This window comes from Streptococcus panodentis, from assembly GCF_017884005.1.
Lineage (GTDB): Bacteria > Bacillota > Bacilli > Lactobacillales > Streptococcaceae > Streptococcus > Streptococcus panodentis.
Window position 1 is genome coordinate 1 of the sequence record NZ_QFAY01000003.1, and the last position, 115,343, is coordinate 115,343.

The 115,343-nt window shown below is 48.2% G+C and carries 112 protein-coding genes, 1 other RNA gene, 4 pseudogenes and 1 riboswitch (1 of these 118 running past the window's edge); of the genes and pseudogenes, 24 read left to right on the forward strand and 93 right to left on the reverse strand.

What is annotated here, in order from left to right:
- Window positions 1-209 precede the first annotated feature (209 nt).
- The 4 genes from ssrA to dnaG form a co-directional block, all read right to left on the reverse strand.
- Window positions 210-558, reverse strand: a transfer-messenger RNA (tmRNA) gene (ssrA, locus tag DHL47_RS01755).
- Between the two features lie 74 nt (window positions 559-632).
- Entirely contained in the window at window positions 633-971 is a 339-nt protein-coding gene (locus DHL47_RS01760) for a metal-sulfur cluster assembly factor (RefSeq protein WP_128837303.1), read from the reverse strand.
- 94 nt (window positions 972-1,065) lie between these two features.
- On the reverse strand, window positions 1,066-2,178 hold the full coding sequence (gene rpoD, locus DHL47_RS01765; RefSeq protein WP_209550703.1) for an RNA polymerase sigma factor RpoD: 1,113 nt from the start codon (window positions 2,176-2,178) through the stop codon (window positions 1,066-1,068).
- A gap of 2 nt (window positions 2,179-2,180) precedes the next feature.
- Entirely contained in the window at window positions 2,181-3,971 is a 1,791-nt protein-coding gene (gene dnaG / locus DHL47_RS01770) for a DNA primase (RefSeq protein WP_338060075.1), read from the reverse strand.
- Between the two features lie 156 nt (window positions 3,972-4,127).
- On the opposite strand from dnaG, the gene mscL reads away from it, so the two are divergent.
- Window positions 4,128-4,514: a large conductance mechanosensitive channel protein MscL gene (mscL, locus tag DHL47_RS01775; protein ID WP_128837304.1), complete on the forward strand. Its 387-nt coding sequence runs from the start codon at window positions 4,128-4,130 to the stop codon at window positions 4,512-4,514.
- A 123-nt stretch (window positions 4,515-4,637) separates the two neighbouring features.
- On the opposite strand, the gene rpsU is transcribed toward mscL, so the two are convergent.
- The 13 genes and pseudogenes from rpsU to DHL47_RS01835 form a co-directional block, all read right to left on the reverse strand.
- Window positions 4,638-4,814, reverse strand: a complete 177-nt coding sequence (gene rpsU / locus DHL47_RS01780; protein ID WP_000048054.1) for a 30S ribosomal protein S21 — start codon at window positions 4,812-4,814, stop codon at window positions 4,638-4,640.
- Between the two features lie 116 nt (window positions 4,815-4,930).
- A pseudogene (locus DHL47_RS01785) lies at window positions 4,931-5,173 on the reverse strand (hypothetical protein); the annotation flags it as partial.
- Entirely contained in the window at window positions 5,170-5,832 is a 663-nt protein-coding gene (locus DHL47_RS01790; RefSeq protein ID WP_209550705.1) for a hypothetical protein, read from the reverse strand. The gene DHL47_RS01790 and the pseudogene DHL47_RS01785, both read right to left, overlap by 4 nt.
- On the reverse strand, window positions 5,829-6,455 hold the full coding sequence (locus DHL47_RS01795) for a hypothetical protein (RefSeq protein WP_209550706.1): 627 nt from the start codon (window positions 6,453-6,455) through the stop codon (window positions 5,829-5,831). Before DHL47_RS01795 ends, DHL47_RS01790 begins: the two co-directional genes overlap by 4 nt.
- A gap of 9 nt (window positions 6,456-6,464) precedes the next feature.
- Window positions 6,465-6,788 (reverse strand): hypothetical protein, encoded by a 324-nt coding sequence (locus DHL47_RS01800; RefSeq protein WP_128837306.1) that lies wholly within the window; start codon window positions 6,786-6,788, stop codon window positions 6,465-6,467.
- An 11-nt stretch (window positions 6,789-6,799) separates the two neighbouring features.
- Window positions 6,800-7,045, reverse strand: a complete 246-nt coding sequence (locus DHL47_RS01805; protein WP_245335517.1) for a hypothetical protein — start codon at window positions 7,043-7,045, stop codon at window positions 6,800-6,802.
- Between the two features lie 115 nt (window positions 7,046-7,160).
- Window positions 7,161-7,373: pseudogene (locus tag DHL47_RS13295) on the reverse strand (IS110 family RNA-guided transposase); the annotation flags it as partial.
- A 162-nt stretch (window positions 7,374-7,535) separates the two neighbouring features.
- On the reverse strand, window positions 7,536-8,702 hold the full coding sequence (locus DHL47_RS01810) for an IS110 family RNA-guided transposase (RefSeq protein ID WP_209550777.1): 1,167 nt from the start codon (window positions 8,700-8,702) through the stop codon (window positions 7,536-7,538).
- A gap of 262 nt (window positions 8,703-8,964) precedes the next feature.
- Window positions 8,965-9,648, reverse strand: coding sequence for a DUF4956 domain-containing protein (locus DHL47_RS01815; RefSeq protein WP_209550707.1), 684 nt, complete (start codon window positions 9,646-9,648; stop codon window positions 8,965-8,967).
- A gap of 14 nt (window positions 9,649-9,662) precedes the next feature.
- Window positions 9,663-10,394: a polyphosphate polymerase domain-containing protein gene (locus DHL47_RS01820; protein ID WP_209550708.1), complete on the reverse strand. Its 732-nt coding sequence runs from the start codon at window positions 10,392-10,394 to the stop codon at window positions 9,663-9,665.
- A 423-nt stretch (window positions 10,395-10,817) separates the two neighbouring features.
- Window positions 10,818-12,266, reverse strand: coding sequence for a M56 family metallopeptidase (locus tag DHL47_RS01825; RefSeq protein ID WP_209550709.1), 1,449 nt, complete (start codon window positions 12,264-12,266; stop codon window positions 10,818-10,820).
- A gap of 16 nt (window positions 12,267-12,282) precedes the next feature.
- Window positions 12,283-12,660 carry a BlaI/MecI/CopY family transcriptional regulator gene (locus DHL47_RS01830; RefSeq protein ID WP_128836855.1) on the reverse strand — a complete coding sequence of 126 codons (378 nt, stop codon included), beginning with the start codon at window positions 12,658-12,660 and terminating at the stop codon, window positions 12,283-12,285.
- Between the two features lie 168 nt (window positions 12,661-12,828).
- Window positions 12,829-13,185 carry a DUF1304 domain-containing protein gene (locus DHL47_RS01835; RefSeq protein WP_128836856.1) on the reverse strand — a complete coding sequence of 119 codons (357 nt, stop codon included), beginning with the start codon at window positions 13,183-13,185 and terminating at the stop codon, window positions 12,829-12,831.
- A 503-nt stretch (window positions 13,186-13,688) separates the two neighbouring features.
- On the opposite strand from DHL47_RS01835, the gene DHL47_RS01840 reads away from it, so the two are divergent.
- Window positions 13,689-15,005: an FAD-containing oxidoreductase gene (locus DHL47_RS01840; RefSeq protein WP_128836857.1), complete on the forward strand. Its 1,317-nt coding sequence runs from the start codon at window positions 13,689-13,691 to the stop codon at window positions 15,003-15,005.
- 99 nt (window positions 15,006-15,104) lie between these two features.
- Complete coding sequence (locus DHL47_RS01845) at window positions 15,105-16,073, forward strand: NAD(P)/FAD-dependent oxidoreductase (protein WP_209550710.1); 969 nt, start codon at window positions 15,105-15,107, stop codon at window positions 16,071-16,073.
- Between the two features lie 93 nt (window positions 16,074-16,166).
- Here the strand turns inward: DHL47_RS01845 and whiA are convergent, their stop codons facing one another.
- Genes whiA through DHL47_RS01865 form a run of 4 tightly spaced genes read right to left on the reverse strand, consistent with a single transcriptional unit; the run spans window position 16,167 to window position 19,373 of the window.
- Complete coding sequence (gene whiA, locus DHL47_RS01850; protein ID WP_128836859.1) at window positions 16,167-17,078, reverse strand: DNA-binding protein WhiA; 912 nt, start codon at window positions 17,076-17,078, stop codon at window positions 16,167-16,169.
- Window positions 17,075-18,052, reverse strand: a complete 978-nt coding sequence (locus DHL47_RS01855; RefSeq protein ID WP_128836860.1) for a YvcK family protein — start codon at window positions 18,050-18,052, stop codon at window positions 17,075-17,077. The genes whiA and DHL47_RS01855 overlap by 4 nt, the downstream gene beginning before the upstream one ends.
- A complete protein-coding gene (rapZ, locus tag DHL47_RS01860) occupies window positions 18,049-18,939 on the reverse strand; it encodes an RNase adapter RapZ (RefSeq protein ID WP_209550711.1) in 891 nt (296 codons plus the stop codon). The genes DHL47_RS01855 and rapZ overlap by 4 nt, the downstream gene beginning before the upstream one ends.
- A 53-nt stretch (window positions 18,940-18,992) precedes the next feature.
- Window positions 18,993-19,373 (reverse strand): RidA family protein, encoded by a 381-nt coding sequence (locus tag DHL47_RS01865; protein WP_209550712.1) that lies wholly within the window; start codon window positions 19,371-19,373, stop codon window positions 18,993-18,995.
- Window positions 19,374-19,504: 131 nt separating this feature from the next.
- A riboswitch (PreQ1 riboswitch) is annotated at window positions 19,505-19,549 on the forward strand.
- Between the two features lie 93 nt (window positions 19,550-19,642).
- Here DHL47_RS01865 and DHL47_RS01870 point away from each other — a divergent pair.
- Both DHL47_RS01870 and DHL47_RS01875 read left to right on the forward strand, forming a co-directional pair.
- The gene (locus DHL47_RS01870) at window positions 19,643-20,623 is read left to right on the forward strand and encodes a nucleoside hydrolase (protein WP_209550713.1); all 981 of its coding nucleotides are present in this window, start codon (window positions 19,643-19,645) and stop codon (window positions 20,621-20,623) included.
- A 4-nt stretch (window positions 20,624-20,627) separates the two neighbouring features.
- Window positions 20,628-21,194 carry an ECF transporter S component gene (locus DHL47_RS01875; RefSeq protein WP_209550714.1) on the forward strand — a complete coding sequence of 189 codons (567 nt, stop codon included), beginning with the start codon at window positions 20,628-20,630 and terminating at the stop codon, window positions 21,192-21,194.
- A gap of 189 nt (window positions 21,195-21,383) precedes the next feature.
- Here DHL47_RS01875 and DHL47_RS01880 read toward each other — a convergent pair whose 3' ends face one another.
- The 7 genes from DHL47_RS01880 to cdaA all read right to left on the reverse strand — a co-directional run bounded on the left by DHL47_RS01880 (window position 21,384) and on the right by cdaA (window position 28,454).
- Complete coding sequence (locus tag DHL47_RS01880; RefSeq protein WP_209550715.1) at window positions 21,384-21,545, reverse strand: hypothetical protein; 162 nt, start codon at window positions 21,543-21,545, stop codon at window positions 21,384-21,386.
- A 188-nt stretch (window positions 21,546-21,733) separates the two neighbouring features.
- Complete coding sequence (obgE, locus tag DHL47_RS01885; RefSeq protein WP_209550716.1) at window positions 21,734-23,044, reverse strand: GTPase ObgE; 1,311 nt, start codon at window positions 23,042-23,044, stop codon at window positions 21,734-21,736.
- 51 nt (window positions 23,045-23,095) lie between these two features.
- Window positions 23,096-23,224: a DUF4044 domain-containing protein gene (locus DHL47_RS01890; RefSeq protein WP_128836865.1), complete on the reverse strand. Its 129-nt coding sequence runs from the start codon at window positions 23,222-23,224 to the stop codon at window positions 23,096-23,098.
- A gap of 257 nt (window positions 23,225-23,481) precedes the next feature.
- Window positions 23,482-25,005 (reverse strand): Ig-like domain-containing protein, encoded by a 1,524-nt coding sequence (locus DHL47_RS01895; RefSeq protein ID WP_128836866.1) that lies wholly within the window; start codon window positions 25,003-25,005, stop codon window positions 23,482-23,484.
- 456 nt (window positions 25,006-25,461) lie between these two features.
- A complete protein-coding gene (gene glmM, locus DHL47_RS01900) occupies window positions 25,462-26,814 on the reverse strand; it encodes a phosphoglucosamine mutase (protein ID WP_209550717.1) in 1,353 nt (450 codons plus the stop codon).
- Between the two features lie 30 nt (window positions 26,815-26,844).
- Entirely contained in the window at window positions 26,845-27,609 is a 765-nt protein-coding gene (locus DHL47_RS01905) for a CdaR family protein (protein ID WP_128836868.1), read from the reverse strand.
- The gene (cdaA, locus tag DHL47_RS01910; protein WP_128836869.1) at window positions 27,606-28,454 is read right to left on the reverse strand and encodes a diadenylate cyclase CdaA; all 849 of its coding nucleotides are present in this window, start codon (window positions 28,452-28,454) and stop codon (window positions 27,606-27,608) included. The genes DHL47_RS01905 and cdaA overlap by 4 nt, the downstream gene beginning before the upstream one ends.
- A gap of 122 nt (window positions 28,455-28,576) precedes the next feature.
- Between cdaA and murT the strand changes: the two genes are divergently transcribed.
- Window positions 28,577-29,920, forward strand: coding sequence for a lipid II isoglutaminyl synthase subunit MurT (murT, locus tag DHL47_RS01915; RefSeq protein ID WP_128836870.1), 1,344 nt, complete (start codon window positions 28,577-28,579; stop codon window positions 29,918-29,920).
- A complete protein-coding gene (gatD, locus tag DHL47_RS01920; protein WP_209550718.1) occupies window positions 29,920-30,705 on the forward strand; it encodes a lipid II isoglutaminyl synthase subunit GatD in 786 nt (261 codons plus the stop codon). Before murT ends, gatD begins: the two co-directional genes overlap by 1 nt.
- A 400-nt stretch (window positions 30,706-31,105) precedes the next feature.
- Here gatD and DHL47_RS01925 read toward each other — a convergent pair whose 3' ends face one another.
- Window positions 31,106-31,696, reverse strand: coding sequence for a TetR/AcrR family transcriptional regulator (locus DHL47_RS01925; RefSeq protein ID WP_209550719.1), 591 nt, complete (start codon window positions 31,694-31,696; stop codon window positions 31,106-31,108).
- 200 nt (window positions 31,697-31,896) lie between these two features.
- On the opposite strand from DHL47_RS01925, the pseudogene DHL47_RS01930 reads away from it, so the two are divergent.
- The 5 genes and pseudogenes from DHL47_RS01930 (at window position 31,897) to DHL47_RS01950 (ending at window position 39,648) form a co-directional block, all read left to right on the forward strand.
- Window positions 31,897-32,733: pseudogene (locus DHL47_RS01930) on the forward strand (lysostaphin resistance A-like protein).
- Window positions 32,733-34,499 (forward strand): serine hydrolase domain-containing protein, encoded by a 1,767-nt coding sequence (locus tag DHL47_RS01935; RefSeq protein ID WP_209550720.1) that lies wholly within the window; start codon window positions 32,733-32,735, stop codon window positions 34,497-34,499. Before DHL47_RS01930 ends, DHL47_RS01935 begins: the two are co-directional and overlap by 1 nt.
- Window positions 34,500-34,621: 122 nt before the next feature.
- On the forward strand, window positions 34,622-36,403 hold the full coding sequence (locus DHL47_RS01940) for a serine hydrolase domain-containing protein (RefSeq protein WP_209550721.1): 1,782 nt from the start codon (window positions 34,622-34,624) through the stop codon (window positions 36,401-36,403).
- A gap of 179 nt (window positions 36,404-36,582) precedes the next feature.
- Window positions 36,583-38,364: a serine hydrolase domain-containing protein gene (locus tag DHL47_RS01945; RefSeq protein ID WP_209550722.1), complete on the forward strand. Its 1,782-nt coding sequence runs from the start codon at window positions 36,583-36,585 to the stop codon at window positions 38,362-38,364.
- A 42-nt stretch (window positions 38,365-38,406) separates the two neighbouring features.
- Window positions 38,407-39,648 (forward strand): aminopeptidase, encoded by a 1,242-nt coding sequence (locus tag DHL47_RS01950; RefSeq protein ID WP_209550723.1) that lies wholly within the window; start codon window positions 38,407-38,409, stop codon window positions 39,646-39,648.
- Between the two features lie 107 nt (window positions 39,649-39,755).
- On the opposite strand, the gene DHL47_RS01955 is transcribed toward DHL47_RS01950, so the two are convergent.
- The 25 genes from DHL47_RS01955 to DHL47_RS02075 form a co-directional block, all read right to left on the reverse strand.
- On the reverse strand, window positions 39,756-40,112 hold the full coding sequence (locus DHL47_RS01955; protein ID WP_209550724.1) for a hypothetical protein: 357 nt from the start codon (window positions 40,110-40,112) through the stop codon (window positions 39,756-39,758).
- A gap of 46 nt (window positions 40,113-40,158) precedes the next feature.
- Entirely contained in the window at window positions 40,159-42,066 is a 1,908-nt protein-coding gene (locus DHL47_RS01960; protein ID WP_209550778.1) for an ABC-F family ATP-binding cassette domain-containing protein, read from the reverse strand.
- An 84-nt stretch (window positions 42,067-42,150) separates the two neighbouring features.
- On the reverse strand, window positions 42,151-42,516 hold the full coding sequence (locus tag DHL47_RS01965; RefSeq protein WP_128836876.1) for a hypothetical protein: 366 nt from the start codon (window positions 42,514-42,516) through the stop codon (window positions 42,151-42,153).
- A 4-nt stretch (window positions 42,517-42,520) separates the two neighbouring features.
- Complete coding sequence (locus DHL47_RS01970) at window positions 42,521-43,240, reverse strand: matrixin family metalloprotease (protein WP_128836877.1); 720 nt, start codon at window positions 43,238-43,240, stop codon at window positions 42,521-42,523.
- Window positions 43,241-43,416: 176 nt separating this feature from the next.
- Window positions 43,417-44,274: a DNA/RNA non-specific endonuclease gene (locus DHL47_RS01975; protein WP_209550725.1), complete on the reverse strand. Its 858-nt coding sequence runs from the start codon at window positions 44,272-44,274 to the stop codon at window positions 43,417-43,419.
- A gap of 99 nt (window positions 44,275-44,373) precedes the next feature.
- Window positions 44,374-44,556, reverse strand: coding sequence for a DNA-directed RNA polymerase subunit beta (locus DHL47_RS01980; protein ID WP_128836879.1), 183 nt, complete (start codon window positions 44,554-44,556; stop codon window positions 44,374-44,376).
- Window positions 44,549-45,829: a UDP-N-acetylglucosamine 1-carboxyvinyltransferase gene (murA, locus tag DHL47_RS01985; RefSeq protein ID WP_128836880.1), complete on the reverse strand. Its 1,281-nt coding sequence runs from the start codon at window positions 45,827-45,829 to the stop codon at window positions 44,549-44,551. Before murA ends, DHL47_RS01980 begins: the two co-directional genes overlap by 8 nt.
- Window positions 45,830-45,896: 67 nt before the next feature.
- On the reverse strand, window positions 45,897-46,127 hold the full coding sequence (locus DHL47_RS01990) for a DUF1146 family protein (protein WP_209550726.1): 231 nt from the start codon (window positions 46,125-46,127) through the stop codon (window positions 45,897-45,899).
- Between the two features lie 95 nt (window positions 46,128-46,222).
- Window positions 46,223-46,642 carry a F0F1 ATP synthase subunit epsilon gene (locus DHL47_RS01995; RefSeq protein WP_128836882.1) on the reverse strand — a complete coding sequence of 140 codons (420 nt, stop codon included), beginning with the start codon at window positions 46,640-46,642 and terminating at the stop codon, window positions 46,223-46,225.
- 10 nt (window positions 46,643-46,652) lie between these two features.
- Entirely contained in the window at window positions 46,653-48,059 is a 1,407-nt protein-coding gene (gene atpD / locus DHL47_RS02000; RefSeq protein ID WP_209550727.1) for a F0F1 ATP synthase subunit beta, read from the reverse strand.
- Between the two features lie 37 nt (window positions 48,060-48,096).
- Window positions 48,097-48,978 (reverse strand): F0F1 ATP synthase subunit gamma, encoded by an 882-nt coding sequence (locus tag DHL47_RS02005; protein ID WP_128836883.1) that lies wholly within the window; start codon window positions 48,976-48,978, stop codon window positions 48,097-48,099.
- A gap of 15 nt (window positions 48,979-48,993) precedes the next feature.
- Window positions 48,994-50,499 carry a F0F1 ATP synthase subunit alpha gene (gene atpA / locus DHL47_RS02010; protein ID WP_209550728.1) on the reverse strand — a complete coding sequence of 502 codons (1,506 nt, stop codon included), beginning with the start codon at window positions 50,497-50,499 and terminating at the stop codon, window positions 48,994-48,996.
- Between the two features lie 15 nt (window positions 50,500-50,514).
- Entirely contained in the window at window positions 50,515-51,051 is a 537-nt protein-coding gene (locus DHL47_RS02015; RefSeq protein ID WP_128836884.1) for a F0F1 ATP synthase subunit delta, read from the reverse strand.
- Window positions 51,051-51,545 (reverse strand): F0F1 ATP synthase subunit B, encoded by a 495-nt coding sequence (gene atpF, locus DHL47_RS02020; RefSeq protein WP_128836885.1) that lies wholly within the window; start codon window positions 51,543-51,545, stop codon window positions 51,051-51,053. Before atpF ends, DHL47_RS02015 begins: the two co-directional genes overlap by 1 nt.
- A 17-nt stretch (window positions 51,546-51,562) precedes the next feature.
- A complete protein-coding gene (gene atpB / locus DHL47_RS02025; RefSeq protein ID WP_209550729.1) occupies window positions 51,563-52,276 on the reverse strand; it encodes a F0F1 ATP synthase subunit A in 714 nt (237 codons plus the stop codon).
- Between the two features lie 99 nt (window positions 52,277-52,375).
- Complete coding sequence (locus tag DHL47_RS02030; protein ID WP_128836887.1) at window positions 52,376-52,576, reverse strand: F0F1 ATP synthase subunit C; 201 nt, start codon at window positions 52,574-52,576, stop codon at window positions 52,376-52,378.
- 217 nt (window positions 52,577-52,793) lie between these two features.
- On the reverse strand, window positions 52,794-55,190 hold the full coding sequence (locus tag DHL47_RS02035; protein WP_128836888.1) for a glycogen/starch/alpha-glucan phosphorylase: 2,397 nt from the start codon (window positions 55,188-55,190) through the stop codon (window positions 52,794-52,796).
- Window positions 55,191-55,343: 153 nt separating this feature from the next.
- Window positions 55,344-56,774, reverse strand: coding sequence for a glycogen synthase GlgA (glgA, locus tag DHL47_RS02040; RefSeq protein ID WP_128836889.1), 1,431 nt, complete (start codon window positions 56,772-56,774; stop codon window positions 55,344-55,346).
- On the reverse strand, window positions 56,771-57,910 hold the full coding sequence (gene glgD / locus DHL47_RS02045; protein WP_209550730.1) for a glucose-1-phosphate adenylyltransferase subunit GlgD: 1,140 nt from the start codon (window positions 57,908-57,910) through the stop codon (window positions 56,771-56,773). Before glgD ends, glgA begins: the two co-directional genes overlap by 4 nt.
- Window positions 57,900-59,042 (reverse strand): glucose-1-phosphate adenylyltransferase, encoded by a 1,143-nt coding sequence (locus DHL47_RS02050; protein ID WP_209550731.1) that lies wholly within the window; start codon window positions 59,040-59,042, stop codon window positions 57,900-57,902. Before DHL47_RS02050 ends, glgD begins: the two co-directional genes overlap by 11 nt.
- 3 nt (window positions 59,043-59,045) lie before the next feature.
- Window positions 59,046-60,956 carry a 1,4-alpha-glucan branching protein GlgB gene (gene glgB / locus DHL47_RS02055; protein ID WP_128836892.1) on the reverse strand — a complete coding sequence of 637 codons (1,911 nt, stop codon included), beginning with the start codon at window positions 60,954-60,956 and terminating at the stop codon, window positions 59,046-59,048.
- Between the two features lie 551 nt (window positions 60,957-61,507).
- Complete coding sequence (locus DHL47_RS02060; RefSeq protein WP_128836893.1) at window positions 61,508-62,932, reverse strand: NADP-dependent glyceraldehyde-3-phosphate dehydrogenase; 1,425 nt, start codon at window positions 62,930-62,932, stop codon at window positions 61,508-61,510.
- A 163-nt stretch (window positions 62,933-63,095) separates the two neighbouring features.
- Window positions 63,096-64,829, reverse strand: a complete 1,734-nt coding sequence (gene ptsP / locus DHL47_RS02065) for a phosphoenolpyruvate--protein phosphotransferase (protein ID WP_128836894.1) — start codon at window positions 64,827-64,829, stop codon at window positions 63,096-63,098.
- Window position 64,830: 1 nt separating this feature from the next.
- The gene (locus tag DHL47_RS02070; protein WP_037614534.1) at window positions 64,831-65,094 is read right to left on the reverse strand and encodes a phosphocarrier protein HPr; all 264 of its coding nucleotides are present in this window, start codon (window positions 65,092-65,094) and stop codon (window positions 64,831-64,833) included.
- Between the two features lie 248 nt (window positions 65,095-65,342).
- Window positions 65,343-65,921 (reverse strand): TetR/AcrR family transcriptional regulator, encoded by a 579-nt coding sequence (locus DHL47_RS02075; RefSeq protein ID WP_209550732.1) that lies wholly within the window; start codon window positions 65,919-65,921, stop codon window positions 65,343-65,345.
- Between the two features lie 232 nt (window positions 65,922-66,153).
- On the opposite strand from DHL47_RS02075, the gene DHL47_RS02080 reads away from it, so the two are divergent.
- From DHL47_RS02080 to nrdF, 10 genes are all read left to right on the forward strand, one after another.
- The gene (locus DHL47_RS02080; protein ID WP_209550733.1) at window positions 66,154-67,926 is read left to right on the forward strand and encodes a serine hydrolase domain-containing protein; all 1,773 of its coding nucleotides are present in this window, start codon (window positions 66,154-66,156) and stop codon (window positions 67,924-67,926) included.
- Window positions 67,927-68,384: 458 nt separating this feature from the next.
- On the forward strand, window positions 68,385-70,163 hold the full coding sequence (locus tag DHL47_RS02085; RefSeq protein WP_209550734.1) for a serine hydrolase domain-containing protein: 1,779 nt from the start codon (window positions 68,385-68,387) through the stop codon (window positions 70,161-70,163).
- A gap of 75 nt (window positions 70,164-70,238) precedes the next feature.
- Window positions 70,239-72,020, forward strand: a complete 1,782-nt coding sequence (locus tag DHL47_RS02090) for a serine hydrolase domain-containing protein (RefSeq protein ID WP_209550735.1) — start codon at window positions 70,239-70,241, stop codon at window positions 72,018-72,020.
- Between the two features lie 145 nt (window positions 72,021-72,165).
- Window positions 72,166-73,074, forward strand: a complete 909-nt coding sequence (locus DHL47_RS02095) for an ATP-binding cassette domain-containing protein (protein ID WP_209550736.1) — start codon at window positions 72,166-72,168, stop codon at window positions 73,072-73,074.
- An 11-nt stretch (window positions 73,075-73,085) separates the two neighbouring features.
- Window positions 73,086-73,808: a hypothetical protein gene (locus tag DHL47_RS02100; protein ID WP_209550737.1), complete on the forward strand. Its 723-nt coding sequence runs from the start codon at window positions 73,086-73,088 to the stop codon at window positions 73,806-73,808.
- Window positions 73,809-73,945: 137 nt separating this feature from the next.
- Entirely contained in the window at window positions 73,946-74,854 is a 909-nt protein-coding gene (locus DHL47_RS02105) for an ATP-binding cassette domain-containing protein (protein WP_209550738.1), read from the forward strand.
- 16 nt (window positions 74,855-74,870) lie between these two features.
- A complete protein-coding gene (locus tag DHL47_RS02110; RefSeq protein ID WP_209550739.1) occupies window positions 74,871-75,566 on the forward strand; it encodes an ABC transporter permease in 696 nt (231 codons plus the stop codon).
- Between the two features lie 333 nt (window positions 75,567-75,899).
- Complete coding sequence (gene nrdH, locus DHL47_RS02115) at window positions 75,900-76,118, forward strand: glutaredoxin-like protein NrdH (RefSeq protein WP_128836901.1); 219 nt, start codon at window positions 75,900-75,902, stop codon at window positions 76,116-76,118.
- Between the two features lie 115 nt (window positions 76,119-76,233).
- The gene (gene nrdE / locus DHL47_RS02120) at window positions 76,234-78,393 is read left to right on the forward strand and encodes a class 1b ribonucleoside-diphosphate reductase subunit alpha (RefSeq protein ID WP_128836902.1); all 2,160 of its coding nucleotides are present in this window, start codon (window positions 76,234-76,236) and stop codon (window positions 78,391-78,393) included.
- 387 nt (window positions 78,394-78,780) lie between these two features.
- Window positions 78,781-79,740, forward strand: coding sequence for a class 1b ribonucleoside-diphosphate reductase subunit beta (gene nrdF / locus DHL47_RS02125; RefSeq protein WP_209550740.1), 960 nt, complete (start codon window positions 78,781-78,783; stop codon window positions 79,738-79,740).
- A gap of 79 nt (window positions 79,741-79,819) precedes the next feature.
- Here the strand turns inward: nrdF and DHL47_RS13610 are convergent, their stop codons facing one another.
- From DHL47_RS13610 to DHL47_RS02315, 38 genes and pseudogenes are all read right to left on the reverse strand, one after another.
- Window positions 79,820-80,050, reverse strand: coding sequence for a transposase (locus DHL47_RS13610; RefSeq protein WP_420853822.1), 231 nt, complete (start codon window positions 80,048-80,050; stop codon window positions 79,820-79,822).
- 24 nt (window positions 80,051-80,074) lie between these two features.
- Window positions 80,075-80,290 carry a hypothetical protein gene (locus DHL47_RS13500; protein WP_209550742.1) on the reverse strand — a complete coding sequence of 72 codons (216 nt, stop codon included), beginning with the start codon at window positions 80,288-80,290 and terminating at the stop codon, window positions 80,075-80,077.
- A 49-nt stretch (window positions 80,291-80,339) separates the two neighbouring features.
- The gene (locus DHL47_RS13505) at window positions 80,340-80,666 is read right to left on the reverse strand and encodes an IS630 transposase-related protein (RefSeq protein WP_209550743.1); all 327 of its coding nucleotides are present in this window, start codon (window positions 80,664-80,666) and stop codon (window positions 80,340-80,342) included.
- Window positions 80,667-80,709: 43 nt separating this feature from the next.
- Window positions 80,710-81,366 (reverse strand): CPBP family intramembrane glutamic endopeptidase, encoded by a 657-nt coding sequence (locus DHL47_RS02145; RefSeq protein ID WP_209550744.1) that lies wholly within the window; start codon window positions 81,364-81,366, stop codon window positions 80,710-80,712.
- 21 nt (window positions 81,367-81,387) lie between these two features.
- Window positions 81,388-82,089: a CPBP family intramembrane glutamic endopeptidase gene (locus DHL47_RS02150; RefSeq protein ID WP_209550745.1), complete on the reverse strand. Its 702-nt coding sequence runs from the start codon at window positions 82,087-82,089 to the stop codon at window positions 81,388-81,390.
- Complete coding sequence (locus DHL47_RS02155) at window positions 82,086-82,634, reverse strand: DUF3267 domain-containing protein (RefSeq protein ID WP_209550746.1); 549 nt, start codon at window positions 82,632-82,634, stop codon at window positions 82,086-82,088. The genes DHL47_RS02150 and DHL47_RS02155 overlap by 4 nt, the downstream gene beginning before the upstream one ends.
- 37 nt (window positions 82,635-82,671) lie before the next feature.
- A complete protein-coding gene (locus DHL47_RS02160) occupies window positions 82,672-83,337 on the reverse strand; it encodes a CPBP family intramembrane glutamic endopeptidase (protein WP_209550747.1) in 666 nt (221 codons plus the stop codon).
- A 282-nt stretch (window positions 83,338-83,619) separates the two neighbouring features.
- Complete coding sequence (locus DHL47_RS02165) at window positions 83,620-83,850, reverse strand: aspartyl-tRNA synthetase (protein ID WP_128836907.1); 231 nt, start codon at window positions 83,848-83,850, stop codon at window positions 83,620-83,622.
- Window positions 83,834-84,304: a hypothetical protein gene (locus tag DHL47_RS02170; protein WP_209550748.1), complete on the reverse strand. Its 471-nt coding sequence runs from the start codon at window positions 84,302-84,304 to the stop codon at window positions 83,834-83,836. The genes DHL47_RS02165 and DHL47_RS02170 overlap by 17 nt, the downstream gene beginning before the upstream one ends.
- A complete protein-coding gene (locus DHL47_RS02175; protein ID WP_128836909.1) occupies window positions 84,301-85,440 on the reverse strand; it encodes an acetylornithine transaminase in 1,140 nt (379 codons plus the stop codon). The genes DHL47_RS02170 and DHL47_RS02175 overlap by 4 nt, the downstream gene beginning before the upstream one ends.
- A gap of 2 nt (window positions 85,441-85,442) precedes the next feature.
- Window positions 85,443-86,180, reverse strand: a complete 738-nt coding sequence (gene argB, locus DHL47_RS02180; protein ID WP_128836910.1) for an acetylglutamate kinase — start codon at window positions 86,178-86,180, stop codon at window positions 85,443-85,445.
- Window positions 86,181-86,191: 11 nt separating this feature from the next.
- Window positions 86,192-87,385 carry a bifunctional glutamate N-acetyltransferase/amino-acid acetyltransferase ArgJ gene (gene argJ, locus DHL47_RS02185; protein WP_209550749.1) on the reverse strand — a complete coding sequence of 398 codons (1,194 nt, stop codon included), beginning with the start codon at window positions 87,383-87,385 and terminating at the stop codon, window positions 86,192-86,194.
- A gap of 15 nt (window positions 87,386-87,400) precedes the next feature.
- Entirely contained in the window at window positions 87,401-88,423 is a 1,023-nt protein-coding gene (gene argC / locus DHL47_RS02190; RefSeq protein WP_209550750.1) for an N-acetyl-gamma-glutamyl-phosphate reductase, read from the reverse strand.
- 59 nt (window positions 88,424-88,482) lie between these two features.
- Complete coding sequence (locus DHL47_RS02195) at window positions 88,483-89,001, reverse strand: hypothetical protein (protein WP_209550751.1); 519 nt, start codon at window positions 88,999-89,001, stop codon at window positions 88,483-88,485.
- A gap of 126 nt (window positions 89,002-89,127) precedes the next feature.
- Window positions 89,128-89,892: a DUF3169 family protein gene (locus DHL47_RS02200; RefSeq protein WP_209550752.1), complete on the reverse strand. Its 765-nt coding sequence runs from the start codon at window positions 89,890-89,892 to the stop codon at window positions 89,128-89,130.
- A gap of 96 nt (window positions 89,893-89,988) precedes the next feature.
- Window positions 89,989-90,198: a helix-turn-helix transcriptional regulator gene (locus DHL47_RS02205; RefSeq protein WP_209550779.1), complete on the reverse strand. Its 210-nt coding sequence runs from the start codon at window positions 90,196-90,198 to the stop codon at window positions 89,989-89,991.
- 156 nt (window positions 90,199-90,354) lie between these two features.
- Entirely contained in the window at window positions 90,355-92,973 is a 2,619-nt protein-coding gene (gene alaS, locus DHL47_RS02210; protein WP_209550753.1) for an alanine--tRNA ligase, read from the reverse strand.
- A gap of 30 nt (window positions 92,974-93,003) precedes the next feature.
- Entirely contained in the window at window positions 93,004-93,489 is a 486-nt protein-coding gene (locus DHL47_RS02215) for an LURP-one-related/scramblase family protein (RefSeq protein ID WP_209550754.1), read from the reverse strand.
- A gap of 262 nt (window positions 93,490-93,751) precedes the next feature.
- Window positions 93,752-94,771, reverse strand: a complete 1,020-nt coding sequence (gene prsA, locus DHL47_RS02220; protein ID WP_209550755.1) for a peptidylprolyl isomerase PrsA — start codon at window positions 94,769-94,771, stop codon at window positions 93,752-93,754.
- 116 nt (window positions 94,772-94,887) lie between these two features.
- Complete coding sequence (locus tag DHL47_RS02225) at window positions 94,888-95,571, reverse strand: O-methyltransferase (RefSeq protein WP_209550756.1); 684 nt, start codon at window positions 95,569-95,571, stop codon at window positions 94,888-94,890.
- A 1-nt stretch (window position 95,572) separates the two neighbouring features.
- Complete coding sequence (pepF, locus tag DHL47_RS02230; RefSeq protein WP_209550757.1) at window positions 95,573-97,375, reverse strand: oligoendopeptidase F; 1,803 nt, start codon at window positions 97,373-97,375, stop codon at window positions 95,573-95,575.
- Window positions 97,376-97,885: 510 nt separating this feature from the next.
- Window positions 97,886-98,194 (reverse strand): hypothetical protein, encoded by a 309-nt coding sequence (locus DHL47_RS02235; RefSeq protein WP_128836918.1) that lies wholly within the window; start codon window positions 98,192-98,194, stop codon window positions 97,886-97,888.
- A gap of 80 nt (window positions 98,195-98,274) precedes the next feature.
- On the reverse strand, window positions 98,275-98,505 hold the full coding sequence (locus tag DHL47_RS13305) for a hypothetical protein (RefSeq protein WP_245335520.1): 231 nt from the start codon (window positions 98,503-98,505) through the stop codon (window positions 98,275-98,277).
- A gap of 146 nt (window positions 98,506-98,651) precedes the next feature.
- Window positions 98,652-100,280: an Mbeg1-like protein gene (locus tag DHL47_RS02245; protein ID WP_209550759.1), complete on the reverse strand. Its 1,629-nt coding sequence runs from the start codon at window positions 100,278-100,280 to the stop codon at window positions 98,652-98,654.
- On the reverse strand, window positions 100,267-100,671 hold the full coding sequence (locus tag DHL47_RS02250; RefSeq protein WP_209550760.1) for a DUF1310 family protein: 405 nt from the start codon (window positions 100,669-100,671) through the stop codon (window positions 100,267-100,269). The genes DHL47_RS02245 and DHL47_RS02250 overlap by 14 nt, the downstream gene beginning before the upstream one ends.
- 145 nt (window positions 100,672-100,816) lie before the next feature.
- Window positions 100,817-101,092, reverse strand: a pseudogene (locus tag DHL47_RS02255) (hypothetical protein); the annotation flags it as partial.
- A gap of 1 nt (window position 101,093) precedes the next feature.
- On the reverse strand, window positions 101,094-101,480 hold the full coding sequence (locus DHL47_RS02260; protein ID WP_209550762.1) for a DUF1310 family protein: 387 nt from the start codon (window positions 101,478-101,480) through the stop codon (window positions 101,094-101,096).
- Between the two features lie 117 nt (window positions 101,481-101,597).
- Complete coding sequence (locus tag DHL47_RS02265) at window positions 101,598-101,888, reverse strand: hypothetical protein (protein ID WP_245335521.1); 291 nt, start codon at window positions 101,886-101,888, stop codon at window positions 101,598-101,600.
- Window positions 101,889-101,896: 8 nt separating this feature from the next.
- Entirely contained in the window at window positions 101,897-102,277 is a 381-nt protein-coding gene (locus DHL47_RS02270; protein WP_209550763.1) for a DUF1310 family protein, read from the reverse strand.
- A gap of 170 nt (window positions 102,278-102,447) precedes the next feature.
- Window positions 102,448-103,398: a competence protein CoiA gene (locus DHL47_RS02275; protein WP_128836924.1), complete on the reverse strand. Its 951-nt coding sequence runs from the start codon at window positions 103,396-103,398 to the stop codon at window positions 102,448-102,450.
- 119 nt (window positions 103,399-103,517) lie between these two features.
- Window positions 103,518-104,873 carry a PTS cellobiose transporter subunit IIC gene (celB, locus tag DHL47_RS02280; protein WP_209550764.1) on the reverse strand — a complete coding sequence of 452 codons (1,356 nt, stop codon included), beginning with the start codon at window positions 104,871-104,873 and terminating at the stop codon, window positions 103,518-103,520.
- A 39-nt stretch (window positions 104,874-104,912) separates the two neighbouring features.
- Window positions 104,913-105,413 carry a hypothetical protein gene (locus DHL47_RS02285; RefSeq protein ID WP_209550765.1) on the reverse strand — a complete coding sequence of 167 codons (501 nt, stop codon included), beginning with the start codon at window positions 105,411-105,413 and terminating at the stop codon, window positions 104,913-104,915.
- Between the two features lie 10 nt (window positions 105,414-105,423).
- Window positions 105,424-105,750 carry a PTS cellobiose transporter subunit IIA gene (locus tag DHL47_RS02290; protein WP_128836927.1) on the reverse strand — a complete coding sequence of 109 codons (327 nt, stop codon included), beginning with the start codon at window positions 105,748-105,750 and terminating at the stop codon, window positions 105,424-105,426.
- A gap of 242 nt (window positions 105,751-105,992) precedes the next feature.
- Window positions 105,993-107,987, reverse strand: coding sequence for a BglG family transcription antiterminator (locus tag DHL47_RS02295; RefSeq protein ID WP_209550766.1), 1,995 nt, complete (start codon window positions 107,985-107,987; stop codon window positions 105,993-105,995).
- A 42-nt stretch (window positions 107,988-108,029) separates the two neighbouring features.
- Window positions 108,030-108,347 (reverse strand): PTS cellobiose transporter subunit IIB, encoded by a 318-nt coding sequence (locus DHL47_RS02300; protein WP_128836929.1) that lies wholly within the window; start codon window positions 108,345-108,347, stop codon window positions 108,030-108,032.
- Between the two features lie 247 nt (window positions 108,348-108,594).
- Entirely contained in the window at window positions 108,595-110,034 is a 1,440-nt protein-coding gene (locus DHL47_RS02305) for a 6-phospho-beta-glucosidase (protein WP_209550767.1), read from the reverse strand.
- A gap of 704 nt (window positions 110,035-110,738) precedes the next feature.
- Window positions 110,739-112,100: a DUF1958 domain-containing protein gene (locus DHL47_RS02310; protein WP_420853823.1), complete on the reverse strand. Its 1,362-nt coding sequence runs from the start codon at window positions 112,098-112,100 to the stop codon at window positions 110,739-110,741.
- Between the two features lie 105 nt (window positions 112,101-112,205).
- Window positions 112,206-112,913 (reverse strand): glucosamine-6-phosphate deaminase, encoded by a 708-nt coding sequence (locus DHL47_RS02315; protein ID WP_209550768.1) that lies wholly within the window; start codon window positions 112,911-112,913, stop codon window positions 112,206-112,208.
- A 371-nt stretch (window positions 112,914-113,284) separates the two neighbouring features.
- Here DHL47_RS02315 and queA point away from each other — a divergent pair, with 371 nt between their 5' ends.
- Both queA and DHL47_RS02325 read left to right on the forward strand, forming a co-directional pair.
- On the forward strand, window positions 113,285-114,313 hold the full coding sequence (queA, locus tag DHL47_RS02320) for a tRNA preQ1(34) S-adenosylmethionine ribosyltransferase-isomerase QueA (protein WP_209550781.1): 1,029 nt from the start codon (window positions 113,285-113,287) through the stop codon (window positions 114,311-114,313).
- Window positions 114,314-114,329: 16 nt separating this feature from the next.
- The gene (locus tag DHL47_RS02325; RefSeq protein ID WP_128836933.1) at window positions 114,330-114,800 is read left to right on the forward strand and encodes an arginine repressor; all 471 of its coding nucleotides are present in this window, start codon (window positions 114,330-114,332) and stop codon (window positions 114,798-114,800) included.
- Window positions 114,801-115,109: 309 nt separating this feature from the next.
- Here DHL47_RS02325 and DHL47_RS02330 read toward each other — a convergent pair whose 3' ends face one another.
- Window positions 115,110-115,343 carry the 3' portion of a dipeptidase gene (locus DHL47_RS02330; protein WP_209550769.1) on the reverse strand. 1,101 nt of this gene lie beyond the right edge of the window, so 234 of the gene's 1,335 nt are visible here — the last part of the coding sequence; its start codon lies off the right edge, out of view — the gene reads right to left on this strand; the stop codon is at window positions 115,110-115,112.

The following is a 115,343-nucleotide window of genomic DNA, read 5'->3' on the forward strand; positions in this document are numbered from 1 at the left end:
ACCTTTTCAGCCTGAGCTTAGAAACAAAAGAGTGAAGGGAACTAAATTTTTAAAAATTTAGTTCTGTCCCACCGCCAGGGAATCCATCATCCAAAGAAAGTCAGCTAGACCTCTAGTTGGCTTTTTTCATTCCTTCAAAATATAGAGCTCAAGCAAAAAACGCTGATTTCTCAACGTTTTAAAAAGTTTTAAAAAAATTCAAAAAACAACAATGGAGCCGGTGGGAGTCGAACCCACGTCCAAACACCTGCTAGCACATTTGTCTACAACCATAGGCTGTGTCTTGCTTTAACTTGACTTTGACACACAGCTCAGGCCCAAGTCAGGCGAGTCTATTCATCTCCTGCAAAATCCCTAGACTGGATTTTACCGTAGCTTGCTGAAAATAAGACCTGTCATCAGACACAAGCCATCCGAATCGGGTCACGCTGGCTGGTTTTTAGGCAGCTAAAGCGTAAGAATTGTTATTTTTTGCAGTTATATTTAACTGGCGTTTTACATCCGCTAGATGAGTTGCAAAATATGCCTCATAATGCCTGTCGAATCCGTAACGACCCCAAGACAGTATCATCATTATAACAGAAGCTGCCGAAAAATGCAAAAACCTGCACTGGCCGCACAGGTCTGCTTGACTATCGAATCCCCAGAGCAATGCGAGCATAGCGGCTCATTTTCTCCACCGTCCAGGCCGGATACCAGACCAGCTTGACATCGGTCTTGGTCACCTCTGGGACATCTGACATGGCGTCGTAGATCTGATCGGTCAGGAGGTCCGCCAGAGGGCAGCCCATGGTCGTCAGGGTCATGTCGATTTCTGTTTCGCCGCTTGCGCCGTCAAAACGAATCTCATAAATCAAGCCCAGATTGACAATATCAATCCCCAATTCTGGGTCAATCACCTGCTCCAAGCTCTCCAAAATCCGAGTTTTAATCTTTTCAATTTCTTCAGGGGTATAGTTTTTTTCTGACATAGCCTGTCCTCCTTTAGATTGTTTGCAGCATGTCTGTTGAGAAGCAGCATCCATAGATGACATTGGCCTCTATGATTGCTGGGAATGCAGAAGCTTAATCTTCAATAAAGTCACGAAGCGGTTTGCTGCGGCTTGGGTGGCGGAGCTTGCGCAGAGCCTTGGCCTCGATCTGACGGATCCGCTCGCGGGTCACATTGAAGACTTTGCCCACATCTTCCAGCGTCCGCATCTTGCCGTCATCCAGCCCGAAGCGCAGACGCAGGACATTTTCCTCCCGGTCGGTCAAGGTATCCAGCACTTCATCCAGCTGCTCACGCAGGACGACCCGAGTCGTGTAGTCTACCGGATTTTCAATCACTTCATCCTCGATAAAATCGCCCAGATGGCTGTCATCTTCCTCGCCAATCGGCGTTTCCAGAGACACGGGCTCTTGGGCAATCTTGAGGATCTCACGGACCTTGTCCGGTGTCATATCCATCCGCTCCGCAATCTGCTCCGGTGTCGGGTCTTGGCCCAGCTCCTGCAGGAGATTGCGCTGCTCACGGACCAGCTTATTAATGGTCTCCACCATGTGAACCGGAATGCGAATGGTCCGAGCCTGGTCAGCAATGGCACGGGTAATGGCCTGACGGATCCACCAAGTCGCATAAGTAGAAAACTTAAATCCCTTGGTGTAGTCAAACTTATCAACGGCCTTCATAAGGCCCATGTTGCCTTCCTGGATTAGGTCCAGAAACTGCATGCCGCGGCCGACATAGCGCTTGGCAATGGACACGACCAGACGCAGGTTGGCCTCCGCCAGACGCTGCTTGGCTTCCAAGTCCCCCTGCTCGACCAAAATAGCCAGCTCCTGCTCCTCTTCATTGGTCAAGAGCGGCACTACCCCGATTTCTTTCAGGTACATGCGGACGGGATCATTGACCTTGGCAGAATTGCTGCCCAAGAGCTCCTCATCGCTCAGCTCAGCTTCTTCTTCCTCATTGTTGAGGACACGCGCACTGGGGTTTCCCTCCTTGTCAGTAATGGAAATGCCTGCATCCTGAATCCGCTGCAGCAAATCCTCGATACCGTCTGCATCCAGTGTGAAAGGAATGACCAGCTGATCATTGATTTCATCATCTGTCGCTGTACCAGTCTGCTTATGATTGCGGATAAATTCTGCAACTTGCACATCCAATGTTGTTACTTCTTTTTGTTTTGTAGCCATTCCTACTCCATTCTTCTTTTTTGTTCGATAATCTGCTGCAAATCCAGCAAGGCAGCATCCGTATTTCCATTGTGATAGTGCTCACGAAGCTTTTTGCTGATGAGCTGGTTGTCCTTGCGGAGCAGCTCCTTCTCTCTGGTCTCCTCTACCTCCCTCAGTTCCTCATCTGAGCTTTCTTCCGGCAGATTTGCCTCCAGCATGTAATACCAGGCATGCTGCACACTGTCCGGCAGCTGGGACAAATCCTGCGGCGTCACCTCGCCGTTAGACAGGAGGATGGTGTAGAGGGTCTGCAGCTCCTCCGTCGCAAAAGCAAAATCCTCTCTCAGCCGATACTGATTTAAAATGAGGGGGCTGTGGACCATGCGGTACAGCAGGTGGTTCTCCGCTCTTATCAAAGGCGACAGCTGCTTGGAAAGCGGCTGCTCCACAACTGCCGGCGCCTGCTGGTAACTCTGATAGCCCTGCTCCTCCTGCCGCTCCCTGCGGCCGTCCAGCCGGCTGTTATTAACCGCTTGCTCGACCTGCTGAAATTCAAAATAGGACAGGAGATCCGTCAGCATATAGATATAAGACTGCTGGGCCGTGATAGACTTGGTCTTAGCAATAATCGGAGCCATCTTTTCCAGAAAGTCAATCTGGGCCTGCAGATTTTCGATATTATCCGGCTTCAGATAATGCAGGAGAAACTCCACATTACTTATTCGCGTTTTGGTCAGCAAATGCTGCAAATCCTCAGGCGAATGTTTAGCCAGAAATTCATCAGGATCCAGATTGTCAGGAAAGCGGACAATCTCCACCGACAGGTCTCTCAGCTCATCCAAAGCTTTAGCTGTCGCAGCCTGCCCCGCCTTATCCCCATCATAAGACAGGATAATCTTTTTGCTGTACTTACTCAGATGCTGGACATGCTCAGGTGTCAGGGCCGTCCCCATCGAAGCAACTGCATTTTCAATCCCTGCCCGATAAGCTGCAATGACATCCATAAAGCCCTCCATCAGATAAACCTCATGGCTTTTCTTGATGACCGGCTTGGCCCTATCCAGATGGTAAAGCTCATAGCTCTTATTAAAAATAGCAGTGGCCCGGCTGTTTTTATACTTGGCTGTGTGGCCGTCAGCAGGCGCTTCCTGCCAGATCCGTCCGGAAAAGGCTACCACCTGACCGCTGTCATTGGTCAGAGGAAACATGATCCGATTCTGAAAAGCATCATAGACCAGATTATTCTCCGCCAGATTAAAGAGGCCTGAGTTCATAATGGTGTTTTCATCAAACTTGCCAGCCATGCTCTGATGCAGGTAATTGCCCTCACTGGGAGCCAGACCGATTTGAAAATGCTTGAGTACCTCATCGGTCAGACCGCGCTGATAAAGATAGTCTCTGGCTTGCTCCCCCATCTTGGTCGTCATGAGAACTGCATGGTAGAACTTAGCCGCCTCGGTATGAATGTCATAGAGGGCTTGATGCGGATGCTGCTGCCGGGGCCGGTCGCTGCCGGCGTTTTCTGCTGCCAAAGGGATTCCCGCCCGCTCAGCAATCACCTGTACCGCATCCATAAAGGATACCCCTCGGTAATCTTCTATAAATTTAAAAACATCACCCGACTTGCCGCAGCCAAAACAGTGATAAAACTGCTTGTCCTCTACTACGTTGAAGGAAGGCGTTTTTTCACCATGAAAGGGACAGAGACCCAGAAAATTTCTCCCTGCCTTGGTCAAGGCCACCGTTTCTCCTATGACATCAACGATATTGACACTATTTTTAATTTCAGAAATGGTTTCTTTATCAATCAATAGACAATACCTCCAATTTATCATAGAATATCACTCTATATTTTATAATAAAATCACACAAATGTAAAATATTTGATAAGCAAATAGCTTGTCAATGTCATTTATTTAAGCTATAATATAATCTCATTAATAAATTTCTTGAAAGGAAAAAAAGAAATGTTAAAGGATCTTAAAGAATTTTTGCTGCGCGGAAATGTCATTGACTTGGCAGTCGGTGTGATTATCGCCAATGCTTTCGGCGCAATCGTCACTTCATTGATTGAGGACATTATCACTCCGCTGATTCTCAACCCAGCTCTGAAAGCTGCCGGCGTAGACCAAATCGCAGGTTTGAAATGGAACGGAATTGCTTACGGAAGTTTCCTGAGCGCTGTGATCAACTTCCTGGTCATCGGTACCGTTCTCTTCTTCATCGTCAAGTCTGCTGAAAAAGCTCAAAGCCTGGCTAAGAAAAACGAAGAAGCTGCTGAAGAAGCACCAGCCGGACCAACCGAACTGGAAGTCCTGCAAGAAATCAAAGCTTTATTGGCTGAGAAAAAATAAGAAAAATCCACTGATGAAAATCAGTGTTTTTTCTTGCCCTGCTGCTCCCAATCCAAAGCACATCTGCCTCTCTCCAAAGAGTCACAAACAAAAAAACAGACCGAAGCCTGTCATTTTGCTCAATTAGAATTTTTTACGTTTACGCGCTGCTTCTGATTTGCGTTTGCGCTTTACAGAAGGTTTTTCATAGAATTCACGTTTGCGTGTTTCTTGAAGAGTCCCAGCTTTAGTAACCGCACGTTTAAAACGACGAAGTGCATCATCAAGTGATTCATTCTTGCGTACTACTGTTTTTGACATATTTTTCACTCCCTTCAAGTCCAAAATCTTTATCATTTTACCACATCTATGTTAGCCTGTCAAGGATTTTTCGCAAGAAAAGCAGATTTTCAGTTTCATTTTAGCTCATTTCAGCGATTTAAGTTTTCACGCTTAAAAGCCGCCCAAGGATCATCTCCTATTTTAAAATCAGCCATTCCCCAACGCTCATCATTTGAAGAAAATTTATCTAGAGTCAAACTCAAATAAAAATCATCATCAAGTGCATAAGAAAAACCAACTTTCACTCCCTTGCGTTCCTTGAACCACATTTTCCAAGGATATTCCATACCAGCTTGATAGATACTAGTTTTGTAGTTGCCTTTAAGGTATAGTCTCACTCGTCTTCCTCGTCCTCGAACTCATCGTCGTCTTCGTATTCATCATCCAATTCCACTTCACCATGGATTTTAATGTATTCCTCGCGCTTCCTATCCAACTCTTCCCAGATGGAATCGTCAATCGCACCCATCGTTTGAATTTCTTCCAGACTCATCTCATTGGCTTCGTCAAAGGTTAGAGATAGAATATCTTCGTACTTTTTCTTAAATTCCTCGATTGTTAACCATGTTTTCTTGTCATCTTCACTAATTTGTCCATTAAAGATTGTGGCAATCTCAATGGCCATGATATAGAACGCTCTTTTATCAAGAGTGAGCAGTTCAAGATGGGTAGAGGCCAAACGTAAACAGTTTCCATTTTCGCGAAAATCTGTTACATAAGCATTCTCAAATTCCAAATTTAGGTCTTCATCAATTTGTGAATAAAAACGGTATTTTATCCCTTCTTGTATCGGAATATGCAACCAACGTTCGTCATAATCCTGTTTATCTAGTTTTAGATGAATGGCTAAATCATTCTCATCTCTGATTTGACGAAAACCAGAATAGGAGAGAGGGATACCTTCTCCTTGATAACTTTCAAACCACATTTTCTTCGCTAGTTCCAAATAATTGAATGGTATTTTTTTAGTAAAATCGCCTTTTATATAAATTCTCACTCGTCTTCCTCGTCGTCATAAACTCGTTCTCCATGAATGGCTATGTACTCTTCCCATCCCTTATGCAATTCATCCCAAAGCGGTTCATCTACCGCCTCCATAACCTCTAGTTCCTCCAAACTAATATCGACCGCTTCATCGTAGGTCAAATGCAGCAGGTCTGCATGTTTTGCTTTAAATTCTTCAATGCTCAGCCAAGTTTCTTTGTCGTCTTCGCTGATTTGACCGTCTATTGCAGTCGCCACTTCGATTGCCATAATATACATAGCACGTTTATCAACCGTTAAAATGTCCGTATGTGTCGTCGCAATCCTAAGGTGTTCTCCACGCTCTCTCCCATCCGTAATAAAATCATTTTCAAATTCCAACTGAATATTTTCATCAGAAAACGAATTCCAAGGATTGCTCTTGTCGTATGGTATATGATTCCATCGTTTATCATTAAATCGCCATTTATCAAATTGTACACCAAAAAAGAAATCATCTTGTAGCATTTCATCATCACCGACGTTTGAGTATGTAATAGGATGACCATGCCATTCCTTAAACCACATTTTCCAAACCAGATTTCTAGTAGTAAATGTTATTCTTTTACAATAGTCACTTTTGATGTATAGTCTCATACTACTTCATCATTCCTTTTTCACGCATTTTAGAAACAAGTCAGGAATTTGGACGGGGTTCGAAAATAAACTTGGTATGTAGTCCTGTGGATTGCTAAAAATAACCTCTTGGTATGTATTGCTTTCACTCCATTCGATTCTTTTGTATTCAATTGATTCATCGGTCACATTAATAATCAAAAAAACTTTCTCTGTAATGCCAATCTCAATAATTTTGTTCAAGTCGCTTATTTCATATTCTTTATGCAGATGAAAATATGTAAATAATCTACTGATGATTGCATCTTCTTCTAAAATTGACTGTAACAATTCAATTAAGTCCTCTGTTTTCATATCATTCTCCTTTATTTTTGCAATGGAATTCTAATAATTTCTCCATTATAAGTTGTCTTTAAATAGGGTCCACCATGCACGCTGTCTGTAGCGTTTTTATAACCATCATTTAATTGCCAAGAATTCCCCTTACCATCATAATATCTAAGTCCTTCACCCCTTTTTAATGGTGATTTAGTAAATCCTTTCAACTGCTCGTCCAAAAAGGATTCAACATCTTTGATATTGGCATTCTCAAAACTAGATACATCGTTCAAGTCAAAATCTAAATCAGTCTGACTTTGACTTGAATTATTTTATACGAAAACTTCAAAAAGATGCAAAAAGTCTCCCCCTATGATATAATCAAGGTGAAAAAATAAATATGGAATGTTAGCTCGTCTCTAACATTCTTTTTTGTGCTGCTTGAAAATCGTCAAACGTCAGCTGGTAGGACAGTAAATAATAGGCTAGTTTTAATAGAGAGTGTGCAATGGCAATCGTGGCTTTCTGCGGTCCTCTGCGAGACCTGATTTGGTTGAACCGTTGGCTAATGGGAGAATTCTTCTGTCGCCGGGCCGCAAAAACAGCCTGGCATAAACATTTTATNNNNGACCTGATTTGGTTGAACCGTTGGCTAATGGGAGAATTCTTCTGTCGCCGGGCCGCAAAAACAGCCTGGCATAAACATTTTATACGAAAACTTCAAAAAGATGCAAAAAGTCTCCCCCTATGATATAATCAAAGTGAAAAAATAAATATGGAATGTTAGCTCGTCTCTAACATTCTTTTTTGTGCTGCTTGAAAATCGTCAAACGTCAGCTGGTAGGACAGTAAATAATAGGCTAGTTTTAATAGAGAGTGTGCAATGGCAATCGTGGCTTTCTGCGGTCCTCTGCGAGACCTGATTTGGTTGAACCGTTGGCTAATGGGAGAATTCTTCTGTCGCCGGGCCGCAAAAACAGCCTGGCATAAACATTTCTTTAAATAAGCATTTCCCCGTCTGATTTTTGTACTCCGTTTCTTCCCAGAACTCTCATTATTGCCAGGACATAACCCAGCCCAGGAAGCCAACTGTTCGGCTGTTGGGAACTGCCCCATATCGACACCGATTTCGGCAATCAAAACAGAGGCTGTTATCCGGTCAACTCCAGGAATACTGTCTAAAATGTCTACTTCCCGTTGATAGTTCTTAAGACAGCGGCTGATTCGTTTTTCTAACTGTAAGATTTTATCTTGATAGAAATCATAGATGTCCAGAGACTCGCTTAACATAAAGCGATGGTGCTCTGAAAAATAACCATCCATGGCCTGCATGAGTTCTGGAATTTTCTTTTTCAAACTCGTATAAACAGCTTTTCTGATTCCGGCTTCCGTGATGCTTTCACCATCACAGAGCAGATTCAGGAGATTCCGACCCGACATTCCCATGATATCCTCAATGTAAGTGGTGAGTTTGATGCCGCCCATTTGAAGAATCTTATGGATTCGATTGACTTCCCTGTTTCGGGATTCGACATAATGTTTTCTTTGACGCGTTAAATCTCGCAATTCTTGAATGTCTTCATCCGGAACAAAACTTTTAGGAAGCAGTCCAATCCTGGTCAGCTGAGCAATCCAGTGGGCGTCCTTTTTATCGGTCTTTTTCCCCGGAATAGCTTTCATATGTGCCGGCTGAGCCAAGATACATTCAAAGTCATGATATAAGGCATGCCAAACCGGCACCCAGTAAACACCAGTACTTTCCATACCGACAGCCTGAACCTGATAACTCTTCAGAAAGTCATGACAGGCTTTTAAGCCAGCCGTTGTAGTATCAAACCGAGCCTCTTCTCGTTTTGGACGAGTGCTGAGAAGGGAGCCGTGTAAGATACAGACTACAACATTGGATTGGTGGACATCAATTCCTGCACAGGATTTATAGAGAATATCCATCATCCATTCCTCCTTTAGTTATAAATGGAGGGCTTATCCACTGATTGTTTATCGTAATTTTATACTCATGCACAAGGCGATATTTTGGGGTGCTCGTCAGTGGAATGGATCAGTTTGTCCCTCGAAGTTTTCATTCAGTAAGTTATCAACCGCAAAGCCCTCACTAGGATTATACACCTAATGAGGGCTTTTGACTTGTTTTCATACCTTTGTGGGTGAGGGCGCAGCCATCATGGGCGTCTGTCTCAGCCTCGCCTTCTTTCTACAGGGTCTTGCGTTTCTTGGCTGCTTTTGACAGAGAGATTTCTTTGACCTTGTCATAGCGCAGAAACTGCTGGACCAGCTGGCTGTCGCTGACTTCGGCATTGAGGTCAATGACATATTCCAGCTTCATGGTACGGTTTGCAGCAGACTGGATGGCGGTCAGTTCCGCTGATTTGCAGTGCTTGGCGAAGATAGCCTCAAAGAGCACTTCGTAGTCAAAGTCCGCTGGAATGTTAATCGTGACATAGCGTCTGGTCTGGCTGACTGAGGTGAAGCTCATATTTTCAAAAAGCAGCCAGACAAGGGAAATCAAGAGGGTAAAGACGATGGCCAGCGTGACAAAGCCCATGCCGGTCGTAATCCCGATGGCTGTGGCGACAAAGATAGCCAGCAATTCCTTGGACCCTCCCGCAGCCGAGCGAAAGCGAATGAGGCTGAAAGTACCGGCAACGGCCACACTGGTGCCCAGATTGCCATTGACCAAGAAAATGATAATCGAAATAATGGTCGGCAGGATGGACAGAGTGATGACAAACTCCTTGGTATAAATGGTTTGGCGCTTGTAGACCTTGGCCAGAACCATCCCCAGCACCAAACTGGTCACTAAGGCGAAAATCAGCGCTAAGGGATTAATCTTGACCTCTGTGGATGAATAGATACTGTTAAATATTTGGTCGAGCATAGCGGTCCTCCCTCTTAGGATTTAACGGTCCGGGCAAGTCTTTCCTTGGTCTTCAGGTAAGCATTGCCGTATTTAGAGAAGGACTGATCCTCTAGGCCGTACTTGTCCAAAATAGCGGACAGCCAAGCAGGATAGTGGCCCGGAACCTTAATTTCCATAATCACCTTATCCTCTTCCAGAAGCGGCAGGCCATAGCGGCCGGAAGTCAAATCCACGTCGTAATCGCGGTAGCGGATATTGGAGTCGACCGTCACACGCACCTTCTTGTCTTCCCGCCCTTTCATGGAGTAACGATCATAGCTGATCACCATTTTAGGCTTCAGATCCAGATAGCGATCCTGCAGCTGCTCCACCTCTGCTTTGACCCGGTCATCGGAAATGGTATGGTCTTCCAGACCATTGGTGATATAGTTGACCACAGACAGAGGATTGGAGACCAGACGGTATTTAAAGCCGACTTCCTCCGATTTCTTTTTAATCTCCAGAAAGACCTGACTCTCCTCGGTCGGCTGGGCGGCATAGGTCCGCATCCGCATCTTTTCTCGCCCGCCCCGCCGGGCAATCGAATCCTGAATCATCTGGAAATCATCATTATCAAAGTAAACATTGGAAATCGTCGAGGTCGCATAGTCGTCCTCCATCAGATAGGGCTTCATTTCAGCCTCCAGCCGGGCTAAGCTGGCTCTGTCAAGGACATACTTGGTTTCGATGCGTTGAAAATTGGTCTGGATTTGCTTTTGTTTCATGAGAGTTCTCCTTTTTATTCTACAAGTGTAGTTTTATAATCTAAAATAAAGAGAGCCGCCGCTCTGCACTGACTGCTCGGTGAAAATCAGCTGCCTCTGCCACTGTCAGGGTAAAGGAGAGCAGACTGGGGAAGCAGACAGAAAAGCTTGAAGAATACTTTGGCCAGCCTGTACACTTAGGAGTCTGTTTTGATTTTCAAAGAGGATGACAAGCGTCTGAATGGTCGTTGCTTCTGCCCCTCTGCACTTAAATTCGGACATTTTCGACAAATGTAGTTTATAGATATATTCTACACTTGTCGTTTCTCTATGTCAAGAAAAAAGCTTGGTGAGGATCTGTTTATTCTCAGCACCTTCTCTAAGAATATAAAAACATTCTATCAGCCAAAGCTTTTAAGAAGCTTAAACTGACAGAATGCTGATTTAATCCTCATCCTGGTCCTCGCTGTCCCGCTCGTCATCATCTGCATCCTGAGCTGCGCTTTTCTGAGCAGGTGCCTGAGAACTGGAGCTTGCTCCTCCGGAAGGATTGGCACTTTCTGCCTGAGTGGCAGAGCTGCCGTCTGACTGGGCTGTTTCCCCTGCGGCAGAAGAGGCCGGCACTTCTTTTTCTACTGTCACCGTTTTTTCAACCACTGTATGCTGCTTGCTGCGCAGCAATTTCCCGTCCTTGGCACTGACCAGATTCTCATAGGCTGTCTGGCCATGGGAAAAGCTGATGTGGTAGGTGTCTTTCTCACGAACCACCTGAAGATCGGCAATGTCTTTCTCAGACAGAGACAGTTCCTTTAAAAGGGCTGCCACTGCTGCTTGCTGGCTGACCTCGGAGCTCGAGCCTTTCTGCGAAGCCGGCAGAGAGGCAGCCGTCTGGCTGCTCCTGTCCTCCAAGGCAAACACGGACCCCGACAGGAGCAATAGGAAAGCAGCTGCCAAGGCCAGAAAGGCTGACAGGAATTTCCGGGGCAGACGATTGTCCATGATACCGACAATGCGGCGCTTCAGATTGAACTTATTCGAATAAAAGCAGGTCGTCAGGGCCAGCGGACTCTTTCTGCTGCGGTTAATCATGGTCAGAATGGTTTCCCCATAGAAGGTACGGTAATCGCTGTCCTTGCTGAACAGCACATCATGGTCACAGTACATCTCTCCTGCTTCCTGACTTTCCTTGCAGGCAAAAGCGATAATGGGATTAAACCAATACAGGCTCTTCACAGCCAGTCCCAGCAGATTGACCCAGACATCCCGGTGCCGGTAGTGGGTCAGCTCGTGCTTGAAAATCAGGCTGAGCTCTTCCTCGGTATAGTCCAGCTCCGGCAGGACAATAACTGCTTTTTTCAGACCGACCAGCAAGGGACTGTGGGCCATAGGATAATGAAGCAGGCCGATGCTGCCCTTCATCCTCATATCCTGCTGGACAGCCTGCAGCTGCTCCAGCATATCGGCATCTGTCACGGGCTCCCCCCAGCGTTTTAGCAGCTTTTGAAAGCGGACATAAGAGTAGGCATATTTGCCCAAGCTAAAGAGAAAGCCCAGCAGCCAGAGGGCAAAGAATATCTCAAACCACGGCAGGGCCAAAAACTGCTCTAAAAGACCGGACTGACTGGCTGCTTGAGCGCTCTGGACGGCAGGCTGGGCCGCTCCCGAACTGCTGACAGCTGTCTGACGGATCGGCTCCGGACTGAAGCGGATCAGCCCAAGACCAAACTGAGGCCGGAAGGGAATCAGCAGGCTGGCAAGGACCAAAGACCAAGTGAAATACTGCGTCCTGATCGAAATCCGGCTCTTAAAAACCGCAAAAGTCAGACTCAGCAGCAGAATGATAAAGGAGGTAGCAAAACTAGTCAGCAGGAAAGAGAATAGCAAATCTTTCATATCCAACCCCCAATCTTTAGCTTTCCTTGTTTAAAAGACTGCGCAGTTCATCTAGTTCATGTTCCGAAAGGGAATTGGAAGAGAAAAGCGTCTTGACCAGACCGCCCATGGAATGGCCGCTGCAGCGTTTCAGAAAATCTGACGTCTCGACCTCTAAATATTCCTCCTCAGAAATCAAGGCAGTATACTGGCGCTCGCGGCCCTTGCGGACACTTTCCAAGAAGCCCTTTTCTGTCAAACGGGCCAAAACCGTCAGCAGAGTCTGCGGTTTCCAGTGATTGCTTTGGCCCAGCTTGGCCATAATCTGCGCAGAGGTTGTCGGAGCCGGCAGCTGCCAGATGGTTTTCAAAATAGCAAACTCGCCGTCCGGTAAACGTTTGATTGATTTATTCATATTTCAGTGTACTTTCTATAGACTGCTTCTTCTTTTATTCTACACTTGTCTAATGAAAAAGTCAACCATTATGCTAGGAAGTTGGCGGCTGCTAGGCGATTCTCAAAAAAGACCAGACAGTTGATTCCGCAAAAATAAAAAGCGGGAAAGCACCTTTCCTCCGCTCTTTTAGAAAAATAGACTGATCAAGGTCAGGATAGCCAGACCGCCCTGCTTGAGCAAGATTTTGGGATCGCTGGTCACAGCGCCATAGCCTGCCACCAAAATGATGTAGACCATCAAAATCCCCAGCCAAACGGAGCTCGGCTGGATAAAGACCGCAATCAGCACCAAGATTCCGATTAAACCATTGTACACTCCCTGATTCTTAAAAAGAGTATTGAGCGACTGTTGCTGCAGCTCCTCCTGGGACATGCCGAAAACCCGTGAAGTAGCGGCTGAGCTGGTCGCAAAAGTTTCCAAATACAGGATGTAGAAAAATTCCAAGGCAACCATGGTCGCCAAAATCATTGTAAAAATAGACATTCTGTCTTCCTCCTAAAATAAACAATGGAATCAGTATAGCATAGTTCGGCTTCTTCGTCGAAACATCTGCTTGAAAAATAGACGCCGCGTCCAGAAATGTCCTTTCATAAGGAAGGCAATTTTTCAAAGTCAGTTCCACCGCTGCCGCTAGCGGAAGTTAAGCTGCCAAAAACGCATAAAAGCAGCGGAAATCCGTCTCAAACTAGGTTCCGCTGCTCTTGATTTTGCCTGCCAGAAGCAGTTTTTTCTCCGCCGTTCTCCGAAAAAAAGAGCACAAAAGGCTCCTCATCTGAAATCCTTTCGGATCACATTCCGCTCTGCTGGAAGTTAGTGTGAGACGTCTCCCGCCATAAAAACCATTTCAGCTAAGACCAGCTCAGAGAGCAAAGCGGAACTTACTTTGAAAAGTTACGCCGTCATAAGGAACAGCTGCATACCGTAGCAAAAACCAGCATTTCTCACACAGATATGATACAATGCTTAGTGGAAAAGTGAGGTATATCATGTTAACATACGATTTAATAGTCATTGGTTTCGGCAAAGCCGGAAAAACTCTGGCAGCTAAAATGGCAGCCCAAGGCAAGAAAACAGCGCTGATTGAGCAGAGCAAGGCCATGTATGGCGGCACCTGCATCAATATCGCCTGCATTCCGACCAAGACTCTGCTCGTCGCTGCTGAAAAAGGCCTGCCTTTCGATCAGGTACTGGCTCAGAAAGATGCTGTCACCAGCCGTCTCAATGCTAAAAACTATGCCGCAGTAAGCGGAGCCGGCGTTGAAGTCATCGACGCCCAAGCGCACTTTGTCTCTAATAAAGTGATTGAAATCCAAGCAGGCAGCGAGACAGAGCAGCTGACCGCAGAGACCATTGTCATCAATACCGGCGCAGTTTCTAATATCCTGCCAATCCCGGGCCTGACGACAGCCAAACACGTCTATGACTCTACTGGTATTCAGAATTTGGACAGGCTGCCTGAGCGGCTGGGCATTCTGGGCGGCGGCAATATCGGTCTGGAATTTGCCGGACTCTACAATAAACTGGGCAGCAAGGTCACCGTGCTGGATGCCGGCTCTGTCTTTCTCCCGCGGGCAGAACCCTCTATCGCCGCTCTTGCCAAACAGTATATGGAAGAGGACGGCATTGACATCCTGCAGAATATCCACACGCAGGAAGTGAAAAATGACGGCGAGGAAGTGCTGGTCCTGACAGAAGGGGAAACTTTCCGCTTTGATGCCCTGCTCTATGCGACCGGCCGCAAGCCAAACATCGAGCCTCTGCAGCTGGAAAATACAGATATTGCAGTGACCGAACGCGGCGCTGTCAAGGTAGACCAGCATCTGCAGACTTCTGTTCCCGGCGTCTTTGCTGTCGGAGATGTCAACGGCGGGCCGCAGTTTACCTATATTTCTCTGGACGACTTCCGTATTGTCTACAGCTATCTGGCAGGGGACGGCAGCTATACGCTTGCGGATCGCCAGCATGTGCCAACCAGCATGTTTATCAGTCCGACTTTGGCACAAATCGGTCTGACAGAAGCCCAAGCCAAGGAGCAGGGACTGCCTGTTGCGACGAAAGAAATTCCGGTTGCAGCTATGCCGCGCGGCCATGTCAATGACGACCTGCGCGGAGCCTTCAAAGCCATCGTCAATACGGAGACCAAGGAAATCATCGGGGCAACCATCTTCTCCCAAGGCGCTCAGGAAATCATCAACATCATCACAGTAGCCATGGACAACAAGATCCCTTATACTTATTTCACCAAGCAGATCTTTACCCATCCGACTCTGGCGGAAAATCTCAATGATTTGTTTGCTATTTAATCCGAAAGCTCCTGCGGGGGCTTTTTATTTTTGACTACATTTTAAACTCATTTTATGGTACAATAATGCTAGTTTATTTTAAAGAGATTGAGGAAGATTATGTCTGAACTGTACGATATTACCATTGTCGGCGGCGGGCCTGTGGGGCTCTTTGCCGCTTTTTATGCCCACCTGCGCCAAGCCAAGGTCAAGTTGATTGATTCCCTGCCCCAGCTTGGAGGGCAGCCGGCCATTCTCTATCCGGAAAAGAAAATCCTGGATGTCCCGGGCTTTCCCAATCTGACCGGAGAAGAGCTGACCCAGCGGCTGATAGAGCAGCTGGACAGCTTCCAGACAGACATCTGTCTGAATGAGACGGTCCTGGAGATTGTCAAGGAAGAGGGGAAATTTCGCATCACCACTTCTAAAGCCCAGCACCTCAGCAAGACCATCATCATCGCCATGGGCGGCGGTGCCTTTAAGCCGCGTGCTCTGGAGCTGGACGGCGCTGAGCACTACAGCAACCTTCACTATCATGTATCCAACATCCATCAGTATGCCGGCCAGGAAGTCGTCGTGCTGGGCGGCGGCGATTCAGCCGTTGACTGGGCGCTGGCTTTTGAGAAGATTGCCAAGACCAGCCTGATTCATCGGCGGGACAATTTCAGGGCCTTGGAACACAGCGTTGAGGAACTCAAGGCTTCCACTGCTGTTATCAAAACGCCTTTTGTGCCGAGCAGGCTCATCGGCGAGGGCGACCGTATTACTCAGCTGGAAATCACCCGGGTCAAGGGAGAGGAAAGCCAGCTGCTGCCGGTCGATCAGCTCTTTGTCAACTATGGTTTTAAGTCTTCTGTCGGCAATCTGAAAAACTGGGGTCTGGAGCTCCAGCGCCATAAAATTATAGTCAACAGCAAGCAGGAAACTTCTCTGCCCGGCATCTATGCAGCCGGCGACTGCTGCTTCTACGAAGGCAAGGTGGATCTGATTGCGACCGGTCTGGGCGAGGCGCCGACAGCGGTCAACAATGCTATCAACTCTATCTATCCTGAACGGAAAGTCCAGCCAAAACATTCGACCAGTTTATAAAAGATGGACTAAATGACAATAAAGCTGCTGAGCATCATGTACTCAGCAGCTTTTATGATGGATTCAAAACTTGGAACTGTGAACTCTGAAAGACTATAATTCATCCGCAATTTTATTGATTTTCCGCAGGCGGTGGTTGACCCCGCTCTTAGTCAGGGGCTTGGTCAGGCTGTCAGCTAGCTGCTGAATGGAATAATCCGGGTGGCTGATCCGCAGCTGGGCCACTTCCTGCAGGTCCAGCGGCAGCTGCTCAATCCCGATGCTTTCATTGATTTTGATGATATTATTGATGGTCTTCATGCTGGCCGTAACCGTACGGGCAATGTTGGCAGTCTCGGCGTTAGTGGCCCGGTTGAGGTCATTGCGGGCCTCGCGCAGCAGCTTGACGGACTCAAATTCCTTCATGGCCTCCATGGCCCCAATGACGATGAGAAAATCCATGATATCCTCTGCCCGCTGCAGATAGGTCACCACCCCTTTTTTGCGCTCAATGGTCTTGGCATCCAGCAAAAAACGACGCATGAGCGCAGCCAAATCTTCGGCATGGTCCAGGTAAACCGACAGGATTTCCAGCTGGTACTTGCCCGATTCCGGCTCCCGCATACTGCCATTGGCAAGAAATGCCCCCCGCAGATAGGACCGGCTGGCTTCATCATCTGACAAAATAGCCTGATCAATCCCGGCCTCAATACCGAAAAAGGCATCTGCCAGATGCAGATCAGCCAGTATCTCCTCCACTCCCCGATCCAGAAAAACAGTGTAGACACGGTTCTTGCGCAGGTTGGTCTTTTGGTGGTGGCGAATATCTGACTTGGCCTGATACAGAGCCAGCAGCAGCTCATAGATATGCCGGGCGATTTTAGCATTTTCTGTCGTGAGCGACAGGGTCAAGCCTTGTCCGGTCAGACCCAGACTGCCCGACATTTTGATGATAGCTGCCAGCTCATTCTTGTCCCGGCTGACCAGACTGAGCAGTTCTTCCTTGACTTTGACTGTAAAGCTCATTTGCGCACCTGTATAATCTGCATCAGCTCATCAACAACCAGCTCCCCGTCGTGAAAAGCTCCGCCATTTTCCAAACGAAGGAAATTGGAGGAAATAACCCGCGGAACCTGCTCCTGAAGCCCTTGAAAATCATGGTCTACCTGCACCAGGTATTCGTCAAATTTATTGCTGTTCATATAGTCGTGGGGGACATTCTCGATATTGACCAGCACTGTATCAATGAACTTCCGGCCCAAGTGGCGGTGCAGCACCTCCACATGGTCGCTGTCTGAGAAATGCTCTGTTTCGCCGCGCTGGGTCATGATATTGCAGACATAGGCCACTTCTGCCTTGGTCTCCAGCAGCGCCTGACCGATTTCTTCAATCATCAGATTGGGCAGAATGGAGGTAAACAGAGAGCCTGGCCCCAGCACTACCATATCGCTGTCTAAAATCGCCTGAACCACCCGGCGGCTGGCAACCGGCTTTTCTTCATCATAGGTATTGGTCACATAGACCCGCTCGATCATGCCTGCATGGTCGGCAATGCGGCTTTCGCCTGCCACCTGACTGCCGTCTGCAAAGACCGCATGCAGGGTCAGCGGATTGTCACTGGAGGGATAGATTTTCCCAGTCGTATGGAAAAACTTGGTCAAGAGCTGCATGGCATTGTAGGTCGAACCCTGCATCTCTGAAATACCGGCAATGATGAGATTGCCCAAGGGATGACCGGCCAGAGCGCCGTCTTCATCGGCAAAGCGGTACTGGAAAACCTTCTCATAAAACTTGGGCATGTCCGACAGGGCCACCAGCACATTGCGCAAATCTCCCGGAGGAGTCAGCTGCTGAATGTTCTTGCGCAGCTCGCCTGAACTGCCGCCGTCATCTGCTACCGTTACAATCGCTGTAATATCTGCCTCTTTTTTGCGCAGGCTGTTCAAAATGACCGAAATCCCTGTTCCCCCGCCGATCACCGCAATTCTTGGCTTTCTCATGAGCGGTTCACCGTTTCCTTTCGGCGGTTTTTGTCCCGATGGCTGGCATTGACCGGCCAAGCCTTGGCCAAATCATCCGCCAATCGCTGGGCAAAGGCTACTGAGCGGTGCTGACCTCCCGTACAGCCAACCGCAATAGTCAGGACAGACTTGCCTTCCTTTTGATAACCCGGCAGAATCGGCTCAATCAGCCCCAGCAGGTGCTTGTAAAACTCCTCTGACTCCGCATGGTTCATGACATAATCAAAGACATCCTGATCCAGGCCTGTCTGATTGCGCAGTTCTGGCTTGTAGTAAGGATTGGGCAGGAAGCGCACATCAAAGACCAAATCGGCATCAAGCGGCAGGCCGTACTTAAAGCCAAAGCTCATGACTTCGATGCGAAAGCTGTGCAGCTCATTATGCTGGGCAAATTCGTCCGCGATTGTCTTTCTCAGCTCCCGCGGTGTCAGCTCAGTGGTATCCACCACGTTTTGGCTGAGGTTTTTCAGAGGGGCCAGGAGCTCCCGTTCCAATTTAATGCCATCCAAAATCCGGCCGTCAGCAGCCAGCGGATGGCTGCGGCGGGTCTCCTTATAGCGGGCCACCAATTCCTTGTCAGCCGCATCCAGAAAGAGAATCTTAAAGTCAATCTCCTGATTGGCTTCCAGCTCATCCAAAATCCCCTGAATTTCCAGAAAGAAAGACCGGCTCCGCATATCCACTACCAGGGCCAGCTTATCATTGTCCGTCGTCCCCTCCACCAGCTGCAGAAATTTGGGCACCAGAGTCGGCGGCATATTATCAATGGTAAAATAGCCCAAGTCTTCAAAGGACTGGATTGCTACAGTTTTCCCCGCTCCGCTCATCCCTGTCACAATCACCAGTTGAATTTTATTCTCTGACATACATCATACTCCTTTTCTTAAAAAAGAAGAGGGGCTTCCTCCTCATTTTTTATTTAGACGATTTCGGCAATGACCTCAATCTCAACCTTAACATCGCGCGGCAGACGGGCTACTTCCACTGCTGAGCGAGCAGGAAACTCGCTGCTGAAAGCGGTCTTGTAGACTTCGTTGAAAGGAACAAAGTCATTCATATCGCTAAGGAAGCAGGTCGTTTTGACAACATGGTCAAAGTCAGTTCCCGCTGCTTCTAAAATCGCTTGGATATTGGCCAGAACCTGTCTGGTCTGCTCCTCAATGGTGCTGCCGATGATTTCTCCTGTTTCCGGAGATAGGGGCACCTGACCGCTGGCAAAGAGAAGATTGCCGACGACCTTCCCCTGAACATAAGGGCCGATTGCTGCAGGTGCCTTGTCTGTGTGAATTGTTTTTGCCATAATCTCATTTCTCCTCATCGTTTTCCCCCATTATACCATAAAAGCAGGCAGCTGACTACGGCAGGCCTCTCCCCATTGACTTTTGGGCAAAATTTCTTTATGATAGAACAATATAGAAATCAAAACACTGTTTTGGACTGGTTCGAGAACTTCCCAGAATAAAAAACTAAGTCGCTTCGATTGCTGCAGCGGTGTACATGCGCTTGTTTTTTATTGTGGTTTTGTTGAAACAAAGCCATTTTTTCTTTGTTTAGAAAGGTTTACCGCAAGTGAAAAAGAGAAAAATCATCATCGACTGCGACCCCGGCATCGACGACAGCCTGGCCCTGCTCTATGCTATCCAGCATCCGGGCTTGGAGGTGGCTGCCCTGACGGTCACTGCAGGCAATGTTCCAGTTGAGCTGGGAGCAGACAATGCTTTTAAGATCCTGGAAAGACTGAACAGGCTGGATATTCCGGTCTATGCAGGTGCTGACAGACCCTTGGTCCGCGATTTTGTCTCGGCTCAGGACACCCACGGCATGGATGGTTTGGGCGACGGCAGCATTAAGCGCCGCAGTGCTGCCACCCTTCAGCCAGAGACAGCAAGCGATTTTCTGGCTGCTTATTTCCGGGAGCAGCAGGATACTTCCCTAATCGCTCTGGGACCTTTGACCAATATTGCTCAGGCTCTGAGAAAAAATCCTCTGCTGGGCCAGCATATGGAGCGCTTTGTCAGCATGGGAGGCAGCTACAAATCTCACGGCAACTGCTCACCCGTCGCAGAGTATAACTACTGGTGCGATCCGCATGCAGCTCAGGAGGTCTACCAAAAGCTGGGGAGAAAGATTGAAATGATTGGTCTGGATGTCACGCGCCAAATTGTCCTCACCCCCAACCTTCTGGAGTATATGCACTTCATCCAGCCGGAGGTCGCTGCCTTTGTCCGCACCATCACCCGCTTCTACTGGGATTTCCACTGGAAGTATGAACATATCATCGGCTGTGTCATCAACGACCCGCTGGCTGTCGCTCATTTTCTCCACGAAGACCTCTGTCAGGGCTTTGATGCTTTTGTTGACCTTGCGACTGAAGGCCCTGCACTAGGGCAGACAGTGGTGGATGCTTATGATTTTTACCACCGCCCGGCCAACGCTTTTATCGCCCAAGAGGTCAGCTCTCAGCTCTTTTTCCAGGATTTTTTGGCTGTCATTTTAGAGGCACCTCAAGAAATGATTGCCCAAGACCTGCGCACACTACAGTTAGGATAGAAACATGAAAAAATTTTCACCTTATATCATCTCATTTGCTGCCATCTGCATCGCCCTCAACTATGTCGGCAGCACGCTGGCCCTGCTGCTCAAACTGCCCATCTATCTGGATACCTTTGGAACCGTCTTGGCCAGTCTGGTCCTGGGGCCTCTGGCCGGTGTGGGCATCGCTGTTCTCAGTGCTCTCATCAGCGCCTTTACGACTGATATATCAGCCATCTACTTCTCACCAGTAGCCATATTGCTGGCTCTCTTGGTTTCCATTTTTTTCAAGAATCAGTCCAGGCCCAGCCTAAGCCTGCTGTGGAAAACCCTCCTTGTCTCCCTGCCGGCAACCATTCTGGCCTCACTGATTACCGTTCTGGTCTTTAAGGGCATCACCCCCAGCGGCTCCAGCCTTCTAGTGCAGGGCTTGCACGGCTTGGGGCTCGATCTCGTCAGCAGCACCGTCCTAGTGCAGGCTCTGACCGACTATGCCGACCGCCTCATCGTTATCGGAGTCAGTCTGCTGGTCCTGCCTCAGCTGAAAAAAATCAGCCCCCAATTTTCTGCCAAAACCGGCAGAGTCTGAGCACTGCTTACCCGCTCTTATCTTCCTTTTCATTTTATAGTCTTTTAGTTTGCTGATAATTTCCCTTGAGTATCACTCTCCTGAATTGGGAAATAATACAGAGCAGCTGGCAAAAAAGTCCCACAAATTTATCAGAAAAAGGAGCAGCTCTGAACATTTTTACAATTTGTTCAGGGCTGCTCTTTTTTTTTATTCTTCTGATTGCTGCTCCAACTTTTCCCTTTCCAAACGCAGCTGACGCTTAGGATTGAGCTTGTTGAAGAGTTCTTCTAATTTCTCTGCATTCCAGACATCAGCTGCAGAGACAAAATTTCCGTTTTCATCGCAGAAAGATATTGGTTTATCACCCATGGACAATCCCCTTTTTAAAATATCGTCATTTCGTTTATCTTGTATGACTTTGTTAGCTCGCCTTGCCCTACTTTTGACACTTCCTAGCGGTCTTTTTTTGGCAAGAGGCTGAGACAGACGCCCATTCAGCACCGACTGCGCAAAGAAAATCAAAGCCTATAATCACTTAAGCTGGATGGACTGCAGCCTTAATCTACAAACTCAAACTCAAAACTGCCGATACGAACTACATCGCCGTCCTTGGCACCGCGGGCGCGGAGTGCTTCGTCAACTCCCATCCCCCGCAGTTGGCGGGCGAATTTCATAACCGCTTCATCCCGGTCGAAGTTGGTCATGGTAAAGAGCTTTTCTAGCTTATCGCCAGACAGCAGCCAGGCTGCATCGTCATCGCGGGAAATGTCAAAGGCCGGCGCAGTTTCATCAAAGCCATAGTAGGCTTCTTCTTCCATCTCTGTCTCATCGTAGAGCAGAAACTCCGGTGTTCGATCCAGCAATTCTGCTGTCGCATCCAAAAGGGTCGCAAGTCCCTGCTTGGTCAGACTGGAGATTGGAAAGATTGGCGGCAGGTCCTCAAACTCATCATAATTCTCAGCCAGTTTCTTTTTGAATTCCCTGAGATTCTCTGCACTTTCAGGCATATCCATCTTATTGGCCACGATGATCTGCGGCCGCTCCATGAGGCGGAGATTGTAGGATTCCAGCTCTTTATTGATAGCCAAATAATCTTCATAAGGATCCCGGCCCTCGCTGGCAGACATGTCAACCACATGGAGAATGACCCGGGTCCGCTCGATATGGCGGAGAAACTGGGTTCCCAGACCTACACCCTGGCTGGCTCCCTCAATCAGCCCCGGCAGATCCGCCACGGCAAAGGACTCACCTGAGTGAGTGCGGACCATACCCAGATTGGGCACGATAGTGGTAAAGTGGTAGGCCCCAATCTTGGGCTTGGCTGAGGTGATAACACTGAGCAGGGTTGACTTGCCGACAGAGGGAAAGCCGACCAGTCCGACATCTGCCAGCACTTTTAATTCCAGCAGCAGCTCCCGCTCCTGTCCCGGCTCTCCATTTTCAGAGATTTCGGGGGCAGGATTTTTAGGAGTGGCAAAGCGGATATTGCCGCGGCCGCCGCGGCCGCCATGGGCCACGATGAACTGCTGGCCGTTCTCTATCAGGTCCGTCAGAATCTTACCGGTTTCCGCATCGCGGACAGTCGTTCCCTGCGGTACGCGGACCAGCAAGTCCTCTGCTCCCCGGCCATGCATCCCTTTTGTCATGCCTTTTTCGCCCGACGGTGCCTTAAAGTGGCGGTTGTAGCGGAAGTCCATAAGGGTACGCAGCCCTTCATCAACGACAAAAATCACATCGCCGCCACGGCCGCCGTCGCCGCCCCAAGGACCGCCGTTGGGAACATACTTCTCCCGGCGGAAAGCCACCATGCCGTCACCGCCCTTGCCAGCCTTGACCTGAATCTTGGCTGTATCTAAAAACATACTCATATTCTTTCTCGCTTCTTTTTACTCTAAAAAAACGCCCTAAAGCGTTTGGGATTAGAAGATGGCACTGAGAGCGGAAGCAAAGATTGCTCCGACTGTCACGATCAGCATGATAATTACGACGATCATCGTCAGTTTTTCAAATCCTGTTTTCTTGCGTTGTCCATTATCTCCAAAAGCCACAATAGCACCTCTATTCAAAATTACTAGGTCTATTCTAACACGATTGCAGCTATTTTTCAAATGGAAGGCTAAGGCAGAATCCAGACTGCACTTTCTTAATGAACATTCTATTCGGCTCAACTAATAAAAATCCACACGAAAGCAGGAATAGACAGGATGAGAGCAGACAGCCTCTGAAACGATTCCTTGCCATGGCCAGCAGGGTCCGAACAGCTCTAAAAAAGGCTTTAAGAGCTGCCTCTTAAAACCTTATCTTTTTAGCCTTTTTTCTTACGCAGCAAGACAAGACTTCCCACGGCTGCCAAAACAGCCAGACCTGCTGCTGTCAGCCAGAGAGCATTCTGCTCACCGGTTTTAGGCAGAACTTTTTTAGACTGGGCTGTTGGAGACACAGTGTTATTCGCCTTTGAACCATCAGCAGGGTTATTTCCTGGATCAAAACCTCTGTAGGTATTGGTAAAGGTTGCATCTACATCATAGCTGACAGAGCCCAGATACTCACCGTTGACATCAGTCACCGTTACAGTCAGCTTCGCTTCCTTATCGTCATAGATATAGTCTGGACTGTTGCCAGGGATTTCTTTGATGCTGTAGCTGTAAGTACCCGCAGCATCAAAATTCAATGCTTTAAACTGAACGGAGCCGTCCGCTTCATTGCTGGCCGTCTGCAGCAGATTGCCGTTTGCATCGTAAAGACCGAAGCTAAATTGACCTTGCTCCAAGTCCTTGCCAATCAGCACCTTCTTTGCCTGAATCTGAACATCTTTTGACTGCTCAGCACTTCCTTTACCGGAACCATCTTCCAAACGAACGGACCGTGTAATTGAGCGCTCACCCGGGAAGTTGGAAGCTGTCCAAGTCAGCTTGTTGTTGACGACACTGCCTACATCTGTGCCTTCCGGTACACGGGTTGAGTATTCGATATACATAGGCCAGTTGTAGTTGGTGCCAAAGTTAATGGTAAAGCCATTTGCTTCGCCCTTGTCATTGGTGGACAGCTCCGCTTTATTGGTAAAGTTGTCCAAGACCGGCAGGGTCAGCAGATGGGCTTCATTGCGGATTCCGCCGTCCACCGGAGCATAGCGGACTGCCCGCAGGGTGCCGGGAACCAAGGTCAGGCCGTCTCCAAAATTGTCAGAAATGACCATATCGCGAAGGAGATCCTGTCTGGCATTGAGGATGATGCGCCATTTGACAATGTTCGGATCGCTTTTATCCTGATAGCCGTATTTCATCTCATAGTCACCGGCAGCGCCGTCTTCCTTTTGAAATTGGAAGGCAAAGTCTGTCTGCCCAAACCTGAAGGAGACAGGACCAGTTCCATGGACAGCATCATTGTTCACCCTCACATTAAAGTTTAGAGAGATTTCCTTATGCTCCGTATATTGGGTAAAGTAATCGCTGAAGGTGACTGTAATCGTCTGCGTTGCTGGGTTGGCCTGAGCCTTGCCGACCACTTCTCCCTTGTGATTGACCACATCAAAGACGTCAAAGTTTAAGGGGGTAATCAGGGTTAGCTGCTGAGGCAGCGTGAAAGACAGGGTGTCGCCTTCATTGATAGCCTGAGAATCGGAGAAGGTGAAATTGGTCGTGACAGCCAAAACCTCATTGGTCAGGACAGTCGTATCACTGGTCAACGGATTCCCGTTTTTGGTAATGCTGGTATTTTGGGTATATTCCGTGATTTCAGCAGCCTGCGCTTGAGCCGTGAAGCCAAGTCCTGCAATAACAGCAGACAGCAAGATTAAAATCTTGATAAATATATTATTTTTTTCTTTCATTTTGGACTCCTTTCTCATTTATTATAACAGGAGTATTTCATTTTAGCAACATTTTATACTAAATTGTTTTAATATTCAAATGAGCTGTATAAAGATAAAAAAAGCACAGATAAACAAAGCGGCCGGCTCAATGAATGCCGACATCAAAGAAGGCAGTGAGCTGCTCACAAAGCTCCAGCCACCGCCTCAAAAACTCCACTGGACTATTTAAGCAGCTCGCTGTCCTATCGTCCTGTACGTTAAGCGATAGGCTGAAACTGTCCCCCCGGACAGTTTCGCTGCTAAAAGCAAACTAAAAAGCTATAAATAAAAAAACGAATGATGAGCGCAGGAGACAAACTCCAGCTGCCGTTCATTCGTTTTCTGTCTATTGTGAATCGTTCTTACCGAAACATGCCGGTTCGCTGTTTGAGGAACTCTGCTGTTTCAGCCATTTCATGACTAGCAGATTCTGATTTATTCCAGCCCGATTTCTGCCCGGACGACATTGGCAATGGTATCGACATAATAATTTACTTCCTCGTCAGTCGGTGCCTCAGCCATGACCCGCAAAAGCGGTTCAGTTCCGCTCGGACGGACCAGGATTCGGCCGTTTCCGGCCATTTCGGCTTCCATCTTTTCAATGACAGCCTGAATAGCCGGAACTTCCATAGCCTTGTCCTTCATGCTGTTTTCCACGCGGATATTGACAAGTTTTTGCGGGTAGATAGTGACCTCAGCAGCCAGCTGAGACAGGCTCTTGCCGCTTTCCTGCATGATTTTGGTCAGCTGCACCGCTGACAGCTGGCCGTCTCCGGTCGTATTGTAGTCCATGATAATGACATGGCCGGACTGCTCACCGCCCAGATTGTAGCCTGATTTGCGCATCTCTTCTACCACATAGCGATCGCCGACGGCTGTGATAGCCTTTTGAATCCCTTCCCGGTCTAAGGCCTTGTGGAAGCCAAGATTGGACATGACGGTTGTCACGATAGTATTTTGGGCCAGTTCCCCTTTTTCAGACAGGTACTTGCCGATGATATACATGATCTTGTCGCCGTCTACCAGCTCACCGGTTTCATCTACGGCAATCAGGCGGTCGCTGTCACCGTCAAAAGCAAGGCCGATAGCGGCGCCAGATTCGCGGACCGTTTCCTGCAGGGCTTCGGGATGAGTTGAGCCGACATGGAGATTGATGTTGAGGCCGTCAGGATTTTCACCGATGACTGTCAGCTGAGCTCCCAGATCCGCAAAGACTTGCCGGGCACTGGTCGATGCTGCTCCATTTGCTGTATCAAGCGCCACATGCATGCCTTCCAGATCCAGACCGGTTGATACCAGGTACTGCTGGTACTTGCGCAGACCTTCCGGATAGTCCACCAAGTCGCCCAAACCTTCTGCACTGGGACGGGGCAGATGGTCCTCTGCCGCATCCAGCAGCGCTTCAATTTCCAGTTCACACTCATCATCCAGCTTGTAGCCGTCACCGCCGAAGAATTTGATACCGTTGTCCAGAGCCGGATTATGGCTGGCTGAAATCATGACACCGGCGCTGGCCTTTTCTGACTTGACCAGATAGGCCACTCCCGGCGTTGCAATAACGCCCAGCTTGTAGACATGAATACCGACCGACAGCAGTCCTGCAATCAGGGCGCTTTCCAGCATCTCTCCCGAAATACGGGTGTCGCGGCCGACAAAGACCCGAGGAACCTCGCTTTCGTGCTGGCTCAGAACATAGCCGCCAAAACGGCCGAGTTTGAAAGCCAATTCCGGCGTCAGTTCTACATTTGCTTCTCCTCGAACACCATCGGTTCCAAAGTATTTACCCATTGTTTCTAATTTTCCTTTCAATTTGAAAACTTATTTATCTTTTGAGCTGGACGAATTTGCCTCCGAACTGCTGCCGGAGCCGGATGAGCCAGAGCTCGTTGTTTTGGTTGTCACTTTCATCGTTGTTTCAAACGGTGTCACTACACTCGGCAGGATATTGCCGCTTGCATCAACAGCCTGCAGCGGCACCGTACCGCTGTAGCTGCCGGTCAGCGTGACATTGGCCGGCAGAATCGCTACGACATAGTCGATTCTGGATAAGGTATCCTGATCACTGGTGACCGTTACTTCCTTATCTTCCAGCGTTACGCCGCTGACAGAAATATTTTCAGCGAGCTGACTGTCGGCAATCAGGGAGCGGACTTCTACTTTCTTGCTGGCTTTTTTGCCGATTTTTACTGAAATCTTCTGCGGTGTCACTGTCGCTGTCAGACCGCTGGGCAGATTTTCCACTTTCAGCTGGGCCTCTACAGTGCCTTCGGTCGCCTTGGACAGGTCTGCCACTACCTTAAATTTCCGGGTGCTTTCCTGCGTCTCGCTGGCCAGACTGACCCGATTGGAGCCGGTCAGAGCGACAGAGACTTCGGAGGTAAAGCCGCTGATAAAGTAATTGTCACTGTCGTATTTGATGTCAATCGGTACATTCGAAACGGTATTGGTATAGGTTTCTGATGTAGTCTGGCGCACACTGATACTGTTCTGGTAGCTGCTGGAGGTCGCATAGACAAAGAGGACGACAGCAAAGAAAAGCGAGGAAATAATATAGAGAATTCTTTTTCTTTTACTTTGTTTCATTTCTTCAGCCCTCCCAACAAGCGATTTTTCAGCCCTGAGGGCTTCTGCTGCTCCGGCAGAAAGACTTTTTTCAGCTCCGCTTCAAAATCTTCTAAGCTCAGATCATGCTTGAAAATCCCATTGTGTGTGGTGGAAATACCGCCTGTCTCCTCGGAAACGATAAAGGTAAAGGCGTCGGAAACTTCTGACAGGCCGATGGCTGCACGGTGGCGGGTCCCAAACTCCTTGGAAATGGCGGTGCTTTCTGTCAGGGGCAGGTAAGCACAGGATACGGCAATTTTATTATCCTTGATAATCACAGCTCCGTCATGCAGCGGTGTATTGGGGATAAAGATGTTGATCAGCAGCTCCCCAGACACATCCGCATCCAGCGGGATGCCTGTTGCCATATACTCCTGCAGGGTCCGGGTCCTCTGAACAGCTACCAGGGCACCGATTTTCCGCGGGCTCATGTAGGCCACAGCCTTGACAAAGGCCTGGATCATTTTTTCCTCGCTGCTGACCGGAGCCGCAGAGAAGATTTCCGTCGCCCGACCCAGCTTTTCCAGACCGGCCCGTATTTCAGGCGAGAAGATGACCACGGCAGCAATGACCCCGTAAGTGATGACCTGATTGATCAGCCAGGAAATGGTAGTCAGTCCGATTAGATTGGCCAAAAACTGAGCCAAGATAAAAAAGAGCACCCCCCGGACCAGAATCATAATCTTGGTTCCGGCAATGGCCTTGGTCAGATAGTATAATATCCACGTAACAATGAGAATATCAATAATATTGATAAGAATATTCCGCGGGTCAGAAAACAGACTGGACCAATACTGGAGATTGGTTAATTGTTGAAAATTCATACCTAGACTTCCTGCTTATCTCTTTTAAAATCCATATTCATAAAGACTTGTCAATCCATTATATCACGTTTGACGATATTTTTCTGTAACCTTCTTTACTTTTTTATGATAAAATATTTCTTATGAAGATAAATACCCATTTGGCAGCCCTTGCAGGCAAGTCCTCCCACTTTGTCCTCAGCAAATTGGGCCGGGGCTCCACCCTGCCGGGAAAAATTGCCCTCAAATTTGATAAAAACCTGCTGCAGAGTCTGGCCCGCGATTATGAAATTGTGGTCGTCACCGGCACCAACGGCAAAACCCTGACCACTGCTCTGACAGTCGGCATTCTCAGAGAAGCCTTTGGCCCGGTCGTGACCAATCCCAGCGGAGCCAATATGATTTCCGGCATTGCCACTACTTTTCTGACAGCCAAAAAAAACAAGTCCGGCAAGAATATCGCTGTCCTGGAAATCGACGAAGCCAGCCTGTCTCGCATCTGCGACTATATCAAGCCCAGTCTCTTTGTCTTTACCAATATCTTCCGCGACCAGATGGACCGCTACGGGGAGATTTACACCACCTACCAGATGATTCTGGATGCGGCAGCCAAAGTACCGGAGGCGACGGTGCTCATGAATGGTGACAGCCCGCTGTTCAACTCGGTCACCCTGAAAAATCCAGTCCGCTACTATGGCTTTGATACCGAAAAAGGTCCGGCCCAGCTGGCCCACTATAATACCGAAGGGATTCTCTGCCCTAACTGCCAGCATATTCTCAAGTATAGGCTCAATAGCTATGCCAATCTGGGAGACTATATCTGTCAGGACTGCGGCTTTAAGCGGCCGGAGCTGGACTGCCGGCTGACCGCCCTCAAAGAGCTGCGGCATAACAGCTCTGCCTTTGTCATTGACGGCCAAGACTACCATATCAATATCGGCGGCCTCTACAATATCTACAATGCTCTGACGGCGGTAGCAGTCGCCCAGTTCTTTGGTGTCGAGCCTGCGACTATCAAGGCCGGCTTTGACAAGAGCCGGGCCGTTTTTGGCCGGCAGGAGACCTTTACGATCGGCGGCAAAGAGTGCACGCTGGTCCTGATTAAAAATCCTGTCGGAGCGACTCAGGCTCTGGAGATGATTAAGCTGGCGCCTTTTCCCTTCACTCTCTCCGTCCTGCTCAATGCCAACTACGCCGACGGCATCGATACCAGCTGGATCTGGGATGCGGACTTTGAGCAGATCCTGAAGATGGACATCCCCCATATCACAGCCGGCGGTGTCCGCCACTCCGAAATTGCCCGCCGTCTGCGGGTGACCGGCTATGATGCCAGCCGCATCAGCGAAGTCAGGGACTTAGAAGCTGTCTTCAAAGGGATTGAAAGTCAGGAAACACCGCACGCTTATATCTTGGCTACCTATACCGCCATGCTGGAATTCCGCGAGCTCTTAGCCTCCCGCCAAGTCGTCAGAAAGGAGATGGACTAATGGTTTACACTTCTCTTGCTTCTCCTGAACATGGTACTTATCCTTATGAGCTCAAGATTGCCCACCTCTACGGCAATCTCATGAATACCTACGGCGACAACGGCAATGTTCTCATGCTCAAGTATGTGGCCGAAAAACTGGGCGCCAAGGTTCAGGTAGACATTGTCTCTCTGGAAGATGACTTCGACAAGGACTTTTATGACCTGGTCTTTTTCGGCGGCGGTCAGGACTATGAGCAGACCATCGTAGCCCGTGATTTGCCGGCCAAAAAAGAGGCTTTGGAAAGTTTTATCAATGAAAACGGCGTCGTCCTTGCTATCTGCGGCGGCTTCCAGCTGCTGGGCCAATACTATATCGAAGCATCCGGACGGCGGATTGAGGGTCTGGGCATCATGGGCCACTATACCCTCAACCAAACCAAGAACCGCTATATCGGTGACATCAAGATTCATAATGAAGAATTTAACGAGACTTACTACGGCTTTGAAAATCATCAAGGCCGCACCTTCCTCTCTGACGATGAAAAACCGCTGGGCAAGGTAGTCTACGGCAAGGGCAATAACCAAGAAGACGGCAGCGAAGGCGTCCACTACAAGAATGTCTTTGGCTCCTACTTCCACGGCCCTATCCTTTCCCGCAATGCCAATCTGGCCTACCGGCTGGTCACCACTGCCCTGCAGAAGAAATACGGGCCAAATATCAGCCTAGCCGCCTATGATGACATCCTAGCTCAGGAAGTCCCAGAAGAATACGGCGATGTTAAGAGCAAGGCTGATTTTGAATAAAGATACTCTTTGAAAATCGAATTCAAACTACGTCACCTCAACAGTCTGGAAGACTGTTGAGGTGGTAGATGACGAAAGCGAAGCTTTCGTCAACGATCCGTACTTTTGATACTTCCTGACGGAAGCTCTATTCACAACCTCAAAACCTCCACTGAGATTTTTGAGCAGCCTGCGGCTTGCACCGATACCATCTGTCTTGAAACGATAATTTTCAAGACAGATGGTTAGTGCGGAAATTAGAGAAAGTCCCTTGGGATTTCTCGTGCTAAGACGAGCAGGTTCCTGCCGTCCTAGCTACTCCTGCCTAGTTTGCTCTTCGATTTTCTTTGAGTATCAACAAAACCTAGACTGGCAATCCGGTCTAGGTTTTTTGTGTGCTCGTGAACTTTTACAGAAATCGTCAGCTTTTCTCCTCAGACAGTCCCTCCTGCCCGCCTGTCTGATCCTTGTCATCGCCTATAAAATAGCAGGCAATACTGAGGAAATAATCTGTGATGACTTCCGGCGGCTCCGGCTCCTCCTGCTGCAGCCAGCTCCAGATGGAATTACTGAAACCGCCGATTAAAAAGTGAATTCTAAATAAATTTCCATCCATCTGGTCCTCACCGAAAAACCTTTCGATAACCGCAGGACCATGGACATTCCAGGCAAAAATAAAAGGTGAAAAAAGCTTGCTCCTGATAATACCTCTCAGCTCTTGGCGCTTGCCATACCAAAAACGAAAAAGATGCAGAAACGCTTCACGATTATCGTATTTCTCCAGCATTTCCAGCTCCATGGCAAAGTATTCCTCCGTCAGCTGCTGGAAATAGTAGTCCAGCAAATCAGATTTATTGCGGAAGTGCCGATAAAAGGTCCGGCGGGAAGTCTGGGAAACCTCGATGATATCCTTGACCGATATAGCTGTAAAATCCTGGCTCTGGAGCAGGGTCAGCAGGGCCCTCACCAGCATGTCCTTGGTCTCCTGCACCTGGAATTTCTTACCGTCCATCTCTTCCTCCTCTGCATGTGAAACACTTGTCACCGAAAAGTATCTCTTGTCGGCAAAAGGCTGTTTTGCCTTGAATCTGCCTATGGGCTTGGTTATAATCTTAGTGACAATTCGCTATCAGTATAGCTTATTCTGTCTGATTTTTCAACAAAGGGATCAGTCCTACATTTTATAAGTTGAGCAAATAGAAAGGAAATCTCATGACACAAGAAACAACTCTTAAACCTGAACCAGAACTCATCTGGCCTTTTCTGGCCTGGAACTTTGGCTGGACTTGAGGCTTTTGGCTGTTGGCTATTCTTCTCAAAAATCTCTGGCCGGGCAACCCGCCCGCTGCCTCTCTGATTCTTGAAGTCTCACTGAATATCCTTGGTTTTTTCGGACCGCTGCTGGCCAGTCTGATTGTTCTAAAAAAGAGAAGCTTCAAGGCTATCCTTTCCTTTATCATCTCAGGCAGGAAGGGGACCTGGCTCTATTTTCTGATCTTTAGCGGAGGTCTGACAATGACTTTTGTTTTGGCCTCTGGAGGCAGACTGATGGACGGTGCCTTAGTTACATTCCCATCATATTTTACCTTCTCTACTATCCTGGGCGGCGGCATTGAAGAATTTGGCTGGCGGGGCTTTCTGCAGCCAGCTATGGAGAAAAAATTTTCCTTTCCTCTAGCTACTTTGATGACTGGTATCATCTGGGCTTGCCGGCATATCCCTCTCTGGTTTTATGACCGATTTCAGGATCGAAGCCAGGATCCTTTCCTGCTCTTTATTATCACCACTATCATCCTCGCTATCTGGCTCGCCGGACTTCGTAAGAGGACCCAGTCTGTTCTGGCCTGCAATTTCTTCCATGCCCTGTTCAATACTCTTGCTGTGACTGTTATTGGCATCATTCAAGCTATAGGAACTCTGAATTTCTCACAAATCAATCCCTTCTTTTTCCTTGGCGGGCTTGCTATTCTGACCCTTTACAGTATCTATCTCTGGTATTGGACGGATAAGGAGGAGAACATTTTCAAGAAAAATAGAAAGGAAAGCTGATGAAAAGAATTATCTTGCTAACGATTTTCGCCATCCTAACGCTGGGCCTCTTCCAGCCACTGACTGGGCTGGCTGAGGAGCCGCAAAAGCTGCCTTCAGGCACAGACCGCAGCCAGATTGGCCAGAAAATCCAGGACTTTGTCAAGGAACATGAAAAGACAATGGCCGGCATGGAAACAGCTGTCTTTGACGCCAGGGGCACCATTTACCGGGGCAACTTCGGCTACATAGACAAGGAAAACAAGATCAAGACCGATGACTCCAGCGTCTTTGAATGGGGAGCAATTACCAAGCTGACCGTCTGGGTCTCGGTCATGCAGCTCTGGGAGGAAGGAAAAATCAACCTTGAAGAAGACATCCGAACCTATCTGCCGGAAGGCTTTCTGCGGAACCTCCGCTACGACAAGGCCATCACCATGCTGGACCTCATGAATCATCAGACAGGTTTTGATACTAGCCCCAATTATCTGAAGGGCGACAAGAGCCTGAAAGAGATTTTAACCATCTACCAGCCCATTCAGTCCTTTGAGCCGGGCACCGTCACAGCTTATTCCAACTACGGGACAGGACTAGCAGCCTACATGGTGGAGCGGCTTTCTGGCCAGCGCTTCGCAGATTATGTCCATGAGCATATCTTCCAGCCGCTAGGCATGGACCGGACTGCCATCCTGCCGGACCTGTCTGACAATGCCTATGTGCAGGCCAAACGCAGGGAAGCCATGGGGTATGATAGCCAAGGCCAGCTCTTGGGCAGCACCAACTTGGAATTTGGCCTCTATCCAGCCAGCAGAGCGACCGGTACACTGGAGGATTTGCAAAAGTTTGCTCAGGCGCTTCTCAAAAGGGAAACACTTTTCCAGCGGCTGGAGACTTGGGCGACCTTCTATACCGGCACTTCGACCTATCCGGGCACAGACATGGTCCGAAACGCCCACGGCTTCTGGACCAGTGAGTATGGCCTTTCCGTCCTGAGCCAAGGAGGCCACACGGTCGGCTTTTCTGCCAATCTCTTGCTGGACCTTGAATCAGAGGTCTGCATGATTGTCATGACCAATCAATCCATTGAAGAGCGCTACAATTTCGCTATGCCAGAACTGGTCTTCGGCCAGCGAAAAACAGCCAGTCCAGCCACCCAAAAGAATTTTGAGCCCGGCTATTATCGATCTTTCAGGATTTTTAACAGCGGGCCCCTGTCTATTGCGAAAATCGTCCCTCCCTTCCTTGATCGGTTCAGCAGTCCAGATGCACTCAAAGATGAATTTTGGACCCTTGATGACAGCAGCGGACGGACGATATTGTCTCTGTCTTCCTCTGACTTTGAGAAGGTCTCTGACCTTGCACTCTTTACGGACTATGCCCTTACAGGCTTGGGAATTTTGGCCAGCCTTTTTGCTCTGGGCAATCTCTTGTGCAGCTTTTTGAAAGATGGCATTCGTCTCATTTCAGGCAGGCAGAAGACTGCTGCTCTCCGTTCTTGGAAGATTTGGAATTATGTGGCTTCTCTAGCTACCATAGCTGTTCCGCTTCAGCTCTTATTGGTTTTCCAGGCAGTTTTGAAGAACGATTTCAGCGGCATCAGCCCTTGGCGCTATATGGTTTTTGCGGGACTAGGCCTGGTCTTGGCTGTCTGTTCCGCCTATCCGCTCCTGCGCAAATTCCAGCTCAGCCGAGGCGGGAAAATCCTAACCGTCCTGACCAGTCTGTCTGCTCTAGCTATCGTCGCTAACATCCTCTGCTGGTCCCTCTATCAGTGGTGGGTCTTCTAACAATGAAAGGAACATCCTATGAAAAAATCAAGTATTCTAATTATTTTCATCATCCTAATCCTCGCCCTCTTAGTTTACTGCTGCAATAGCTAAATCTGAAATAGTTTAAAAAGGAGTACGATATGATAACAAAACGAGTATTTTTATGGCTTCTGACTATCCTCAGTCTGGGACTTTTCCAGCCAAGCACCGCGCTGGCCGAAGAATCACAAAAGCTACCGTCTGGCACAGACCGCAATCAGATTGGCCAGAAGATTCAGGACTTTGTCAAGGAACATGAAAAAACGACCGCCGGTATGGAAATGTCTGTCTTTGATACAAACGGCACTATCTACCGGGGTAACTTTGGCTACATTGATAAGGAAAAAGGCGTCAAGGCCGATGACGACAGCGTTTTTGAATGGGGCTCTGTCACTAAACTAACCGTTTGGGTGTCAGTCATGCAGCTCTGGGAGGAAGGTGAGATTGACCTTGAAGAAGACATCCGCACCTATCTGCCCAAGGATTTTCTAAAAACTCTCCGCTTTGACAAGCCCATCACCATGCTGGACCTGATGAACCATCAGGCAGGCTTTGAGGAGTCATCCGCAGCCATGAACTCTGACCAAAAGAGTATGGAGGAACTCCTGGCCACGAAACAGCCGGCGCAAATTTTTGAGCCCGGCAGCAAGACTGCCTATTCTAATTACGGGACAGGCTTAGCCGCCTATATCGTCGAACGAATCAGCAAGCAGAGCTTTTCAGACTATGCCCACCAGCATATCTTTCAGCCGCTGGGCATGGACCGGACTGCCCTCTTGCCAGACTTATCTGACAATGCCTATGTCCGTGACAAACGCAAGGAAGGTCAGGCCTACAATGCCAACGGCCAAGCTCAGGGCCCATCCATCTTTTACCTCAGCTTATACCCAGTAGGGCAGGCGACCAGCACTTTTGAAGATTTTCAGAAATTTGCCCAGGCCCTTCTCAAGCAGGATAAACTCTTTCAGCGGCCGGAGACTTGGGACACTCTATACTCCGCCAGCTCCACCTATCCCGGCACAGACCTGCCGCTCAATATGCACGGCTTCTGGACTGTGGAATACGGCACAAGTGTGGTTGGCCATGGAGGCAATACCGACGGTTTCTCCTCTAAAATCCTGCTGGACCTGAAAAACGGAGTCGGCTATGCTGTTATGACCAATCAGGCCCAAGAACTTATCTATAACGAAACGATGCCGGAGCTGATTTTTGGAGTCAAGAAAAAAACGGACAAATCTACTTTTGAAGCCTTCCAACCCGGCTTCTACCGCCGGGCGCGCTACTTTGCGACTGGCCCCATGTCCATTACCCGAGGATTTTTATACACCAGTTACGCCTCTAAAGGTAGGGACAATTCCCTCCTCAGTCAGGACTATGCTGTCCTCAGCAGGAAAGACGGTCAGGAGATGGTAACGGCTGCCTATGGGGATAGCTACAAGATTACAGACATGGAGGCCTACATGGACTATACCATGTATCTCCTCTTCTTTATCGGCCTAGTCTATGCCTTCATCAACCTTATCATCAGCGGAGCAGCTGATCTCATCCGTCTAGTCAGAAAGAAAACTGCCAAGGCACCGACAGATTTAAAAATCTGGAATTACCTAACCACGCTGACCATTCTTGGCGCAGGTTTCAACTCCTATCTCATCTTTGCCACTATGGCCGTCAGCAAGACTGCTATCATGCAGCCTTGGCGCTATATGGTCTTTGCAGGGCTGGGAATTTTACTGATTGCTAGTCTGGTCTACCCTTTGATAACTAAGATTAAAAACCGACTGAGCAGAGGCCGGCTGGCCCTAACTATCCTAACCAGCCTATCCGCCCTAGCCATCGTGGTCAACATCCTCTACTGGTCCCTCTATCAGTGGTGGGTGGTCTAATGATGAAAGGAAATCTGATGAAAAATCTCTGATGGTTAAAAAAGGGCGATAGACTTGTCTGAAAGGTCAAAAAGGTCTTTAGAAGCCTTACTTTTACTATAATTGAGTAGGAAAAATGCTGTAGAAGCCTTGCTTTTGCTATAAAAGATTAGTGAAAAAGAAAATAGAAAGGAAATCTGATGAAAAAAATATTTATTCTCACACTTTTAATCATCTTAACGCTGGGATTGTTTCGGCCAGTCACTGCCTTGGCCGAGGATCAGAAGCTGCCTTCGGGCACAGACCGCAGTCAGATTGGCCAGAAAATCGAGAATTTTGTCAAGGAACATGAAAAAACGACTGCCGGAATGGAAACAGCAATCTTCGACACCAACGGTACCATTTATCGAGGCAACTTCGGCTACATGGATAAGGAAAACAAGGTCAAGGCTGATGATGACAGCGTCTTTGAATGGGGTTCGGTCACCAAACTGACTGTCTGGGTCTCCGTTATGCAGCTCTGGGAAGAAGGAAAAATTGACCTAGAGGAAGACGTTCGCACCTATCTGCCGGAGGGTTTTCTGCGCAATCTCCGCTACGACAAGCCCATCACCATGCTGGACCTCATGAACCATCAGGCCGGTTTTGATGATACACCACTTTACTTAAAAGGCGATAAGAGTAACCTAGAAGAACTGCTCAGCGACTATCAGCCTATCCAGTCCTTCGAGCCGGGCACGACAACCATTTATTCCAACTACGGCACAAGTCTGGCCGCTTATATCGTCGAGCGGATTTCCGGTCAGACCTATGTAGACTATGTACATGAGCACATCTTCCGGCCGCTGGACATGGACCGGACAGCAATCCTGCCTGATCTATCTGACAATGCCTATGTGCAGAAGAAGCGCAAGGAAGACAAAGGCTACACCAGTGAAGGGGAACTCATAGGTGATGCCCCCTACGAAGTCGGCCTCTATCCAGCCGGGCGGGCTACAGGGACCTTGGATGACCTGCAGAAATTTGCCCAAACCCTGCTATCTCGCAGAACTCTCTTTAACCGGCCTGAGACCTGGACGACTCTGTACACTACTAGCCTGACCTATCCCGGCACAGACACTGTTCGCAATGCCCATGGATTTTGGGCCAATGAATACGGCGTCACAGTTCTGGGTCATGGCGGTAATACAAATGGATTTTCCAGCTATCTTCGTCTGGACCTCAAGAAGGGCGTCGGTCAGGTGATTATGACCAATCAATTTAATGAGCAGATTTACAATTACCAAATGCCCGAATTAATCTTTGGCAAGCTGCAGACGGCCAGTGCTGAGACTAAGAAAGAGTTTGAACCGGGTTATTACCGCGTGCTTCGCAATTACAATCAAGGGCCAGCGACCTGGACCCAACTCCTTCCAAATGTTACATTTGAGCTAAAGGATTCATCCTCTGAACAAATAGATGGCACTTTTTGGACCCTTTATAAATATAAGGGAAAAACCCGAATCGCTACCTCGGTCAGTGATTTGGAGAAAGTCCCTGACTGGGAAATCTGGACCCAGTATGGTCTGGCTGCCTTGGCCGGTCTCAGTGTTCTTTATGCCTTGGGCAGTCTGCTGGTCCGTCTCCTGCTGGGACTTTATCGGCTTGTCTTTGATAAGCATAAGAGCGGTCAAGTGCGCGCCCTGAAAATCTGGCAGATTATGACAGCTGCAGGCATAACCGCATTTGCCGGTAATTTCCTGCTCCTCCTTCAAAGCGCTATGGATGCTTCGGACTATAGTGTAGTTAGTCAGTGGCGTTACATGGTCTTTGCCGGACTGGGCTTGTTGCTGGCTGGCTGTGCGATCTATCCGTTTTTGACGAAAGCCAAGTCCCAGCTCAGCCGTAGCGGGAAAGTCCTGACTGTCCTGACCAGCCTATCCGCCCTAGCCATCGTGGTCAACATCCTCTACTGGTCCCTCTATCAGTGGTGGGTGGTCTAATCATGAAAAAGCTCTGCTTTATCAAGAAAGGAAAAAAATAACATGATTCTAGCAAATTTTCAAGAAAACCTAGCAAAATACGCCAAGATTTTGGTGACCAACGGCATCAATGTTCAGCCGGGCCAAACCGTCCTCCTAAATATTGATGTTGAGCAGGCTGCCTTGGCCCGCTTGATTGTCAAAGAAGCCTATGCCGCAGATGCACAAGAAGTGATCGTCCAGTGGACAGATGAGCCAGTCCAGCAGCAACAGCTCCTGCACACTTGGCCGGAGCGCTTGGAAAGTGTGCCAGACTATAAGCTGGCTGAAATGGACTACTTCTTGGACCAAAAGGTCAGCTATCTCCATATCCTGTCCTCCAATCCTGACGCTCTCATGAATATCCCAGCAAATCGGCTGGCAAAATTTGTCCAGACTACTGCCAAGATCTCCCAGCCCCTCATGGCCGCCGCCCAGTCTAAGAAAATCTGCTGGACTATGGCCGCTGCAGCCGGCCAAGCCTGGGCTGAGAAAGTATTTCCCCAAGCCAAGGACGAGGAAGAAGCGACGGACCTGCTCTGGGATCAGATTTTTAAGGCCAGCAAGGTCTATGAGGAGGACCCGACCGCTGCCTGGCTGGCCCATAGGGAAACATTGACAAAGAAGGCCCAAGTCCTCAACCAAGCCCAGTTTGCTGCCCTGCATTATCAGGCGCCGGGAACGGACCTGACCCTCAGCATGCCTCAGAATCACCGCTGGGATTTTGTCGGAGGGGCTATGGAAAACGGGGATTATTGCATCGCCAATATGCCGACTGAGGAGATTTATTCGGCACCTGACTTTCGCAGCGCAGACGGCTATGTGACCAGCACCAAGCCCCTCAGCTACATGGGGCAGATGATTGAAGGCATGAAGCTGACCTTTAAAGACGGCCAGATCATCGAGATTCATGCAGACAAGGGTCTGCAGCTGCTCAAGGAGGTGATTGCGCAAGATGACGGGGCCCAGTATCTGGGGGAAGTCGCCCTCGTCCCAGATAAAACTCCCATCTCCCAGTCCGGCCTGACCTTCTTCAATACTCTTTTTGACGAAAATGCCTCCTGCCATCTGGCCATCGGGGCAGCCTATCCTATCAGCGTTGTCGGCGGTGAGCACTTGTCTGCAGAAGAGCAAAAAGCGGCCGGCCTCAACCAATCCGCTGTCCACCTAGACTTTATGATTGGCTCCGACCAGCTGGACATTGACGGCATTCAGGCAGACGGCAGACGTGTGCCCATCTTTCGCAAGGGCGATTGGGCTATTTAAACAATACAAAAAACTAGGTGAGGCCTAGTTTTTTAAAGTTTTATTTTAGCAAGCAGTGGCCATTCAGCCGAAAATCCCGAAAAACAGGTCCTAAATTGTCCATCTGCTCACCACTTAAACTCTTTCAGCTGCTTTTCCAGCTCCTGCAAATAAGCCTCATCAAAGCCATGACGGTCCTTGACAGACGCATCCAGACTGGCCAGATAGAGCAGGAAATGATCGGCCAGCATCTCATATTGAGGAAAGGGCAGGCGCTTCATCTGAGCCTGAACGAAATCAGCAGCCTCCTCAAAGCGCTCGCTTTCCAGCAGTTCTTGAAAAAAGTCAGCTCCATCCAGCTGCCGGCTTTCCTCGTCTTCAAACTGCCCCAGATCCAAGTGACGAATCTTCAGACGCAATGCCGAATCAAACATATTGGCCGCCCTCTTGATCTGCCGCATAAACCAATCATTTTCTGTCGTCATAAGCAGCTCCTTTCAAAAGCAAGCGGACTGACTGTCCATAAAAACCCTACACCCTCTCCGCCAATTCTTCCCACTCCTGCATGGCGGTTTCCTGGGCGGCGGTCAGGTCGTCCAGTTCAGCCTGTAGTTTGATTAGCTCACTGGCTTCATTCGTGGCCTGCATGCTTTGAGTCAGCTGGGCTATCTGCTGGTCCAGGTCTTCGATCTGGGCTTCCAGCTGCTCGATACGGCGGGCGATTTTGCGAGCCTCTTTCTGGTTTTCCTTTTGCTGCTGGTAGTCGCTGGCCGGGGCTGGAGCTGCTGCTTGGGCCGGCTGATGTTGCTCAGCCTCAGCCGCTGCCAAGGCTTCCTGCTCGGCCTTTTTCTCCAGATAGTAGTCATAGTCACCCAGATAGAGGGTGGAGCCGGTCTCGGACAGCTCGATGATCTGAGTAGCCACCCGGTTGATAAAGTAACGGTCGTGGCTGACAAAGAGCAGGGTGCCGTCAAAGTCAATCAGGGCATTCTCCAAGACCTCCTTGCTGTCAATGTCCAAATGGTTGGTCGGCTCATCCAGAATGAGAAAGTTGTTGTTTTCCATAGACAGCTTGGCCAGGAGCAGACGCGCCCGCTCTCCACCCGACAGCATGCCGACGGACTTTTTGACATCGTCACCCGAGAAGAGAAAGGCGCCCAGCCGATTGCGAATCTCCACTTCCGGTGTCAGCTTGAAGTCGTTCCAGAGCTCGTCCAGGACCGTATTGTTCGGGGTCAGCTTGCTCTGGGTCTGGTCATAGTAGCCCAGCTCCACATTGGCTCCCAGCTGCTCCCTGCCTCTGATAAAGGGCACTTGGCCAATCAGAGACTTGACCAGAGTCGTTTTGCCAATGCCGTTGGGGCCGACGATGGCCGTTGCACTGAGCTTGCGAAGATCCAGATTGACCGGTTCAGACAGGACCTGTCCCTCATAGCCAATGGCAGCATCTTCCAAGGTCAGAACGACATTGCCGGAGACCTTGGCCGACTGGAAGGTCATATTGGCCGAGCGGCCCCCGGTTTCCGGCTTGTCCAAGCGCTCCATCTTTTCCAGCTGCTTACGGCGGGATTGGGCCCGCTTGGTCGTCGAAGCCCGGACCAGATTGCGGCTGACAAAGTCTTCCAGCGCTGCGATTTCCTTCTGCTGCTTTTCATAGTTCTTGGCCTCAGTCGCCAGCTTCTGCTCTTTTTGGACCACAAAGCTGGAGTAATTGCCCACATAGCGGTCCAGCGCATGCCGGGTCAGGTCCAGCGTAACGGTCGCCACCTTGTCCAGAAAGTAGCGGTCATGGCTGACGATGATCAGGGCGCCCCGGTAGTTGACCAGGTAATTTTCCAGCCAGGCGATGGTTTCGATGTCTAGGTGGTTGGTCGGCTCATCCAGCACCAGCAGCTCGGGCTTTTCCAAGAGCATCTTGGCCAGAGCCAGCCGGGTATTCTGCCCGCCCGACAGCTCGGATATTTTCATCCCCCACATGGTTTCGTCAAATTTGAAGCCATTGAGAATGGCCTTTATGTCCGCCTCATAGCTGAAGCCGCCCTTCTGGCGAAAATCCTCGGACAGCTGGTCATACTGGCTCATCAGACTGTCCAGCTGGTCACCAGCCAACTCCCCCATCTGCAGCTCCATCTGCCGCAGCCGCTGCTCCTGCTGGCGCAGTTCCTCAAAGACCAGCAGCATCTCAGCATATATGGTATTTTCCGACTCAAAACGGCTGTCCTGAGCCAGATAGGACAGGGACAGGTCCCGTTTTTTATGAATCTGGCCGGAGCTGGGCTCTTCCTCGCCCACCAGCATCTTCAAAAGAGTGGACTTGCCGGCGCCGTTCTTTCCCACCAGAGCAATCCGGTCGCCCTCGTCCACCTGCAGGCTGATATTGTCAAAGAGCAGCTCCCCTGCAAAAGAGCGCTCAATCTTGCTTGCTTGTAAAATAATCATAAAACCATTATAGCAGATTTGACGGCCGGCTGCTATGCCTCCAGCTAAAAAGGCAGCCAAATCTGACTGCCTTTCTATCTTTCTTTACATAAAACTATTGAGAATAGACTGATTTTGCTTAATGAGGTAAATTCCCAGCAAGATCAAAATCAGCAAAAGGACAAACTTAATGACGCCCTTGACCAGCCGAATCACAATCAGGATAATCATGGAACCGACCAGCCACATAAAGGCTGAGTTATGGAAAAATCCCTGAACGGCTCGGATATTCTGTCCGAAAAAAGTCTGAATGGGAGCAGGCACATGATTTTCCCAGGCCGCTGTCACTCCCAGCTGATTGGCAATATCGTTGCCGCTTTTCCAGAGCCAAGCAAAGATACCTGAATTAAAGACAAATAGGAAAACCTGCTCAGGAAAGCGTCTGATGAAATAAAAAATAGCTTTTAACATAGGCTTACGTTTGATACAAGTCTTTTACAGCTTGGATATCTGCAGGCTGAATACTGTAGAATGAGCCAGCCGACTGCATCACTGAATCCTCCTCATTATGATCTAATCCAATCGCATGGCCCAGCTCATGCTCGGCCGTATTGACAATCCGCTCATAGGAATAACCATAGCGATTATTCAGAAGGTAATAGCCATTGAGCCGGACGGTCACATTGGTAAAACGATTGGTCAGCAGATTGGTCTGTGATTCCGCTTCACCAGCAGCACTGACACTGCCGTCATTCATTTCGGTAGCAATAATATCCGCCTTGTCCTTATCGGTGACAATGTGAAAAGTAAAGGCGCCTGTCTGATTCCAAGAGCCAATGGCATCCTGATAGGCAGAACGGAAGGTCTCATTATCCGTATCAATATAAATGGCAGCCTCAGCCTGATCCCAGCGAGCCCCTGTTGTTGTATGCTCGTCTGTCAGCTGATCCGTCTGCGTCTCAACATTGGTATGAAGTCCTGTTGCAATGCCCTGATGGTCCAAAAACTGGCCCACTCGGACAACGGCTGTCTGAACAGCCTGAGATAGACCGGCACTTCCGCTTTCCGTCGACGTCGTGAAATAAAAGATGCCGACAATGATGAGGAAACTGAGGGCAAAAGACCAGACCAGTCCCCAAAGCACGCGCCAAACCAGACGCAGCAGAAAACGAATGCTGTTAAAAATAAGTCTCATAGCAACCTCCTTTACTAGATTGTAGAGAAGACTGATTATACCGCTGCTTGCTTAAAGAAAACTGAAAAATCAGCCTTCTTTTTATTTATTACTATAAAAGAAAATGACTACAGATCTGCAACCATTTCTTTTCATTCTAATGAATAATCTTTGCAAAGCCATTTTTGACTATAAAATCAGGAACCTCTATCCAGACTGGCCCTGCCACTGCTGTAGTCCAGACGAATCCCCTTTTGCACATTGGGAATAAAGACATTGAATTCCAGACTGCCGTCGCTGGATTTGGCCTCTAAATGTGACCCAACCGGTACTAAATCGGTTTCCCTAGCATAAATCAAGGTCACCCGGTAGCGGACCCGCTTGTTCTTGTCCAGAGCCTTACGGATTTTTGTCTCAAAGTAATTCTGACCAGTCGAGTCAGCTTCGTTGGCCTGGTTGGACCAAGCCGTCTGCACAGCGATATTGGCCGGATTGCTGGTCGAGGCATCGAACCCTTTCAGACCGCCGGCCAGCGAATAGGCCAATAGATGGCCGCGGTCTACGGCATGATTGTACTCACCGGGAAGATTTTTAAGCTGGTGCCAGCCGGCCGGGACCCAGGAAGTGCTGCCATTCCCCGTCTCTTCCCGCTTCTTATACTGCCGTGTGGACTTGGCCAGCAGGGCATTGGCTGCTGTCGGCACAGTTTGTCCCTGGACAATCTTGGTCTGATTGTCCGCATAGGGCACACTGGCCACGCTGGCATCTAAGTTTGTCTGATTGCCATTCACGACAAAGGCGCCGGCGCCGTTCCATTCGACGCTGCCTTTGAGCTGGGCTCGGACAGCATCTGTCAAAACGCTCTCAGACAGGGCCTGACTGGGAGTGCTTTCATCCTGCCCCTGCTGACGGACCGCCGTCTGTGAGGATGGTGAAGGCTGTTTTTCATTGCCCAAGTAATAGCCGCCCAGAGCCAGGGCTAAAGCAAGCAGTAAACCAACCAGTCCCTGAAGGGAGCGGGCTGCTGTTTTTTGGCTTTTCTTTCTTCTTGTCATGATTTCCTTATGATACTCAAACTGTGTCGAAATGCGATGGGACGGACTCCCACTCTCTCCTTAGGCCGGCGAAGCAGTCAGCTATCCAGCTGCAAAAGCTCACTCTCCGGTAAACTTCCTGAGTATCTCCTGCCAGGTATCGGCTGACAGGATGGAGCCCTTGCCGCTGCCAATCACCCCGTAGCCAATCATCAGGCCGACTGCAAAGATGACAGCTGCCAGCAGCAGGACCAGCAGGACAATGCCTATCTGCCTGCCCAAGTATTTTACATTCTCACTCATCGTCCTCTTCCTTTACGCGTTTTACCTTGGCTCCCAAGGCGGCCAATTTTTCATGGAATTGATAATAACCGCGGTCCAAATGAACCAGCTTGCTGACCTTGGTTTCTCCCTCAGCCACCAATCCCATGAGAATCAGGGTTGCGCTGGCCCGCAGGTCTGTCGACATGACTTCGGCTCCCTGCAGGCTGCCGCCGCCCCAAATCCGGGCCGTGTCCCGCATAATATCGGAATGCAGGCCCATACGGCGCATTTCTTCCAAATGCTGGAAACGGTTTTCAAAGACAGTCTCAACCATGGTAGATTCACCCTTGGCCATGGCCATCAGCGCTGTAAACTGCGCCTGCATATCGGTCGGAAAGCCTGGATAAGGGAGGGTTTTGACCGAAACCGGTCTGAGCTTAGACACGTCAGAGCGAATCCGGATGCCGGCATCTTCCTCCCTTACTTCCACCCCCATCTCCTGCATCTTGGACAGCAGCGGGCGGTTGTGCTCCCAGATGGCATCCTCGATCAGCAAGTCGCCGCCGGTCATGGCAGCTGCCACCATAAAGGTCCCGGCTTCGATACGGTCCTGCACCACATTGTGCTCCGTTCCCCGCAGCTTCTCCACTCCAAGGATGGTCAAGGTTTCCGTCCCGGCTCCTCTGACCTTGGCTCCCATTTTGTTCAGGAGCAGAGCCAGATCGACGATTTCAGGCTCCCGGGCAGCATTTTCAATGACCGTTGTGCCAGCAGCCAAGGTGGCTGCCATCATGATATTCTGGGTTGCACCGACGCTGGGGAAGTCCATGTAAATATGTGCCCCTTTGAGCCGCTCTGCCTTAGCTTCGATATAGCCGGCAGTCTGGGTAATCTCAGCTCCCATGGCCTCCAAACCTTTCAAATGCAGGTCAATCGGCCGGCTGCCAATCGTGCAGCCTCCCGGCATGGATACTTTAGCATGACCGTTGCGGGCCAAAACAGGTCCCAGAACCACGATAGAAGCCCGCATTTTGCTGACATATTTATAGGGGGCTTCTTCGGTCAGAGGCTGCGTGGCATCGACCACTACTGTATTGGCTGCTTGGTCAAAGTCCACCTGCGTATTGAGTCCACGCACCACATTGTTCATGGTAAAGACATCCGACAGGACCGGAACATTGCTTAAAACGGTCTTTCCTTCACTGGCCAAGACAGTGGCTGCCAGCAAGGGGAGGACGGCATTCTTTGCCCCCTCAATCTGAACTGTTCCGACCAGACGATTGTCCCCGCCTTGAATAATAATTTTTTCCATACCGATTCCTTACACTAAATTTTTAAAATCATCCATACTATCATACCATAAAATCGAAAATATGGCCTTATAAACCGCCATTGAAAATCGAACGGCTCATATCATAAATGCCGATAAAGAAGTGACTGACCAGATAACCCAGGGCAATGCTGAGCAGCAGGATCAGAAAGCGAATTTTGATGGCATTATCCGCATTGACCTTTAGAAATCGTTCCCAGTCAACCACGGTTGACAGCAGATGAAAAGCAAAAAAGATGAAGAGCAGATGACTGCCTAATTGAAATATAATTTCTATCATAGTTTTTATTATACCACAAGACCGAAGCTGAGGTCTCTCAGAAAAATCGTCCGCTTCATCAAAAAATGAGAACGGATGTCCCGCTCTCATTTTGATTATATTCTTGTCCCGACATTGATGCGGTTGATGGCCCGCTGCAAGGCAATCTTGGCCCGGCGTTCCTGATCGATCAGATGCTTGTCATGTGCTTCTTCGATTTCACGCTCAGCACGGAGTTTGGCCCTTTCCGCACGGCTGATGTCAATATCCCGCTCGCGCTCAGCCGAATCGGCCACGATGGTAATGACATTATCGGCGATTTCAATGATGCCGCCGTTGACAGCAATCCAGTCGATGTGCTTGTCGTCATCTACCCGGCGTACCTTGACCTGATCCACTTCTAAAACAGCAATGGTATTGATGTGGCGGGGCAGAATCCCCAGCTCACCGTCAATGGTCTTTACGGAAACAAATGCAGCATGGTGGTCATAAATCAGACCGTCCGGCGTCACGATTTGTACTGTCATTTGAGCCATGATTCACCTCTTAAAATCCCATTTTCTCTGCCTTGGCAATCACGTCTTCGATAGAGCCGACGCCGCGGAAGGCATCTTCTGGAAGCTTGTCATGCTTGCCGTCCAGAATCTCCTTGAAACCGCGAACGGTCTCAGCCACCGGCACATAAGACCCGGGCTGGCCGGTGAACTGCTCGGCCACGTGGAAATTCTGTGACAGGAAGAACTGAATCCGGCGCGCACGCGCAACCAGAGTCTTTTCCTCATCAGACAGTTCATCCATACCAAGGATGGCAATGATGTCCTGCAGCTCATGATAGCGCTGCAGCACTCGTTTGACTTCTGCTGCTACAGCATAGTGCTCTTCACCAACGATGTTGGGAGACAGGGCACGGGAGCTGGAAGCCAGCGGATCAACAGCTGGATAAATTCCCAGCTGCACCAGTTTCCGCTCCAAATTGGTCGTGGAGTCCAGATGGGCAAAAGCCGTAGCCGGAGCCGGATCCGTATAGTCATCAGCCGGTACATAAATAGCCTGAATGGAGGTTACAGAGCCCTTCTTGGTCGATGTGATCCGCTCCTGCAGCTGGCCCATTTCCGTTGCCAGCGTCGGCTGGTAGCCAACAGCTGACGGCATGCGGCCTAAGAGGGCTGAAACCTCAGAACCTGCCTGAGTAAAGCGGAAGATATTGTCAATAAAGAGCAGCACATCCTGACCTTCCACATCGCGGAAATATTCGGCAATGGTCAGACCGGTCAGGGCAACCCGCATCCGAGCACCCGGCGGCTCATTCATCTGGCCAAAGACCATGGCTGTCTTTTCGATAACGCCGGATTCTTTCATTTCCCAGTAGAGGTCGTTCCCCTCGCGGGTCCGCTCGCCGACACCGGTAAAGACGGAGATGCCGCCGTGTTCCTGAGCAATATTGTGAATCAGCTCCTGAATCAGCACGGTTTTTCCAACTCCGGCACCGCCAAAGAGACCGACCTTCCCGCCTTTCAGATAGGGAGCCAGCAGGTCAATGACCTTGATGCCGGTTTCCAGAATTTCTGATGACGTAGACAATTCATCAAAAGTCGGTGCTTTTTTGTGAATTGGCTCCCGCAGAGCATCTTCTGCAAAAGGAGCCTCCAAATCAATGGTGTCGCCCAAGACATTAAAGACACGGCCCAGCGTTTTCTGGCCGACCGGCACAGAAATCGGCCGTCCTGTGTCCAGGACCTCTAAGCCCCGTGTCAGGCCGTCGGTAGATTCCATAGCGATGGTCCGCACTACTCCGTCACCAAGCTCAAGAGCTACTTCAAGGACGATTTTCGATTTTTTCTCATCATTTTTATAGACTACAAGTGCATTATTTATCTCAGGTAGCTTATCTCCGGCCGCAAACGCCACGTCTACAACCGGTCCAATGACCTGAGCAATTTTGCCTGAGCTCATGTTTTTTCCCTCGTTTAATTTCTAATTGATTTGCGGCCTATTCCAGGGCACTTGCACCCCCCACAATTTCAGTAATTTCCTGGGTAATCGCTGCCTGTCTGGCACGATTGTACTGAATGGTCAAATCACTGATGACCTTCTTGGCATTGTCCGTCGCGGTCTGCATGGCCGTCATGCCGGCCGCGTTTTCAGCTGTCTTGGCATCGATAATCGCTCCGTAAATCATGCTCTCAGCAAACTGAGGCAGGAGCTGATCCAAGATGGCTTCCCGGCTGGATTCCAATTCCAGATTTAAGATATAATCCTCATCTGCTTCATTGGGATCCAGATCAATGATGGGCAGCATCTGCTCGACCCGCATCTGGCTGGTCAGGCTGTTGACATGGTGGTTGTAGCAGACATAGAGCTCATCAAAGAGCTCATTCTCATACATTTCAATAGCCTTGTTGATGATTTTGCGGACTTCATCGAAACTCGGCTGGTCGGCCAAGCCCCGCAGTTCATAGACTGGCTGAACGCCGCGGGCCCGGAAAAAATCCGCCCCGACACCGCCGATACAGATGACCTCAAAGTCCTTGCCGTCCGGGTGATACTCTGCTTTCAGCTCCAAAAGAGCTTTGAGAATGGTGGCATTATAGCCGCCGACCAGACCGCGGTCTGAGGTGATGACGATATAGCCTGATTTTTTGACCGGCCGGCTGATCAGCATCGGGTGATGCTTGACATTCTCATTTTCATGCCCATGCAGCAGATCCGTCAGAAGCTTCCGAACTTTTTGGGCATAGATTTGAAAGTTCTTGGCTGCTTCTTCAGATTTTCCCAGCTTAGCCGCTGATACCATCTGCATGGCATTGGTGATTTGACTGGTGTTTTTTGTGGATGCAATCTTATTTTTAATATCATTTAATGAAACTGCCATCTGCCACCTCTATTCTTATTTAAAGCTAGACTGATTGATAAATTCAGTAATAGCGGCATCCAGGACTTCCTCGCTGGGGAGGTCCTTGGTGGTGCGAATGGTTTCATAAATCCCTGCTTGGTGGGCATCAAAGTAATCAAAGAGCTCCGCTTCAAAGCGCAGGATATTGTCGACCGGCACGCTGTCCAAAAAACCATGAGTCAAAGCATAGAGGATGACCACTTGTTTTTCAACCGGCAGCGGCTCATGGATGGGCTGTTTCAGCACTTCCACTGTCCGGCGGCCGCGGTTGAGCTTGGCCTGGGTCGCAGCATCCAAATCACTGCCAAACTTGGTAAAGGCTTCCAGCTCCCGATAGGATGCCAAATCAATCCGCAGGGTTCCTGCGACCTTCTTCATGGCCTTGATCTGTGCAGAACCGCCGACCCGCGATACAGAAGAGCCGGCATCAATAGCCGGACGGATACCGGCATTGAAGAGGCTGTCGCTCAAAAAGATCTGGCCGTCTGTAATGGAAATGACATTGGTCGCGATATAAGCTGAAATGTCACCGGCCTGTGTCTCGATAAAGGGCAGAGCCGTGATAGAACCGCCGCCCAGTTCATCGGATACCTTAGCCGAGCGCTCCAAGAGACGGCTGTGCAGGTAGAATACATCCCCCGGAAAGGCTTCCCGTCCCGGCGGCCGGCGCAGCAAGAGCGACAGCTCGCGGTAGGCAACAGCCTGCTTGGACAGATCATCATAGACAATGAGGACATGCTTGCCCTGATACATGAATTCCTCAGCCATGGCTACTCCGGCATAAGGTGCCAAGTAGAGCAGGGGCGAAGGCTGGGAAGCAGAGGCTGTCACCACAATGGTGTAATCCAGCGCACCGTACTGACGGAGAGTCTCTACCTGCGTCCGCACCGTTGACTCTTTCTGTCCGATGGCCACATAGATACAAATCATATCCTGCCCCTTCTGGTTCAGGATGGTATCAATGGCAATGGTCGTCTTCCCTGTCTGACGGTCTCCGATAATCAGCTCCCGCTGACCGCGGCCGATTGGCACCAGGGCGTCAATGGCCTTCAGACCGGTCTGCAAAGGCTCCGATACAGACTTCCGCTGCATGACACCCGGAGCCGGTGTTTCTACCGGACGGGTCTTGTCCGTCGCAATCTCTCCCAGACCGTCAACCGGACGGCCCAGCGGATCCACAACGCGGCCAATCAGAGCATCTCCGACCGGAACTTCCATAATCTTGCCTGTGCGGCGGATGCTGTCCCCTTCACGAATATCTGTAAAATCACCCAGAATGATGATCCCGACATCTGTTGACTCCAGATTCTGCGCCATCCCGTAGGAGCCGTTCTCAAAAATCAAGAGCTCCCCGCTCATGGCATTGTCCAGACCGTGGGCACGCGCAATCCCATCACCAATATAAGTGACGATCCCTGTTTCTGTGACGTCAAAATTTGGCTGGAAATTTTCAATTTGTTGCTTAATTAAAGCGCTGATTTCTTGTGCGTTAATCGCCAAAATTCACACCACTTTCTATTTCAAATTTTCTTTTATGACTTGTAGTTGACTTCTGATGCTGGCATCAATCATCTTGTTGTCCGCAGAGATGACAAAGCCGCCAATCAGGCTGCTGTCCAGCTCCTGCCGAATCGAGCGGACCTTGAGGCCCATTTTCTGCTCAATCATCGGGCGGAGCTTTGCCTTCTGGCTGTCCGTCAGGGGCTGAACAGACTTGACCGTTACTTCAAAGACATGGCTGATTTTCTCAATCCGCTGCTGCACTTCCAGCAGGATAGCATAGAAGAGGCCTTCCCGATGATTGAGAATGACCACCTCGATCAGATTGTCAATCAGCTCGGAGCCAGACTTCTGAAAAAGCCGCAGGCTCTTTTCTTTCTCGCTGCTGTCAACTCCGATATGTGCTAAAAAGTCAGCAAGGCCTGTCTCTTCGAAAACAGCCTTTATCTGACTCAATTTCTCAAAAACATCTTCTTGCTGACCCTTTTCAAAGACGACCTGAACAAAAGGCAAGGCATATTTTTCAACCAGTGCATACTGCTTTTTGTCCATTAGGCATCTCCTAACTGTTCGATATAGCGGTCAATCAGTTCGCTCTGAGCTTCTTTGTCCAATTCCTGGCTCAAAATCTTGCCGGCCAGACTGACGGTTAAGTCAGCCACATCGCCCTTAATGCTCTGAAGAGCGTCAGCCTTGCTCTGTGCAATCTCCTGATTGGCCTTTTCTTTCAGGCGTCCCGCTTCTGCTGCTGCATCTGCCAAAATCCCGGCCTTGTTTTTCTCAGCTGTTTCTTTGGCTGTTTCGATGATGGAAGCGGCTTCCGCCCGGCTGCCTGCCAGCGCTTCTTCCCTTTCCTGAGCCAGCTTCTCCGCCTTCTTGCGGGCAGTTTCCGCACCGTCAATATCATCGGCAATCTTCTGGGCCCTCTGGTCCAGCATACTGGTGATATTGCCCCAGGCAAACTTCTTGATGAGAACAATCAAAAGAAGAAAGGAACCGGCAACAAGGATGAAATTTCCAAGCACTTCACCTAATGTAATATTCATTCTATTTTCTTCCCTTTCTATTCTTCGCCGTTAATCTTCTTTCCCAGATACATGGAGGTCAGCATGGTAAATACATAGGCCTGAATGCATGAAATAAAGATTGAGAAGGCAGTCCATACCATATTCATGACAAAAGCCAGCGGATAAGTAAAGATAGCTTGCTGGGACAGAGTGACCAGCATGCCAGCCAGCACTTCCCCGGCAAAGATATTTCCGTAGAGCCGCAGAGCCAAAGAGGCCAAATTGGTAAATTCTTCCAGAATATTCATGGGAGTCATGATGCCCGGAGTGATAAAGCCTTTCAGATAGCCCTTAATGCCGCGGCGTCGGATCCCTTCCACATGGCAAATCAGCGTAATCATCACTGCAAAGCCCAAGTCATAGGCCAGATTGGCAGTCGGCGATGTCCACAGATTGAAGCCATTGGTCGTCTGTAATTTGACCATCAGGCCCAGATTATTAGCCACCAGCACAAACAGAAATAAGGAGAATAAAAAGAGTGAATAATTCTTCATATAATGCTGGCCGATATTGCCCTTGGTGAAATCAATGACAAAATCATAGAGATACTCAAGCGCATTCTGCTTTCCTGTCGGTTTGAGCTTCATTTTGCGGCTGGCCCAGTAAACCAGGGCAAAAACAAGCAGCACCGTCAGCAAAGACATGGCAAGCAGGGTCAAATCAAAGGTTACAGGACCTAGATGAATCGTTGGATTTTTACTCTCTTCCAAATAAACGACACCTCCTTTTATTTCTGAAGCCAGGTACAGTCCGTCTTCGCATCTGCTGAAGATGCTGGTGCGTACCTCGCTTCACACATCAGTATCTGATTATTTGATAAAGAAGGCCATTGCCAGCGTTACAAAGAAAGTACCTTCAATAAAGGCAATCCCCAAGATTAAAAGACTTCTCAGCTGACCGATGATTTCCGGCTGGCGGGAAGCAGCTTTGAACAAATTACTCATCAGCAGACCTTCAGCAATGGAAACACCAAAGCAGGCAAAACAAAGTCCCAAAAATGATAAATTCATGATGAATTCTCCTTTATGTTTTAAAATTTACTTACTTAGTTTAGTCCTAAAAAGACCATTTGTCAAATGTTTTTAGACAATGTAAGCGATTTTATTTCGACTTTTCCTTCAGGAAAAAAAGAGATGCCGCTGACCTTTCCTGACTAAAAACAAAAAAGTATAAACAGAGCAGCAAAAGCAGGAGGACCAGCTCAGCCCAGTCCTCCTCTTAGTCCTTCTACTTTTCCAGATTCCAAATTTCCTTGGCATACTGCTCAATGGTATCATCAGATGTAAACTTATCGGATGTTGCGATATTGACCAGACTCATGCGGGCCCACTTTTCTTTGTCGCGGTAAAGACGGTCAATCTTTTCCTGTGCTTGGACATAAGCTTCAAAGTCCTCCAGCAGGAAGTACTCATCATTGTGGGTAATCAGGGCTTCATAGATTTCAGAGCCTTCCTCCCGGACATTTGGAATGGTGCCGTTGACAAAGGTATCCACCACCCGGCGGATAAGCGGATTGCTTTCATACAGACCGCGTGAATAGTAATCGTGGCGCGCATAGTGCTCATAGACTGCATCCTTATCCATACCAAAGATAACGATATTGTCATCGCCGACTTCGTCCTTGATTTCGATATTGGCACCATCCAGCGTCGCCAGAGTAATAGCACCGGTCATCATGAACTTCATATTGGAAGTGCCGGAAGCCTCCTTAGAAGCCAGAGAAATCTGCTCAGACACATCGGCCGCTGGGATAATGAGCTCAGCCAGACTGACCCGGTAATTTTCCAGAAAGACCACCTTAAGCTTGCCTTGGAGACTCTCGTCCTGATTGACCAGATTGGCCACTTCATTGATAAGCTTGATGACCGATTTGGCAAAATGATAGCCCGGTGCAGCCTTGGCACCGAAGATAAAGACGCGGGGAACCATATCCTTGTCCGGATTGTCCTTCAAATCCCAGTAAAGCTTGATGATGTGAAGGAGATTGAGGAGCTGCCGCTTATAGGCATGAAGGCGCTTGACCTGCACATCAAAGATCGCTTCTGTGGAGACTTCCACTCCTGTCGACTCCTTGATAAAGTCAGCCAGACGGGCCTTGGCCTCCTGCTTAACCCGATAGAAATCAGCCAAGACCTGCTTGTCATCCTTGTAGTCCAAGAGACGGCGCAGTTGGTGAATGTCACTTCGCCAGTCCTTGCCGATGAGCTGATCGATGGCATCCGACAGCGGCTCGTCTGCAATCTGCAGCCAGCGGCGCTGGATAATGCCGTTGGTCTTGTTGTTGAACTTTTCAGGATAGATTTGATAGAAATCACGCAGGGTATCCTCTTTGAGCAGCTCGGTATGGAGTTTGGCCACCCCATTGACCGAATGGCCGCCGATAATGGCCAAGTGCGCCATGTGGATCTGATTGTCCTTGACAATCCGCGTATTTTCGATGACTTCCGGCTCAATGCCGCGCTGGGCCATTTCTGCCACATAGCGGTTGTCAATCTCAAGGATAATCTGGTAAACCCGCGGCAGGACATTCTTGAAGAGCTCCGCATCCCATTTTTCCAAGGCTTCGGAGAGAATGGTGTGGTTGGTGTAGCTCATGGTTTTGACGGTCGCCTCCCAGGCATCGGCCCATTCCAGACCGTAAACATCCAAGAGCAGGCGCATAAATTCAGCCGGAGCAACGGCCGGGTGGGTGTCATTGATATGGACAGAAACCTTGTCATGAATCTTTTCCAGCGGCAGCCCCTGCTTGAGATAGGACTGGATGATGGTCTGCAGGCCGGCACTGGTCATGAAGTATTCCTGAATCAGGCGCAGTTCTTTTCCTTCATAGCTGGAATCATCCGGATAAAGGATGGCTGTAATATCCTGTACCCGGCGGCGGGCTTCAATGGTTGGATAGTCCAGTTCGTACTCCTCAGGGATTTCAACATCCCAGAGGCGGAGATTGTTGACATTGTCGTTGCCAAAGCCGATTTGCGGCACATCATAAGGCACCGCACGCAGGGTCCGGGAATTTTCATAAACCGGCACGATCCGTCCTTCCTCATTGGCCCGCAGATAGACATTTCCGAAGAGCTTCACATCGACAATATCATGGTCCTTGCGGGTTTCCCAGACATTGCCCAGACTGCCAAACCAGTCATCCGGAATCTCAACCTGATAGCCGTCTACAATCCTTTGTTTGAACAGACCGTAGCGGTAGCGAATGCCATTCCCAAAACCGGGATAGCCGGTCGTTGCCAGCGAATCCATAAAGGCTGCGGCCAGACGGCCCAGACCGCCATTTCCCAGAGCCATATCATGCTCGGCATTTTTGACATCGGCAAAATCAACTCCCAGCTCCGCAAAGCCTTCTTTCACTGTATCCAGAATGCCCAGATTGAGCAGGTTGGTTTCCAGCATGCGGCCGGGCAGAAATTCGATTGAAAAGTAATAAGCCGTTTTCTGCTGGTGCTCAACCAATTTATTGCGGCGGTCCAGCCAGAGGGGGGTAATATACTTGCGCACGGTGCTGGCCAAGGCCTGAAACAGCTCAGCAGAAGTCGCATCTGCCACTTTGATTAACTGTCGTTCGTGCAGTGTATCTTTAAAATCACGGATAAATTGTTCTTTTGTAAGTTCCATTGTGAATGGACATCTCCCTTTCTAAAATGAGGGAATCAGTTCTGCCGCCGGCAAAAAACAGTATAATAATATATAAAAATGCTTTTTTCGCGGAAATCCTCTCTTATTGCTGCAATAAGAGAGGATTTTATACATATGATTCCAAAGTGAATGTTACAAAAGTGACTGGTACAAGTCACTATAGGCCTGACTGGCTGTATCCCATGAAAAGTCTCTTTCCATGGCCTGTTCCTGCAAGGCATGCCAGGCTTCCTTGTCATGAACATAGAGATTGAGGGCTTCCTTGAAAGTCCATCTCAGCCAGTAGCCGGAAAAGTTATTGAAGCTAAAGCCTGTCCCCTGTCCAGTATAGACATTGAAAGGCTCTACAGTATCACGCAGGCCGCCCACTTCATGGACCAGCGGCAGGGTGCCGTAGCGCATGGCCATCATCTGAGACAGACCGCAGGGCTCAAAGCGGCTCGGCATGAGGAAGATGTCACTGGCAGCATAGATTTCCTGCGCCAGCGTCACGTCAAAGAGAATATTGGCGGACAGCTTTTCAGGATAAGCCTGGCCAAACCAAGCAAAGGCCTGTTCAAAAGCCGGGTCTCCGGTCCCCAGAAGAATGATCTGCACATCTTCCTGCAGGAGGTTATGCAGTTCTTCCACTACCAGATCAAAGCCTTTCTGACGGGTCAGACGGGAAACAATCCCTACGACCGGTACATCATCGCGGACAGGCAGTCCCACTCTCTCTTGCAGAGCACGCTTATTTTCTAGTTTACCAGATAAATCATTTTTGTCAAAGTGATGCGCCAGCAGTTTGTCTGTTTCCGGATTATAGATATCCGTATCAATCCCATTGACAATGCCGACCAGCTTTCCAGACTCCATGCGCAGGACCTGATCCAGCTGGCAGCCGAATTCCGGCGTGCGGATTTCATGGGCATAGCTCGGTGACACCGTCGTTACCCGATCCGCATAGAGAATACCGGCCTTCATCCAGTTGAGGCAGTCATTCCAGCGCAGCGTACCGTCCGCATACCGCTCATAGCCGACGCCAAAGAGCTCCCACAGCATGCTGTCAGGAAACTGGCCCTGAAATTCCAGATTGTGGATAGTCAGCACCGTCCGAATCCCCTGATAAGCCTGAATCCAGTGGTATTTTTCCTTGACCAGGAAAGGAATCATGGCCGTATGGTAATCATGAACATGGAGAATATCCGGAACAAAGTCAATCCGCTCCATCAGCTCCACTGCTGCCAGCTGGAAATAAGCAAAGCGTTCGCCGTCATCAAAATCACCGTAAATATGGCCGCGGAAGAAATAGTGCTGGTTATCAATAAAGTAAAACTGCACACCATCCAATACAATCCGCTTGACTCCGACATACTGCCGGCGCCAGCCGACACTGACCTCAAAAGAGAAGAGATCTTCAGCCTGATCGCCAAATTTAGCTTCTGTCGCATCATAGTAAGGCAGAACGACACCGACTTCATGTCCAGCTTTCACCAGCGATTTGGGGAGAGCGCCAATCACGTCTCCCAAACCGCCCGTTTTAGAAAAAGGGGCGCCTTCTGCTGCTGCAAATAAAATTTTCATGAGATGATATCCTCTGTAACCTTCTCGCCCTTCCTGACAACAACCGGATGTTCAGCCGTTCCGCGAATGACCACTCCCTCAGCAATCTCAACGCTCTTGTCCACGATGGCATACTCTACTACAGCGTTTTTGCCGACTTTGACACGCGGAAAGAGAATGCTGTCCTTGACACTGCTGCCTTCGGAAATATCGGTATTCCGCGAAACAACGGAATTAAACACCTGTCCTCTGACAATGCTTCCTGAAGCGAACTGTGAACGCGACACTTTTGAAGACGGAGCATAATAGGTCGGTTCCTCATTTTTCACCTTGGTGTAAATCTTTTGGTTAGGGGTAAAGAGGGAGTAGAATTTTTGACTCTCCAGCATGTCTTTATTGGCCTGATAGTAGGACTCGACAGAGTAGATATTGGCCAGATAGCCTGTGTATTCATAGGCAAAAGCGCCTTCCTGAGCCGCCAAATCACGCAGCACATAGCGCAGTTTCTGCGGATGTTCCTTCTGAGCTTCCTCTTCCAGTCTTTCAATCAGCCAAGGAGTGTCGGCTACAAAAATATCTGTCGACATATTAAAGAGCTCGCCGTCAGACTTGGGATCAAAGAGCTTGTGGCTCTTGACATGGTCTGATTCATCAATTTCCAAGATAGAATTCACATCTGAAATATTTTCTTTGTGCAATTTCTTATAGACCACCGTAATCGGCTGCTCTGTCGTATTGTGCAGATGGAAGACCTGGTTCAGATCAATGTTAATCAGCACATCGCAGTTGAGGGCAACGGTCTGATTGGAGCCGGAGCGTCTGAGATAGGTCAGGAGCTGGTCATAGTATTCGTCCCCCACCGTAGAGCTTTCTACACGGGTATTGTAAATCCCCAGATAATAGTGGCTGAGCAGGGTAGACAGGCCCCATTCGCGGCCGGAGCGGATATGGTCAAAGACAGAGCTGATATTGTCCTGCTGGAAAATACCAAATACGCTGCGGATACCAGCATTGGCCAGACTGGAAAGCGGGAAGTCAATCAGACGGTATTTCCCCCCAAAAGGCAGACTGGCTACGGGACGGTGATTTGTCAGGCTTGACATATCATGAAAGCCGACTGTATTTCCTAAAATCGCTGAATATTTATCAATCTTCATCTGTTGGTACCCCCACTTTCTCGTTGTATCCGATAACATGCACTTCATCCGTTCCATCAATCTCGACACCTTCAGAAATGATGGCACCTTCGCCGACAATGGCCCGCTTAATCTTAGCACCCTGGCCGATGACAGCCCCGCTCATAATCACGGAGTCTTCAATGACAGCGTCCTTTCTGACCTGAGCTCCAGTAGAGAGGATAGAGTGCTTGACAGTCCCATCCACAAAGCATCCGTCAACGACCAGCGAGTCTTCCACATGGGCATGTTCGCCCAAGAAGTTAGGCGGGGAAATCAGATTGCGGGAGTAGATCTTCCAGCGGCGGTTGCGGCTGTCCAGAGCGTTGTTGGGGTCGATATATTCCATATTGGCTTCCCAGAGGGATTCCACTGTCCCCACATCTTTCCAGTAGCCGGCAAACTCATAAGCATAGACGCTTTCGCCGGATTCCAGATAATTTGGAATGACATTTTTACCAAAGTCTGACATGTCCACACTGCTCTTTTCAGCAGCCACCAGCATATTGCGCAGGCGCTGCCAGTCAAAGATGTAAATCCCCATGGATGCCTTGGTAGACTTCGGCTCTGCCGGTTTTTCTTCAAATTCAACAATCCGGTTGTTGGCATCTGTATTCATGATGCCAAAACGGCTGGCTTCTTTGAGCGGTACATCCAGAACGGCCACGGTCAGACTGGCATTATTGTCCTTATGGGACTGAAGCATGTCATCATAGTCCATCTTGTAGATATGGTCTCCAGACAGAATCAGGACATACTCGGGATTGATGCTGTCGATATAGTCAATATTTTGAAAAATAGCATGGCTGGTCCCTTCAAACCAGCGGTTTCCTTCACTGGCTGAATAAGGCTGAAGAATGGATACGCCTGAGTTGATACCGTCCAGCCCCCAGCTGGAACCATTGCCGATATGGCTGTTCAGAGCCAGTGGCTGGTACTGAGTGATGACACCGACATTGTGAATGCCGGAGTTGGCGCAGTTTGACAGGGCAAAATCAATAATCCGATAGCGGCCGCCAAACTGTACTGCCGGTTTTGCAATACTCTGTGTGAGCTTTCCAAGACGAGTCCCCTGCCCTCCGGCAAGGATTAAAGCTAGCATTTCATTCTTCATATCCTACTCCTTTGTGGATTTTTTATTAGCTTGAGTGGTTTTCACGCGACGCTTAACCTTCCAGATACTTGCCCCCAGAGCCGGCAGCGTAAAGGTCAAGGTCTGCGGATAATCTTTCCAAAGTCCTTCTTGGGACTGAACGGTTGCATTATGTTCCTTCCAAACACCTCCCCATTCTTCTAGTTCGGTGTTCCATACTTCTTCATAAATGGCCGCCACAGGAACACCAATGGTAAAGTTCTTCCGCTCTACCGGCGCCATATTGAAGACACAAATTAACATTTCTCCCTTAGCCGTCTTTCTGATAAAGGAGAGGACACTCTGGTCTGTATTATCGGCATCGATGATTTCAATGCCTTCATAGCTTAAGTCAATTTCCCAGAGAGGACGGTTTTCCTTGTAGAAAGCATTGAGAGCGGAGGTAAAGCCCTGCATCTGCTTGTTGAGCCGGTCATCCAGATTGGACCATTCCAGCTGTTCTTCGGATTTCCATTCTAAGAATTGGCCAAACTCAGAGCCCATAAAGAGCAGCTTCTTGCCCGGATGGCAGATCTGATACGTGTAGAGGTTGCGCAGACCTGCAAACTGATTGTAGCGGTCGCCCCACATCTTGTGCATGAGACTCTTCTTGCCGTGGACCACCTCATCATGGGAGAAGGGCAGCAGGAAATTTTCCGAGAAAGCATACATGAAGCTGAAAGTCACCAGATTAAAATCATACTTGCGGTAAATCGGATCTTCCTCATAGAAGCGGAGAATATCATTCATCCAGCCCATATTCCACTTGTAGTCAAAGCCCAGACCGCCCAGCTCCTTCATGCCGGTAATCTTGGTTCCCGAAGAGCTTTCTTCAGCAATCATCATCACATCCGGATGGGCCAGCTTGATGACGGTATTGAGCCGCTGCAGGAAGTAATAGCCCTCATAGTTGCGGTTGCCTCCGTCTTTATTGGGCTGCCAAGGACCGCTGTCATAGTCCAGATAGAGCATATTGCTGACAGCATCCACGCGGATACCGTCCAGATGGTAAAAATCAATCCAAAATTTAATGCTGGAAATCAGGAAGGACTGAACCTGATTCTTGCCCAAATCAAAATTGAGCGCACCCCAGCCGTAGTTATGAGCCCGGTCATGGTCCTGGTATTCAAAGGTCGGTGTCCCGTCGTAGTAGGCCAAGGCATCGTCATTGATGGTAAAATGCCCCGGAACCCAGTCCACAATGACCCCGATATTGTTCAAGTGGCATTCTTCAACAAAGTCCTGAAACTCCTCCGGCGTGCCGTAAGTATGCTCAAAAGCAAAGTAGCCCATGAGCTGATAGCCCCAGCTGAGTCCCAGCGGATGCGCCATGAGCGGCATGAACTCCACATGGGTGTAATTCATCTCTACCAGATAGGGAATCAGCTCCTCTTTCAGCTGTGCAAAAGTGTAGGGGCTGCCGTCTTCATTGCGTTTCCAAGACCCGGCATGGACTTCATAGATAGAGACCGGCCGGGAAAAGAAGCCCCAGCGCTTTCTGCGGGCCAGCCAGAGACCGTCCTTCCATTTCTTTTCAGGAATGGTGCGGATGACTGCTCCGGTGCCCGGCCGCTCTTCCAGATAGACAGCCAGCGGATCCAGCTTGAGAATCTCCTGACCGCTGCTGCGTTTGATATTGTATTTGTAAATGTCTCCTTCCTTGGGCAGTTCGGTAAAGACCTCCCAGACACCGGCTTCATTGCGGGTCATGGGAATCTGATGCTCATACCAGCCGGTGAAATCTCCGATTAAGTGAACATTCTGAGCATTAGGCGCCCAGACACGGAAGGTATAGCCGGACCGGCCGTCCACTACCTCCTGATGCGCCCCCAGATAATGCTGCAGATGAAAGTTTTCACCCGTTGTAAAGGTTCTTAATGCTTCGTTTTTATCCATGCAATCACCTTTCTATTTTGTAAGCGTTTTCTATAATACTATTCTACATTATTTTTAGCTCTTTTTCAAGTAAATTTCAAAAATCATTACGGAAAATTACAAAAACCGAACGTTATCCGAAATGGCCTTCTGACCAGCTCTAAAAGACTGAGATTTGCTATTTTCTAAAGGTTTTTATTCATTCTTAGCTGTCTGACAGCCTCGGACCGGAAAGAAGGAAAGATGAAAATCTCCCTACCGCTCTATACCAAAATGTAAATTTACATTTTGAAAGTATAAGCGCTTAATCTATCTTTTGCTCCCTCTTCTTCTATTGGACCTGCTGGGGAAATCTTCTCATTTTCGCCGGCCGCCTTTCTGCTCTTCGACACTCAAGCACTGACCGAACATCGAAGATGGCGCCTCCTGACGGAAGTTTTATTTGCAGGTTCAAAGCAGTGCTTTTGCTGCTGCCTGTTGGAAGCTTCATCTGCCATCTCACTCCCCCTTCCCGAAGCTGCTGAGCGTCATCAGCTGTATGAAAAAAGGCCGCACAAAGCCGCCTTTCTTATTTATTTCACGTCAAACACGATTGATTTCACTTGTGTCATCGCTTCGATACTGTAACGGATCCCCTGCACACCTGCTCCGGATCCTTTGACCCCCAAGAATGGGAAGTTGTCCGGACCGCGCTGTGTTTTATTATTGATGTGTACAGTGCCCACTTCTAATTTTTCAGCAATTTCAAATGCTTTAGGGAAATCATTTGTAAAGACTGAAGATTGCAGACCGAATTCAGACTGATTGCAGATTTCGACAGCTTCTTCCACAGAAGCAACACGAATAATCGGAAGAGCGGGACCGAACGGCTCCTCCCAAGCTAATTTCATATCCAGTGTGACATTGTCAAACAAGGCAGGCCAGATGAGATTTGCTTCACGTTTGATTTCCGTCAGGGCAGTCGCTCCCTTAGCCTGAGCGTCCTCAATCAAGCCCCAGATGAAATCTGCCGACGCATTGTCGATAACCGGTGTAATATCTGCGTTATCAAAAGGATCGCCGACCGTTAATTTGCTGACCTCTGCCTGCAGCAGCGCAGCCAGTTTATCCGCTACACTTTCCATGACAAGGACACGCTTAATAGCCGTACAGCGCTGGCCGGAGTAGCTGAAAGCCCCGCCGACAATCTGCTTGGCAGCATGCTCCAAGTCCGCATCTTCCAAAACAACCGCTGCATCTTTTCCGCCCAGCTCCAGCATCACCGGACGCATGCCAGCTAACTTGCCGATCCGCTCACCGATAGGAGTTGAGCCCGTAAAGTTAATGTAGTTGACTTCCTGATGCTCAATGATGTAGTCACCGATTTCAGACCCACGCCCGGTAATGGTGTTGAAGACACCTGCAGGGAGGCCCGCCTCTGCAAAGGCCTGCGCCAGCAGCAGCCCTGAAATAGAGCCTTGAGTCGGCGGTTTGAACATGACAACATTTCCGCCAATCAAAGCCGGTGCAATCTTGGAGCCAGATAGGTTGACTGGATAGTTAAAAGGCGCTACAGCCAGCACAACGCCCATAGGCTCACGGCGCACAACAGCCAGCTTCTTCTTGCTGGCAGCTTCAAAACCGCCGCCTTCCAGTACCTGGCCGTGAACACGGATGCCTTCTTCAGCTGCATAGCGGATCAAATCGGCTGTCCGGACAACCTCGCCAACCGCTGCCTTGATCCCCTTGGCCACTTCCTTAGCCAGAATTTGGCCGATTTTCTCCTGATCGCGCTCCAAAATATCTGCCGCCTTATGCAGATAAGCCGCACGCTCAACTGCCGAAAGAGCACGCCAAGCAGGCAAAGCCGCGCGGGCGCTCTTCATAGCAGCATCCACTTCTGCCTGACTCATGGCAGGAACGGTTCCTAAAATTTCGCCGTTAATCGGAGATGAGATGGTAATTTCATTTGCAGAAGACTTCCATTCTCCATTGATGTAGTTTTTATATTGTGTCAAATTCGCCCCTCCAAAATGTTGGTAAGTATTATTTTACCAAATTTTCTGAAAACTTCAACCAAAAACCGTAAATTTAAAGAAAATTTTCACAAATTAGATGATTACAGCCAATTTGTTCAAATTTCACTTGCAAAAAAAGAGCGCACAAACGCTCTTTAAAAGATTATTCAAAATCCAGATACTCTTTTTCCAGTTCCAGAACTTCTTCCATGGTTGCACATTCTGTCAAAGCACGGTTAGCCAGTTCTTCCATTTTCTTCGTATCCAATTTCTTCATGAGGCTGCGGGTACGCAGGACAGAGGTGGCACTCATAGAGAATTCATCCAAGCCCATCCCTACAAGCAATGGTACAGCTGTTTGATCTCCAGCCATTTCTCCGCACATACCTGCCCACTTGCCTTCTGCATGCGCTGCCTTGATAACATTGTTAATCAGGCGCAGGATAGAGGGGTTATAAGGCTGGTACAGATAGGAAACCTGCTCATTCATCCGGTCAGCTGCCATGGTGTATTGGATCAAGTCGTTGGTACCAATAGAGAAGAAGTCTACTTCCTTGGCAAACTGATCTGCCAGCATTGCTGCTGCTGGGATTTCAATCATGATACCGACTTGGATATTGTCCGCTACAGCAAGGCCTTCTGCCTGCAGCTTGGCTTTTTCTTCCTCATAGACAGCTTTAGCCTTGCGGAATTCTGTCAGAAGGGCTACCATTGGGAACATGATGCGCAACTGTCCGTGCACAGATGCACGCAGAAGCGCACGAATCTGAGTGCGGAACATGGCATCACCTGTCTCAGAGATAGAGATACGCAGGGCACGGAAGCCGAGGAATGGGTTCATCTCATGCGGCATGTCAAAGTAAGGAAGTTCCTTGTCCCCGCCGATGTCCATGGTACGAACCACGACCGGCTTGCCGTTCATCCCTTCCAGCACTGCTTTGTAAGCTTCGTACTGTTCGTCTTCTGTTGGGAAGTCTTGAGAATCCATGTACAAGAATTCTGTACGATAAAGACCGACTGCTTCTGCACCGTTGGCATTGACACCTTCGACATCTTTCGGTGTACCGATGTTCGCTGCCAGCTCAAAGTGTTTGCCGTCAGCCGTCACAGTCTGAGCATCTTTGAGCAGTTCCCACTCAGCCTTTTGCTTGGCATAAGCTTCGCCGGCTGCCTTGAATTCAGCGATCTGCTCTTCGGTCGGGTTGATGATGACTTGGCCGGTAATACCGTTAGCTGCAATCACATCACCGTCTTTGACTAACTCAGTAATATTATTTGTACCGAGCACAGCAGCAATTTCCAGCGTACGGGCCATGATAGCTGAGTGGCTGGTACGTCCGCCGATGTTGGTCACAAAGGCCTTTACAAAGTTTTTATCTAACTGTGCTGTATCAGAAGGAGTCAGGTCATGGGCAATGACGACTACTTCTTCATCGATAGAAGCAGGATTTGGCAATTTCTTGCCCAAAAGATTTGCCAGCACGCGCTTGGTCACGTCGCGGATGTCTGCTGCACGCTCCTGCATATATGGGTTGTCTTCCATATTTTCAAAGAGGGTGATAAACATGTCCGTTACTTCTTTGAGACCAGCTTCTGCATTGGTCTTTTTGGCACGAATGGTTTCTTTGATTTGCCCAACCATTTCAGGGTCAGCCAGTACCATCAAGTGCGCATCAAATACTTGAGCTGCTTCTTCGCCTAGGCTATCTACTGCTTTCTCACGGATAACAGAAAGCTCGTTCTGGGAAGCTTCAAGAGCTGCATCCAAACGAGCCTCTTCTGCATTCGTATCTTCGACTGAAACAGTCTCAAATGACAAATCCGGTTGAACTAATAGATATGCCTTAGCAACGGCAACACCGTCAGATGCTGCAATTCCTTTTAGCATTTCTGTCATATTAAGCCAATCCTTCTTTTTCCATTGTTTCTGTGATCGCTGCGATAGCGTCATCCGCATCTGCACCTTCAGCTGAGATAACTACGTCTGCACCTTGACCTACACCAAGACTCATGACACCCATAATTGATTTGAGGTTTACTGATTTACCTTTGTATTCAAGCGTAATGTCTGAAGCAAATTTGCTGGCAGTTTGCACCAATAAAGTTGCTGGACGTGCGTGAATACCTGTTTCTGCCACAATGTGGAAATCTTTAGAAGCCATAGTTAGACTCTCCTTTAAATATTTCTATTTGGATTATTTGTGATAACCCTTACAAATTGATATTATATCACCTTTTGAAATCTTTTTCAAGAATTTTATGTGGCGCTTACAAAATATTTCTCAATCGTTGCAAACTGTTCTTATTATATTGAAGAAGGTCTTCTTTGAGTCTTTCCTTCAGCAAGGACGGCAGCGATGCCTTGGAAATTCCATACCTAAGCTTTGAATTTGTCTTTTGTTTTGAAGGCTCATTCAAACATGGCATCCACTAAGTTTTCAATCATAAAGCTGAAAACTTCTTCAATATCAGCGGGCAGCTGGTTCTTATGGGTAATGGTTGCCATGGTTGCCGATAAGACTGAAATAGCCAGATTCTTTTCAATTTTTAAACTTAAAAAGGATTGGGAAAAGATTTCATCGTTCAAGCGAGAGGTTTTAGAAGTAATCTCCTGCCGCTGTTCTAAGCTCAGCTTATTCTCAAAACTTAAAAAGTCTGGATTTTTTGTATCAAAGACAAAGGTGCTCTTTTCATACTCCTTAAATACAGCCTTGAGAGCCGCCGCAAAACCAGCTTTTGAGGGGTTAGCCTTTAAAGTCTCTTCAAAAACAGCGAAAGTCTCATCCTGGGTATCGCAGTAGACTTGGAAGAAAAGCTCCTCCTTGTTTTTAAAAAAAGTATAGAAAGAGCCTTTGGCAATCCCAGCCTCCTGACAGAGCAGATCGACACTGGTCTTCTTATAGCCAAAGGTCATCCAGCTTCGGCTGCAGGCCTCTTTAAATTTTTTTATCAATATCTTCTTTTCTTCTATTGTAAATCCTTTAGGCATTTTTTCTCCTTTTTTGTTCAAAAATTATATATGACTATTTACACAGTTTTAGTCATATGTTATAATTAGCTTGTAGCTACTTCTTAAATATATCTTACTTTACCCCTAATTGCAATCTTTTTTTATAGAAGCGATTGGTCCATTTTTTCATTGAAGGCGCGCTTGATTCAATGAAGATGGAGGCGGTTAGGGTTAAAGGCTCCGTTCTGCTATCTTAAGAAAGGAATATGCCATGAAGAAACGATTATTGCTTGCCTGCTTGCTGCTCTTGGGCTTTGCCAGTCCTGGACTGGCTTTAGCTGAAAGCCAAAAGCTGCCAGAAGGGACCAGCTATGACCAAATAGGTCAGAAAATTCAAGATTTTTATCAAAAAAATGAAAAAACATCTGCTGCTATGGAGACTGCCATTTTCGATACCGAGGGAACCATTTATCGGGGAAATTTCGGCTACAGTGACAAGGAAAACCAAGTCAAGGCTGACGACGACACCGTTTTTGAATGGGGCTCCATCACCAAACTAACCGTCTGGATCTCTGTCATGCAGCTCTGGGAAGAAGGAAAAATCAACCTCGAAGAGGACATCAAAACCTATCTGCCGGACGATTTTCTGAAAAATCTGCATTTTGACAAGCCCATCACCATGCTGGACCTGATGAACCATCAGGCTGGCTTTGACGAGCAGAATACCTACCTCAAAGGAGACCTGAGCATCGAAGAACTGCTCAGAACCAGACAGCCCAATCAGGTTTTTGAGCCGGGGACTGTCAGTGCCTACTCCAACTATGGTACCGGCCTAGCCTCCTATATCGTTGAAATCCTCAGCGGTCAGTCCTTTGCTGACTATGTCCATGAGCACATTTTCCAGCCGCTCAAGATGGATAAAACAGCTCTGCTGCCAGATTTATCCGACAATCACTATGTTCAGGAAAAACGCCAAGAAATCAAAAGCTACGATTCTAACGGAAATCAAAAGAATGCTGACTTTGAACTGAGCCTCTATCCGGTCGGCAGGGCAACGGGAACACTGGATGATTTGCAGAAGTTTGCCCAAGGGCTCTTAAAGCAAGAAGGGCTTTTCAAGCGGCCTGAGACTTGGTCTGCTCTTTTCACTGCGACTTCGACCTATCCAGGCACCGACATTCCCCTGAATGCCCACGGCTTTTGGTACCAAGAGTACGAAGTGAGACTGCTCGGCCACGGCGGCAATTCTGCTGGATTCTCCTCTATGCTCTTGCTGGACTTGGAATCCGGCCTGGGCCAAGTCATTATGACCAACCAGTATCAGGAAAGAATTTATAACTATCAAATGCCTGAGCTGGTATTTGGCCCTAAAAAAACAGCGGATAAGCAATCCTATGAAACATTCAGTCCCGGCTACTATCGCAGCGCTCGGACCTTCAACAGCGGTCCTTTCTCCTTTTTAAAAACCATTCCGGGATATACTTACTATCTTAATGAAAAAGCAGACGCCCCGCAAATGAATGGCGATTTCTGGGTCGCTAGTGAGGCAAACGGACAGGCAAAAATCACACGCGCCTACGGTGATGCTCTAAAACTGTCCAATTGGGACCTGATCAAAGACTACGGCATGGTGCTGCTCTTTGCACTTGCTGTCATTTTCAGTCTGCTCAGCCTTCTGATCCATGCCGGGCTTGACTGTTGGCGGCTGATTTTCAGAAAAAACAAGGACAGCTATCCTCTGGCAAGGAAGTTATGGATCTATCTGACTGCTGTCCTCATTTTAGCAGTGCCCATTAATTTATTCAATGTCTTTAACAAGCTGATGACCGCATCGGCCAATGTTGACTATACTTGGAATTTTGTCCTCTTAGCTGTGACCGGTCTGCTTTTAACCGTCTCTGCTCTCTATCCTTTCTATCTGAAAAAGAAAGAAAGATGGACCAAGGGGCAGCTTTTCTTCGCTGCCATGATCAGTCTCTCTTCCCTGATGATGGTGGCCAACATCCTCTACTGGTCGCTTTACCAATGGTGGGCAGCTTACTAAGATAACCCTATCCATCTCCCTTGCAAAAATGGACTGCCAAAGCTCTCCTTCTGCAGGGGAGTTTTTCTTTGCACAAAAAGCCTCGGAATGCTTCTGCAGCTTTTTTTGCAATTTTATAAAAGCATGCAAAATACTGTGAAAAATTAGCTAATTCTAAAATATTTCTAAAGTTTTTAAAAAACATACAGGACTTTTGGGCCAATATGCTCTGGATAGCTGATTTTCTTGACTTTTTATAGCTATAATTTTTTAATATAAAAATTTGACATACATAGAGTGTTTATATATAATTAATTTGTATATAATGCATTCTATATAAGAATTACATAAAAGGCCGGCTTATGTAAGAAGATGCAATCATATTTGCAAAGGAGTCTAACATGTTTAAAATTTTTATCCGAGTGGTCTGCAGAAGCATCGCCTGCGCTATCCAAGGTTTTGACTAGAAAGGAAAACTCATGAAAAAATCAATTTTATTCATTATTTTAACCGTTTTGACGCTGGGAATTTTTCGCCCAGTCCATGCTCAAGCAGCGTCGCAGAAGCTGCCATCGGGCACTGACCGCAGCCAGATTGGCCAGAAGATTCAGGACTATGTCAAGGAGCACGAAAAAACAACCGCCGGTATGGAAACAGCCGTCTTTGACACCGACGGCACCATTTACCGGGGCAATTTTGGCTATGTGGACAGGGAAAACAAGGTCAAGGCCGACGACTCCAGCGTCTTTGAGTGGGGCTCAGTTACTAAGCTCACTATCTGGGTGTCGGTTATGCAGCTTTGGGAGGAAGGAAAAATCAACCTTGAAGAAGACATCCGCACCTACCTGCCGGAGGGCTTTCTGAGAAACCTCCGCTACGATAAGCCCATCACCATGCTGGACCTCATGAACCATCAGGCCGGTTTTGACGAAGCACCGCTTTACATGCAGGGCGGCAAAAGTCTGAAAGAGCTGCTCAGTGACTACCAGCCCATCCAGTCCTTTGAACCGGGCACGACAACGGCCTATTCTAATTACGGGGCAGGCTTGGCCTCCTACATCGTCGAGCGCATCTCTGGCCAGTCCTATGTCGACTATGTGCATGAACATATCTTCCAGCCGCTGGGCATGGACAAAACGGCTATCCTGCCGGACTTGTCTGATAATGCCTACGTACAGAAGAAACGTAAGGAAGACAAGGGCTACGATGCCCAAGGCAAGCTATTGGGAGAGGCGATTTTTGAGGTCGGACTCTATCCAGTAGGCCGAGCTACCGGAACCTTGGACGATATGCAAAAATTTGCCCAGGCCCTGCTGTCTCGCAAGACCCTCTTTAGCCGGCCAGAGACTTGGACCACTCTTTACACTGCCAGCCTGACCTATCCCGGCACAGACATGGCCCGCAATGCTCACGGCTTCTGGACCAATGAATATGGCGTTACTGTTCTGGGCCACGGCGGCAACACAGCAGGCTTTACATCCCGCATCATGTTGGATTTGGAAAATGGCATCGGCTATGTGGTCATGGCCAACCAAGCTAGGGAAGAGAACTATAATTTTGAGCTTCCGGAGTTGGTCTTCGGCAAACGGAAAACAGCCAGCGCTGAGACTCAAAAAGAATTCAGCCCAGGCTACTACCGTACTCTTCGTACCTTCAACCAGGGACCGCTATCTATTTTCCAAATGTTAGTCAGTCCCACTACATATCTAAAGAGACCAGCTGATGACCAGCGCTTGCCCGGCAACTTCTGGACTCTTTACCAAAACCAAGGACAGACTCGGATTGCCGTTGCAGTTGCGGACTTTGAAAAAGTGCCTGACCTTGATGTCTTTAAAAACTATATTGTGCTGGGACTGGGGGCACTGGGAATCCTTTACGCCCTAATCCTGCTCTTGACCAACCTGCTCTTGGGAGCCTATCGGCTCATCTTCCGTAAAAAACAGAAAGCACCAGCCCGGACTTGGAAGGTCTGGAATCTCCTGACAGCTGCCGCTATTCTGGCGGTTCCCGGCCATCTCTTTCTGACCTTGCTAGCCACAGATGCTACAGACTTAAGCGGTTATGCCCCTTGGCGCTACATGGTCTTTGCCGGCTTGGGCATCCTGCTGACCGTAGCTGCCATCCTGCCCCTTTTCAGAAAATCCAAAGAAAAGCTGAGCAAGGGCCGCGTCGCCCTGACCGTCCTGACCAGTCTCTCGGCCTTGGCCATCGTAGCAAATATTCTCTACTGGTCCCTCTATCAGTGGTGGGTGCTGTAGGAATCTTGCCTGTCTTCCTTGAAGAAGGCAGGCTTGATTCATACTACCATCATCTCCGACTAGAAAGGAAAACTCATGAAAAAATCAATTTTATTCATTATTTTAACCGTTTTGACGCTGGGAATTTTTCGCCCAGTCCATGCTCAAGCAGCGTCGCAGAAGCTGCCATCGGGTACTGACCGCAGCCAGATTGGCCAGAAGATTCAGGACTATGTCAAGGAACACGAAAAAACCACCGCCGGTATGGAAACGGCAGTCTTCGACACCAATGGAACCATTTACCGGGGCAACTTCGGCTATATGGACAAGGAAAAAGGCATTAAAGCCGATGATTCCAGCGTCTTTGAGTGGGGCTCTGTCACCAAGCTGACCGTCTGGGTCTCTGTCATGCAGCTTTGGGAAGAAGGAAAAATCAACCTTGAAGAAGACATCCGTACCTACCTGCCGGAGGGATTTCTCAAGAACCTCCGCTATGACAAGCCTATCACTATGCTGGACCTGATGAATCATCAGGCCGGCTTTGAAGAAGCTTCCCATGCTGGCTACCTGGAAAATAAGGGCCAGACCATCGAGGAAATTCTGGCTGTCAATCAGCCAGCTCAGATTTTTGAGCCGGGCACGACAACAGCCTATTCCAACTACGGGGCAGGCTTGGCCTCCTACATCGTGGAGCGGCTTTCCGGTCAGAACTTTGCCGACTATGCCCATGAGCATATCTTCCAGCCGCTGGGGATGGATAAAACAAGCATTTTGCCCGGTTTCACCGATAATGACTATGTCCGAGACAAGCGCAAGGAAGCTCAGTCCTATGACATAGAAGGAAAGGCGATTGGTTCGGCTTACTTTCATCTAGGCTTGTACCCTGTTGGTCAGGCTGCCTCTACCATGGAGGATTTCCAGAAGTTTGCCCAGGCGCTTTTGAAGAAGGACAAGCTTTTCAAACGAGCTGAGACTTGGACGACACTCTACACAGCGACCTCTACCTATCCCGGAACAGACAAACTGCTCAACGCCCATGGCTTCATGGTCGAAGGATATGGCACCATGGTGCTGGGCCATGGTGGAAATTCGACCGGTTATTCATCCTATATCCTGCTGGACCTGAAAAACGGCATCGGTCTGACCGTCATGACCAACCAAAAGGGGGAGGATATTTACAATGTCCAGATGCCTGAACTCATCTTTGGAGCCAAGAAAAAGACGGATAAGGCTGCCTTTGAAAATTTCCAGCCCGGTTACTACCGCAGCGCTCGCTATTTCGAGACCGGTCCACTGTCCCTTGTCAGAAGCCTGTTTTACACGAGTTATGCCCCTAAAAGCATGGACAATTCGCTCTTAAGCCAAAACTATGCCGTTCTCAGTCAGGAAGGTGGACAGGAAAAAGTGACCAGCAGCACCGGGGACACGCTTAAGATACCAGATGCAGAAATCCAAAAGGACCAGGCCATGTATCTCTTAGCAGCTGTAGGACTGGTCTATGCTGTTATCAATCTGATTATCAGCGGCGGCATAGACATGATCCGCCTGCTGAAAAAGACAGCTGCCAAAACGCCGAAAAAGCTGCGAATCTGGAACTATGTAACCTCACTGGCAGTATTGGCTGCAGGCCTGAATTTTGCTTTGTTTTTCCTTGCAATGACCAGCGGGGACATCAGCTTTCTGGCTAGCTGGCGCTACATGATTTATGCTGGTTTAGGCCTGATACTGGCGGCCTGTGCGGTTTATCCACTGGTGGCCAAGGCTTGGAAAGAACTGAGCAAGAGCTGCATTGCTCTGACCGTCCTGACCAGTCTGTCTGCTCTGGCTATCCTTGCCAACATCCTCTACTGGTCCCTCTATCAGTGGTGGGTGATATAAGACACAAACTCAACAATTCAGCCAGTCTCCGGATTGGCTGAAGTTTATTCAATCATTCTTTAGAAATATTTTAGAATGACTTGATAAATATTTGAAATTTAGCCTGTAAACTAAAAGAAAATAAAAAAAGAAACGGAGTATTCCCATGCAAAACATCCTCGAGGTCAAAAACCTCAGCAAGCAATACGGCCAGCAGTACGCCCTCCGTGATGTCAGCCTGTCTATCAAAAAAGGCGAGATTTACGGCCTGATCGGCAAGAACGGGGCCGGTAAATCAACACTGATTAAGATCGTCACTCGAATCATCCACGCCAGCAGCGGCCGCGTGTCACTCTTTGGCTCCAGCAATTCTCAGGAGTGGACGGAGGCCCTGAGTCGGGTCGGCGCTGTCATTGAGACCCCGGTAGCCCATGCCCATCTGACCGCCTTTGACAACCTACTTTATTACTGCATTGAGCGGAAGATTGACAATCCCAGCAAGGTCATCCAGGAATGCCTGACCTATGTCGGCCTGACCAAGACCGGTAAGAAAAAATTCAGCGAGTTTTCTCTGGGCATGAAGCAGCGGCTGGGCATTGCCATCACCCTTTTGGCCAAGCCTGACCTGCTCATCCTGGACGAGCCCATCAACGGTCTAGACCCGGTCGGTATCAAGGAATTTCGCGGGATGATCCGCCGGCTCAATCAAGAACTGGGCATAACTATCATCATCTCCAGCCATATCCTGTCTGAGCTCTATCTGGTTGCTAATAAATTTGGCATTATCAACCAAGGCCGGCTGGTGACGGAATTTACCAAGGAGGAATTTGACCGGGAAAGCGAGGACTATGTCGTCCTCAAGACCGACCGCATCCAGCAAGCTGGTCAGCTAGTCCAGGACAAGCTCCACTATCAACTCAAGCCCTCTGGCAAGGACGATGAACTCCACATCCTGGCCCAGCCTCATGAGATTAGGGACATCACGAGGGAATTAGTTCTATCCGATATTGCCATCGATGAGATCTATGCCCCTCATAGAGATTTAGAGAAATACTTTACAAACTTAGTTGAATAAGGAGAAGACCTATGTTACAAACTTTTCGAGCCGATTTTTTCCGACTCTTTCGCTCCAAGGGCTTTTGGGGAACTGAACTTTTCTTTCTGCTCATCAGCGCCATTATTGCAGTTCTCGCTGTGACAACTGCTCAGCCAGGAGACTTTTCCACTGCCCTTCCTGCCTTTGAGGCTATATCAAAGGATATGCCAATGATGTTCATCTTTATGGTGATCATCATCAGCCTGCTGCTAGGGGTTGAATTGAATAATAAACTTTATCATAATACCTTAACCAGTGGCACATCCCTGAACAAATATTACCTTGCCAAATTCATGACCTTCGCCCTGATTGCACTCCTGCATTTCTTTCTGGCTTACAGCACTGCCTTCATGGCTTCCGCCTTCTCCACAGGATTTAGCAGTCTTCCCGCTGCTTATTGGGGACAGCTGGGGCTGAGCATCTTGGTCCAGTATGTTTGTGCTCTGGCTTGGATCGGTATCATCACCTTTGTCCTCTATCGGACCAAATCCATCGCGGTTCTCATGATTACTTTTCTCTTGGGCGATTCCATTCTGGCTTTGCCTGACATCCTATTTCCAAAAGTTGGCTGGCTCCAATATCTCCCCTTGAGATTTAATATCACCATGGTTACAGAACAAGGCGCTGCAAGTCTGCCCCTTCTCTCTGCCCTGATAGCTGCTGCCGCCTTCACCGCAGCCGGCATCTATACGCTTCAGACCCGGGATTTGTAAAAGGAAGACTCAGCCAGTCTCCGGATTGGCTGAAGTTTATTCAATCATTCTTTAGAAATATTTTAGAATGTCTTGATAAGCATTTGAAATTTAGCCTGTAAACTAAAAGAAAATAAAAAAAGAAACGGAGTATTCCCATGCAAAACATCCTCGAGGTCAAGAACCTCAGCAAGCAATACGGCCAGCAGTACGCCCTGCGTGATGTCAGCCTGTCCATCAGGAAAGGCGAGATTTACGGCCTGATTGGCAAGAACGGAGCCGGCAAGACCACCTTGATTAAGGTGATTACCCAGCTCATCCATGCCAGCAGCGGCAGCGTGTCTGTCTTTGGCTCCCAGACCTCTAAGGAATGGACCGAGGCTCTGAGAAAGACCGGCTCTGTCATCGAAACACCGGTGGCCTACAATCAGATGACCGCCTATGAAAATCTCAGCTACTGCTGCAAGGTTCATCAGATTGACCAACCTGACCAGCTTATCAAGGAAACCCTGGCCTATGTCGGCCTGACCGATACCGGCAAGAAGAAATTTCGGAACTTCTCTCTGGGCATGAAGCAGCGGCTAGGCATTGCCATCGCGCTGATTCATAAGCCAGAGCTGATGATACTGGATGAACCCATCAATGGCCTAGACCCGCTCGGCATCAAGGAATTCCGGAATATGATCCAGCGGCTCAATCAAGAGCTGGGCATTACCTTTATCATTTCCAGTCACATCCTGTCCGAGCTCTATCTGGTCGCCAGCAAGTTTGGCATCATTGACCAGGGGCAGCTGGTGACGGAATTTACCAAGGAAGACTTTGACCAAGCCAGCGAAGACTATATCGTCCTCAAGACCTCTGAGCCAGAGCAGGCTGCCAGTCTCATCCAAGAAAAGCTTCACTACCAGCTCAAGGATGCGGACAAGGCCGGCGAACTGCATATCATGGCGCAGGAGCAGGAGCTCAATGCCATCGTCAGGGAGCTGGTCCTGGCCAATATTTCTATCAGCGGCATCTATGCAGCCCACAAAGACCTCGAAAAATATTTCACAGATTTAGTCCAATAATTAAGGAGAATACCCCATGTTACATACTTTTCAAGCAGATTTTTACCGCTTCTTTCGTTCCAAAGCCGTTTGGATTACCGAAGCTATCTTTCTACTGCTCACCCTTTTCTCAGCCGTTGGCAAGGCAAACGCGGTCCAGACTATACAGGGCGTTTCCAGCGGTCACGGTAATAATACTTTTATCATCATTATCCTCTCCATGATCGTCATCGGGACGGATATGGCCCAGCAGCTCTATAAAAATACGCTGACCAGCGGTGTCTCCCGTACCAGCTTCTTCATCTCCAAAGGCCTGATCATGGCCTGTGTCATAGCCCTGCAGATGGCTATCTTTTATGCCTTCAGCTTTATGGTGGCGGCTGTCCTGAATGGCATCGGCCCTCTGTCAGCCAGCTTCCTGTTTCAGTTTATCCTTGTATTCTGCGTACAGTTTCTGGCTACCATGGCTTGGACTGCCATGACTACCTTCGTCCTTTATCTGAGCAAGTCCATGATTGCTGCTTTGGGAGCCCACCTTTTCTGCGCATCTTTGACCGGTGCCCTCGCTCAATTTTACCCCAAATCCCAATGGCTGCAGCACCTGACTATGAGCTTTGACTTTGAATTGGTCCAAAGCAGCGGCGTGACCATGAGAATTGTCCTGATTGCCTTGCTAACAGGCGCCGCCCTCACAGCTGCTGGCCTCTATACTCTTCATAAAAAGGATTTATAGAAGAAACAAGGCGGTCAAACAGAAGCTCATCTTGACCCCAAGTGATTCTTGCAACACAAGATATAGTTTTCCATTTTTCATCTCCTGTCTGAGAGATTTCTGCATGGTTTTAGGTGTCCTGTCTAAGCAAGTCAGGGGCTGGATTGGACCTGTTTCTCTGGCTTTCAGCAAGGTTTTCGTCTTTTATACATGCACTATATATAGTATTGCATGTATCTTATAACAAAAATTAACACAATATTTAGTTCAAAACTATTGACATCCCCCTGGCTTTTAGATATACTAGATTCGTATTTAATTTTAAGAAAAAAAGAAAGTTTAGAGGAATCTTCTATGGTAACTATTTACTCCAAAAACGACTGTGTTCAGTGCAAAATGACCAAGCGTTTCTTAGATACCAATCATGTGGAATATCGCGAGATTAATCTTGATGAACAGCCAGAATTTATCGACCATGTTAAAAACCTTGGCTTCAATGCTGCTCCTGTCATTCAGACAGCAACGGAGGCATTTTCTGGTTTCCAGCCTGGTAAACTGAAAAAATTATCATAAGCCGCGATGGCATGAGCTGGATGGCTGCTCCTATAGACATAGGAGCCTTTCTTTTGTATCGGGCAGAGTTACTGCCTGCCAAATCTTATATTATTTTATATAGAAAAGGAACACCATGGGACTTAAACAACTCGAAGACGTGACTTACTTCCGTCTCAACAATGAAATCAACCGTCCGATTAACGGACAGATTATGCTCCACAAGGACAAGGAAGCTTTGGAGGCTTTCTTTAAGGAAAATGTTAATCCCAATACCAAGCAGTTTGCTTCCATCACTGAGAAAATCAGCTATTTAATAGAAGAAAACTATCTGGAAAAAGAGTTTATCGAGCACTATTCTCCAGCCTATATTGAGGAATTGGCAGCCTTTATCCATGCGCAGGACTTCCAGTTCAAGTCCTTCATGGCCGCCTACAAATTCTACAACCAGTATGCCCTCAAGACCAACGACGGCGAATATTATCTGGAAAGCATGGAGGACCGGGTGCTCTTCAATGCCCTCTACTTTGCCAATGGTGACGAAGCCATCGCCAAGGATATTGCCAACGAAATCATCCATCAGCGCTACCAGCCTGCGACGCCTAGCTTTCTCAATGCCGGCCGGGCCAGACGCGGTGAGCTGGTCTCCTGCTTCCTGATCCAAGTGACGGACGACATGAACTCTATCGGCCGCTCTATCAACTCCGCCCTGCAGCTTTCCCGTATTGGCGGGGGCGTGGGCATTTCCCTCAGCAATCTGCGGGAAGCCGGCGCACCGATCAAGGGCTATGAAGGGGCTGCTTCTGGGGTCGTGCCGGTTATGAAACTTTTCGAGGACAGCTTCTCCTACTCCAACCAGCTAGGGCAGCGCCAAGGGGCCGGTGTGGTCTACCTCAATGTCTTCCACCCCGACATCATCTCCTTCCTGTCTACCAAGAAAGAAAATGCGGATGAAAAAGTTCGGGTCAAGACCCTGTCTCTGGGGGTGGTCATTCCGGATAAATTCTACGAACTGGCCCGCAAAAATGAGGATATGTACCTCTTCAGTCCATACTCTGTCGAGCGGGAGTATGGTGTTCCCTTTGCTTATCTGGATATTACTGAAAAGTATGATGAATTGGTGGCCAATCCTAAGATTACCAAGACCAAGATCCGGGCCCGCGATTTGGAAACGGAAATTTCCAAACTGCAGCAAGAGTCTGGCTATCCTTATGTCGTCAACATTGACACCGCCAACCGCTCCAATCCGATTGACGGCAAGATTATCATGAGCAATCTCTGCTCTGAAATCCTGCAAGTACAAGAACCTAGCCTTTTGAATGATGCGCAAGAATACCTCCGTCTGGGAACAGATGTATCATGTAACTTAGGCTCTACTAATGTTGTAAACATGATGGCGTCGCCGGACTTTGGCAAGTCGATCCGGACCATGACACGCGCTCTGACCTTTGTCACAGACAGCTCTCACATCACTGCAGTGCCTTCTATCGACAATGGTAATAGTCTGGCTCATACCTTTGGACTCGGTGCCATGGGCCTGCACAGCTATCTGGCTCAGCAGCTGATTGACTACGGGTCTGCCGAAGCGGTTGAATTTACCAGCATCTACTTCATGCTCATGAACTACTGGACCCTGGTCGAGTCTAACAATATCGCCCGCGAACGCGGTGTCACTTTCCATAACTTTGACAAATCCGACTATGCCAGCGGCACTTACTTTGACAAATACCTGACGGGTGAATTTGTACCGAAGTCCAACCGCATCAAGGAGCTCTTTGCCGGTATCTTTATCCCGACAGCCAAGGACTGGGCAGCTCTGCGGGATAAGGTCAAAGCAGACGGTCTCTACCATCAAAACCGTCTGGCTGTCGCACCAAACGGCTCTATCAGCTACATCAATGACGTTTCTGCTTCGATCCACCCGATTACCCAGCGGATCGAAGAGCGTCAGGAAAAGAAAATCGGCAAGATTTACTACCCTGCTGCCGGTCTGTCCACTGAGACCATTCCTTACTATACCAGCGCCTATGACATGGATATGCGCAAGGTCATCGATGTCTACGCTGCTGCTACCGAGCATGTGGACCAAGGGCTGTCACTGACCCTCTTTATGCGCAGCGACATTCCTCAGGGCCTCTACGAGTGGAAACGCGAAAGCAAGCAGACCACCCGCGACCTCTCCATCCTGCGCAACTATGCCTTTAACAAGGGGATCAAGTCCATCTACTATGTCCGTACCTTTACCGATGACGGCGGCGAAGTGGGGGCTAACCAGTGTGAAAGCTGCGTAATATAATTTTTAACAGGGGGAGATACTTCGTTAAGTCGTCTTGTTGTACCACAAGTACAAACTGCGACTCCTTGCCTAGTCTCTCCCGCCTGTAAAAATTATATTCGACAATTCTAGCATTATCAGAGAAATTGTATTCGTATTTCATCAATCTATTTATTTCAGTGATTGGTGAGAATAAGATTGCTTACATATAATTGGAACTTTTTCTCTGTGGTAAAAGCTGGCTTGTTCATTATGATGGTGAACAAGCCAGCTCGGAAGTTTTGAGACTATAGGCTCAAAACTTAGTCCTAAAATCCCAAAGGGATTGTGGACGTCCGAACCACTTAGAAAAAGGACCAAATAAACTGATTATCTATACTGTATTAAAAAGTTAAAAGCGAGATCATCATGAAAACTTACTACAAAGCCATCAACTGGAATGCCATCGAAGATGTCATTGACAAGTCTACTTGGGAAAAGCTGACCGAGCAATTCTGGCTGGATACTCGGATTCCCCTGTCCAATGACCTGGACGACTGGAGAAAGCTGTCCCACAAGGAAAAGGATCTGGTCGGCAAGGTCTTTGGCGGCCTGACCCTGCTGGATACCCTCCAGTCTGAGTCCGGTGTCGAAGCCCTGCGCAAGGACGTCCGCACAGCCCATGAGGAAGCGGTCTTTAACAACATCCAATTCATGGAGTCGGTCCATGCCAAGTCCTACTCCTCCATCTTCTCCACTCTCAATACCAAGTCGGAAATTGACGAAATTTTTGAGTGGACCAATACCAACCCTTACCTGCAGAAAAAGGCGGAAATTATCAACGAAATCTACCTCAACGGCAATGCTCTGGAAAAGAAGGTTGCCAGTGTTTTCCTTGAAACCTTCCTCTTCTACTCCGGCTTCTTCACCCCGCTCTACTATCTGGGCAACAACAAGCTGGCCAATGTGGCGGAGATTATCAAGCTGATTATCCGCGACGAGTCTGTGCACGGCACCTATATCGGCTATAAGTTCCAGCTGGGCTTTAACCAGCTCCCAGAAGACGAGCAGGAAAAGCTGAAAGAATGGATGTACGACCTGCTCTACACCCTCTATGAAAATGAAGAAGGCTATACGGAAAGCCTCTACGATACGGTCGGCTGGACCGAGGAGGTCAAGACCTTCCTGCGCTACAATGCCAACAAGGCCCTGATGAATCTGGGACAGGATCCGCTCTTCCCAGACTCAGCGGACGATGTCAACCCGATTGTCATGAACGGCATCTCAACCGGTACTTCCAACCATGACTTCTTCTCTCAGGTCGGCAACGGCTACCTGCTGGGCGAAGTTGAAGCCATGCAGGATGATGACTATAATTACGGACTGTAAGACCAAACAAAACCTGCTCTTTCCCAATACGGAAAGAGCAGGTTTTGCATATCAGTCTATGTGACTCCCATAGATATAGTCATTTAGTCTGAAAACAGTATGTTAAAGCGTCAGTAACAGAGTTCATTCCCCGAAGGAATTCCGTGACTGCTTTCTTCAAAATCGCCCAGCTTTTTTCTATAGGATTCAATTCTGGAGAATAAGGAGGCAGGGGCAGAAAGAAGTGCCCGGCATCAATGGAAAGCTTATCTAATATCTTTTTGGGATGAAAACTCGCATTATCCATGACAATAACATGAGGTGTCTCCAAAGCCGGAAGCAGCTGACTTTTGAATCACTCTACAAAGAAAGTGCTTGTCATACTTTCTTTATAAATCATCGGCGCCACAAAGTTCTGATTCACTTGTCCTGCAACAAGAGAGGTCCTTTCAAAACGCCTTCCGCTGATTGTATCATAGACTTTCTGACCTCTTGCTGCCCGGCCGTTTTTGCGATAAAGATAGGTATCAATCCCTGTCTCATCAATGTAAACGACTGGAAGATTTTCCAAAGCCTCCAACGACTTGAGGTATTGACGAACCTTTTTCGGATCTTGCTCTTTATAGCTTGTTGTCTTTTTTTAAAGTGATGTTCGCTTGTTTTAGTGCAGCCCAAACAGAGGGAATACTGCAAGAAAAGTGTGCGGCTATTTCCCTTAAAAAGGAGTCAGGATGAGCTTCTACGAATGCTGTGAGTTCATCTAAGGGGATTTTCCTGCTTTTAGCTACCCGTTTTTTCCGCTCTAAGTGTCCCAGCTCACGCTGCTGCTTTTCCCAAGTATATAAAGTATTTGTACTGATATTAAATATTTTTGCAGTTTCTTGACGGGTGTGACCTTCCTGGACATAGGCAAGAACCCGTTTTCGAAAATCAATTCCATATGACATATAACTAGTATAACATATACTGGTTATAAACTAAAAGACTATATCAAGCAAGAAAGAGAATCTGCAGAAAGGCAATCAGGTTATTGGCCATGTGAAGGGCAATCGGATAGCGCAGGTCCTTCTTGGTCACATAGGCTAGGGCAAAGATAGCGCCCATGACAAAATAAAGCAGAAACTGCGGCAGGGTCCCCGGCTGATGCAAGAGAGAAAAGAAGGTTCCCGATACAGCCAGATAGAGCAGAATCTGCGGCAGGCTCTTTTGCTCAGGGAAAAGGTAGTTGGCCAGCAAACCGCGGGTCATAAACTCCTCGACAATCGGTCCGACAATCACCACAAAAAAGAAAGAAAAGAGGGGCTGACTGCGAATCAAACTGACGACAATCGTTTGATTGTCCGAAGCTTCGATAGGCACAAAGTTCTGAAAAAGGATATAGGCAGCCAGCAAGACAAGGGGCAGCCAGACAAATCCGGTCAGTTTGCTGTTGATAACTTCCAATCTGAAATCCAGCTGGTACCATTTCCATAAGCCAAAGCAGTAGAGAAATGACAGAACTGCAAAGAGGAGGGTGATCATCACTGCAGAAAATCCGGCGTTTAAGAAACTGAAACTATAGGCAGCGATTGTCATAAACACTAAAAAGTAAGAGAGAACAACTAAGATATACATGCCTATATTGGCACAGAAAGATTTGAAATTCATAGAGAAACCTTATAAATTGATTTACTGAAACATAGCTAGCAGGAGTAATATAGCCATGGGGAGATTGTTAAGGATATGAACGAACATGGAATCTTTAAGATTGCCCCGACGAGCATAGGATAGATAAAGAATCAGTCCAATAGCAAAGTAGGTTGGGAACTCTGTTAATTGAGTGATATGAGGCAGAGTGAAGACCACAGAAGTCACAATGGCAGCCAGTACTTTTTGATTCTTTTTGAAAAAGAAGGCAGTACCAAAACCCCGGAAAATTAATTCTTCCATGATAGGACCGATAAAAGCAAGCGTTGCAACAAAGAGCAAGGCAAAGAAGATATGCTGCGAAGACATCATTTCCCCTAGCCCTTGTATAGCGCTGTCATTACTGGTCTGGGAATTGCCACTCAGGATAAGATTAAGATAGACACCGGCAATAGCTGCCACTCTGGCAAATAAAAAAAACAGAAAAGCAAAGCCAATATCCTTACCAGATCGTTTAAATTTCTTCTTTTCTTCAGGCAGATGCTTCTGATAATGCTGCCATAGGCTGCGGAAAATCAGGAAGGCCAAAATCAGATACAAGGCTACCAATAATATTTCCACATAAATAGGCGCATTCTTCCCGTGCATCAATAATAGCATCGGAGTAGTATTTATAAGGAGGCTAAGAGCAATAAGGCCTATCCACTTTACGATTCCTAGAGCAAGTGATTTGAAGTTCTTCATTTTGTATTCTCCTTTTGATAAATAGTGATACCGACTGCTGTATCCTCGACAGCGATAGCGCCCTTCTGCCTAAGGATCACTGCCGTCATGTAAAAATCTCCTATGCAGCCGGCCGCATGGATGCTGCTAAGGGCGATATAGGAGAGAGGCTTGAGCCAGTGCAGGCTATAGAGCAGGGTCAGCGTCAGACTGATTAGGACAAAGGGCGCCAGCAGAATAATCAGCATCCTGCCGCGGCTGTATAAGCTGCCAGGGCTTCCGGCATAAGCCATACCGTTCTGAAAGCCAAACCTGACCTTGGTTTCAGCATTTCCCAAAATCTTGAAGAAGAAACCATGGATCAGTTCGTGAATCAGGATGAGAGGAAAGAGGTAAATCAGGTCACCGAGGGGAATACTGCCATCTTGACTGCCGCTGCCCCAGAGCAGAATGGCCAGACCGCCAAAGACCGCCCCAAAAGGAAGAATCAGCAGAACGGACGCAATATTGATAATCAAAGCAGTCTTTTTATTATTCAGCACATCAATTGTTTTAAGAATTTTCATGTCAGGCTCCTTTTTTATGCAGGTTTGTGGTCCCTATCTAGGACATCAGAAGCATGAGAAGGGCTGCAACGCCATTTCTCAGCATGTGAGCCAAAACAGCCATTTCCAAGCGCTTGCTGATATAGACTACGAAAGCCAGAACCCCGCCTATACCGGCGTAGAGGACAAAGCTTCCGATATTGGTCGGACCGTGAAAAAGTCCGAAAAGAATAGAACTGACAAGCAGCCCCCAGATGGAATGCTTGGCAAAGATCTTCTCAGCAATGAGACCTCGAAAGGCCACTTCCTCCAGAATGGGCGCCTGAATCACAGCTCCCATGACCAGCAATATGGAGGGGACATTTTTAAACATCTGCTTCAGGGCCTCCTGATTGGCCGTGTCAATCCCCTGCCCTTCCATCATCATGATGACGATCCCCAGTATACTGACTCCAAACATCATGACATAAGAAAGAGCCAGCCAGCCGACCGAGGACCAGCCAAAGAAGCTGAAATCCAAGCTCAGCAGCCCTTCCTGCTTGGCCATCCGCAGGACAAAAAAGACAATCAAAGCGTAAACTGCCAATACCAGCAGAGTCTGAGACAGAGTGAAGCCCCTGCCGGCCTGTCTAATTCCTCTGATAAAAATAAAGGGAATCTGGCTCAGCAGCAGAATAAAGAGCGTCAGTAAGCTGTAGTCAGCTTTTTTCAGAAATATTTTCATATTTCTCCTTACTTAAATAATAGGATATTTTCTATTTTATTCAATACGCACCGGATAGTGCGGATCCGCCCTTTCCAAAAGACTAATAATCTCTTGAATCCCCGGTCCGTTTGGTCTGATTGAGACTGGCGCAGACTCTCAGGCTCAATGACCGTCAGAGCAAACGAAGCAGGAGCGGATAGGATTTAAAGAGTGAGTCTGATACAGTATCTTCAAAAGCTGCATCGCTTTGCAGGCGACGGCCCAGCCACCATAGAAATCCGTCTCACTGCCTTTTGGGCTTCATGGCGCTGCTTCTTTGTCTTCTCTCAGTTCGACAGACTTAATATCGTCGATGCGCACAGTCTTGGTGAAAACCTGTCCCTGTCTATTGAGGCGCCGTATCTTCATCCAGTCTCCGTCTACTGCTATGATTTCATAGCCTGACAGTCCAAAATCATTTTCAAAATGGATAGTCGGTTTTTTCCCGATAAACTCATTGAGCAATTCTGACATCTCACTTTTTCCTTTCATCTTTCTCTCCAATCTGTGTATCCGGTTTTGCGCTCTTTTGACCCTGCCAGCAGAGTCCGACCAGATGAGAAAGACAAGGGGCAGCACCAATCCAACCAACCATATCATCTTCATCTCTGCCTCCTGTCCTTTTTAAATTGACTATATTGTAACAGATTATTTTCTTTTTGACAAGTATATTAGTCAAAAAAATAAAGATTATTGTCAAAAACCTCCATTCCAAAGCAGCGCTTCTATTGCTTCCTGTCGGAAGCTTCATCAGCCTCAAAAGGTTCCCCAAGCCTTCTCTGCAGGAATGAGGAGGCTGAGCAGCTGCTGCCAATCCGTCTGCTCCTGCCTCATCTGATGTCGATTTTCTTTGAGGATTAGAAGGCACAAAAACCCAGTCAAAAACTGGGTTTTTAGAGTATGATTCATAAAAACGGCCCCTTCTTCTGTCAATACAGTTTATCAATCTGCTTCTGCAAATACTTCTTTGAGAATCGCAGCTCCCTGCTGGATTTCCTCCCTGCTGACAGTCAGGGGCGGCAGGAGGCGGATGACATTGCTGCCTGCTGTCAGAATGATCAAGCCTTTCCGGCGGGCAGCTTCGACAATCTTTGGTAGACTGGCACTTGTTTCAATCCCAATCATCATCCCGAGACCGCGGACGGCAGAAATCTTTGGATGGTCTTCAAAAGCCTGCTGCAGCTGTTCCAGCAGAGCAGTGCCTCTGGCCGCTGCATCCGGGAGAAAGCCAGGAGCCTGCTGGACCTTCAGGGTTGCCAAAGCAGCAGCCATTGCCAGTTTATTGCCGCCAAAAGTAGAGCCGTGGCTGCCATAGCTAAAGGCGGGCGAGAGACTGCTCCTGCCCAGCATGGCACCGACCGGCAGGCCATTGGCCAATCCTTTCGCCAGAGTGACAATATCCGGTACAAGGCCATAGTGCTCAAAGGCATAGAGCTTTCCTGTCCGCCCCATGCCCGTCTGCACCTCGTCTACAATGAGGAGCAGCCCCTGCTCCTGACAGAAAGCAGCCAGCTCTCTGACAAACTGCGGTTCAGCAGGCAATACACCAGACTCGCCCTGTATCAGCTCCAGCATGACAGCTGCCGTATCTTCATGGACCAGACTTTTCACGCTGTCCAAGTCATTATAAACAGCAAAGCTGAAGTGGGGCAGGCCATCGCCGAATCCTTCCTTGATCTTATCCTGTCCTGTTGCGGCCATAGCGCCAAAGGTCCGACCGTGAAAGGAATTCTGAAAGCTGATAATCCCCTGCTTGCCGCTGGCTTTGCGCGCCAGTTTGATAGCAGCTTCATTGGCTTCCGCCCCGCTGTTGCAGAAAAATGCCAGATAATCATAGCCGCCAATCAGCCTCTGGGCCACTTCTTCCTGCAGGGCATTCCGATAGAGATTGGGACTGTGCCAGATTTGCTCCGCCTGCTCCAGCAGCGCCTGCTTGACCTGCGGATGAAAGCCCAGATTGGTCACACCAATCCCCGATGAAAAATCCAGATAAGCCTGTCCCTCGCTGTCTATCAGGCAGTTGCCTTCAGCCCGGACAAATTCAATAGGGGCCCGCTTATAATTTTGAAATAAAAAACTCATATCTATCCTTCCGCTATCAGGGTGCCTGTCAAGAGATTGTCGCCAATCAAGACTTGATTGACACCGGACAGAACCGTCTGGACGGCACTTTCAATCTTGGGAATCATGCCGCCCTGAATGACTCCGGTCTGGATTTTCGTGGAGACCTGACTGGTCAGGAGCTGGGGCAGCACTTTTTTGTCCTCCAAAACACCCTCTGTGTCGGTCATCAGAATTAATTTTTCAGCCTGCAGTTTGCTGGCAACTGCAGCAGCCAGATAGTCCGCATTGATATTGAGCAGCTCTCCGTCAGCATTCGACCCCAGAGAGGCCAGAACCGGAACCAGGCCCTCAGCCAGCAGCTGTTCCAGATAAGCAGTCTCGATATCTGTCACATAGCCGACATAGCCATAGAGGGATTGATTGATAAAATCAGCCGAAACCGTTGAGCCTAGATGGGAAAGCAGCTGCAGACTGTCCAGGCCCGCCTGATTGAACTGCTTGGTCAGCTTCAAACCGACAATGTCCAGCAGAGCCTGCTGGATGACCGGCAGGTCAGACTTGGCTGTTACCCGCAGCCCCTTGACCTTCTGAGTCTCCAGCTGGCGCTCCCGCATCAGCTGATTGATGACTAGGCCGCCGCCATGTACGATGATGATGTGCTTGCCAGCTGCGGCCCAGCTTTTGACCTGCTGGATGAAAGCCGCTGAAAGTTCCTGTGCGGCTGCGCCGCCGATTTTGATAACAATGATATTCTTCATGATGATTCTCCTTAGGTTCTGTAGAGGGCATTGATCTTCACATAGTCATAGGACAGGTCGCAGCCCCAGGCCCGTCCCTCAGCCTCGCCGTCATGGAGGTCAATCTCAATGACCAGATCATCTCTGGTCATGACCTCGCTCATTTCCTCCGAATCAAAGGAAACCGGGCTGGAAGCTTTCATGACCGGCAGACCCTCGATGGCAATGTCAATATTGGCGACCGATACCCGAGGGCCGGCATAGCCAATAGCAGCCAGAATGCGGCCCCAATTAGGATCCTCACCAAAAATAGCTGTCTTAACCAAGCTGGAACCGACCACACTTTTCGCAACCATGCGGGCTGTCAGCTCATCCTTGGCATGGAGAACCCTGGCTTCAATCAATTTGGTCGCACCTTCGCCGTCTTTGGCAATTTTCTTGGCCAAATCAGCCATGACAAACTGCAGCATGTCGGCAAAGCGGTCAAATGCTTCTGTATCCGGCAGAATTTCCTCATTCTGCGTGCAGCCGTTAGCCATGACCAGCACCATATCATTGGTAGAGGTGTCGCCGTCTACAGTAATCTGATTGAAGGTCGTCTCAACATTGCGGCTGAGCGCCTGTTGCAGGGCAGCGCTGGAAATATTGGCATCGCAGGTGATAAAGGCCAGCATGGTGGCCATATTGGGATGGATCATGCCCGATCCCTTGGCCACACCAGCCATGGTCACCACATCCTGACCGAAGAGCTCCGTCACAACACAGGTCTTGGTGCAGGTGTCCGTCGTCAAAATGGCCTGGGCAAAATCATCGGCATTGCCGTTAATGACAATCTTGGACAGACCGGTTTTGAGAGCTTCCATGGGCAGACGCTCACCGATGACCCCAGTGGAAGCCAGAGCCACCAGGTCCGGCGCTATTTTCAGCTTATCGGCTGTCCATTGCTGCATCTTATAGGCATCTTCCATCCCTTCCAGACCCGTGCAGGAATTGGCCACACCCGAATTGACCACTACAGCCTGCAGCTGCTGGTTTTTTTGGATTGACTCTTTCGTCACAAGGAGCGGGGCAGCAATGACCTGATTGGTCGTGTAAACCCCGGCAACGCTGGCCGGAACCTCCGAAACAATCCAGCCAAAATCGTGTTTTTTCTTTTTAAATCCCGCATGCAGGCCGTCCGCTGAAAAGCCCAAGGGACTGGCAATATTGCCTTCCATTATCTTCATTTTTGCTCCAATCTTCTATACATAAGCCGGCTGGCTGAGCAGCCCGGCTCTTTCGTCCCAACCCAGCATCAGATTCATATTTTGGACAGCCTGTCCGGCAGCTCCCTTGACCAGATTGTCAATGACAGCCACCACTGTCAGCACATTGGTAGCCGGATTGTAGTCAAAGCCAATATCTGTGTAATTGCTGCCGATGACCTGATGCAGACTGGGCAGGCTGGCCTGCAGCCGGACAAAAGGCTTGCCATTATAACTTCGTCGGTAAATACTGCTGATTTCAGCAGCAGACAGCGGCTTTTTCAGTCTGCTGTAAACCGTGGCTACGATACCGCGGTTGAGCGGCAGCAGGGAGGTTGAAAACTGGATCTGCTGGATCCTATCATCAAAGAGCTGCAGCTCCTGCAAAATTTCAGGAATGTGCTGGTGGCGGTTCAGCTTGTAGGTCACATAATTATCATGAACCTGCACAAAATGACTGGAAGCGGCTGGTTTTTTACCGGCACCGGTCAGACCGCTTTTGGCATCAATGATGATAGAGTCTGGCTCAAGAATCTGCGCCTGCAGCAGGGGAATCAGGGCCAGCTCCGCAGCTGTGGCATAGCAGCCGGGATTGGCAATGAATTTCTTGCCTGCCACATCCGCAAACTCAGCCAATCCATAAGTGAAGCACTCCTGCACAGCCGCCTCTCCTGCTTCTTTCTGATACCATTCTTTATAAATATCCGCTGGCAGACGGTAATCGCCCGACAGGTCAATGACAGGAAAGTCTGCCTCAACAAAATCTTTGACCAAATCCTTTGCAACTCCGCTCGGTGCTGCAAAGAAAACCAAATCAGACTGCTGCATGATTTTTCGGCTGTTAAATTCCTCTATTTTCAACTCGCAGCTGCCTCTCAAGTGCGGATAAAGAGCAGACAGAGGACGGCCGATACTGCTGCTGGCATGGATAGAAACAACCTCAGCCTGCGGATGGCCCTGCAGGATGCGAAGGAGTTCCAGCCCTGAATAACCTGTAATGCCGACAATCGAAACTTGCATATTCCAAAACTCCTTACGTATAAATATGCGTTTTATTTTACTAGCATCATTTCTCTTTGTCAAGTGTTTTCTGTATTTTTATGCAATATTTTTGGAAAAATACATCTTTTTGCAAAAACAGCTGCTTTCCCAAATAAAAAAACTGCCCCAAAACAGGTGCAGACTTCTAATCTAATATCGTCATTTCGTTTATCTTTCAGTATGTCTATTCCGTCGTCGTTATAGTCTTTTCGTTTGCTTTTAGTACGAGGCAGAATTTGCGGCAGCTTTCTTTGTTGGAGAAAGAAAAATGTTGCCCTAAACCCTCTAAACATCAATTCCTCCACAATAGGAGCAAGGAGGACAGTATCTAGGAAAGCAAAAACCGCCTGGCTTTTCACTAGTTCCACAACCGCACTCTGATTGTCAAAAGCTTTAATCGGGACAAGTTCCTGAAAAATCAGCAGAAAAATCCAGAAAAGAAGAGGCAGCCAGATTGAACTGGCCAGCTTGGTGCTTCTCATCTCCAGCTTCAAGTCTTTTTGATACCACTTCCACCAAGCAAAACAGTAACGAAAAGCAAAAAGAAGGTTAATCAAAAAGCAGAGATACCAGATTTTAATAAGCGAAGACTGATCAGAATTTCCCCTAAACCTGTATTTATGGATAACTTTATAAATGCAAATCTTCGATTGGCCCTTGCCATCTCTGATATTCTTTGACTGCTACTTGAAATATTTTCTCACCATCGGATAATACATAAGATTGATATAGATATGGATCACCATCAGGACGACAAAGCCAGAAACGACATTGAGAGGTGTGAAGGCTCCCAGTATTCCTAAAATAATATAGAGAGCTGGCAGAAGTCTCTGATTTAGATTGAAGAGAATGAGATAGCACTGTTCATAATTGGCTTGCAGCTCTGACTCATCATAAGAAAGCACAAATTCTTTTATTTCCTCAGTAGTCGGAAAGGCTGATAGCTTATAATGCCGCACCTTCTGAACTGTCTTTAAAAAAACAGCTTGCAAAATAATATAAAGAAAGGCAATCGCATAATCTATAAGACTCAACTGAAGAGGGCTCTTATGATTAGTGATATTCCCGATAAAAACGATTCCAACAAAAATTGTAAAAAGAATGATAGCACTGCTAATATTAAAGACAATAGCCGCGTATTCCAAATTTTTAAAGGTTAGGCGGTACCATTCATAATTCTGCTCCTCATCTGCTTCTTTTTCATAGGCTTCATGGTATTTACGAGTCCGATAAATCAAGAAAAAGACCAATGGATAGAGGATAACAAGACTGGCCCTACCGAACTGGCGCAGCAATCCAACATTTAGAGCTGACGACCAGCTGAAGTTTTCAAATACACCAAGACCAGAAAAGAAACCAGACAGACCGCCTATTAAGGCTCCAACCAGCAATAAAAAGATATTATATAAAACTCTTTTCTGTGTAGATATACGTTTTTGCTCTTTCACGACTTCTTCTCCTTTAATTTTTACAATAGATGATACAAGAATGATGAGGCTGAAGGACTATTTTAGCTCCTGTTGAAATGAATCTTAATGGGTTCTTCATTCTGCTTCCTCCACCAGCCGAAAAACATCCTCGACATTTTCATTGAAAATATGGGCAATCTTGAAGGCAATCACGACAGAGGGAGTGTACTCGCCCCGCTCTAAGAGGCTGATTGTCTGCCTGGAAACACCGGCCAGCCTAGCCAGTTCTGTCTGGTTGAGCCCGTCACGCGCCCTCAACTCCTTGAGGCGATTTTTTAGCTGCATCATAAACTCCTTATTTCCCTTCTCCCTTAGATAATTCCATTGTAACAGATTCTTTTCTTTTTGACAAATATATTTGTCAAAAAAACTGTTTTGGTCCAAAATACTATGATTCTATTCAAAAAAGAGACTGGAACTCAGTCCAATCTCTTGTGTTTATTACAATTTCTCAGCCACTGCTGCCAGCAGGTCTGGAATAGCTGTTTGCTTACTGCCGCCGGCCATAGCCATATCCGGCTTACCGCCGCCGCGGCCGTCCACAATCGGCGCCAATTCCTTAATCAGATTGCCGGCATGGACTTCCTTAGTCCTGCTGGCTGCCAGCACATTGACCTTGTCTCCAATGGCTGCGGCCAGGACCAGAACGTCTGAGTAGTCCTTCTGCTTCCAGCTGTCTGCAAAAGTCCGCAGGGCACCGGCATCAGAGACAGAGACTTGACTGGCGATGAAGCTGCGGCCGTTTGCTTCCTGAACATTCTGGAAGATTTCACCAGAAGCTGCAGCGGCTGCCTTTTCCTTGAGTTCCGCATTTTCCTTTTGGAGCTGGCGGAGCTGCTCCTGCAGACCTGCAACCTTGTGGGGCACTTCCTTGATTTGCGGTGCTTTGAGGGTCGCAGCAATCGCCTTGAGCGCTTCTTCCTCTTCGCGATAGGCTTCAAAGGCTTCCTTGCTGGTCACGGCCAGAATTCGTCGGGTACCGGAGCCGATACCCTCTTCCTTGACAATCTTGAAAATACCGATTTCAGAAGTATTGCCGACATGGGTCCCCCCGCAGAGCTCGACAGAATAGTCGCCGATGGTGACAACCCGGACTTCCTTGCCGTACTTCTCACCAAAGAGAGCCATGGCTCCCATTTCCTTGGCGGTGTCAATGTCGGTCTCCACCGTTTCGATAGCGATGGCTTCCCAAATCTTTTCATTGACCTGCTGTTCGATGGCCCGCAGTTCTTCTGCTGTCACCGCTTGGAAATGGGTGAAGTCAAAGCGGAGGAAGTCCACTTCATTGAGGGAGCCAGCCTGAGTGGCATGCTTGCCCAGAACATTGTGCAGGGCTGCATGAAGCAGGTGAGTGGCCGTGTGGTTTTTCATGACCCGATGGCGGCGGCTGCGGTCAATTTCCAGCTTATAGCTTTGACCCAGAGCCAGCGGCGCCAAAACTTCCACGGTGTGAAGGGCCTGACCGTTGGGCGCCTTTTGGACATCGGTCACGGTCGCGACTAAGCTGCCGGCCTGATCAAAGATCTGTCCATGGTCGGCTACCTGTCCGCCCATTTCCGCATAGAAGGGTGTTTGGGCAAAGATGAGGGCTGCTGAGCCTGCTTCTACAGACTCGACTGTGGCGTCATTTGCTACAATAGCCACCAGCTCCGCTTCCAGCTCTTCTTTTTCATAGTTAAAGACACTCTGAACAGTAATGGCCTGCAGGGTTTCATTCTGCATGCCCATAGAGCCGCCCTTGACGACAGAAGCACGCGCCCGCTCCTGCTGCTCCTTCATCGCCGCTTCAAAACCATCACGGTCCACGGTCATACCGGCTTCTTCGGCAATTTCCTCGGTCAATTCCAGCGGGAAACCATAGGTGTCATAGAGCTTGAAGACATCTTGGCCTGCGATGACAGACTGGCCCTTGGCCTTGAGGTCGTCCACGATGCCTTGGGCAAAGTGCTGACCAGAATGCAGGGTCCGGGCAAAGGATTCCTCCTCGCTCTTGATAATTTTTTCAATAAAAGCTTCTTTTTCGACTACTTCTGGATAGTAGCTTTCCATAATCCTGCCGACTGTCGGCACCAGCTTGTAGAGGAAGGGCTCATTGATACCCAGCTTTTGACCGTGCATAGAGGCCCGGCGCAGCAAACGGCGCAGGACATAGCCCCGGCCTTCATTGCCCGGCAGCGCTCCGTCTCCGATAGCAAAGGACAGCGAGCGGATATGGTCGGCAATGACCTTGAAGCTCATGTTGTCGCCGTCCTGGTCGTAGACCTTGCCGGACAGCTTTTCCACCTCACGGATAATGGGCATAAAGAGGTCGGTTTCAAAGTTGGTCTTAGCCCCTTGGATAACCGCCACCAGCCGCTCCAGACCTGCGCCCGTATCAATATTTTTGTGAGGCAGCTCCTTGTACTCGCTCCTTGGCAGCGCTGGGTCAGCGTTAAACTGGGACAGCACAATGTTCCAAATCTCAATGTAGCGGTCATTTTCGATGTCTTCAGCCAGCAGGCGGACACCGATATTTTCCGGATCAAAGCTTTCGCCCCGGTCAAAGAAAATCTCCGTATCCGGACCGGATGGACCCGCGCCGATTTCCCAGAAATTATCCTCAATGGGAATCAGATGGCTTGGCTCTACTCCCACAGCAATCCAGCGGTTGTAAGAATCCTTGTCATCCGGATAGTAGGTCATGTAGAGCTTGTCCTTGGGAAAGTCAAACCAGTCCGGACTGGTCAGGAGCTCATAGGCCCACTCGATGGCCTCATCACGGAAATAATCACCGATAGAGAAGTTGCCCAGCATTTCAAACATAGTGTGGTGGCGGGCTGTCTTTCCGACGTTCTCGATGTCGTTGGTTCGGATGGCCTTCTGTGCATTGGTAATCCGCGGATTTTCCGGGATGATGGTTCCGTCAAAGTATTTTTTGAGCGTGGCAACTCCGGAGTTAATCCAGAGCAGGGTCGGATCATTGACCGGTACCAGACTGACAGAGGGCTCAACAGCATGGCCTTTGCTTGCCCAAAAATCCAGCCACATCTGACGAATCTGTGCACTTGACATTTGTTTCATTGTTTTTTATTCTCCTATAATTTTGTTTGTTTACGATGAGGAAGATTCCAGCATCTCGACGTAATCAATGGCTACGCAGAGGGAAATGACCAGATCGGCATACTGGTCATCATAGACAGCTACTTGGTAGGTCGAGGTGAGATGAAAGAGTTCTTTGGAAATCTCTGCCACGGTCTGGCCGCGGTCATCCAGCAGCCGGAAATCCAAATCCCAGATATTGCCTTCCACCCGCAGACCGAGATTGTCAAACTGGTACTTGTCCCGCCAAAAGGTCCATTTTTTGCGGATGTAAAAGCTGGAGCCGTTGGCCAGCTGGATTTCAAAGTGGGGCAGCAGGGTCAGGACAGGCTTGGTAATCCGACTGACCGTCCGTCCCTGACTGTCGTATATCGTAAAGGTCTTGGGAATCTGAAAGAAAGAGCCCTCGACCTGATACTCCACATTGCCGCGATCATCTTTAATATCAAAACGTTCTCCGCCCAAGCGGAATTTCTGTTTGACCAGATAGGTTTTCATGTTACTGCCTCCTTGAAATATGATTCTGCTGGCATGCAGCTAGTGAAATCAAAAGACAAGCTCCTTGACTGAAGGGCGAAAAACCGCGGTACCACCTTCATTCAATGAACTTGTCATTCTCATTTGCTATGCAGTTGTTTGACATGAGCAGCATGACCTTCACTCTTACATGGCTTGCAGCACCGCCAATTCTCTGGGCTAAGAGGGTTGAACATCATTTCTCACTAATCCTATTATACTTGCTGAAGGGCGTTTCGTCAACTTATTCTGCAGCTGAAGAAGAACTTTCTTCTGAACTGCTGCTTTCCGCTGCTGAACTAGACTCAGAGCTGGATGAGCTGCTGGCCGCACTGGAGGAAGCTGAGGTTGAGGATGCATCTGTTGTTTCGATATACTGTGCAAAGACATTTTGGAATGCAGCATCTTTGACTTTGATGTTGGCATCTTTCAGCTCAGCGGCAACGACCGTACGGATAAAGCTGGCATCATTTTCTTTTTGCGCAACGATGATATCCTTGAGCTTGTCCTTGTATTCTTTCCAGTCAGCTGCTTTTTCTGTCTTCTTGGTCAGCTTGACGATATAGAAGCTGGTCGTGTAGGTTTGCGCATCCTGCACGGTCACAACATCTGAAATACCGTTTTCTGACAGGGCAAAGGCTGCTTTTTTCACCGCATCCGGAACATCGGTTGAAGCAGAATCAAACTTCACTTCGCCGCCTTTTTCCTTGGTTGCCGTATCCGTTGAGTTGTCCTTAGCGATTTGGCTGAAGTCTGCGCCGTCAGCTTTGACCTGCTCCAAGACTTCCTTGGCCTTGTCTTCGCTGTCCAGCTTGATGATTTGCGCTGTTACTTCCGGTGTGTAGTTTTCATAGGCAGTTTTGTAATTTTCATCCGTCAGCTCTTTTTCAGCTGCTTTTTTGACAGCATATTCTACCAGCTTGTTGGTCCGGATTTGGTCCTTGTAGGTGTCCTCTGTCATGCCGTTTTGGGCCAAAATCTGAGCAAAGGAGGTTCCGTAGGCAGCTTTCATTTGGTCAAAAGCTTCGTTCACTTCCTTATCCGTGACATTCTTGCCGTATTTTTCGCCAAAAACATCCTTGATAGTCATCTGCAGCAGCACCTGCTGGGCAGCGCTGTTGTTTTTTACTTCGTCGTAAAATTCATTAACGGTAATGGTATTGCCTTTCATGGTCACAATATCTTTGCCGTCTGAGTTGGAACACGCTGCTAAAACAGCAAGGGACAAGAGGGTCACTGCTCCTGTAAAAATTTTTTTCTTCATTTGATTTTCTACTCCTTTATCTTAAATAAATTCACTTTTTCTATTGTAACACAAATTGAATTTCATATCTTAAATTTTGCTAAAAATATGACTGCTGTAGGAAAAAAACAGATGGGTCACTGCTTCCGAACCATGAGCAGTCCGTCACCTAAGGGCAGCAGACTGGCTGTCAGACCAGGCTGATCCAGAGTCGCTTCAAACAGACTGTGCAGTCCCCGGTAAATGGCCCGCTGGCCGCGGCGGATTTCCTCTGCGGGCTTGGCTATATCCCCGCCTTGGAAAACATCATCGATGAGAATGAGACCGCCTGGATTCAGCCGTTTCAGGACTTGGGGCAGAAAGACCACATACTTGGATTTGGCTGAGTCCATAAAGGCCAAGTCATAAGAGCCCCTCAGGGTCTGCAGCAGATCGACTGCCTCCCCCTCCAAAAGCTCAATCTGCCGGCGGCCGTCATATCTGGCAAAATTTTCCTTAGCCAGCGCAATCATTTCCGGATTGCGGTCAATGGTGGTAATCTGAGCAGCCGGGGCAGCATCTGCCATTAGAAGCGCCGAAAATCCGATAGCCGTTCCGATTTCTAAAATCCTCTCCGGCTGCAGGGTTTCCAGCAGGAGACGGAAATAAGCTGCCGTTTCCCGGGGGATAATCGGAATATTTTCCCGATGGGCAAACTCTTCTAACGCTTTGAGTCCGCCAGTAACCGGCTGGAGATGCTGCCGCATAAAGTCAACGATTTCCTGCTTGACCACTGGACGGCGCATATTGGGATTGGAGTTTTGTTTGTAAGTCTCAACCATCTTATAGCAGTCCCAACTTTTCTACCAGAGCTTCAAATTCATCCAGCCGGCGCTCAAAGACAGCAAAGGCATCATTGAGATAGTCTTCTTTTTCCATATCCACACCTGCTTTTTTGATGACATTGAGCGGATAGTCAGAATTACCGGCTTTCAGATAGTCCAGATACCTGTCCCTGTCTTCCTGGCTTCCGTGAACAATCTTCTCCGCCAAGGCCGAGGCTGCGGAAAATCCTGTCGAATACTGAAAAACATAGTAGTCATAGTAGAAATGCGGAATCCGGGCCCACTCGTACTGAATCTGCGGATTGTCCTCTTTTTTCAGGCCGTAGTATTTCTCATTGAGGTCAGCATAAAGGTCATTGAGAAACTCGCTGGTCAGGACCTGCCCTTCCTGGTCAGCCTTGTGAATCGCATGCTCAAACTCCGCAAACTGGGTCTGACGGAAGACCGTGCCGCGGAAGCCGTCTAGGAAGTGATTGAGAATGGCAAAGCGGGTCGCGTCGTCTTCGACTTCTTCCAAGAGCTTTTCTGTCAGAATATTTTCGTTGGTCGTTGAAGCAATCTCTGCTAGGAAGATAGAGTAATCACCATAGACATAAGGCTGGGTCTCACGGGTATAGCTGGAGTGCATACTGTGGCCGGTCTCATGCACCAGGGTAAAGAGATTGTCCAGCGTGTCCTGCCAGTTGAGCAGCATGAAGGCATTGGTGTCGTAAGAACCTCCTGAGTAAGCCCCTGAGCGCTTGCCTTGGTTTTCATGAACGTCAATCCAGCGCTCTGAAAAGGCGCGCTTGACACGGCTGAGATAATCTTCACCTAAAATAGCCAGAACTTCCTCCGACTTAGCTAAAGCTTCCTCATAGCTGAATTTGTAATCAGCCTGTGACAGGGGGGTGTAGAGGTCGTACATCTTTAGGTCATCAATCCCTAAAATCTTAGCCCGCAGGGCAATATAGCGCTGCAGGAGAGGCAGGTGCTTATTGACCGCAGATACCAAGCTGTCATAGACACTTTCCGGGATAAAGTTGGCGGACAGAGCCGCCTCACGGGCAGAGGAGAACTTGCGGACCTTGGCATTGTAGTTGTGCACCTTGACATTGGTCTGCAGGGTCTTGGCATAAGTATGCTGATACTGCTCGTAAATGCTGTAGAGCGCTTCATAAGCTTCCTTGCGCACAGCACGGTTCTTAGACTCGACCAGAGAGATATAGTTGCCATGGGTCAGCTGGACTTCCTTGCCTTCCTCATCGTGGACCGTCGGAAAGACGATATCAGCATTGTCCAAAATCGCAAAGGTCTCGCCTGCCGCTCCAAAGATTTCGCCGGCGCCGGCCAGCAGCTCCTCCTCACGCTGGGTCAGGATATGCTCTTTTCTCTGCAGGAGCTTGTCAAAAAAGTGCTGATAGGCTGTCAGCTCGGGCTTTTCAGCCAAGAAAGCCTGATACTGCTCCTCCGTGATGGCCATAAATTCCGGTTCATAGAAAGCAAAGGCCTGACCAAACTCGCTGTAAACGGTCATGCCCTTGGCTTGGTATTCTTGGTACTTGGCGACCCGTGTATCCTGATCATTCTTCATATGGGCATAGGAATAGAGCTTCTCAATGCGGCGCATAAGGTCCAGCTGGATTTCAGTTGCAGTCAGCAAGCTGTCTGCTGAGTCCAAGAGGTGGCCCGCCAGATTTTCTGCTTTTTTCAGTTCCTCAGAAACCTGAGCCAATTCTGCTTCAAAGGCCTCATCTGTTGGGAAAATCGTGCTCAAATCCCACTGGTATTTTTCTTCAATTTCATTTCGTTGTTTTGCCATAAAAATTCCTCCGTGCTTTCTATTTTACCACAAAGAAGGAGCTTTTATAAGGAAGAAGCCCTAAAAGAACCTGCAATCCCATCAAAAAAATCAGACAAAACAAAAAAGCTCCCCGTCCAAGCCGGTGAAAGACACCGCAGCGACCAAGAAGGATTGCTGTCTTATAGGAGACTGGTTCAGAAACTTCGCCTTGAGTCAGTTCGCATTAGGCGGCCGGCGCATCATACTCTTTGAAAACCGGCTTTTTGCTGTGTTCTTTTGACTGTGTGAAAGCACTTTGCTGAACACCAGTTCTGCCTGCAAACCCTTGCCCTGTCAAAATGGGATTTTCATGAAGCATAAGCAAGCCGCTCTTGGCATAGCAATACAAAGAGTCCCTGCAGGGGGAGAATAATTTCTCCTGACCTGATGGGCAGTTTCCCGCCTGATATGAATGCTCGTCCTTTGACTATTGCTCTCCCAAGCTTTGCAATCAGTCAAAGAAAGGAGCCCGCTTTCTGAACAGACCTGTTAGATTGCTTCATATTTTTGACTGTTTTCTTTTAGAGCAGCTACTACTTTCTTAGAAAACTGTCCCTTGATAGAGCTGTCTAGCTGGTCCGCAGCTGTCTGCACGCTTTCCTCAATCGTTTTGGCGATATCCGTAAAAAGTGTATCATACTGACTTTGCAGATCACTCTTTTGAGACAGCAGGATGGGGGCCAAAATATTGGTAATAATCTGCCGCTCTATCGTTTTTTTGATTTCTGTCAGATCGGCGGTCTTGGACGATGAAAAGTACTCTTTCACCGGCGGTATAGCTGATTGCGTTATAAACATCTCTATTTCCTCGCATTCTTGTATGATTCAAAGCCCTGCTTCAGATAGAGCAGCAAGCTAGTTTTAATGCAGCAGAAGCCTTATGATTCAGACTCGCGGAGACGGCGGCAGTCATCCTCAATTTCCCATTCTAAATGCCGTCTTTTTTTGAAAAATTCTTCTAAGAGTTCTTCATCTTCACGATCCAATTTCTTTAGCTCTTCACTGCTGGCTTCGTCCGCTTCAATAGCATAAGACTCGATGTACTGATTGAGAGACTGCCATTCTGTACTGCTATCTTGTTCCTGATGGCGCAAAATATTCGCTGCCATTTCATACTCTTCCTGAAGCATTTCGGTAAATGCTTTTTTCTTGGACTGTATGCTATCTCTTTTTTCATCAATCTTCAGGCGTTCCCGCTGAAGCTCTGCAGAGAGAGTATCTATTTCTTTTTCCTTCTTGGCTATGGCCTGTCTAGTTATCTGAGCTGGCTCCATTGTGCAAAATCTCCCGCTAATTCTTGGTCTGCAGCCGTCAGCTGCTGAATACCGGCTTGAATCTGACCTTTCAGGTCAGAAAAGGTTTCATGAAGTGCTTTAGCCTTGGCCAAGCGATTGTCAAAATGCTCCTGCAGAGAGGTGACGAGCGAATCCTGATCTGCTCCTCCAGCCTGATAGGCTGCAGCTACCTCATCCGGACTAAGGCTGAACCCCCAGGGAACTTGCCGCAGCTGCTCTGCCAGCTTTTCGGCTTCCTCAACGACCTTATTTCTAGCCTGCTGCAAAGTCTCACAGCCCAGCTTCGTCGCATTTACTAAGCTTTGGGCTGTAATCTCGGCCTGAAGGCTGTCCAGATAAATCTTTTCTTTGCCGCTAAGGCCTCCGTTAGATTGGCTCAGCTGCTTCTTGATGGTACGATAAGGAATCATGTCCGCTTCAATGGTATCCTTGAGAGTAATCTTCCCTGTTCCATCCATGAGCACAAAGTTTTTATGTTTATCGTAAAGGTAGCCCTCCATCATATGCTGATCGCCGATCTCTTTTTCGACAGTCGCAATATGGCGTACAATACCGGCAGCGTTTTCACTGCCAGATAAGTCATATCCGAGGCTGACGATGTCCTTATGGTCAATATGATTAAAAATCTTATACTTAGCACTATCCAGTCGTGCCTGCTGTTCCTTGGTTAAGAGAGGATAGATATTGGGACCATTGTAGATATGGACCGTTTCGATATGACGCATCTCCTCCTCCGTCAGATTGGACAAAGCATACTGGATATCCATAGAGCCTAAAGAGTGTCCGTAAAGATCAATCTTGGCATTGGGATATTTGTGAATCGTTTCCTTAAGATGCTTGGCCGCATCCTTAAACTGAGCCGGCGGAAACTTTTGGGTCACTTTAAGACCGCCAGCAGCAAACATAATCGGCGTTGAGGTGATTCCTGTCGTTAAAGCTCCGCCAAAGACACCTGCACTATTTGACAGGATATACTTCCTCAGCTCATTAAAGGGATTTTTATTGAAAGAATTAAGGCTCTGCTTCACAGCTTGACCAGCATCTTTATTAAAGATTCCTACTGCATTTCCTATGTTATTACTAACATCCCGATCCGCCTTATCTAGTATTTCTCGGCTTTTTTGAGTGATAATACTTTTTGAATGACGATAAACAAAAGGAGTAGCATATTCTACTGCACCTGCAGGTCCCAGACGGTGAGACGCTGTCACAAAGTCTGTAGGCAGCCAATCCGTAACAGTGTCGTGAAGCAACTTAGGAGTGTCCGTCTTGGTCTGAGAGCCCTGCATCATGACTGTCACATCCTGCACCTGAGCACGCTCAGCATCCGAAGCGGAGTAGGGAACAGCACCACGCAAACTCCCATTAGAGTCTTTGATTTCAGCTTCTGTTAAGCCACTTTCTTTATTAGTTAGCACATAGACCTGCTCTTCATGGCCATTTACATTGTCGTAAATTTGGGAGACTGTGCCAATGTATGTTTTATCATCATTTATTGTTAGTCCAGACCCAACTTTAATCCCATCCTTATATTCCAGCATCGCCACATCAACATTCTCTTTATCTGTAAAATCTTTATTTTGTGCCATGCTCATTTTCTCCGTCCATTAGTTCAGTAAGCTTCGGTGACCATACAGTCCCATCTCTGTGAAATTTCCCATTTTCGTCCTCTGTAATGACATAACCTAGTGTTAATTCTTCGTCACCATTAATGATTAAATCGAACATTAATCCTCCCATTGGGTTCTGAGCCAGTGACTTCTTATCAATTTCATAACTTTTAATTTTCCCTTCAGGTGTTAAAGCTTGAGGATCTATCTTTTTCAGCCCTTCCTCAATTATATTCTTCATCTTTTTACTCTCCACAATCTGAATCATTTCTTCTTGTTCTGAACGACTGTTTATCATACTACAACCTCCTAAAATCATGCCTGAACTGAGCGTAATGATACTCAGAAAGATGACAAAAATTTTCTTCATGACAGCTCCTTTCGTTTCTCATCTTTGCTAAAGCTGATGCCTTAACGAAAACGGGAAATCTGAACTGCAACCGCATTTATACTATTATACTATCTTTTATCTTTTTTTGAAAGTGCTATTATACAGCTTGCGCGCTGTACGCATGCACCTGAGCACGCTCAGCATCCGAAGCTGAGTAGGGGACAGCCGCACGCAAACTCCCATTAGAGTCTTTGATTTCAGTTTCTGTTAAGCCGTTTTCTTTATTAGTTAGCGCATAGACCTGCTCTTCATTGCCATGTACATTATCATAAATTTGGGAGACGGTGCCGATGTACGTTTCGTCACTTAGTTCAACCTCTTGATTAACATTTTTTATCTCATATTCTTGCAAAGCAATTTTCACCTTCTGTTTATCACTAAATGATTTATCATATGTCATGTCATTCTCCCCTCAACTTCTTTGCAAGCTCACCAGAAATCACGTATCCTGCATGTTCTAGCTTCCCATCAGACTCTTCCATCAATGTTGTGGTAATTGTTAATTCCGGGTCATCGTTTATTATAAGCTCAACTATTAAGCCACCCATTGGATTATATTTAAGATTTTTTTCATTTATTGTATATTTTTTTATTAACCCTCTTTCTGTCAATGCTTCAGGATCTTTCTTCCTTAGCATTTCCTCAATTAACTTTTTAGATTTCTGGCTTTCCGCAATCCGAATCATTTCTTCTTTTTCCGACCGACTGCTTGGCATACTACAACCTCCTAAAAACATGGCTGAACTGAGCGTGATGATAGTCAGAAAAATGACAAAAATTTTCTTCATGATAGCTCCTTTCACTTCTCATCTTTGTTAAAGCTATCGCCTTAACGAAAACGGGAAATCTGAACCGCAACCGCATTTATACTATTATACTATCTTTTATCTTTTTTGAAAGTGCTATTATACAGCTTGCACGCTGTACGCATGCACCTGAGCACGATTAGCATCCGAAGCCGAGTAGGGAACGGGTGATTGTTTAGGCCCTTGACCGTTGTTGGTAAAGACAAACACTTGTTCCTCATGGAAATTTACATTGTCGTAAATTTGAGAGACGGTGCCGATATAACCAACACTTTCAACTATTCCAGCTCCCCCAAAATGTATATTTTCATCATATTCAAACAATGAAATATCAACATGCTGTCTATCAGTATACTTCGTACCATCAATCGGATTTATATAATCTTCCATACTCACACCTACTCAACTATTTTATTTATGTCTTCTGATATAAAATAACTAGCAACCCTATAATTACCTGACTCTTCCTCCTGCACAGTCATACTTATGTTCAATTTTTCATCTTCGTTAATGATAATCTTAATTATCAATCCTCCCATTGGATTATACTTTAACTTATCCTTTTGAATTTCATAGGATTTAATCTTTCCTTCTGGTGTCAAAGCTTTAGAATCTAAACCTTTGAGAAAATTTTCCAAAGCTTTCTTCATCTTTTTACTGTCCGCAATCCGAATCATTTCTTCTCTTTCTGACCGACTGTTTACCATACTGCACCCTCCTAACAACATGCCTGAACCGAGCGTGATGATAGTCAGAAAGATGACAAAAATTTTCTTCATGATGTCTCCTTTCGCTTCTCATATTTTCTAAAGCTAGCTGAATTAGCAAGATTTAGAATTTTTGAATATCTAACTTATTACTTTATTATATTATACAGGATTCTCAAATATTCTAAAACTGAAAGGATAGCTAAAAGTTTATGGATTCGTCAAAGGGAAACTAACGATACTTAGCAATTTTCTCTTGTCATCTCATAAAAAGCCGGCGGATAGAGAATTTGCAGAGTTTTGGTCTGCTGATTGGCATAATAGTCCTCAAACTGTTGATAGTAGCTCGTCAGATCTGCAGTGATTTGGCAGAAGGAAGAGGCCTGAACCGGCCGAACCTGCGGGTAGAAATCCTCCGCAGACTTGGTCAGGAGATTATCACCAGCCTGATAGAGCTGAGCCTGCAGCCGCATCCATCTGGGCTGCTGGTAATAGAGCTGACGGCGAATATAGGTGCAGATATGCGGATCCGGCTGGGCCACAAAGCTCGTCATCTCCTGCTTTTGAAAAGGCAGGCGCAGAATATCCAACAGTCGGTCTTGACCAAAAGGAAAGTTTCTGGTCTTGTGCTGCACCTTGCCATGCAAGTCTTCATGGATTAGGTATTTCAGCCGCAGCAGCCGCTCCTTTTCATCTAATTCCCAAAGATGAAAGCCCATATTTTGGCTGAAGCAGAGAAGATTTTTCTGCAGCTGAGTCAGAGAATCCCTGAGCCAGAGCTTTTGGCCCAAAAGCCAGAGAACCTGATAACCATGCTGGCGGTAGGAAATCGTCCGCTCCTGCAGTCGCTCCATGCTGAGAGGGCTGCACTGGACTTCCAGCGCCAGCTGATCATTCACCAGCAGGTCCGCCATCTGCTGCAGCTGAGGCAGAAAGGCCTCTACCTGCATTTTCTGACTTTCAGCTCCCCAGCGAAAAAGCGCAGCCTTGAGATTCAGGTGCTCAGCGCTCTCATTTTCGCTGTAAAATTGGCACTGCCGGAGGGAAACGTGAGCAAAATGCGGCCGCATGATTTTTCCCTTTTTAAAACGGACAGCCCCAGCGCAAGCCGGACAAGACAAGTTCTCAGACTTCTTTGGCGTCTCTTCCAGCGCGTTGACTAAACGCGCTCTCTCATTTCTCGCAAGCAGCATAATCCTTTCCTCCCTGTCCTCGTTTTCTCTTTTACTTATCTATTCGTAATTTAGTAGCAAAAAAAGAGAAACTTCCGCAGAAATTTCTCTTTTTATAAATCCGGACTTCAGAGGAATAATCAGCTGATTGTTGTTTCTTCTGCTAGCTGCATTTCTTCTTTGTAGAGTTTGGAATCATACATTCTGATAAAGGGATACCAGATTAGAAAGGCTGCAAGGGCACAGACTAAGGAAGTCAGCAGGGCCCCAAAGGCACCCGCACCGGAAGCCCCCACATAGGCACCTAAGCCAACAGGTGTCGGCCACGGAGTCTGCGCAATAGCCTTGCCGGCAAAGCCAAGCTGAACCGACCAGTAACCAACAGAAGCCGAAACGACAGGCGCCAGAATAAATGGAATGGTTAAAGCAGGATTATAAACAATCGGCAGACCAAAAATCAGCGGTTCATTGATATTGAAGACAGCCGGTCCCATAGAGGCCTTGCCTAGCATGCGCAGCTGTTCTGACTTGGCACGGTAAGCAATATAGAAGCAGAGCAGCAAGGTCGCACCAGATCCGCCAATGGTGACATATGAATTGGTAAACTCGCCGGCAAAGGCAATAAACTGTCCGTTTTTATTGGCTGCCATGTTGGCTAGCAGAATCGGATTGACCAAGCCCATAACGATATTGGCACCGTGGATTCCGACAATCCAGAGCGCATGGACCAGCAGGTAAATCACAACGATTCCCAGCCAAGTATTGGTGATATGGGTTACAAAGGCAAATGGAATCGCAATAACCTTATAAATATCGGTTCCAAAGAGAATGAAGACTCCATTAATCAGCAAGACCACAAAGGCGATGACAAAGCCTGGGATCAAGGCAGTGAATGAGCGAGATACCCCTTCCGGAACAGCTTCAGGCATCTTAATAATCCAGCTTTTCTTGACACAGAGACGGTACAGCTGGACAGCCAAAATAGACATGAGAATGGCTGTAAACATACCAGAGGTGGAAAGGCGGTCCAGACTGTCATTGCCGATTTTCCAGCCAGTAACAGTGGTCTCATTGCTGACGGCGCTGATCGCACCTTTGGCCAGCTCAAGCTCGGGAATGGTCAGGAAGAAGGCAAAAACTGACAGCAGGCCGCCGTTTAGAGGGTTTAGATTCAGCCCTTCTTCTTCTGCGTAAATTTTAGTGTATTCATAGCCGATGACGACCGCAAAATAGAGGGAAAGAATGCCCATTGTACACTTATAAGCCAGCAGATACAGGGCCTGAATCTTGTCAAAAGAGCCAGCCCACAAGTCAATGATAAAATCCAGCTTAAAGGCCTGCGGAATAACGCTGAGAACCAAGAAGGCTGAGCCGACAATAGTGAAGGGAATGCTGGCCATGCCGGCAGCGACAATGGCCCGAACCGGCCGCCAGGTCGAAACTTTTCCCATGGGGTCCATGAGATATTTTTCTAGGAACTCAAATACTTTATTCATTATGTATCCTCCTCTTGAATATATGAGTTTGCTTCATGATTAAAGGTTGGCAAGATAGCGCTGAATGCGCTGATACTGCTGATCAGTCTTGTGGGCAATGCGGTGTAATTTAGTCAGCATCAGAAAGGACAGGAGCAGGCCTGCCGCAAGAAGCACCGTTAGAAACAGAACGGTGGTGGAACTGACAGAAAAGAAAGGGTAGAACCCGTGATACTGTCCCAAAAGAAGCAAGAAGAGCAGGAGCAGATTGACAGCCAAAGACAGATAATAAAAATATCTGGTAAATCTAGCTTCTCTCTGCTCAGTCGTAAACATCCGAGACTGCTCCCACATGGCCACCGCAGCTGCGGCAGCCTGTGACAGGGGCAGGAGCAAGATCAGTCCGGCCTCTGACAGATAGAGCATGAGCAGCCAGTAAAGATTGGCAAAGAAGAAGAAAGCAGTCGCATAACGGACCGAAAAATAGCGTGTATAATACATGTTTTTTATGGCCGCTTCTTTTCTTCTAGCTTCCAGTTCCCGTTTTTCCTTATCTGTCATCTTCCTTCTCCTAGCTTTCTGATTGGTCCACCTTGCGATAAAGGCTGAGCATTTCCAATGCCACCTCACGCAGGGTCATGGTTGTCATAAGGTGGTCCTGAGCATGCACCATGATGATTTCGATTTTGATTTCAGCTCCGCCGGCATAATCCTGCAGGAGCTTGGTTTGGGCATGGTGGGCTTCCAGCAGGGAGGCATTGGAGGCCTCCAGCTTATCAGCCGCTTCCTCATAAAGCCCTTGGCGCATGTCTGCAAAGGCTTCGTGAACAATCGTTCGGGCAGTTCCGCTGTGGAGAATAATCTCAAACGCAGCAACCTGCAGTTCTTCTTGATTCATAGGCACTGTTTCCTTTCTTTTCCGTTGAAGGGCGGTGGGTCAGACCCTCTCCAACTACAGCTTTCCAGCCCGCTTTCGAGTTTTGATACTGAAAGAAAATCAGGATGAAGCTGAAAAGCTCCCCTGAACTCCCCTCGCCTTCATATTTCCAGGCTCTGGCTCTTGAAGGCGGGAGGCGGAGATGCTCGAAGAGTCTGAAACCGCCCGACAGCAAAGCCTTTCTTGCTTGAGCCGGCTTTTTTCTAAATGCTTAAAAATAGTTCTTTGAAAGCTGCAAAATTTTTGCAGTTTACAATCTGATCCTCTAAATCTGGCTGCTCCAGCAGATCTACAATTTTTGCTGTCAGCTGGGCCATGCCGTTATTGCCGTAAATAGACGGCGACACCAGAAAAACCAGACGAATATGCGGATGGTTCTGCGACCAAGCGAGACCGGAAGGAATCAAGGCTGCAGCGATTCGATGTCTTTTCGCACAGGCCTGTATAGGATGAGGCACTGCTATGCTGTCAGAAAAGATGATAGAGCTCATGCGCTCGCGCTGCTCCATCAGGCTGCAGATCCGACCCGGAAAATCCGGCCCCTCTCCAACTGCCATTCTGCCCAGCAAGTCTGTCAAGACGGCTTCCTTATCCGTCTGCTCATAGACTGCAAAGCAAGCTTCTGAAAAATAATCATCAAACAGCTTTTCCAGCTCCGCAGACGATTGAGGCGGCTGCCGGTCTATTTCACAGCCGCTGATTGGCTTTAAACAAGCAATCTTATGCTTGATGTCCCTGACTTCATCAGCCTTGAGGAAAATACTGACGGTAAAGACCGGCAGACTGAACAGCAGATTGGACAGGTCGATAGAAGAAATAATGAAATCAATATGCTGCAGCCGCTCATCATTCAGCTCATAATAGCCGATGACATCAACGATATGGACCAGATTGCCCAGCTCATTAGCTATCCGATTGCGCAGCATCTGGGCCGAACCGTAACCGGTCGCGCAGATGATCAAAATATTAAACTTCTGCTTCTCTCTGAGCCGCTCCAGAGCCGCCATAAAATGCAGAGCTACATAGGCAATTTCATCCTCGGACAAGCCTTCCTGCTTGGAAAAGAGAGGCATAGCTGTCAGAATTGCTCTGGTCATTTCTAATACTCCGGCATCATGCTCCCGAATGTCCGCCAAGAGCGGATTGGTCATTTTGACATGATTTTTCAGACGGATCAGCAGGGTCGAGAGGTGGGCCAGCAGCCCTTCCACCAGCTGAAAATCACTGGCAAAGGGCTGACCGCCGAATCTCTCCTGCTCCTCCAAGGCAGCTGTCAGCTGAGAGCGCAGCTGCTCTGCCACATCACTTTCTTCCTGACTGCTGACCTGCTGCAGACTGGCCTTGGAAATCAGATGCAGGGTGATATAGTCCACTTCTTCTGCAGGAAAGACCATTCCAGTCGCTAAGTGGACCCGCTCTAAAATCTTCTGAGCAATCTGTCTTTCCCGAACACAGCCTGAGCAATTCCAGCTGTCCAGCCGATTGATGTGAAACCCTTCGCCAATCCTCTTGAGAGAAAGAGCGATGTGGATGACCAAATTCTGAATCGCAAAGTCCGACAGGCGCAGCTGTCCCTCACGGCACTCATCCAGAACGATAATCGTCAGTTCCTCCAGACCGATTGGCCGGCCGGGAAGCTCAATATTGATATAATGCTGCAAAACCTGAAAGAAATTGTCGCGGAAAAAATAGTCCATGATAAAGCGGCGGATATTGCGCTCGCTGCCCTTGACATAGACCCCGCGCTTGGCCTTGCTTTCAATCAGCAAATCATATTTGGCCAAATCCTGCCTGATTTTCTTAAAATCAGAAGACAGGGTAGAGCGGCTGACATACAGCTCGCCCACCAAATCGTCAAAAAAGATTTCCTGCTGCTCAAAGAGAAGTTTATTCAAGATGTAATTATAGCGGTCCTCCCTACCTTCAAAACTGGTCGGTGCCGCTTCCAGCAATACTTCCGCTTTGAGAAAGTCCTGGTACACTTCTTTATCGCTGATGGTCAGCTGATAGCCATAGCCCTGCTTTGCTGTAATAGCCCAGCCGGTCTGCTCAGGGTCTGCCTCCATTAAATTTTTAAGGTAGTTTCTGATGGTTCTGTCTGAACAGGATAGATGTGCAGCCAATTCCATGCTGGTGATGAATTGGTCCGGATTGTCCAGCAAATACTGGAGAATCTGCTTTTCTTTTTGATGCAGCACTCCTCTTCCTCCTTTGGTCCATAAAATAACCACCCTATTATACTATCCAATGTTCTCCTTGATCAAGCTGGCCATTTTTTCAATCCCCATCGGAATCGGAATATAAGCCTGCGGAGGGATTTGCGCGATTGGCTTGCCAACCTTTGCTGCTGCTTCTTCAAACTGTTTATAGTACATCTTGGTCTGCGGGCTGATGAGATACAGATCAAAGTCTGCTGCTGCAATAGCCTTGCCGCCTTCCGTTGCGCTGATGGCATCTACTTCGATATCTTCCCCTTTATTCTTCAGGAATTCTGTGGTTTTCTTAGCCATAAGAGAAGATGACATTCCTGCTGCACAGATAATTAATGCTTTTGCCATAAGATTTTTCTCCTTATAAAATAAATTGACACTTTTATTATAAATGAAAACGTTACCAAAGGCCATCTTGTCTTTTTCCGGATTGAAACGGAAAACCATTCTCATTGCTAAAGCTTTTTTCTCAAATGATAGCGGCTATTCGCCCCAACAGTCTCCGGGCTTAACGAAAATCGGGAACCGCATACCCTTATCCGTCACCTTCAACAGCTTCTCAGGCTTAACGAATCTCGCTTTTGATTATCAAAGACTATTCATCCACCGAAGCCCCATTTGTCGCAATCACTTCCTTGTACCAAGCAAAGGACTTCTTCGCTGAGCGTTCATAAGTGCCCTGACCCTCATCGTCCTTATCCACATAGATGAAACCGTAACGCTTGCGCATTTCACCCGTACCAGCCGACACCAAGTCAATACAGCCCCAAGGAGTGTAGCCCATAAGGTCCACGCCGTCTTCGACCACAGCTTTTTTCATCTCGCGGATGTGGGCGCCCAGATAGTCGATCCGATAGTCGTCATGCACCATACCGTCTGCTTCCACTTGGTCAATAGCGCCAAAGCCATTTTCCACGATAAAGAGAGGCAGGTGGTAATGGTCAGTGAACCAGTTGAGGGCATAACGCAGCCCCTCAGGGTCAATCTGCCAGTCCCATTCTGAAGCCTTGACATAGTTATTTTTCACTAAATCTTCCGTTTCAACATAGTCAAAGTAAGGATTATTTCCCCGATGGGAGTCGATGGCAAAGGACATGTAGTAGCTAAAGCCGATGTAGTCAACCGGACCTGCCAGCAGGTCTTCTTGGTCCTGCTCAGTAAAGTCAATCTGGATGCCTTTTCTTTCCCAATATTTGAGAATGTGCTCCGGATACTTGCCAAAAACGTGAACATCAGTGAAGTAGTAGCGCTTCTGCATGGCTTTCATAGCCATAAGCACGTCCTTAGGATTGCAGGTTGCTGGGTAAATCGGACACATGGCAATCATACAGCCGATTTGGAAATCCGGATTGATTTGATGCCCGATGCTGACTGCACGCGCAGAAGCTACCAGCTCGTAGTGAGCTGCCTGATACATGATAGCCTCGCGGTCGTCACCCTCCTGATAGACAATGCCCGAGTTGGTGAAAGGTGCAAAATCTTCCTGATAATTGGCCTGATTATTGATTTCATTGAAAGTCATCCAGTATTTGACCTTATTCTTGTAACGCTCAAAGACCACTTGGGCAAAGCGGACAAAGAAATCAATAACCTTGCGGTTCTTCCAGCCGCCGTAGTCAGTTACCAGATGATAAGGCATTTCAAAGTGGGACAGGGTAATGACTGGCTCAATGCCGTATTTGAGGCATTCATCGAAGAGATCATCATAGAACTGCAGCCCTGCTTCATTAGGCTCCGTCTCATCGCCCTTAGGAAAAATCCGGGTCCAGGCAATGGATGTCCGGAAGCACTTAAAGCCCATCTCCGCAAAGAGGGCAATATCACCCTTGTAGCGATGATAAAAATCAATGGCTTCATGGTTGGGATAATACTTGCCGGGCTGGACGCCGGGAGTAATCTCGCGGGGCACTCCATGGCGGGCCGCTGTCATGACATCTGCCACGCTGATGCCTTTTCCGCCTTCCTGCCAGCCGCCTTCCAGCTGGTGGGCTGCAACGGCGCCGCCCCAGAGAAATCCGTCTTTAAAAGTTGACATAGATACAGTCCTCCTGATTTTTGATACTATTATTATAGAATAAGAAAACGCTTTTTTGAATGGCAAGAATTTCCGTATTAAAACGGAAACATTCAGCTCTGAATTTCTTTGCAAAAACAAAAGACTCTTCGAAAACTTCTTCAACCCATATCAGCTCCAGTAGTCTAGGCAGAGAAAATTCAGGAGAACTTTTCAGCCTCTGCCCAGAAATTGAAAAGCAGGGAAGGGTAGGAATCCTTTTCACTCCCCCGGACTGTTAAGCAAGGCGAGTTAACGACAGAATAAAAGATAAACGAAATAACGATAATCTTAAGAAATGAAGCAAAAAATCTCAACACAAGAAAAAAAGATAAGCTCTTCATCAGAACTTATCTCAGAACGTAGACAAATTCCATTTTCTTTGTAAAAATTTTCTTAATTCTTTGTAAGAATTAAGAAAAAGCTCATTGCTATAATTTAAACAAAGATCAACCAAGTCTTTCCGCTGTGAGAAAAGCGCCTGAAACTCTTTAGTTTCAGGCGCTCGGAAGATTTGAGACTTTAGGCTCAAATCTTAGGTATGGAATTCCGAAGGAAGTCGCTACCGTCCGCACTCACTTAAAGAAAGACTTTGGATAACTTTGTCTTCAGTCTCAGATAAGCTCTTCATCAGAACTTATCTTTTTCTGTAGGCCGGAAACATAGTCCCTTAGCTTTGATTCTTATCATTCCTCTTCCCAGTCGATGCGTCTGCGGCGCGCCTGCTTCATAGCTTCGCGTTTCTTGCGGCTGCGGTATTCAAAGTAAAGAATCAGAAGCAAAATACCGACCGGCAGGAGAATCAGCAGCTTGTCGCTGATCAAAAGCGTATACCAGGCCTTGCCCTCATTCTTACCGCTGGCAACATCTTGGATGGCCTTGGTGATGGACTGATCGACCTTTTCCACCTGCATGCCATCGGAAACATGGTCCGACAGGGTTGTCAGCTCATTTTCAGATCGGAGCACATCATTTTCAACTTTCAGCTTGGGCTTGCTGCCCTTTTTAACGGTCGCATAGAAATCTTCGGGCAGCTTGTACTTCTGTCCATCGATTTCCTGCTCTCCCTTAGGAAGCATCTTCTTGTACTCATAGTCCGCATAAGCCTTCTCAATCAAGGCATTGCCGAAAGGATGGCGGTAATACTCGCCGTCCTGATCTGACCAGTCACCGACCCCCATAATCACCGCAATCATGCGCTGATTGCCACGCTTGATTGTCGCGATGTAGTTAAAGGCACCATTAGGGCTAGAGCCCGTTTTCAGACCGTCTACCCCTTCGATGCCGTATTTTGCACCCGGCAGAGAGTAGTTATAGGTCTCAAAGGTTTCTTCATTTGCAGTGCCTTCCTTGACAGTGACCTTGGCTTTATTGGTATAATTGAGGATCCCCGGATAATTTTTGACAAAGTTGTAAGCCAAAATCCCTAAATCACGGGCAGTCGTCTGATTGCTGGCGAAGTTGTCATAGTTCTGTGGATTGTAGTAGCCTTTAAAGGAAACGGCTGCCGCACCACTGGCATTGAACCACAGGGTATTGGTCATGCCCAGTTCCTGAGCTTTGGCATTCATCCTGTCCAAAAAGGCATCCGGATCATTGTCAGAGAGATAGTTGGCCAGCATGACAGTCGTCGCATTGGAGGAAGGCACCGCCGTCATGGTAATGAGCTCCGCCACCGTATAGTCTACTCCGGCCCTGATTTTATTATTGGAGATCTCATAGATGCTGGCAATGGCCTGATCCTGCGGAGTCGCTGTGATGACTGTATCTTCGCTGATTTTCCCTTCTTTAATGGCTTCAAAAACCAGATACAGCGTCATGAGCTTGCTCATGCTGGCCGGATCGCGAATTTCATCAATGTTATCCTGCCAAAGAACATCGCCCGTATTGCCATCGATAATCAAGGATGACTTAGGGCGGTTAATAGCCTGAACATTGTCGTTGGGATACAGTTTCTGCGCCATGTCTACCAATTCGTCTGCCGCAGCAGTCACAGGTGCCATCAGGCTTAAACCTAGTAATCCTAGGAGTAAAAGAGCTTTTTTCACAAGTTCCTCCAAAGAAAAATTCTACCTTCTAAGTATAACATATTTTTGACAGAATTCAGCATAAATGTAAAAATTCCTACCTAAAAATAGATAGGAAATCAAAACTTATGCTTCTACCAGACTCAGCGCTTCCTTATCTGCTATAATCACGACATCATCGTGCCGCTGCAGAACACTGCCCGGCAGCATTTCTGTCACTTCTCCATTTACCGTTCCGGCAATCGCTCGAGCTTTGGCCGCACCGTAGGCAAAGAGGATGATGGACTTGGCATTGAGAATGTTGCGGATCCCCATTGAATAAGCCTGCGTCGGCACATCTTCAATTTTATCAAAGAAGCGGGCATTGGCCTCAATCGTTGACGGATCCAAGTCCACCACATGGGCCAAACTGTCAAAGCTGGTGCCCGGCTCATTGAAACCGATATGGCCATTGGTACCAATTCCCAAAATCTGCAGGTCAGCCGGATGCTCTGCCAAGATACGATTGTAGCGCTGTACTTCTGCCTCTGTATCGGCTGCAACGCCGTTAGGCAGGAAGCTTTCCTTGAAAGGCTTTTGCAAAAAGAGATGCTGGTCCATGAAATAGCGGTAAGACTGAGGATTGTCTGCTTCCAGACCGACATATTCATCTAGATTGACACTGGTCATCTCCGAAAAGTCCACATCACTTGCTACAATCTGTTTGTAAAATTCTACCGGACTGCTGCCTGTGGCCAGCCCCAATGTTTTTGCTCCCTGAGCCAGCTTGTCTTTTAGCAGCTCAAAAGCGACTTTTCCGCCTTCTTCCTGATGTTCAACTTGAATAATTTTCATCGTATTCCTCCTGATTGTTTCTTAATTCCATTATATGGTATAGACCAATTTTTGTCAAGAAAAAATTGCAGTAAAACGGACAGATTTTTTTATTTTCCTAACTATTTTACAGCGAAATCATGATATAATAGAATCATATTTGCAAAAACTATGTTCTTGTTTTAAACAGGCCTTTACTGCTCTTTCTATGTAAATTCACACATCGTCAGCAGCAACAGTCTGAAGAGGAGAACTCTCATCGTTGGAGTATGAGCAAGCCCTCTAGGGCCGCCTCTGACAAGACCATAGCAAGGTTCGGACCGGGAGCTTTATGAGCAAACAGCCCCCTTTTTGCTTGCTGCCTTGCTGAGCCTGACTGCCAAGGAGAAATGATGAATACCGCAGATTTTGACTTTGACCTGCCTGAGGAATTGATTGCCCAGACCCCCTTAGAGAAACGCGATGCCTCGCGCCTCCTGATTGTAGACCGTGCCAGCGGTGAGTTTTCTGACCAGCATTTTGACAGCATTATCGACCAGCTCCATCCCGGCGATGCACTGGTCATGAACAATACACGGGTCCTGCCGGCTCGCCTCTATGGCACTAAGCCTGAAACCGGCGGCCATGCTGAGCTGCTGCTGCTGAAAAATAGAGAGGGCGACGACTGGGAGGTCCTGGCCAAGCCAGCCAAACGCCTGAGAGCCGGTGCCAAGATAAGCTTTGGCGACGGCCGCCTGACAGCCACTATTATCGAAGAACTGGAGCATGGCGGCCGCATCGTGCGCTTTGACTATCAAGGAATTTTTTTGGAAGTTCTGGAAAGCCTGGGAGAGATGCCCCTGCCGCCCTATATCCATGAAAAACTAGAGGACCGCGAACGCTACCAGACCGTTTATGCCAAGGAAAATGGCTCCGCTGCTGCCCCGACGGCTGGCCTTCATTTCACAGAAGAGCTGCTGGAGAAAATTGCTGCCAAGGGTGTAAAGCTGATCTATCTGACCCTGCATGTGGGGCTGGGAACCTTCAGGCCGGTATCTGCAGACAATCTGGAGGAGCATGAGATGCACTCGGAATTCTACAGCCTGTCTGAGGAAGCTGCCGAAAGCCTGCGGCAGGTCAAGGCTCAGGGCGGACGCATCATTGCGGTAGGGACCACCTCAATCCGTACTCTGGAAAGCATCGGCAGCAAGTTTGGCGGAGAAATCCGGGCCGATTCGGGCTGGACCAATATCTTTATCAAGCCGGGCTATGACTGGAAAATTGTTGATGCCTTTTCGACCAACTTCCACCTGCCCAAGTCTACTCTGGTCATGCTAGTCTCCGCCTTTGCCGGACGCTCCTTAACGCTTGAAGCTTATGAGCATGCCATTGCTGAGCACTATCGCTTCTTCAGTTTTGGCGATGCCATGTTTATCAAATAATAAAAAGGTGAATGTTATGAATAAAATCGAAAGCAGACATCGTCTGATCCGCTCCCTGATCATGGAGAAGAAGGTCCATACCCAGCAGGAACTGCAGGAGCTCCTGGAAGCCAACGGCGTCATCGTCACTCAGTCCACCCTGTCCCGCGATATGAAATCCCTCAATCTGGTCAAGGTCAATGAAAACGATACATCCTACTACGTCATCAACAGCATCGCTCCCTCCCGCTGGGAAAAGCGGCTGCGCTTCTATATGGAAGATGCTCTGGTCATGCTGCGGCCGGTTCAAAATCAGGTCGTCATGAAAACCCTGCCCGGTCTGGCCCAATCCTTCGGTGCCATTCTGGACGCGCTGGAGCTGCCGCAAATCGTCGCCACCGTCTGCGGGGATGATGTCTGCCTCATCATCTGCGAGGACAAGCAGGGAGCTCTGGACTGCTTTGAAAAACTCAAAGAATTTACGCCTCCATTTTTCTTTAGCAAATGAAAACTGAGACAACATCTTGCCTCAGTTTTTTCTATAGCAGACTTGTTCGGAAACCGTAGCTGAGTCAGTTGACCTTAAGCGGTGGTCACACAGGCAAAAGGCTCTGTCGTTGCTTTTTGAACCCCTTTTGTCCAAGGCTCTTTATCCCCAGCCTCCTCACCTCGCTTTTCTATTTCTAGGCTCGGACTGCTTCAGCTAACAAAGCAAGAAAAGATAAAGGAAATGACACCTTCAGCGCCAGCAGGTTTTACAACCCAGACAGATTGATTCGATTTCCCGGTAAGGGGGTTCTGACTGTCTCTCAGGTCTTTAGCGACCTGCCAAGCGCCAGACAGCTTCAGCATAAATATCCATAGCCCGATACAGATCTTCTAGAGAAGCACGCTCATTGGCCTGATGCTCTGTCTGCACTGCGCCCGGGAAGAGAGCGCCGAAAGCGACACAGTTGGGCATCGTGCGGGCAAAGGTCGCTCCGCCTGAAGACATGGCCGGACTCTGATCTCCGGTCTTTTCCTGATAAATGGACATCAAGGTGCTGACCAG

What these genes read in the sequence shown, in the direction of transcription:
- DHL47_RS01760 (WP_128837303.1), bottom strand. Translation starts at nt 971, where the DNA reads ATGTCAGAAAAAAACTATACCCCTGAAGAAATTGAAAAGATTAAAACT.
- rpoD (WP_209550703.1), bottom strand. Translation starts at nt 2,178, where the DNA reads ATGGCTACAAAACAAAAAGAAGTAACAACATTGGATGTGCAAGTTGCA.
- mscL (WP_128837304.1), top strand. Translation starts at nt 4,128, where the DNA reads ATGTTAAAGGATCTTAAAGAATTTTTGCTGCGCGGAAATGTCATTGAC.
- rpsU (WP_000048054.1), bottom strand. Translation starts at nt 4,814, where the DNA reads ATGTCAAAAACAGTAGTACGCAAGAATGAATCACTTGATGATGCACTT.
- DHL47_RS01795 (WP_209550706.1), bottom strand. Translation starts at nt 6,455, where the DNA reads ATGAGACTATACATCAAAAGTGACTATTGTAAAAGAATAACATTTACT.
- DHL47_RS01800 (WP_128837306.1), bottom strand. Translation starts at nt 6,788, where the DNA reads ATGAAAACAGAGGACTTAATTGAATTGTTACAGTCAATTTTAGAAGAA.
- DHL47_RS01810 (WP_209550777.1), bottom strand. Translation starts at nt 8,702, where the DNA reads ATGGATATTCTCTATAAATCCTGTGCAGGAATTGATGTCCACCAATCC.
- DHL47_RS01815 (WP_209550707.1), bottom strand. Translation starts at nt 9,648, where the DNA reads ATGCTCGACCAAATATTTAACAGTATCTATTCATCCACAGAGGTCAAG.
- DHL47_RS01820 (WP_209550708.1), bottom strand. Translation starts at nt 10,394, where the DNA reads ATGAAACAAAAGCAAATCCAGACCAATTTTCAACGCATCGAAACCAAG.
- DHL47_RS01825 (WP_209550709.1), bottom strand. Translation starts at nt 12,266, where the DNA reads ATGAAAGATTTGCTATTCTCTTTCCTGCTGACTAGTTTTGCTACCTCC.
- DHL47_RS01830 (WP_128836855.1), bottom strand. Translation starts at nt 12,660, where the DNA reads ATGAATAAATCAATCAAACGTTTACCGGACGGCGAGTTTGCTATTTTG.
- DHL47_RS01835 (WP_128836856.1), bottom strand. Translation starts at nt 13,185, where the DNA reads ATGTCTATTTTTACAATGATTTTGGCGACCATGGTTGCCTTGGAATTT.
- DHL47_RS01840 (WP_128836857.1), top strand. Translation starts at nt 13,689, where the DNA reads ATGTTAACATACGATTTAATAGTCATTGGTTTCGGCAAAGCCGGAAAA.
- DHL47_RS01845 (WP_209550710.1), top strand. Translation starts at nt 15,105, where the DNA reads ATGTCTGAACTGTACGATATTACCATTGTCGGCGGCGGGCCTGTGGGG.
- whiA (WP_128836859.1), bottom strand. Translation starts at nt 17,078, where the DNA reads ATGAGCTTTACAGTCAAAGTCAAGGAAGAACTGCTCAGTCTGGTCAGC.
- DHL47_RS01855 (WP_128836860.1), bottom strand. Translation starts at nt 18,052, where the DNA reads ATGAGAAAGCCAAGAATTGCGGTGATCGGCGGGGGAACAGGGATTTCG.
- rapZ (WP_209550711.1), bottom strand. Translation starts at nt 18,939, where the DNA reads ATGTCAGAGAATAAAATTCAACTGGTGATTGTGACAGGGATGAGCGGA.
- DHL47_RS01865 (WP_209550712.1), bottom strand. Translation starts at nt 19,373, where the DNA reads ATGGCAAAAACAATTCACACAGACAAGGCACCTGCAGCAATCGGCCCT.
- DHL47_RS01875 (WP_209550714.1), top strand. Translation starts at nt 20,628, where the DNA reads ATGAAAAAATTTTCACCTTATATCATCTCATTTGCTGCCATCTGCATC.
- DHL47_RS01880 (WP_209550715.1), bottom strand. Translation starts at nt 21,545, where the DNA reads ATGGGTGATAAACCAATATCTTTCTGCGATGAAAACGGAAATTTTGTC.
- obgE (WP_209550716.1), bottom strand. Translation starts at nt 23,044, where the DNA reads ATGAGTATGTTTTTAGATACAGCCAAGATTCAGGTCAAGGCTGGCAAG.
- DHL47_RS01895 (WP_128836866.1), bottom strand. Translation starts at nt 25,005, where the DNA reads ATGAAAGAAAAAAATAATATATTTATCAAGATTTTAATCTTGCTGTCT.
- glmM (WP_209550717.1), bottom strand. Translation starts at nt 26,814, where the DNA reads ATGGGTAAATACTTTGGAACCGATGGTGTTCGAGGAGAAGCAAATGTA.
- DHL47_RS01905 (WP_128836868.1), bottom strand. Translation starts at nt 27,609, where the DNA reads ATGAAACAAAGTAAAAGAAAAAGAATTCTCTATATTATTTCCTCGCTT.
- cdaA (WP_128836869.1), bottom strand. Translation starts at nt 28,454, where the DNA reads ATGAATTTTCAACAATTAACCAATCTCCAGTATTGGTCCAGTCTGTTT.
- murT (WP_128836870.1), top strand. Translation starts at nt 28,577, where the DNA reads ATGAAGATAAATACCCATTTGGCAGCCCTTGCAGGCAAGTCCTCCCAC.
- gatD (WP_209550718.1), top strand. Translation starts at nt 29,920, where the DNA reads ATGGTTTACACTTCTCTTGCTTCTCCTGAACATGGTACTTATCCTTAT.
- DHL47_RS01925 (WP_209550719.1), bottom strand. Translation starts at nt 31,696, where the DNA reads ATGGACGGTAAGAAATTCCAGGTGCAGGAGACCAAGGACATGCTGGTG.
- DHL47_RS01935 (WP_209550720.1), top strand. Translation starts at nt 32,733, where the DNA reads ATGAAAAGAATTATCTTGCTAACGATTTTCGCCATCCTAACGCTGGGC.
- DHL47_RS01940 (WP_209550721.1), top strand. Translation starts at nt 34,622, where the DNA reads ATGATAACAAAACGAGTATTTTTATGGCTTCTGACTATCCTCAGTCTG.
- DHL47_RS01945 (WP_209550722.1), top strand. Translation starts at nt 36,583, where the DNA reads ATGAAAAAAATATTTATTCTCACACTTTTAATCATCTTAACGCTGGGA.
- DHL47_RS01950 (WP_209550723.1), top strand. Translation starts at nt 38,407, where the DNA reads ATGATTCTAGCAAATTTTCAAGAAAACCTAGCAAAATACGCCAAGATT.
- DHL47_RS01955 (WP_209550724.1), bottom strand. Translation starts at nt 40,112, where the DNA reads ATGACGACAGAAAATGATTGGTTTATGCGGCAGATCAAGAGGGCGGCC.
- DHL47_RS01960 (WP_209550778.1), bottom strand. Translation starts at nt 42,066, where the DNA reads ATGATTATTTTACAAGCAAGCAAGATTGAGCGCTCTTTTGCAGGGGAG.
- DHL47_RS01965 (WP_128836876.1), bottom strand. Translation starts at nt 42,516, where the DNA reads ATGTTAAAAGCTATTTTTTATTTCATCAGACGCTTTCCTGAGCAGGTT.
- DHL47_RS01970 (WP_128836877.1), bottom strand. Translation starts at nt 43,240, where the DNA reads ATGAGACTTATTTTTAACAGCATTCGTTTTCTGCTGCGTCTGGTTTGG.
- DHL47_RS01975 (WP_209550725.1), bottom strand. Translation starts at nt 44,274, where the DNA reads ATGACAAGAAGAAAGAAAAGCCAAAAAACAGCAGCCCGCTCCCTTCAG.
- DHL47_RS01980 (WP_128836879.1), bottom strand. Translation starts at nt 44,556, where the DNA reads ATGAGTGAGAATGTAAAATACTTGGGCAGGCAGATAGGCATTGTCCTG.
- murA (WP_128836880.1), bottom strand. Translation starts at nt 45,829, where the DNA reads ATGGAAAAAATTATTATTCAAGGCGGGGACAATCGTCTGGTCGGAACA.
- DHL47_RS01990 (WP_209550726.1), bottom strand. Translation starts at nt 46,127, where the DNA reads ATGATAGAAATTATATTTCAATTAGGCAGTCATCTGCTCTTCATCTTT.
- DHL47_RS01995 (WP_128836882.1), bottom strand. Translation starts at nt 46,642, where the DNA reads ATGGCTCAAATGACAGTACAAATCGTGACGCCGGACGGTCTGATTTAT.
- atpD (WP_209550727.1), bottom strand. Translation starts at nt 48,059, where the DNA reads ATGAGCTCAGGCAAAATTGCTCAGGTCATTGGACCGGTTGTAGACGTG.
- DHL47_RS02005 (WP_128836883.1), bottom strand. Translation starts at nt 48,978, where the DNA reads ATGGCAGTTTCATTAAATGATATTAAAAATAAGATTGCATCCACAAAA.
- DHL47_RS02015 (WP_128836884.1), bottom strand. Translation starts at nt 51,051, where the DNA reads ATGGACAAAAAGCAGTATGCACTGGTTGAAAAATATGCCTTGCCTTTT.
- atpF (WP_128836885.1), bottom strand. Translation starts at nt 51,545, where the DNA reads ATGAATATTACATTAGGTGAAGTGCTTGGAAATTTCATCCTTGTTGCC.
- DHL47_RS02030 (WP_128836887.1), bottom strand. Translation starts at nt 52,576, where the DNA reads ATGAATTTATCATTTTTGGGACTTTGTTTTGCCTGCTTTGGTGTTTCC.
- DHL47_RS02035 (WP_128836888.1), bottom strand. Translation starts at nt 55,190, where the DNA reads ATGGAACTTACAAAAGAACAATTTATCCGTGATTTTAAAGATACACTG.
- glgA (WP_128836889.1), bottom strand. Translation starts at nt 56,774, where the DNA reads ATGAAAATTTTATTTGCAGCAGCAGAAGGCGCCCCTTTTTCTAAAACG.
- glgD (WP_209550730.1), bottom strand. Translation starts at nt 57,910, where the DNA reads ATGAAGATTGATAAATATTCAGCGATTTTAGGAAATACAGTCGGCTTT.
- DHL47_RS02050 (WP_209550731.1), bottom strand. Translation starts at nt 59,042, where the DNA reads ATGAAGAATGAAATGCTAGCTTTAATCCTTGCCGGAGGGCAGGGGACT.
- glgB (WP_128836892.1), bottom strand. Translation starts at nt 60,956, where the DNA reads ATGGATAAAAACGAAGCATTAAGAACCTTTACAACGGGTGAAAACTTT.
- ptsP (WP_128836894.1), bottom strand. Translation starts at nt 64,829, where the DNA reads ATGACAGAAATGCTAAAAGGAATTGCAGCATCTGACGGTGTTGCCGTT.
- DHL47_RS02070 (WP_037614534.1), bottom strand. Translation starts at nt 65,094, where the DNA reads ATGGCTTCTAAAGATTTCCACATTGTGGCAGAAACAGGTATTCACGCA.
- DHL47_RS02075 (WP_209550732.1), bottom strand. Translation starts at nt 65,921, where the DNA reads ATGCCTAAAGGATTTACAATAGAAGAAAAGAAGATATTGATAAAAAAA.
- DHL47_RS02080 (WP_209550733.1), top strand. Translation starts at nt 66,154, where the DNA reads ATGAAGAAACGATTATTGCTTGCCTGCTTGCTGCTCTTGGGCTTTGCC.
- DHL47_RS02085 (WP_209550734.1), top strand. Translation starts at nt 68,385, where the DNA reads ATGAAAAAATCAATTTTATTCATTATTTTAACCGTTTTGACGCTGGGA.
- DHL47_RS02090 (WP_209550735.1), top strand. Translation starts at nt 70,239, where the DNA reads ATGAAAAAATCAATTTTATTCATTATTTTAACCGTTTTGACGCTGGGA.
- DHL47_RS02095 (WP_209550736.1), top strand. Translation starts at nt 72,166, where the DNA reads ATGCAAAACATCCTCGAGGTCAAAAACCTCAGCAAGCAATACGGCCAG.
- DHL47_RS02100 (WP_209550737.1), top strand. Translation starts at nt 73,086, where the DNA reads ATGTTACAAACTTTTCGAGCCGATTTTTTCCGACTCTTTCGCTCCAAG.
- DHL47_RS02105 (WP_209550738.1), top strand. Translation starts at nt 73,946, where the DNA reads ATGCAAAACATCCTCGAGGTCAAGAACCTCAGCAAGCAATACGGCCAG.
- DHL47_RS02110 (WP_209550739.1), top strand. Translation starts at nt 74,871, where the DNA reads ATGTTACATACTTTTCAAGCAGATTTTTACCGCTTCTTTCGTTCCAAA.
- nrdH (WP_128836901.1), top strand. Translation starts at nt 75,900, where the DNA reads ATGGTAACTATTTACTCCAAAAACGACTGTGTTCAGTGCAAAATGACC.
- nrdE (WP_128836902.1), top strand. Translation starts at nt 76,234, where the DNA reads ATGGGACTTAAACAACTCGAAGACGTGACTTACTTCCGTCTCAACAAT.
- nrdF (WP_209550740.1), top strand. Translation starts at nt 78,781, where the DNA reads ATGAAAACTTACTACAAAGCCATCAACTGGAATGCCATCGAAGATGTC.
- DHL47_RS13505 (WP_209550743.1), bottom strand. Translation starts at nt 80,666, where the DNA reads ATGTCATATGGAATTGATTTTCGAAAACGGGTTCTTGCCTATGTCCAG.
- DHL47_RS02145 (WP_209550744.1), bottom strand. Translation starts at nt 81,366, where the DNA reads ATGAATTTCAAATCTTTCTGTGCCAATATAGGCATGTATATCTTAGTT.
- DHL47_RS02150 (WP_209550745.1), bottom strand. Translation starts at nt 82,089, where the DNA reads ATGAAGAACTTCAAATCACTTGCTCTAGGAATCGTAAAGTGGATAGGC.
- DHL47_RS02155 (WP_209550746.1), bottom strand. Translation starts at nt 82,634, where the DNA reads ATGAAAATTCTTAAAACAATTGATGTGCTGAATAATAAAAAGACTGCT.
- DHL47_RS02160 (WP_209550747.1), bottom strand. Translation starts at nt 83,337, where the DNA reads ATGAAAATATTTCTGAAAAAAGCTGACTACAGCTTACTGACGCTCTTT.
- DHL47_RS02165 (WP_128836907.1), bottom strand. Translation starts at nt 83,850, where the DNA reads ATGAAAGGAAAAAGTGAGATGTCAGAATTGCTCAATGAGTTTATCGGG.
- DHL47_RS02175 (WP_128836909.1), bottom strand. Translation starts at nt 85,440, where the DNA reads ATGAGTTTTTTATTTCAAAATTATAAGCGGGCCCCTATTGAATTTGTC.
- argB (WP_128836910.1), bottom strand. Translation starts at nt 86,180, where the DNA reads ATGAAGAATATCATTGTTATCAAAATCGGCGGCGCAGCCGCACAGGAA.
- argJ (WP_209550749.1), bottom strand. Translation starts at nt 87,385, where the DNA reads ATGAAGATAATGGAAGGCAATATTGCCAGTCCCTTGGGCTTTTCAGCG.
- argC (WP_209550750.1), bottom strand. Translation starts at nt 88,423, where the DNA reads ATGCAAGTTTCGATTGTCGGCATTACAGGTTATTCAGGGCTGGAACTC.
- DHL47_RS02205 (WP_209550779.1), bottom strand. Translation starts at nt 90,198, where the DNA reads ATGCAGCTAAAAAATCGCCTCAAGGAGTTGAGGGCGCGTGACGGGCTC.
- alaS (WP_209550753.1), bottom strand. Translation starts at nt 92,973, where the DNA reads ATGAAACAAATGTCAAGTGCACAGATTCGTCAGATGTGGCTGGATTTT.
- DHL47_RS02215 (WP_209550754.1), bottom strand. Translation starts at nt 93,489, where the DNA reads ATGAAAACCTATCTGGTCAAACAGAAATTCCGCTTGGGCGGAGAACGT.
- prsA (WP_209550755.1), bottom strand. Translation starts at nt 94,771, where the DNA reads ATGAAGAAAAAAATTTTTACAGGAGCAGTGACCCTCTTGTCCCTTGCT.
- DHL47_RS02225 (WP_209550756.1), bottom strand. Translation starts at nt 95,571, where the DNA reads ATGGTTGAGACTTACAAACAAAACTCCAATCCCAATATGCGCCGTCCA.
- pepF (WP_209550757.1), bottom strand. Translation starts at nt 97,375, where the DNA reads ATGGCAAAACAACGAAATGAAATTGAAGAAAAATACCAGTGGGATTTG.
- DHL47_RS02235 (WP_128836918.1), bottom strand. Translation starts at nt 98,194, where the DNA reads ATGTTTATAACGCAATCAGCTATACCGCCGGTGAAAGAGTACTTTTCA.
- DHL47_RS13305 (WP_245335520.1), bottom strand. Translation starts at nt 98,505, where the DNA reads ATGGCAGCGAATATTTTGCGCCATCAGGAACAAGATAGCAGTACAGAA.
- DHL47_RS02245 (WP_209550759.1), bottom strand. Translation starts at nt 100,280, where the DNA reads ATGGCACAAAATAAAGATTTTACAGATAAAGAGAATGTTGATGTGGCG.
- DHL47_RS02250 (WP_209550760.1), bottom strand. Translation starts at nt 100,671, where the DNA reads ATGAAGAAAATTTTTGTCATCTTTCTGAGTATCATTACGCTCAGTTCA.
- DHL47_RS02260 (WP_209550762.1), bottom strand. Translation starts at nt 101,480, where the DNA reads ATGAAGAAAATTTTTGTCATTTTTCTGACTATCATCACGCTCAGTTCA.
- DHL47_RS02265 (WP_245335521.1), bottom strand. Translation starts at nt 101,888, where the DNA reads ATGGAAGATTATATAAATCCGATTGATGGTACGAAGTATACTGATAGA.
- DHL47_RS02270 (WP_209550763.1), bottom strand. Translation starts at nt 102,277, where the DNA reads ATGAAGAAAATTTTTGTCATCTTTCTGACTATCATCACGCTCGGTTCA.
- DHL47_RS02275 (WP_128836924.1), bottom strand. Translation starts at nt 103,398, where the DNA reads ATGCTGCTTGCGAGAAATGAGAGAGCGCGTTTAGTCAACGCGCTGGAA.
- celB (WP_209550764.1), bottom strand. Translation starts at nt 104,873, where the DNA reads ATGAATAAAGTATTTGAGTTCCTAGAAAAATATCTCATGGACCCCATG.
- DHL47_RS02285 (WP_209550765.1), bottom strand. Translation starts at nt 105,413, where the DNA reads ATGACAGATAAGGAAAAACGGGAACTGGAAGCTAGAAGAAAAGAAGCG.
- DHL47_RS02290 (WP_128836927.1), bottom strand. Translation starts at nt 105,750, where the DNA reads ATGAATCAAGAAGAACTGCAGGTTGCTGCGTTTGAGATTATTCTCCAC.
- DHL47_RS02300 (WP_128836929.1), bottom strand. Translation starts at nt 108,347, where the DNA reads ATGGCAAAAGCATTAATTATCTGTGCAGCAGGAATGTCATCTTCTCTT.
- DHL47_RS02305 (WP_209550767.1), bottom strand. Translation starts at nt 110,034, where the DNA reads ATGTCAACTTTTAAAGACGGATTTCTCTGGGGCGGCGCCGTTGCAGCC.
- DHL47_RS02315 (WP_209550768.1), bottom strand. Translation starts at nt 112,913, where the DNA reads ATGAAAATTATTCAAGTTGAACATCAGGAAGAAGGCGGAAAAGTCGCT.
- queA (WP_209550781.1), top strand. Translation starts at nt 113,285, where the DNA reads ATGAATACCGCAGATTTTGACTTTGACCTGCCTGAGGAATTGATTGCC.
- DHL47_RS02325 (WP_128836933.1), top strand. Translation starts at nt 114,330, where the DNA reads ATGAATAAAATCGAAAGCAGACATCGTCTGATCCGCTCCCTGATCATG.